The following is a 115,343-nucleotide window of genomic DNA, read 5'->3' as shown; positions in this document are numbered from 1 at the left end:
CGAAAAAATCGGACAATAAAAAACTAGCCAATCAAACACAAACAACTGCGCCCGGTCTAAAAGATAAAAAAAAGAAAGGCGCTAAGAATGGAAAGAAGTCCGCTAAAACTAGCGCTAAGATTGATCCAAATAAGCGATCCACTAGACCTTCTACTCCTATTACTAACCCAGCAGAAGCGGCTAATCCGAGTAATCCAGCAACACAACAACTAAATAATAATAAATTAAATCTAGAATATTGGATGCATGAAGAGCTGACGATGAACTCGGAAAATATTCCAGGACTGCAACCACAATCAGCGCAAAACAATCCTAATCCGTCAAATACACTAACGACGAACACGACGGAAAAACCAATCGAGAAAAAAAATCCAGAGAAATCGATTGAGAAAGAAAAAGAAATTAAACCAAATGCATTTATCGCTTTCTTAAACGAATACAAAAAAATCATCTTTATATTTGCCGCTATTATAATTTTTGCAATCTACCGCCTCAGGTATGTAGGTCCGCGAGATTATAATAATTCTGGTAGAATATTTAGCAAATTCAGAAACAAATAAATAACAAACGTAGGAGTTAGAATTGAAATCTTCATCCTGGGTACTACTACCCATAACAATTTTACTGTTGTCTCTCGTGATTTTATTTCCCAATTTTGCGGTGAGAGAATTAGAGTTACACATTAGCCCCTCTGTAGCAGGAATGACTGACGCAGAGAAAAAAAATCTATTAGATAGATTCCAAGAAAAATGGAAATCGGAATACAATACGCAAAATACTTTGAAAGTAGAACCGGATCCCGCGCTTGGAATACCGAAAGAGAATTTCTTTCTGGTTACCGGTCGCTTTATAACATCAGCAAAGATCAATCAGATTTCACAGGAAAATATCAATTTGTTCCTAGAGTCTAAGAACAATTTACGTCCGACTGCAATTGAGAAATTTCTCAAGAATGGTAAGGCAATGACGATTAAATTGGGATTGGATTTACAGGGTGGTATGCGCGTTGTCATGAAAGGGGATTTTGAAAACTATGTTTCTAAGTTAAGAGACATCTACTCCAAAGAAATTTCTGATCTTAAAGCAACAATAGCCGCAACAGACAAATCAAAAGAAGAAAAGGACAAAGCTACCGCCCGTCTAAAAGATATCGAAGATAGTTTTGTTTTGACTGAGTCTAGAAAGATTATCGAATTGGAAAAAGCGAAGCTAATCATAGATAATCGCTTAACCAACCAAAACCTCACAGAGCCTCAAGTTCGTATTCAAAAAGACCAAGACTCTATTGAAGTTTCTCTGCCTGGAGTAGCAAACTCTTCTCAGATATTAGAAATTTTACAAAACACTGAGACTGTTGAGTATAGATTGGAAGAACCACAAGGACAGGGAAATTTTTCACAGCTTATTGAAAAATCAGAACAAGAATTAATGTCTCAAAATAAAAGAGAAGAAACCGAGATTGTTCAATTTCAAAAGATTGTTGCAAGTCGTCCTGGTAAAAAAGTAAGAGATGAATTTCTTTTCAAAATGGAAGAGAAGTATAAAATTCCAAGAGACAAATATAAATTATATGCTTACTATGCAAGAGGGAATAAGCCTAATTCGCCGCTTCTACCTAGAAGATTTATCGTTCTTGAGAAAGCAATTGCACTTTCTGGAAATGATTTAACAGACGCAAGACCTTCTTTTAATTCAAATAATTATGGGTGGACAGTTTCTTTTTCTCTTACTCCAGCAGGAACAGAGAAATTCTTAGAAGTCACAAAGAATAATAAAGGAAGAAGTCTTTCTATCATTTGGGGGGATCAAGTTATTTCCAATCCGACAATCAACGAACCGATTGCAGGTGGACATGCCGAAATTTCTGGAAGCTTTAACCAGGAAGATGCGATTCAATTATCAAACATCATCAGTGAAGGTGCTCTTCCTATTCCACTTTCTGTTTTGGAAATGCGATTTATTGGACCAACACTTGGTATCGAATCCATTGAAGTCGGTTTGAAATCAGTTATGTGGGGGTTTATGCTTGTAATCCTCTATATGTTGTTCTACTATAAATTGGCTGGTTTTGTAGCGAATATTTCTCTGGTTACAAATTTGGTTATCCTCATGGGTCTTCTTTCGCTTATGGATTTTACACTCACTCTACCGGGTTTTGCTGGTATTATTTTGACTGTGGGTATGGCGGTTGACGCGAACGTAATCATTTACGAAAGAATTAAAGAGGAGCTAATTGCAGGCAAGCCTCTACCGGTGGCTGTTACGCAAGGTTTTGAGAATGCTTTCTGGACCATCTTTGATAGTAATATTACCACACTAATTTCGGGGATACTTATGATTCGCCTTGGAAATGGACCTATCAAAGGATTCGCTATTACTCTTTGTTGGGGGATTATTACATCTATGTTCACATCTTTACTACTGAGTAGAGTCTTACTCAATATTCTCGTGAACGATATTGGAGTTAAGAAGCTAAGACTTGGTTTTAGAAAATACGAGGTAAAAAATGTTTAATTTTAATTTTTCAAAATACAAATACCTTGCGATTGGACTCTCTATCGCTTGTATCATTGCAGGGTTCATTTATACATTCGCTGTTCACAAAGGATTTGCTCACTCTCTTGATTTTAATGGGGGATTACGAGCAGTAGTCGTTTTAGATAAAGCATTAGGTAGAAATGACATCGAGAAATTCTTCAAAGAAAAAGAAATTGAAGCAATAGTAATTCAGTTGGATAAGGAAAAGAACCATTATCAAATTGATATAGGTCTTGGAGCAGTTCCTAAGATTGAAGAGTATAATAACGTCAATAAGCCAAAGAGCACTGAGCCCAATGCAGTTGCCAAATCACGAGTGACTATTGATGAATTAATTTTCATGCTGACTCATGGATTTAAAGTTTCTGATGAAAGCATTTTGAGTGCCGATCAAGTGGGAGCAGTGGTTGGAGGAGAGCTTACCTCTACAGGTATTACTCTGCTTTTTTCTACACTTGCGATCATGACTGTTTATTTGAGTTTTCGCTTTCAATTTAAGTTTGCACTTGCGGCTTCGATTGCTTTAATTCATGATTTGCTCTTTTCACTTGCAGTCATTGGCGTTTTTCAGATTAAGCCAAGCGTTCCAATCATTGCAGCACTACTTACCTTGTTTGGATATTCTATCAATGATACGATTGTGATCTTCGATAGAATCCGGGAGAATTCACATTCCAAAGTGAAAGTATCAACAGGAGAGATGATCAATATGTCTATCAATCAAACACTTGGTAGAACGATTAACACATCGTTTACCACGCTGATTTCTATTGTTGCGCTTATCATTGGTGGGGCAGTGGAGCTTTATGATTTTGCTTTTGTTTTGACTTTTGGAATTATCATAGGAACCTATTCCTCAATCTTTATCGCATCTCCTGTCATTGAAATTTATAATTTAGTTTTTAAGAAGGATACGATTTAAATTCTTAGTAGGGGTTGAATATATTCAACCCCTACGCTTGCCCCATGCAATACCCTTCAACTTTCCCTCTCATTCTTAAAATACTAAAACAACTTTCATTTCAGGCGATGGGATATTCTTCCCCGAACCCGCCTGTCGCCTGCGTAATAACTGACCTAGAAGGAAATATTTTAAGTGAAGGACATACGCAACGGACGGGAAGAAACCATGCAGAGAGAGAGGCATATCAAAATTTTGCGCAGAATTATAAGAATGCTAAGAAAATTCCTCATTTAGTTTTTGTAACGCTCGAACCATGCACTCATTTTGGAAAAACGCCTCCTTGCTTAGACTTGATTTTAGAGTATAAACCAGTTTGCGTATACTTCGGATTAGCCGATCCCAACCCGCTTGTTAGAAAGAGAGATGTAACCCAAGAATACGAAAAGGCTGGAGTCAAAGTCATAGAGAGTCCAGAAATTGCAAAAATCGGTAATGCTTTTCTTTCTGGATTTATTTCTCGAATCAAACGTGAGAGACCTCAGATTATGATAAAATCTGCTTTATCTAAGGAAGGTTATTATGCCGATTTATCAAGATCAAAGATTTCTCTTTCTAATCCTTTTTCTAATCAAATCACACAAATGCTCCGTGCTAAATTGGATGCAGTGATCGTAGGTCCCGTAACGGTATATGTGGATTATCCGGGATTAGACTTTAGAGGATTTGATCTTAGTATATTAGAAAAATTGGATTTACGAAAATCAGAAGACGATCAGTCTAACGGAGAATTATTCCCTGAAGTTTTATTTAAAAGCATTTCTAGTCGAACTTCTTTGGATTGGCATAATCGAAATGACCAAGCATACCAACCCTATCGAATTTTTGTGATTAGCCTCAAGCGACTTCCTGACAAAAGTTTTTTCCAGAAGCAAAAATTGCTTTGCGAAAAATATGGAAACAAGAAAGCAATTTTTTTTATGCTGGACTTTGAAAAAGAGAATATTTCACACCAAAAGGCATACGCAAAGATGGTTGAGGTTTCTTCCGAATTGCCTGTCCTAGTGCAAGATAGAAATGAACTTCCTGAAAAATTATTTAGTATGTTTTCGCAACTCAGTCTAAATACAATTTTAGTTGAAGGTGGAAATATGCTTTACAAAATTTTTGCAAATGAATTATACGAAGATGATTTAATTTATTTAATACATACAGGTGCTTCGATCCGAGAAGGAATTTCGCCTGACATTGATATTACAAATCGAAAAAAGAAATATGAAAAAAAAATTGATACAGATATTTGGGAAGTATACGGAGAGTAGAAATGTTCACAGGGTTAATTGAATCAACAGGGATTGTACACGAAAAAACAATGACTAATGACGGAATGATCTTTCAGGTAAAGGCAACATTTGAAAACAATGATTTGAAATTAGGAGATTCGATTTCAATTAACGGAGCCTGTCAGACTGTAACAGAATTGAATGCGGATAAGTCGCTCTTCAAATATTATTCTTCTTATAAAACTCTTGAGCTAACAAATTTTAGAAATCTAGTCATTGGAAGTCGAGTGAACTTGGAGAGATCAGTTGCTTATGGAGCTAGAATGGGTGGTCATTTAGTGCAGGGACATGTCGATGGTGTTGGAATCGTTTCTAAGCGTTATGCGAAAGATAACGGCGCTGTTGAAGTGTTCGAAATCCAAGTCCCAGAAGAATTATGTAAATATATAGTGGAAAGAGGAAGTATTGCAGTGGATGGAATTTCCCTTACGGTTGTGTCTATTCAGGGGCAGATTCTTGAACTTGTATTAATTCCAGAAACAATTCAGAAAACGAACGCAAGTGAATGGTCTAGCGGCAAAATTGTAAATATTGAAACAGATATTATCGCTAGCTATGTAGAAAAAATGCTTCGAAAGTAATTTTTTAGCGGGCATTATTGATTACCCGCTAGTTACATTTTAATTTATTTTTTGCCCAGTAATTCATCAATATCAGAATCGTCTTTGTCTTCAAATTTATTTTTGAATTCATCGTTTGTCATGATTTGGAAAAATAAATCCAACTTTGCTAATTTGAACACATTGAGAATCATAGGCTTAAGACCAACGAGGATAAGCACGCCTTTCTGATTTTTGATACTGTTAAGGGACTTTATCAAACATCCAATTCCTGATGAGTCGATATAATCCAATTTATTCATATCAATAGCAAGAGTTCCAGGCTTTGATTCCAATTGTTTGTTGTAAAGGGTCTCAAATTCCTCTGTATTTTCTATGTCAAATTTGCCATATATTTCTATAACTTTGACATTACCTATATTATTTAACTTTAGCTCCATTCCTGTATATCCTTTCAGTAAATCAGCCTTAAAAAACTAACCTATTTGACTAAGCATATTTATTACAGATAGAAAATCAATAGGTTTTTTTTATAGTTCAAAACTCTTTGCTTTAAGGCATGGTTAAAGTATGATACAACCAATTGAGAAGGCAATCGAAGAAATCAAATCAGGGAAAATGATAATCCTCGTGGATTCAGAAGATCGGGAGAATGAAGGGGATTTAGTTATTGCAGCAGAATTTGCAGACAAAGACGCTATTAACTTTATGGCTACGCACGGAAGAGGACTCATCTGTATTCCAATGACCGAGGACAGGCTTGCAAAGCTGGAACTATCTAGGATGGTTTCTTCAGGCGGAGACCATCATGGCACTGCTTTTACGGTATCCGTTGATGCCAAAAAGGATGTTACGACTGGAATTTCTGCCGGCGATAGAGCGAGGACAATTGCAACACTCATCGATGAAAGAACAAGGCCAGATGACCTCATGCGTCCAGGGCATTTATTTCCTTTGCAAGCAGTGAAGGGAGGAGTTTTACGGAGAGCAGGCCATACGGAAGCATCTGTCGATCTTTGTCTTCTCGCAAATTTAAAGCCAGCCGGTGTGATTTGCGAAATCATGAATGAAGACGGAAGTATGGCGAGAATGAAGGATTTAGGAAAGTTCGCAAAGACGCACGGTTTAAGTATTTATACAATCGAAGATTTAATTCGGTATCGTCGGACGAAAGACAAATTGATTCATTTGGAAGCAGAGGCTAGACTTCCTACAGAGTATGGAGAATTTTTAATAAAAGCTTACACAACCGAAATTGATGATAAGACACATGTGGCTCTTGTGAAAGGAATAATTGATAAAACGGATGATGTTTTAGTTCGTGTTCATTCGGAATGTTTGACTGGCGACATATTCATGAGTAACCGCTGTGATTGTGGACCTCAACTTCATGCTGCACTGAAACAAATCGAAAAAGAAGGAAAAGGGATTTTGGTTTACATGCGTCAAGAGGGAAGGGGAATTGGACTTGTAAATAAGCTCAAGGCGTATGCGATTCAAGATACAGGTCTAGATACAGTTGAAGCAAATGAAAAGCTTGGTTTTGCTCCTGATTTGCGTGATTATGGGATTGGTGCTCAGATACTTCGGGATATAGGTGTTGAGAAAATGCGGATTATGACGAATAACCCGAGAAAGCTTGTTGGTCTCGAAGGCTATGGACTAGAAATTACAGGAAGGGTTCCGTTGGAAATTGAATCTGTAGAGGAAAATCATCATTATCTGCTTACAAAAAAAAATAAGCTCGGTCATATATTAGGGATTCATTAAAAAAATGAAGCCCAACCCACCGACAGATACAATGATTCTTGTATCCGAACAGTGGGCTATTGTTTCGCTATAATGATTAAGCTTTTTGTTCTGGAACTAAATTTTTGATTTGAGTTTTTGCTTCTTCGAATTTTGCTTTTGCATCATTCAATACTTTCTCAACTTCTTTGAAAGCTTCGTCTGTATATTTTCTGACGTTCATAGCTGTTTCACTGTTATCAGCAGCACCTTTATCAGCTAATTTTTTAAAGTCTGTATCTAGACCAGCAATCAGTTTTTCTGTTTCGGATTTAACTGTTGTAGCAGCCCCGATTACAAAATTTAATGCGTCTTTTATCTCTTTTTCCATGGAAATTTTACCTCATTCCGAAATTTTATTCCATTCAGTTTAAGCTTACGCTTTTAGTCAAGATAAAATTGAGACTCCCTTTATTAATTATTTTTTTAGAAGCATAGACTTCACAATATTCTCTAGAGTATCTGCCCCTGTTATATTCATCGTATTTTTTAATTCAGCATTGTATTGGTTAAGTAAATATTTTACTCCGGCAGAATCTCCGCCGACAGCCGCAATCGCTATTGGTCTTCCAACTAACACTGCGTTTGCTCCTAGAGCCAACATTTTAAAAATATCCATACCACTTCTAATTCCACCATCCACTAAAACAGGAATTTTATTTTTAACTGCGTTTGCTATGCTTTCCAATACTCTCGCAGTGCCAGGCATATCGTCTAACACCCGTCCTCCGTGATTGGATACTACGATGGCATCGGCTCCTGCATCGATTGCAAGAATTGCATCTTCAGGAGTCATGATTCCTTTTATGATAAAAGGAAGTTTTGTAAAACTACGAATGCGAGAAAGTTCCTTTAGACCACGACTCGGAGCTTGTTGGTTTTTTAAAATCATAGTTTTAAAATTAAATGCGTCAATGTCCATACCGAGCGAAAAGATATTTTGTCTTTCAGCTTCTTCAAATCGTTCCTGCAATAATTTTTCATCAGCTCGCGGTTTACAGATGAGTATCCCATGACCATCTACTTTTTTAATCGCATCGAGCATCATTATATATTTATCTGGAGTTGCACCGTCTCCCAGCCAGGCAATACTTCCCGATTCGAGACAGCCTTTTAGAACAGCCAGAGAATACTGGTATTCTTCCATCGCATTATTCATATTAGTCGTAGCACCGGTCATGGGAGCCGCCATCATAGGTGTTTGAAATTGTTTCCCGAATAAAGACCAATTGGTATTTGGATTCACGCTTTCTCTAATGTAACGGGGAAGGATTTTATATTCTCCGAGTGCGATTGAGTTGTCTTTAAATGTTTCCATTTTACCAACTCCACCCATTCCAGGAACGCCGGATGCACAGTCTGTCCCATCACATACTTTACAAACCCAGCAGATATCTTTACCAAATTTATTTCTAGCTGTCTGATTAATGCTTTTTTCTGTTAGCGAATAATAGCTGTCAGTCTCAAAATGTATTACTTGCTTAGCATCTTCAAAAATTTTTTCTGCCTTCTCCAAAGTTTCCGCTGTGATAATAATATGCCCTGACTTTTCAATATTATTTGTTGGGTCAGTAATTATATCTCCTACTTTGGATTGGAGGAAAATTTCATTTACCCCATCGATTTCCTTTGCTTCTTCGATTCCTGAAATGGATACGATTTTTCCTGGTGCGGCAATTAGAGATCTTTCTATACAGACTAGATTTAATTTTGGCTCTAGATCATCGGGCTCTTCTCCGAATGCAATTAAAATTGCCCCACGATAAAGATTGACTCCTGTAGAAAGAGGGTAGGTATAGGCAGACATAAATCCACCGGAAAGTCTTGCTGCAATTTCTCCAACCTTCACACCATTCGGAGTAACTTTTATATCTCCCTTTCCTGCTCCGAGGGTAATACCGAGTGCCCGCATGCCACGTTTCATCACATCTTCTATTTCATCTAATACTTCTTTGGAAAACTTAGAAGGCATATTGTGCCCGACTTCAATGAAAAAAGGTTCTCTCTCTATGATTCTATCTGCAATTCCTGTCATGCGAACATTTCCATTCCAGGTAAGTGCATCGACTGATACTTCAGGTCCTGGCATAAACTCTTCTAGGATTACTTCCCCGGTTGGAGAATATTTTTTTGCATGTTTAAATGCTGCGTGTAATTCTTCGCGGTTGTTTACTTTGATTACTCCGCGAGCTCCCATATTGTCAGAAGGTTTTATAACGAGCGGAAACTTAAGAGTATCCAGTGCATCCCTTGCATCTTGAATAGTCCATACAGGTGCAAATTCAGGAATTGGAACGTTATGCTCTTTTAGTCTTTTGCGCATTTTAACTTTGTTTGATGCTGCCTCCGCGTCCACATAACGTATTCCAGGAAGACCCAGTGCATTGGCTACTGCGGCTACTGTCATACTTGCATCTGTTCCCGCTGTGATCACTGCATGGACTGGTTCTTTTTCAGAGAATCGTTTTGCTTCTCTTACCATACCCTCAATGTCTTTTGTGCTCATGATAATTTTTTCATCTGCGATTTTAAATCCAACTGATTCTGGATTCATATCAGCAACTACTACTTTTAATTTCATTGCCTTTGCAGTTTCAATCAGTGGAACTTGTAAAAGTCCACCACCTACGATTAATATTGTTTTGCCTTTAATTTTGCTCATTTGACTCTCTGTAACTACGCCTAAATTTTGCCATGCTTCGACCCTGCTCAGCACAGGCGCCGGCACAGAGGCGCAGAGTATGTATTTTTATTTTTTTTAAAATTAGATTTACTTTCTTCTATTTTTAACCTATGGAAATTTTAAAGAATTTGAAAAGCCTGAGAATCTTAAATCATAAAAATATTAACATTCAGCAAACCTCAGTGACTCCGTGCCTCTGTGGCAAGAAGTTTATTTGTTCTAAGTTTAATGCTTCCTTTTTCTATGATTCCGCCGAGAAGCAGATAATCTCCATTAACCGGATAGAAGATGGAAGATTGTCCTGGAGTTACACTCTGGAGTAATTCTTTTGGTCGTACTAGAATTTTTCCATTTGTGTTTGTAATCTCACAGTGGACTGGCTTATGGCGATACCTGATTTGCACTTTACATTCAAGGCTTTCTCCTTCCTGTAAGGGAGACATTCCCTGGTAGTTTAGATCAATGACTGTAAATTCTTCGCAGGTTGTTTCTTCTTCTTCTCCGAGTATAACGGTTCCATCATCTTCGATAGAGACTACATAAAGAGGAGTCTTCCAGGACACACCGAGACCTTTTCTTTGTCCAATGGTAAATCCTTCTTTGCCGCTATGCTTTCCTACAATCACACCATTTGCCAATTTAAAAAAGCCGGGTGTGAAGTTTATATTTTTCTTTTTTAAAAAGCTGCGATAATCATTTTCTGGAATAAAACAAATTTCCTGAGATTCTGCTTTTTCTGCTATAGACAATCCAAATCGTCTGGCATGTTCTCTTACCTCTGATTTTTCCATATCACCAAGAGGGAAGACTGTATTCTTTAAATTTTCCTGAGAGAGACCATATAGATAATAGGCTTGATTTTTTTTGGTATCTACCCCGTTTGCTATCGCATAATGCCCGTCATCCGTTTGATGAATTTTGGCATAATGACCGGTAGCAATTTTATCGATACCCAATGCTTTTGCTTTTTCGAAGAGTGCTCCAAATTTAACAAAGGTATTGCATTCGACACAAGGATTGGGAGTCATTCCGTTTTGATAGTCACTGATGAATCGATCTATCACTTTGTCTCCAAAGATCTTTTCCATTTTTACGACGTAGAAGGGGATGTTAAAGCTTAACCCCACATCTCTCGCGTCTCGAATGTCTTCTGGAGAACAGCAGGATTTTTTAGTAGTGTCGCAATTTGGTGCTTCGTATTCCCATGTCTTGATATTTACACCAATGACATCATAGCCTTGCTCTAATAGTAAGCCGGCGGTTACTGCGCTGTCAACTCCACCACTCATTGCGACTATGATTTTTTCTTTTTTCATTGTGTTATCTCTGTTTAATATACAAATTCAAATTTTGGTAATCAACTAAAATGGAATAATTCTCTATCCAGTTTAGACCAAGAATCCCATCCAATTTTCCATTGGTTGAAAGAAAATCTTCAATGGAAATTCCTGACAATAATTCTATCTTTTTTTGGCATAGGTTTTCAGCTACACAAAGATTTTCTCCTAGATGATAAATGGTTTCTTGGAGTTCTCCTCTCAAGTCCATAAAGCTCGCCTTTCCTCCAATTTTTAAATTTAACTCAACAGCTTTCTTTTGATTTAGGTAGGAAATTCCAGCGCCTGTATCTAAAAGGAGTTTACAGGGAAATTTTCCAATCATTACTTCCAGAATTATATGCCCTTCAGACAAAACAAAAGGAATTCTTTTAAACTCTTTTAGATTTTTTTTAAAAGAAGGTTTAATAAGAAAAACACTATCTGGAAGCTCTATGAATAAATCAAATTTTGCTAACGCATCATTACCAAGTATTCCATCAAAGGTAAACTTAGAATTGAAATTAAAAGATTGGAAAATGAAATTTTCTGATATTAGATTTCTTTTTTCATCGAACAGATTTAATTTCATTTCTGTAGATTCTTCTTCCATTTCTCCCGAAAGGGATTTTAATCGAAAGGATTTTGTTTCCCCGTTACTTTCGGGCAGGAAAATATTTTTCCGAATCAGTGAAATATTTGAGCCTGTATCTAAAATGAAACTCAGCGATTTTAGGTCTGGTTGTTTTCGATGATTTGCTAGTAGTTTAATTCTTGGTTGTAAATCGGAAAGCTTAATTTCTAAATTGTGATGTTCAAGATTAGACTCTTGTATGAAGGCTGAATTTGTAGTTTTACAAAAGAGTAGGAGTAGTAGGAAAAATAAATATATTTTAGCCGTCTTAGGTTTTTGTGTTCCTTTATACACGTAGAGACAGGTCTCAGACCTGTCTCTATTTAATATTGTCTGAAGCAATTTCTAGGTTGGAACTTTATAGCAAACGGTTTGATTTCTACCACCATGCTTTGCCTGGTAAAGAGCTTTATCTGCTCGTTCGATCAACTCTTTATTATTTTTGTCTGTCGGATAAAACTCAGTAACCCCTACACTGATTGTAACGCGTAAAGGATCTCCACCATTTGGATTCTCTACGAGTTGAGCTTCAACTGCTTTACGAATTTTCTCACCCATTTCGAATCCTTCTTGTAAATCAGCCCCTGGCATTATAACACAAAATTCCTCGCCACCGTAACGTGCCGGTATATCGTTCTTACGCGCTGAAATGATTAGCTTCTTAGCAACTTCAATTAATACAACATCACCTGCTTGATGTCCATGAGTATCATTGAATACTTTGAATTTATCAATGTCTGTAAAAAGAAGAGCTAGCTTTGTTCCTTTCTTACGACATCTGTCCATTTCTTCTCTAAGTTTGGATTGGAAGTAGTGATGAATTTTTAATTGAGTCATCATATCTACAGTGGATAATTCATATAACCTTGAATTTTCAACTGCGACTCCTGCTAAGCTTGCTAGAATAGTAAGGAAATCTTTTTCGCTCTCTAAAAAATCGCTCAGAGTCATCTTCTCGCCTAACACAAGTAAGCCGTTCACTTTTCCTTTTGCATTCAATGGAATGATCATTTCTGCGCCGAGGAGTTTAAAATATTTTAGATTTTCATCTTCAGATAAACCTATATCTGACAATTGACGTATAGTCATTGCTTTCGGTTTCTCTTCAAAATTTTGAACTAGAGGAGAGTCGATCATGATTTTCATCTTCATGTCTTTATCTGAAATATCAAAACCTTTGTGACTAGAATCCAAAGTGAAATGATCTGCATCTACATCGGGTGCTAAGTATATGGCTGCGTTCAAAGTTTGCAATTGAGCCAAACAAATATTCAAGATTGCATCTATTAAATAATTATAATCTAACGTCGAATTTAGGGCTTTACTGATTTCTAATAATTGCTTTTGGTCATAGATTTTCTTTTCATAATGTTCGAGTTGTTCGAATGAACCTGAATCTTCTTTTTTCTTACTCAATTTTATTCACCTCTTTCTAATTTTGCACAAAGTCTAACTGCTCTTGCTTAAACTACAAGAACATATTTATAATAAAACAAAAAAATAAAAATTTCTACAAAAACTTATATTACTGTTTGACATAAAACTTAAGTTTTATAAGGTGACATATACATCGCGCGGTGGAGCAGCTGGCAGCTCGTTGGGCTCATAACCCAAAGGTCACAGGTTCGAATCCTGTCCGCGCCATTTCTTTTCTTCCTAATTCCTAATTCCTAATTCCTAATTCCTAATTCCTAATTCCTAATTCCTAATTCCTAATTCCTAATTCCTAATTCTCAGCTCTTCTGCTCTCTTAAAAGCTGCAAAGACTGCATTCATCACCGCATAATGAAAATTATTCTCTTCAAGCTTGTCTAATCCAAAAATAGTAGTGCCACCAGCAGAAGTCACCTTGTTTCTAAGTTCACTCGGATGCGTTCCTGACTCTTCCTCCAAAAGCATTGCGCTTCCCTTTACCGTTTGAATGCTAAGTCTAAGTGCATCAGAATAGGGAAGTCCTGATTTAACTCCACCTTCAGCTAAGGCTTGGATAAAGCTAAATACAAAGGCAGGTCCTGAGCCTGATAGACCTGTAACTGCATCTATGGCAGATTCACTAGATAGTTCAATCAAGAGACCCAATTTTTCGAATATTGATTTAACATCTTCGTAGGCTTCTACATCTCCGACAAAGCCCATGCATCCTTCTTTTATTTGGAGGGGCAAATTAGGCATTAGCCGAACAATTTTCGAATTCGTTGGAGAGCTTTCTCTTAGCTTTGATAGGCTAATTCCGGCTGCAATGGAGAAAATTTTCTTAGGTGCTTTTAATTGTTTTAAAACATCAGAAACTTTATCCGGCTTTACACAGACTATTATGATCTCGGAGTTTTCTTCAAACTTAGAAAAATCAGACTCAAACGGAATTCCTTTGTTATTGCTATACGGATCATAGCAAGTAACCGCAAATTCATTTTGAATCGCCTGATAGATTGGATAACCCATATTACCCAACCCGATGATTCCAACTTTCTTCATTGTATTATCCTTTCGCCAAAAATGGCAGAGCCAACTCGTATATAATCACTTCCTTCTTCAGCGGCTATTAAATAGTCGCCTGACATACCCATTGATAATTTCGCTATTGGAGAAAAATCATTTCTGATTTGGTTTAATTCTTTGAATACTTGTCTGGTTAATTTTAGTTCACCGCTAGATGGTCCCATTGTCATTAAACCATGAAATTCAGCAAATTCTGAATCATACTTTGAAATATTTTTTAATATACTAAGTAGAGTTTCTTTTTCAAATCCTGACTTAGTATCTTCTAAAGAAAGATTAACTTGGAGAAAATATTTGATTTTAACCTTACGGCTATTGGCTTGTTTTATTAGCTCATTTAGTGCATTTTCACTGCCTACACCATGGGTAAATGCGAATAAGCCTAATAGTTTACGGATAGTTCCTGTCTGCACAGGACCTATATGATGAATTTCTAGATCCGGATAATTCATTATTTGACTTTGGAATTTTTCGATTCCTTCTTTGATTTGGTTTTCTCCAAATACTCGAATCCCTGATTCTAGGGCTTCCTTTATTTTTAATTGCGGCTGTTTCTTAGAAACCGCAATTAGCTTTGGAGTGTTTTCAGGGCGGAGCTTTTTGATTTGCTCAAAAATGGTTTGATAATTTTCCTTTACCAACATTACTTTTTCTTTTGAGTAATGATTTTCTCCAGTCTGTAGATTCTATTGGCGAGACTAGCTTGCTTATTTCCATTCGGTTTTTTTACGCCAAATTTCTTTTCCAGAAAGATGACTCTTTTTTCTAGTCCATTTGCTTTATGGCTTTTCGCAAGAGAATGTCTATATCTTTTATGATGTTTCTTCACGTGGAAATGTCTTTTGCTTCTGTATGTTTTGATCGATTTCTTAGGCTTAGGATTTCTGATTGCATCGAGTGAGGTATCCGCTAGGAGAGGAGAATTTTCGTTAGCCTTAAACTTTGCTGAATTGATTGGTTCTTTTTCTTTTTGAGGAGGTAAATCATCTAATCCGATAGGAGTAGCCTCTTTCGGTTGAGGATTCAGCGGCTCATCGAATTTTGAAAAACTCTTCGTATTCGACTCTGTTGGATGATGTAAGATTTTGGTTTCGTCTGGAATGCTTGCACTGTCTTTTGATGAATCAACAATTGTTGCGTTTGTATCTACATTGGAAGGCTGAACTGTATTTCGCTCGTGTTTTTCGTAGCCATCATTTTTGGAAGCCGCACTCTGGAATTTTTTAACAATGTCTGCCCAGTTTACAACTGTAAATACAGTTATTGCAGAGATTACGAGGACGATTACAGTGGTTAATATAATTTTAAGATTATTTTGCCTGTTCATATTATATTTATCTAATAAAAGCCATATTAAATATAGTATTTTTTAATTCTGGAGCAAAAAAAGAAGGATTTCACTAGCTTATATCTTCTATTTGAATCTACAATTTTTACCGATGAAGTATCTTAGAATATTTTTTGTCAGTGACAGAAATTTATTCTCTCATAAATTCAATTGAGTCCAAAAACCTACTTATGATAACAGCTCGTCTCATAGTCTTTCTTTTTCTACTTATTTTATTTAAGATAAATGCTTCTGAAACTGATGATTTGGAAAAAGTAAAATCAATCGAAGCTGTTGTAAACAAGGGAAGCAGATATAAGCTTTATCCTGCTGAACTCTTTGACGGAGAAATGCCTTGGCGAATCGCGAGGGGCTCTTCTTTTTTAGACACAACGAGTTTTATTTCAAAAACTCCTACATCGGAAGCTTACAAATTAGAATCAAGGCTTTATTATAAGGATGAGCCTAAACCAAAGTCGATGCAGGTTCATTCGAATATCGAAATTCCGGGAAGAGATAAATTTTTTATTCAACCAGAAATTTCAAAATCTCTTCTATCAGGAACACCCTCTAGAATCTTCCTTTGGGTTTATTCGAATAATTATGCAATCAATCTAAAAGTCATTCTTTCCCAAAAGAAAAGTCCAGATATAATCATAGACTTTGGTCCATTAAAGTTCAATGGCTGGAGAAGACTAGATGCAAAGGTTAATATTTATAAGCCGCAGGATCGATTAAATCTAGATAGGTTTAGTCAATTTGGAGTAAAGGGAATCTTACTGGAGAGTTCTTCTTTTCAAAGCAAAGGAAGTTTTTATCTTTTCATTGATCAAATGGGAATTTTAATAGAGAAACCAGAAACCTATCCGGGCTCAGAAGTCCCCGACGGATGGGAGTTATATTAGTAGGGAATGGGATTTGTATTAGTAGGGACTTGATTCATCAAGTCCTCTTTAAGGAGTCTAGAATGAAAAAATTTTTTACAGAAGCGGAGTTAGGACAAATAAAAAGTGCAGTGGCAGAGGCGGAGAAAGCAACGTCAGCCGAAATAGTGCCTGTTTTTTTTGAGTCTTGCGGTAATTATCATGATACCTATTGGAAGTCTGGGATTCTCTTCGCTACTCTTTGGTCTTTTTTATTTGCGATTTATCAAAGTAGTGCAGTTGGAATTTGGAATACAAGCTTGCAATTTTTCTTTTTGACTCAAATGACTGCCGGCATATTGGGAGTAATCGCTGCGTATCTTTTTCCAGCATGGAAAAGACTATTAATGGATAGGGTTGATGTAAAGCGAAGAATTCAGGACGTTGCCTTTAAAGTTTTCTTACAAGAAGAAATCTATAAAACAAAAGAAAGAACTGGAATGCTACTCTTTATGAGTTTCTTAGAAAAAGAAGCTGTTGTTTTAGGGGATGAAGGAATTAATAAAGAAGTAAGTCCTGCTATATGGGAAGGAATTCTCTCCCAACTCACCGAAGGAATGAAAAAGGGAGACAGGACAACGGCGATTATTCAGACAATTCAGTCTATGGGAAATCTCTTGAAGCAATATCCAGTAAAACCGAATGATATAAATGAACTTAGAGATGATCTTCGTATTGGAGACGGAAAATGAAATTTCTTTCTGCCTTCTTCTTTGTTTCTCTATTGGCTAATTCCATTTTGGCGCTAGATGTCCCATTTCTTTCTGGAAGAGTCATGGATGAAACAGGTGTTTTATCAGCAGAATCAAAACTTTCCATAGAGAACAAGTTAAAAGAGCATGAAAAAGCTACGTCGAATCAAGTTGTGGTTTTAATCATTCCATCTTTAGAAGGGGAAGTTTTAGAAGAATATTCTTTAAAGGTTGCAACTACATGGAAACTCGGACAAAAGAAGAAGGATAACGGTGTTTTACTGCTCATTGCAAAGGAGGATCGTAAACTTCGAATTGAAGTAGGATATGGATTAGAGGGAAGTCTTACAGATGCACTGTGCAGTCGAATCATTCGAAAAGAAATTACGCCTTCTTTTAAGCAGGGGAATTTTTCTATTGGAGTAGAACAAGGAGTAGACGCTATTTTAGGAGTTATTGGTGGAACTTATACTGCACCAGTGGATGGCTCAAAAGAAGAATTCTTAGAAAGTTATTTAGAATTTATCAATAGTCTAGGGGGAGCAGATATTCCCTGGCAATTTCGATTGCTATTTGGTGGAGTGTTTTTTGTAGTAATCACTCCGTTCACTTTATTTGCCGCGTTTGCTCCTTACATAGGCTGGTTTATTTATTTTTTTCTTTTTCCTTTCTACGGCACATTCCCGTTAGTTGCACTTGGAAAACAAGGCGCATTTTTGTTACCCGCCTATGCAATCCTCATGTTCTTTTTTAAAGTCTACGTAGGATTTACCGCATCCGGCAAAGCATTTGCTAAGAAGTATGGATCCAATTTTATTCCAACGGGTGGTTCATCAGGAAGTAGCCGCTCTGGTTCTAGCTGGTCATCTAGTTCAAGTGGGGGATTTTCCGGTGGTGGAGGAAGCTTTGGCGGCGGCGGAAGTTCGGGTAGTTGGTAAAGAAACTTGCTCTAGGGTTCGGTCTGCCTTCGGTCTGCGTTCGATCAGCGTTCGATCAGCGTTCGATCAGCGTTCGATCACGCGATGAGGAAAAACGAAAATAGAACGGCTTTAGGTCGGGTATTGCTCGGAAATTATGGAAATGTTTCCCTATCATGGGTAAAGCATTTCTTTATCTTCCGTTCTCCGTGGCTCCGTGTCGGCGCCTGTGGTGAGTTTATCGAACCATGGCAAAGAAACTAATACGAAAACTTTTTCTTCTTATTTGCGATGAAGTCGTAGATTATCATTTGATTTAGTTCATTTGGATGTGGATAAAAAATTCTTCCTTGCGACATCTTAGCGAATTGTTGGATAAAACTTTTTTCACCAAAGTAATTCATGTCCCACTCAGACGTTAGTAGAAATGTGTTGATAACGATTCCATCTTCTGCACATGCTTTTACTTCTGTTAATGCTTCTTCGAAGTCAGAAGGCGCCGGCGGATAATTGATATGTAATACTGAGCCTTTGAAGTGAGCAGTAGGGGCTCCGTCTGTGATTAGAAAGATTTGTTTGTTTTTGGTTTGTTTAGACGATAGAGCTTGCCTTGCCATGTTCAATCCCTTTTGCAAATTTGTAAAATACTGAGGGACTTTATTTTCAATCTCTTCTTTTTTCATTTTAGCAAAATCAAATTTTAATTTGATGTAAGGATTAAAAATAGTAACAGGGTAGGGTTGTAGAGTTGGAATTTGAGTGATCGGAAAAATCTTTGCAGTGCTTCCGAAACCAACGACTGTTAGCTTCTCATCTTTGTATTCATTTCGAATCAGTGAATCCATTGCCATCGTGACTTTCTTTGCATTGTAGAATCGCATAGAGCGAGCCATTGAGCCAGACATATCAAGCAAAATGACTGTGGATGATTTTGCGTTGCCTCTCGCCTGGAATACATCTATATCTTTTAGTGACGGAGTATTCCCATTACCCCGAATGATGCTATTGATAATGCTTCCCGAAAAGTCGATATGGGAAATATTATCTCCAAACTCTAAGGGCTTTACCGATGAAGTAATATTTTCACTGTCTCCGAATTCTTTCGTTACATGTGCTCCCGAAGTGGAATCTGCTTTTAGCTTAGAAAAAATTTCAGTTAAAGCAGTCTTGCCAATTTTACGCACAGACTTGGGAGAAAGTTCAATTCCGCCTTCGTTGTTTTCCTGGATGTCTCCTGCTTCTTGTAAAATCTTTTTTAGATCATCAAAAATCTTTTCTCTTCTTTCTAAAAACTCCTGATAACTTTCAGGACCTAAGAATTTTGCCAATTGTTCTAAATCAAAATTATACAAATCCCCTGAATCAATTGCTTCTTGTAAGGCGCGGATTAATTCTGTTAGCTGGTCAAGGTTCTCTAATAGATTACTTGCTTCTTTAGGAGTAGGGACTTTAATTCCTGTAAAATCATATTTTTTGATTCCATTGTTTACTTTGTCTAATTCCTGTAATTTTTGGACGAGTTCATCTAGCTTGGGCTCTATCTTTTTTTGTGCGGCTAAGTCCCACTTGAGGCGACGGAGCAAATCTTGATTTTCCTCTTCGATTGCTTGTTTAAATTTTGAAAGTGTCCCTGAATCTTTTTTGTATTTTTTTTCAATTTCTTCCTTAAGAGAATGCAAATCTTTTTGTAAAGTTTCGGAAGTAGGATTTAGATTAAATGTTTTTAGAATATTATCTATCATTGCCTGGACTTTCTTTTGAAAATCCTTTATTAAATCCTCCATCCCGCCTTCTTTTAAAAAAAGATTGGCGGGAATTCCTTTTTCAATCATCATACGCAGCGCTTCTTCTAGAGAAATATCATATTTCATGATAAGCTCGGACAGAATAGACATGAGTTTATCTTTGTCGAATTTTCTGTCGTCTTCTGGAAAATATTCGCTGTATTCGTATGTAATCATTGAATTGTTTCGTCTTGTTTAATGCTTGCAGGATAACAAACGTTTTTGTTTAAATCGCAGTAAAATATTTTAGCGGATACATGCAATTTGCCTTTTCCAGTGAGTGTAAGAGTATTATCCTCTACTTTCTCAAAGTAATCTGGTTTATCTAAATACGTGCTTCCTTTGAAAGTTAGCTCAGTGGGGTTAATTTTGATTTTGTCCTCTGAACTGAGTTTAATTTTATTCGGAGCCTCTTTTTGAATCGCATACCCTTTTGGAACTGAGACGCGCATTACATACGAGTCGCCTTTTTTCTTATCTAAATGTAATCGAATTGGGTGATCCATTGCCATAACCTGTAAACTGAAAAGAATTAATAGGATGAATAGTTTCATAAATCTACTATGCTAGACTTGTAAATTTTTCGCTATAAAAAAACATTTTTTTATTGACGCTCAAGTATGCCGTAATACGGTATTACTGGGGAGCAACCAATGGGAAAAGAATTCGGCGACTATAGCTCTGTAACTGAGAAGTTTCAAGCTACTATTCCAGTAAAAATACGAGACTATTTGCACATCAAAAAAGGAGACAAGATTATGTTTGAGATTCTTCACGACACTGTCCAAATTCGAAAAATGCTTTCAACTGACTTCGAATATCTCAAATCCATCTCAGGCACACTTTCCGAATGGAATAGCGAGGCAGACGACGAGGCATACAATGACTTATGAGCAATTTGATGTTGTCGTTGTGCCTTTTCCTTTTACAGATTCAACTGCCTCAAAGAGAAGACCAGCTCTTGTGATTTCTGCTCCGGAAAAATTTCAAACCAAGATTGGTCTTTCTGTTCTCGCTATGATTACTACCGCCTCGCATGACTCCTGGAGTTTAGACACTCCAATCGAAAATCTTTCTGCCTGCGGACTAACACACCCTTCCATCATTCGAATGAAATTATTCACGCTCGACAATCATATCATCCTTCGCAAAGCAGGAAGCCTCGAAGCAAAAGACAAAACTACATTTTCTAAAAATTTGAAAATGCTAATTGGAATTAAGTAGATTGTCAAAAAGCAAAATATATAAAACTCTGAGCCTCAGTCACTCCATAACAAAGTAGCATAAACACATTTGCGAGGATAAAGAGGGTAAACGCTCTTTTGCTTTCTAGCATTTTCTTTAAATTGTATTTTTCAAAAATATATCCTGTTACAAAAAGAAGTGCGACTAATTTGAAGTATCCGTAATTACTAAAAGACGAAGTAATCGAGTTAGGGTTAATGAATAACATTGTCTTAAGCATTTCAAATGCATCGGTTAATGTCTTTGCTCTAAAAAGTGGTAAACCTATTCCCAAACAAATCATTGTAAGGACACGACAAAATAAACTATAAAGCATTCCTCCTTTTGCATTTAAAAATTTACTCAGGCCTGTTTGCGCATACTCTCGTTCTACCGATAGCATTGCTGAATGCCAGATTCCCCAGACTACAAAATGATAGGCTGCTCCATGCCAAATACCTGCAAATAAAAACGTAATGAATACATTGATATGAGTTCTTAGTCTGGAGACTTTTGAGCCACCAAGCGGTATAAAGATATAATCCCTTATCCAGGTTGAAAAAGAGAGATGCCATCTTGACCAGTGCTGGCTAATACTTGTTACGTTGAACGGAAAATGAAAGTTGATATCAAACTGAAAACCAAAAAGTCTCGCAACTCCTATCGCAATATCAGTGTAACCCGCAAAGTCAAAATAGATTTGCCACATAAAAGCAAATACACCCGTCCAGATTTCAATTGCGTTTAACGAAGAGTAGTTTGTAAAAACTCTATCTACTACAATAGCAAGATTATCAGCGAAAACAACCTTTTTTGTAAAACCTAAAAGAATTTGAGCGAATGAATACCGAATCACTTCCAGATTTACAATAAGTCTGTTTTCTAAGTCTCTAAAAAAAGTTCCTGCTCGCACAATTGGACCCGCGACTAGTTGAGGGAAAAAAGAAACGTAGAGTGCAAAGTCAATGAAAGACTTTTTTGCTTCCATAGCTCCGCGGTAAACATCTATCGTATAACTCATTGATTGAAAAGTGTAAAAAGAAATTCCAACAGGCAAAATAATATTATACTCTACAAATCGAAATGAGTTAATAAAATTCAGGTCGTTAAGTGCTCCAAGAAAAAAGTTTGTGTATTTAAAATAACTTAAAAATCCCAAATTTGTGACAAGAGAGAGAATTAAATAGTATTTTCTTTTTTTGTCTGTTTTTTCTAATCGGGCAATCGAAATGGCTGCGAAGTAGTCGATCACAATTGAGAATAACAAAAGCCAAATAAAATGAATATTCCAAGCCATGTAGAAATAAAAGCTTGCTAGCAGCAAAAAGATTTTTTGATTTCTATCTTTTAGATAATTAGATATTACTAATACGATTGGAAGATAAAGTAGGAAGTGCAGAGAATTAAAAAGCATTGTTTTCCTGCCTTTCTTTAAAGTAGAGTCTGAGTGAATCAGAAAGTTTTTCTGTAAAAACAGTCATTCCTTTTTTATTCACATGCACAATGTCATAAAAGTAAGTTTCATTATTTTCCTTTGGAATAGCCAGTGTTAGATCAATTATCTTTTCCCCTAAAACATCTTTGTATTTTTCTTTCCAGAATAAAACTCGAGCGCCATATTGAAAGTTACCTAAATACTCAGATATGGGCGGAAATACATTGATTACTTTAATATTTCTTTTTTTTAGAATCTTATAAAAATTATCCAATCGTCGGCGGTAAAGCTTAGTAGATTCATTTTCCTCTAAGGTTAATACACTTTCACCTGCCAATTTACAGGTTTTAAAAATAGCTTCTCTATGAAATGGATTTGAATCAAGCGCAATATTAGTATTATCCTTAGTGATTTTAAGGCACTCTTTGAGGTCTTTAAATTTATAGAGACTTAAACTTTCTGTATAAATGTTTTCATAGGAGTAGAGATTTTCTTTGAATGCTTTCCTCGATTTTCCGATATCTTTAATTCTTTTTTCTGGATTTAAAATAAATTCCCCAATATCTTTTCGGTATGCCCAGAGTCGTAGGATAATATAGGATAGCTCTTCGAAACCGATCTTATACTCATCTTCGTAGAATCTTTCGATTGCTCGCTTGCGGTCTAGCTCTGAAGCCATAGAAAGTGTCGCCTGAGAAAATACAATTCCAAGAGTCCACGGCATTTCGATCTCGTTTACGTGGATAATATACTTTACCCGTTTGAATTTGCTTAGAACCTTTTCTAAAGCAAGACCCTGCACAATTAATTCAGCTCCGGGTATTGCTATAGTTTGAGCCTTTAAGTTTAAAGGCTTAAGTGTTTCGTTTAACGTTCTTAAAGATAAGCCTTCGTAGGCGAGTGAAGTTCCAACAATTAAAATATCTGGATCAATTTCGGATTGTTTACTCCAAGGCATGATCTGTGATTCTGTTTACATTAGATGCATAGGAATTTTTCTTTAGAAAATTTTTATAAAATCCGGCTTGTAGAAATATTTCAAACAAGAGTAAGACGACTAACGCACTGATGACAGATTTATCTTTTAGAAAAAGGAAATATTCTTTCATTACTAACCATATTTTTTTTCAGATTCCATTCCATTGATGGAAAAGATAAATCTTTGTCGCGTAAAATAATTCTCCTCACTTGATTTATATCAATGAATAACGCAATCTTTCCTGTATATTTCTTTTATCAATCGAGATGGGGGAGTCGAATGCTATCTAAATCACAGGCTAAACTGTTTTTTATTTCGGGCACACTTCTGTTCAGTGTATTACTGTTGATTTTAACGGTGGACACATTGAGGCAAGTGCCAATTCAAACTAGAGAATCCAATCTTTCCGATGAAGTAAAACGGGGAAAGTTGCTCTGGGATAAAAATAATTGTATGGGATGTCATACAATCATGGGAGAAGGGGCATATTACGCTCCTGAATTAACAAAGGTCTATGATAGACGAGGACCTGAATGGATGAAGGTGTTTATCAAAGACCCACAGGCAATGTTTCCAGGCGAGCGTAAAATGACAAAGTATAATTTTACAGAATCGGAAATCAATGACTTAATCGCTTTCTTTAAATGGATAGGCGAAGTCGATCTAAATGGATTTCCCGCAAAACCAACATTAGCCTTAGCTATGAATTCTGCGCCAGTTAAAGCGAATCATTCTAGTATGCCTCAACCTGAAAAATTCAAGAGTCTCTGTACTGCTTGTCATTCTCTTTCAGGAGTTGGTGGAAAAGTTGGACCTGCTTTAGATGGAGTTAGTAAGAAATACAATGCTGAGTATTTGCATAAATGGATTTCTAATCCAACTGCAGTAAAACCCGGGACGGCAATGCCTAAACTAGAACTCACAGAAGAAGAGAAAAATGAAATCGTCAAGTTTCTCGGAACGATTTAAAATATAAGGAGAAATATATGAAATATAAATCACAAAAAGTGGCTTATTGGTTCTTTGCAACTTGTATGCTACTTCTCAGTCTGCAAATTATATATGGTTTTATCATGGGATTTGCGCGTATTGGTTATGACGGATTACACGAATTTATCCCATTCAATGCGGCGCGCGCAACTCATACGAATTTGCTAGTGGTATGGCTACTAACGGGTTTTATGGGAGCAGCTCATTTCATTATACCGGACGAATCAGGAAGAGAAATTTATTCTGTAAAGTTAGCTTACATACAACTAGTGTCTCTGATAGTTGTAGGTGTAACAGCTATTATTGGATTTCATTTGAACTGGTGGGAAGGAAGAAAGTTTTTAGAAATACCAAGACCACTCGATTTTTTAGTGGTAATCAATGTTTTAACTTTCTTATTTAATATAGGAATGACCGTATGGAAAGGAAAGAAATTTTCGACAACAGGAATTGTTCTCTATCTCGGTCTTCTAGCGGCTGCTTTATTATACCTCCCGGGTATGATTTACTTTCACAACCAAACTTTAGACTCTTATTTTCGCTGGTGGGTTGTTCATCTTTGGGTAGAAGGTGTTTGGGAACTTATCATGGGATCAATTCTTTCTTATCTTTTAATTAAGCTTACCGGTGTCGATAGAGAAGTGATTGAAAAATGGCTTTATGTGATTGTGGGACTAACGTTTCTTTCTGGAATCTTGGGAACAGGTCATCATTACTATTTCATTGGCACTCCAAAATATTGGCTTTGGATTGGAGGAATTTTTTCAGCCCTTGAGCCACTTGCGTTTTTAGGAATGGCACTTTTTGCAATTAATATGTATCGCAAGAGTGGAAGAGTGCATCCAAATAAAGCTTCTCTCTATTGGACAATTGGTTGTGCTATCATGTCCTTTGTTGGTGCCGGTTTCTTGGGATTTGCCCATACTCTACCACAAGTTAATCTTTACACTCATGGGACGTTAGTTACAGCGATGCACGGCCATCTAGCATTTTGGGGAGCCTATGCAATGATAGTTCTGGCTATTATCTCTTATGCGCTACCGCTGCTTACGGGAAGAAAGCTCTGGAACAATATGACATCTCTTTTAGCATTTTGGATTTCCAATATTGGAATGCTTGGAATGACAGGAGCGTTCGCTGTAGCGGGTATTGCACAAGTTTACCTCGAGCGTAAACTTGGAATGGATTTTATGGTTGTCCAAAAAGAAATTGAAGTTCATTTTATAGGGCTCTTGTTTGCAGCCACACTATTTACGATTGGGATTATACTTTATATTTATAATTTTATAAAGTTTGGAATTCCTTCCGATGAAGTGTTACTACCAGAAGACGCAAGCGATGAACTACAGTTCTTAAACGAGAACGCATAATCATGAGTAATCACGAAATTCCTTATTACAAGCAAATCGGGAAAGAAGTAGAAATATTTGAACACGCCTTTCAAAAGAAGCTTCCACTTCTCTTGAAAGGTCCAACAGGAGCGGGTAAATCCCGCTTCGTTGAATTCATGAGCCATAAGTTAGGTCTTCCTTTAATTACGGTTTCCTGTCATGAAGAAACATCCGCAGTTGATTTAATTGGACGTTTTATCATTCGAGGCGCTGAAACTATCTGGCAAGACGGTCCTATGACGACAGCCGCAAGAACAGGTGCTGTCCTTTATCTAGACGAATTTGTAGAAGCAAGACCGGATACGTTAGTCGCTGTCCATTCTCTTACTGATCATAGAAGAGAACTCTATATCGATAGAATCAACGAAAAGTTAAAAGCAGCTGATTCTTTTTTACTCGTAGCTTCCTTTAATCCAGGGTATCAAAGAGGTTGGAAAGAATTAAAGCCTTCTACGCGGCAAAGATTTATTAGCCTCCATTTTGATTATCCTGAGCCAATGGTAGAAATGGAAATTGTGTCTGCTGAAACAGGACTCAAGGATACAGAATCGAGTAAGCTTGTAAGACTAGCGGGTAAGATTCGTAATCTGCAAGAGTTAGGATTAACGGAATCTCCTTCTACAAGACTTCTTGTCGATGCAGGTAAATTAATAGCAGATGGACTTCCTCCAAGACTTTCCTGTGAAGTCGCTATCATCCAACCTTTGACAGATGACTCCGATACGATCAAAGCACTAAAAGACTTAGTTGCTCTTTATTTTTAAAAACCGCATACAAGGAATAAGCCAATGGAACTTGATCAATATCTTTTTAAAAAAAGTTGGGGTTTACTAAAGCGTCTAATTGAAAGTAAACCCTCTACTCAATATCTAGAAACAGTTGTTCGATTGGAAGATTATTCTTCCGAATTAACTCTTCTTGCAAGGGCATTGACAGGAAAACCAATCGAAATCCTTCCGGCAGAAAGAGAAGGAGGTTGTAATGGACTTCTTTTCTTTTTACCGAAAGAGTATTCTCATACAAATTCAAAGCGACACAATCTAGATTTTTATATCTTTCGGGTTATCTATATGTCTTTACAAATTCAATACGAAATTTTGCAGAATGTGGATAATACTCGTAAATCGGAAAATCCTGCTTACTTCCTTCCATTTATATGTTCAAAAATGAAAGAAGAATTTCCCGGGTTAGGAAATTTTATAGACGAAGTCTTGGAAAGAGAGCGGCAATACCAGATTACCCATTTAAAAAGAGTAGACCTTTCTTATATTCATGGGAAGCGAATTCTAGAAAATACAATTTCAGGTAAGAAAAAAAATGGCTTAGATGAAAAAGATGCTCGTATTGAAAAGATAACCTCCGAAATAAAAGCCTCTCCTGTTGAGTCTATAGAAATTCACGAAGTAGATAAGAAGGCTATTAGTGATTATACGCTAGGTCATAATTTCGAGAAAATTGAAACAGCAGAAGAGTTTGGTGGGAACTGGCGTGATTTAGACGGAAGCGATGACTTGCAGACATTGGAAGATGCGATACGAGAACTGAAATTAAAAGACATGGTTCGAGTCGATGACGCAGTTCATTCTATCATTCAATCTGAGATGATTCTAAATTCGAATTTACAGGACAGTGCAGAGCTAGATAGCAAAGCGTTTTACCATGAGTACCCAGAATGGGATTTCAAAAAGAAAACCTACAAAGAAAAATATTGTAAAGTTTTTCCGGGTAACTTACGAGCTGTATCCGCTAGCTACTCCATGAAAACTATTTCAAAATACAAACCGACTCTAAGCAAATTAAAGCAAAAGATGAATCGTATTTCTAATCAATTGGAAACAGTTCGAAACGAAAGTTATGGAGATGAAATCGATATAGATGCTACAGTAGAATATCTTGCTGATTTAATTTCGAATCAAACTCCCAGAGAAAATATCTATTTATCTAAACGCAGAAGAAAAAGAGAAATATCAGTTTTAGTGCTGATAGATTTGAGTCTTTCTACTGATTCATTTGTGGAAGGAAAACGAATTTTGGATGTGGAAAGAGAGTCCACTTTGCTACTGGGAGAGATTTTACATGAGTTTGGAGATAGATTTCAGGTAAATGCATTTTCCTCAAGAACTAGAAATCATTGTGATTACCTGACCATAAAAGGTTTCGATGAAAATTGGAATAGCGCAAAACATAAAATAGGCGCACTCGAGCCTTTTGGTTATACTAGAATTGGTCCTGCTATTCGACACTCTCTAGAGTGCATTCAAAAAGAAAAAAGTAAATTAAAATGGATACTGATTTTATCGGATGGAAAACCAAATGATTACGATAGATACGAAGGTAAATATGGAATTGAGGACATTAAGCAATCCGTCAAAGAATGTAAGAGGGCAGGTGTTCATTTATTTGCACTTGCCATAGATAAAAAGGCTAAGGACTATTTGCCGATGATGCTTGGACTCGGTGGCTATCGGATATTACCTCATCCAGATGATTTGCCAGAAGCACTCGGAGATTTTTACATGCAGTTGTTGAAATGATTTATGAAAAAAATCTATTAAGCAACGGCAGCCGATTCAACATTCTTTGTCCTCGCTTTCGGTTGAGGAAACGGATAAGGTAGATTAGAAAGCTCAGCAATTTCTACCATTCGGTCATGCAAAAACACTGCATGATCGTCGTCCTTTGTAAATTGACGCATAGGTCCAAACTCAATATTGAGGTTAGTTCGTATAAACCCCTTAGAGTAGCGAAAACCAGCACAAACCACATTGAGCGGTATATTTGGCTTACCCACAATAAAGCGAAAGCCTGCTGCTTGTCCTTCGCCCATTGTCTGCCAATAGGTAGTCTCTTCCGGAAATAGCACCATTACATTTCCATTTCCTTTCCTTCGTCCACTTTCATCTAAGTCATAGAGAACTCTTTTGGCATGGACTAACATGTGTTTGCTCTTCTCAGGCTTATCTCGATCCAAGGGGATACCCCCGATTTTCCAGTAAAAGCCAAGATACCGACTTCTTGCAAGGCTTGCTTTCATGATACACCAGGCATGTCTGCCGATTGCAACTAGCATAGCATAATAACCAAGTGGAATATCTATTTCTATTGAATGTTTTGCTAGAATTAAGACGGGTCCATTTATTTTTAAATCAGGAGAAGAAATGATTTTCACTTTATAAAGTAAAACGGAAGCGAGACGACCGAGGAGTGCGAGTAGGTTAGAAGCAAACCATTTTTTACCTGGATGCACTTTGTAATAAAACAACATATTTAACAAAAGAAACGCTGTTAGTTAAAAAGCAATGAAAAATTATTTTTCCGTTGCAAGCTTTAATCTGTTTTTTAGATCTAATAGAGTAAAATGTTTTGAGGCAATTTTTTCTGTTTCGGAGGAAATTTTCTTTGCTCTTGTAAAATTGTTAGAAGAGATGAGTGCTTCCATCAAAGCTAGCTGATTCTCGATGTGGTAGGGATTACGTAGTCTTAGCCGTTCAAAACATTTTATAGCTGCGATGAAATTTTCTTTTTGTTTATATAATTGACCTAGTCGAAACAAGAACTCAGAGTCAATTGGATTTTTAGAAATATACTCCTCTCCATAATTGATTGCCTCTGAAAAATTTTGTGCCTCAATATTCTCAAGGGATAAATTTCGCAAATAATCGTAGTTTATTTTTTCCTGTAAATAAGTGATACGCATAAGGGAAAAATCATCTATGAGTATTCCTTTTCTGCAAGTTATTTCATAGATTTTTTTCAAATCGCCTTTTGCCTCCTGCACAGTATACAAAAATTCTTTTTCATCTTGATTTAAGGTTAAATCATTGAGTGCAAAGTCATCCCTTCCATCGGAACCGACAAAAATTGAATCCTCTTTGTGAAGTTGCTGCAGGCTAATAAATAATTTGTTAGAGGCAACAGGGCTTCCTAGTTTCGTAAAATAAATTTCCTTTTCTAACAGATTACAAACATTATCCCCATAGAGAGCAATTGATGGATGCTCCGAATTAATGAAATACAATACACCTGTATCTTCTTCAACCAAACCAATTACTGCCGAGACAAGCATTGTGCAATCGAAAGTAAGAAAGACTTTATGTAGTTCAATAAAAGTGTTCTTTAGCCATCGCTCCGGGCTGATATTTTTATCGGCTAAACTTGATTTGGTTCTTTCGATGATAGAAAAGAATACAGAACCAAAAACAATGGCACCTCCCGCGCCTTGTAACGATTTTCCCATAGCATCTGAATTAAAAAATAAAATATAATTTCTATTATTAAGCACTAAGTTTTGAGAATGACATAAGTCTCCCCCGATATTTTGCTCTTTCCCATAAAATTCAAATTTCTTTTTTTGAATGAGTAAAAAATCTACCTTAACTTTTTCACTTGTGGAATTATTGATGATGAATGGCTCTAGTAATAAAGAAGTGAGAAAATAATCTCCATCTTGCTGTATCCTAAGTTGATTGACTGTATTTAAAGTGGATTGTAATTCACTGGTTCGCTCCAAGATTTTTTGTTCTAGCTGATCAGAGTAGTCCTCTAATTTTTTGTTTGTCTTTTGTAAAGACCGTTTAAGATAATTAATCTTATCCGCAAGTCCAATCGAGATTAAAATAAGCATTGCCGCAAGTCCAAATTGAAAAGAAGAAAAGGTAAAAACATTTGCAGGAATAATGGAAGCATTCAAAAGTCCACGAATGATATTTCCAATTAAAAGTAAAATCCAAGAAATCATAAAGAAATAAGCAGGTCTAAATTTTTTATAACAAAGATAACTACCAACGCAAATGAAAATAAAATTATCTAGAAATAAAATAACAAGAATGCTATAGTAACCGATGGTAGGATAATTTGCAAATAAGGTATGAATTAAAATCAAATGAATTACGTCGAACCAAAGATGCATTCGCATAAATGTGTAGATAAGCGGTAAATACTTCTTTAATTCTAGATAGGAAGTGATAAAGACAATTTGTATCATAAGTAAAAAAGGAATATGAAAATAATTTTCCTTATTTGCTAACCAAGTATTTTCAGGGTAAAAATACTGAAAGGCAATTCCATGGAGAGATATGAGAATAATTAGAAAAGAGGAAATATAAATCGATAAATAAAAATAAACCTTTTCTCTTATAATTAGAAATAAAAGCAGATTATAAAAAATCATGATAGTCAAAAATCCATATAGGAGTCCATTGCTCAAATCTCTTATGGATGCTTCTTTATGAAATGCCGGAAACGATCTATATAGTTTAGGATTGATAAAGGAAATATTTGTTACGCTTTTCGTTCTTATATAATATATTTGTGGAGTATGGTAATTTGCCTCTAATTCGAAAACAAAATTTGTGTCGTCTATTTCTCTTTCTTTAAAGGGAAAAGTATCGCCGGTAATTGTCTTCTCATATTTCCCATTTTTAAATTTGTAAAGTTCAATATAATCGATTCTAGGAAAGGCTAGTTCAAGAATTGGATTTTGTAATTGGTTTTTTGAGTTGAGAATTGAAAAGCGAATCCAAAAGTAATTTGAGTTAAATCCAAAGTTGCCGCTAGTGTCCTTCGGCTTTTTCCAGTCTAAATCTTCTGTCAAAATTTTTTCAATGGTGATAGTATTTTCTTTATCTTCAATTACTTCAATGTATTCGCCTAGGTTTGTAGATTGAAAATTATCGCCTATGAAAACAGGAGCAATTTCTTTAGCTAAAATAGAATGATTATAGATTAGACCTAGGCTTAGGATAATGAATCGTGTAGTCTTAGAAATGAATCTATGGAATTTGACAATGTCTCTTTGTGTGTTTCCTGTAAATAGATTGGATGCTAAATATCGCATTACACATTTATTATTTGAAGTAAAGAAAAATGCAAGTCATTCTTGGTTCCTCCTAGGAAATTCGCATTACAATTATTTTGCGCTAAGCGATATTAAGTGAAGAGAGGGATTTCAAAGACAATCGCCGATTACACTATTAACACTGAAGAAATAATTCAATATTTTAGGCTAGTCATTTCTTTATTAATTGGAAGAGCGTTAGCATTACAAATGCAATTTAAAGAAATCCCAAATCTCTTCAGATGCATTTAACTCTTTTGTCTCTTTGCCCAGGTTAATGAATGGAATCTTCTGTGATAAACCCGGCCACATATGGCCTGCACCAATTAATTTATACAATCGAACCTTTACATTCTCCTTGCATCCTGGACAGGAATAAATTTCTAAACTAGTTTCATCCCTCTGTTTATTGATTGTTTCGATTGTTGCTTGTTTGCTACATTGATTCCATTCTATCCATCTGCGAACTGAGTCCTCAGCGCCTAACACCTCTTCGCCGTCAACTACATAACCACCTTCGTAGGGAACTAAAGGATCTTCTGTTCCACTGATAAATGCTACAGAAATTGGTTTTGCGGGAGTAGAATTCATTAAAACATTTTTTGAAATATGAGCCGTAACACTTACACCTGCTTTAAATAAATTGGTTTTTTCGATAAGCATTCTCTGTGTCATAAATCCACCGTTCGAATGTCCGGTTATGAAAATATAATTTTGGTCAATTGGATAATTAGCGGCTACACGTTGTATTACGCTTTCTATGAATTTTACATCGTTAATATTATTTTTATCAGCAGGAGTTCCACCCCGGCCGTCTGCCCAGCTACGATTGAATCCTTCGGGATAAAGAATGGCAAATCTTTCTCTATCGGCTATCGCATTCATATTGTAGCCTTCCATCATAAGCTTTGCAGTTCCAAATCGACCATGTAGCATAAGTAAAAGTGGGATTTTTTCTTCTGCGAGAATTTTTGTTTTTGGAAGATATACGATGTATTTTCTTTCAATTCCGTCTATAAGTATTGTTTCTAAAATGCCATCCTTTGGAATGGAGTTAATTCTTTGCATAATACGACAATGAATAAATGAGGTAAGGCAAATAACAAATATCCAGTAGAGAAGTCTCATTTTGTATCTCCTTGTAACTTCCAGGAATCTAAAATAGATTTATCAAAGGCAGAGGAAGGCCAAAAGAAAGGAGTAATGGGTAATAGGGATAAACCTCTAAGCTGGTCTAATTCTAAAACTAATTTGGAACTGCCTATTTCTTTTTTCCCCTCGGAAACGCGATAGGTGATTTCATGTTTGGTGATGGTGTAATAGGGAATGATCCCAGCAGTAAATAGACTGGCTATTAAGTTTACGAAATGTAGCGATATATATTTGTAAGAATATTCTTTCTCTTCTAAAATGACTTCTAAAAGAAAGGGAGAACTTTGATTATTCGTAAAACCTGAATTTAAAATTTCTGATTTTAATAAGTTTAATTCTTTTTCATAAAAATAAAAACCAGTAAATTCCAGGCGAATGTTCTTTGGAAATGAATTCGTTTTTTGTTTTTTTATAAAAACAGGCTCGTTGTAAATGCCTGCGCAGTTTATAAGAATGAATAAAAATCCAATTAGAGATAAGAATAATATTTTATTCATAGTTCTTCTCCGAATCAATTAGAAACATGAGCGCATAATCAGAATATATCGTTTTGATTTCTTTTTTATCATCAAAAAAACTAAGAGCGAGAGAAAGCCATCCAATAGCACGAACAGTCTCAACGGGATAAGAATACTCAGCCTTTTTTACATTTTGCTTCCAGACTCGAAAGGTTATAATTTCTTCTTTTACTTGAATGATGGGAATTACAAGGCGAGAAGCTGCTGATAGAACACGGTTTAAAATATAAAGCGAATAACGTCCCGGTCTTTTTTCGGCAACCCAGGATACCGGCTGAACTGGTTCTCCCAGTAAAATGGCAAGCTGGGGAGATTCATCGAGGATAATTTGTATTTTCCACTCAGAATCCGATTTTACGAAATGAGAAATACTTTTAAATTTGTCTGACCGAGTTAGAGCCTTTAGAATTTCTGTAGCCTTGATTTTATTTTCTTTGTCTTTCCATCCAATTAGTTCATAAGTTATATCCTTATCTAGTTTAGGTATATTCTGATTAACCACAGGTCTAGTTCCCAATAAAAAAGTAGAGCAATTGGAAAGAGAAAAAAGGATAAGTAAAATGAATATTGAATTTAGTAACATATATTAAAACGAAATTATACTATCAAAGAACAATGTCACCTCTAAAATTTAAATGGGGGTCTCAAGATGTTGAGATTCCCGACTGAAAATCTCGGGAATGACGAATTATTCCTATTTAAAAAAAAGTTTATACCAATAAGACTCACTGTCTCGAATTTTCCAAATGAATCCGTCGAGTGCGTAATGAGTTGCTTGCGGAAGAGTAAGAAGAGGGACAATCCAACTGAGAGTATCCTTGGCGCGGATAACAGGTAAGTTTGCGAAAGGTCCAAATACTTCTAAATGTTCTCTCCAGACAAAGCCCGCCCAGAGTCCTTCCTCGATATAGCCTAAAAATAAAAGAGCAAGAATAAAAACGGGAAAGGAATACTTAGCAAAAAAAACTTTATACTGAAACCGTTCCAAAATTAGCACAGAACTATCCTTATCCGCTTGCTTTTTCCCGTAGACCCAAACGAGTGAAATATAAGGAATCCCATGAGTAACTACATTCGTAATCGTAAAAACCATATCGCCATTCAGCAAGACGATACCAACATACCAGGAAAGTGCAGTTCCAAAGACAATTAGATTCTTAGCTAAATTAAATTCTCTGTGTAAATAAAAATTACGAAATTCTTTTGCGAGGTAAATAAGAATTAACCCGAGATAGAATACGAAGAAAATATCTTCAAAGATAGAAGGCAGTCCTGTAAAAAAATCTCCATCCGTAAACCAGCGAAAATTGCGGGGAAGATTGACATGCCAGTAGACGATCGGGTAGAGAGTAGAGGTATATAATAGTAATGCGTCAATTTCTCTAGACAAAGTCGATTCGGTATCGTTTCGTGAATAGAGTCTTAAGAAACCATATTGCTGTCTAATAAAGTGAAACACAGCAGAATAAGCAAGCACTCTCCAAAATACAGCAGCTCCTATCATATGTAAAATCACCCCTATAAAAAAAATGCCCAAAGGCAGAACTGTATAGAGAGTTTTATTTTCAGAGAATTCTTTTTTATTAAAGTAAGTCCTAAAAAGTGAGCTATAGACATGGGAGACATCAATACATAATACAAATACAACCCAAGCCCAAAGCGGTAAAATATCCGTAGCCGCAAAACTTTCCGCAAACAATAAAACAAAAAGAACCGCAAGAAAAGGAGGCGATAAAATAAACACCAAATCAAAAGTTTTATTATAAAGCCAGGAATGGGAATTAGTATTGTTCATTTAATCTTTAAATATTGTTATGCTTATAAAGAAGCGTCACTTCCGAAATTTTCTATCGGGGGTCTCAAGTAGTTGAGATTCCCGATAGAAAATTTCGGGAATGACACTGTAGCTTCAATATTCCTTAACATCTTATCCGTGTTCATCTGTGGTAATCATTTAAGAGTATTTTTTTTGCGGCTTCGCAGCCGCGGTATTGGGCTTCTTCGAAAATGGAAATTCCACTCATGTCAGAGTGAGCGAATTCTATTCCTTGAAATGGTTTAAGCATAGCCTGTCTCTTTTCGCTCCAGAGATAATCAATTCCGGGGCTAACCATACCATGCCCCCAGACCCAGAGATCCATTTCTGTAATTTCTTTTGTAATGCCTGCATGCATTTTTTCTAAGTCGGGAAGAATCATTTCGATCCAGTCTTCTTTACTTCTTCTAAATGCTTTTAGTCTTTCCGATTTTAAATCGCCTTCATCGAGAGGCAAATAATAAGTAATCACAACTTCTTTGCGGTTTATTTTTAAATCTTGATGGTTGGCAACGATATAACCAAGAGAGCGACTGTAAAAGCTTACATTATCCCAGGAAAGAGGAACTCCATTTCCGGAGGGCTTTTGTTTAAGAGTTATATTGGCAATTAACCAGGGAGAAAAATCAAGAGTATCCGCAGAATCATTTTTATAGCCCTGGATTACTTTTTTTGCAGTGTAGCGAGGGGCAGCGTAGATTATTTTTTTTGCTTTGTATCGAGTCGTTGATTTTGTATCAGGATTTATCGTATCAATCAAAAATTCTCTTTCCCCACTTTTCTCGATGCGATAGGTTAGGGTATTTGTTTTAATTTGAGCCTGGTTTATTTCTCTTAGGTTTTTTACAAGAAATCCATTTCCAGAAGGCCAGGTCAGAACTGTTTGCGAGTCCGCGTTATAGGCTTTGCCAGCTCGTGAGGCAAAGTAGTGTAAGCCCGCCCAGGCAGAGACTTTGGAATGAGAAACACCATAGTCATCCCGACAGCTATATTCTACATACCAATGCAGGTATTTAGAAGTCCAACCTCTTTTGTTCATGAAGTCAAGCATACTGATTTTATCGAGTTCTAGAAATTCTGAATCTTTAGAGCTAAATTCAATTGGAATGGCAAATAAGAATTTGCCGTCATTTCCTTTTTTGGTTTTGAGAGATTCTACAAAGCTAAAGAATTCATTGTATTGTTTTTTATCTTCTACTGGAATTCCGCGAGCAGGAATAAGACCTTCTTGCCAGAGTCCTTGAAAGTAAAGCCTTTCATTCGGATCGGCACAGAGATAAAATTCATCATAGACGGGGAGCCCATTCTTATACCCTGTAATAATTTTGAGTTCTTCAAACAGCTCTCGCACATACTTTGCATTTTCCCCAGGAAGTGGAATATAGTGTGCGCCGTAAGGATATTGGCTAGTAGAATTCTCTCCCGAGCTAGAATTTCCGCCAACATGATTGTCCATTTCTAGAATTAGAAAATCTTTGTAGCTATTCTTTAATAAATACCATCCAGCGGATAATCCGGCAATGCCACCGCCAACAATCACAGGCTCAACTTCTTTTATCTCTTTAGGAATTTCCGCAATTCCTTCTCTCAGTAAATGCCCCGCTTTAAAATGTGCCCCAGAAATTTTTACGGGACAACCCTATTCTTTCGAAGAGAAGAATTTTCTTCCTCCGAGATATGCGGATAATGCGCCTAAACCAAAAAGAGAGGATAGTTTTAAGAATTGTTTACGATTCATAAGAGTTATAAATTCATTACACCTGTCATTTCGAACCTTGCATTGTGAAGTGCGCGAGAGAGCGCATAACGAGAAAGCCGTGAGAAATCTATCTGGCAAAGAAACGATAGTGCTAAGGGAAATAGACCTCTCACAGTGTTTCGACTTTCGGCTATCGCCAAACAACACCAACGAATGTTTGAGGTGACTGAAGTAGGTAACACCGAGTGCACCGATAACAGATACGATAATTCATTTATTATAAATATAATTACATTCATAAAACTCTTCATTGTTTTTTATCCGTGTTCATCTGTGTTCATCCGTGGTAAGTCTTCTTTTTCTGTGCGGTATTGAGGTTAATGCGCGTATTCTTCCCATTCTTCTTCGAAGAGTCGGACGAGAACCTGGTTGTTTAATTTATTCACTTCTTTGGAAGAGACGACCATGTCGTTTGGAAAAACAGGAAGAGTCTTCGCGATTTCACCATTGATATATTTTAATCCAGAAGGAAATTCATTTGGAATTGTAAATTTAGAATTGGAAATTAAAATATAACCCCAATCCCCAAAAGCAGGAACATAGACATGATAGGGAACAGTTTGAAAGCCTACCGATTTCAGGGTGTTATCCACACACCAAAAAGTCTTTTTAGCAACATAGGGAGAAGTGCTTTGAATGACACCAACGCCTTCTTCTGAAATTGCTTTTTTTAGAAGTCGATAGAATGAATTTGTATAAAGCTTACCTACAGAATAATTACTCGGGTCAGGAAAGTCAACGACTACAAAATCAAACTTGGTCTCATTGGTTTTAAGCCAGAGAAATGCATCTTCGTTATAAATTTTTAATTTAGAGGATGACAGAGATTTGCCGTTCAAATCGGTCAACGCCTCATGCTTAGAAAATAGATTTGTGATTTCGGAATCTAAATCGACTAAGACAATCTCTTCCACTGTTTTGTATTTTAAAATTTCTCTTACCGCAAGTCCATCACCGCCACCTAGAACTAAAACGCGTTTAGGATTTGAAATTCCAGCAAGACCAAAGTGAACAAGTGCTTCGTGGTAGCGGTATTCATCACGAGAGGAAAATTGTAAGTTGCCGTTTAGAAATAAACGAAAGTCATCGTTTGCCTTTGTGAGAACAATTCTTTGATACTTGGAGTATTTAGAATAAATCACTTTGTCGGGGTAACTGGCCGTTTCCGCAAATCCGAGAATTCGGTCTGAATAAACAAATCCAGCGAGTAACGAGAGTAAGCCTATGAACATAGCAAGCTTTAAAGTTTTAAGCCAGGGAATTTCTTTTTCAAAAAGATAAAGAGTCCAGATCCCAGTTAATACGTTTAGAATTCCAAATAAAAAAGCAGTTCGGACAAGTCCTAGATGGGGAACTAAAAGAAGGGGAAAGAGTAGGGAAGCAAAAAGGGCTCCAATATAATCAAAGGTAAATACTTTGGAGACAAGATCACTAAATTCAAAATGAGATTTTAAAATTCGCATCATGAGAGGAATTTCTAAACCAACAAGTGTGCCTGTGATAGAAACCATGGCATAAAGAAGTGTTCGAAAGGAAGCGACATACTCAAACGACAAAAATAGAATAGCCGCTGAAAATCCACCGACTAGACCAATTAAAAGTTCAACTTGAATAAATACCCCGATGAGGTTACGGCGTATATACTTCGAGAGAAAAGAGCCAATTCCCATCGAAAATAAATAGCAACCAATGACAGTTGAGAATTGTGTGATAGAGTCTCCGAGTAGATAACTCGCAAGAGAGCCCGCAATTAATTCATAGACAAGTCCACAGGTTGCAATTATGAATACAGAAAAAAGTAAAACATAGGACATCTTACTCGTGACTAACTATGAATTGCCGCTGCGATGATGATGGACATTCCTAAAATCATGGCTGCTGCTGTGATGGCTAAAGACATATTATTCTTTTCACCAATCTCTTTCCAGAGTTCGCCTGGAGTAAGTTTGTCAAACATATAACAAGAAATTCCAAGAACGATAAGTCCAATTCCTGAATAAAGAAAGGCGTTGATAATATTTTTTAAGCTGATTAAATCCATAATAAATCTCCTGATTTTATTTTATTTATGATACGAGCTATGACCTTTCGGTCCCCATTTTCCAGCAGAGCTTAGCATTCCCGAGCAGCTCCATTGAGTGATACCTGTAACAATAAGGTAGGCACATACTACAATTCCATAGATGAGAAATTTTTTTGGGTTCATTCTGAATCATCCTCCCCGGAGTCATCAACTGCATAAGGCGAAAAATCACTTTCTGACCAGCGGTTAATTTCAAATTTGCGCGTTTTCCACCAAACAAATATTGGATAAAGAGAAATAAAAAGTAATGCATACCAGAAATTTTCCCAAATAAGAGCTCCTGTCCTTACTTCTATATCAAAAATTACTGGATTATTGGTAAGAGCCGTTGGTGGTGATGGGTCTGAGGGAGAAGTCGTTCCAAGAGGAGGACCGGAAACTTCGAAGTTTAAATGGTATTTGCCTTTGGGAACTGATTCAATTGTGCGAGAAGTGCTAGTGCTTCCTTCCGACCAGGCTCCATCGCTATCCGTTCCAGTGTAGTATTCAAGTCCGGTTTCAAATTCTTCAGTCTCCCCATTTTCATCGTTTACAAAGTCTCCACCTATTTCAAGCCAGGTATTATTTATCGGAGCCGACATATTAATATCGATAGTAGTCCTTTCTTTGATTTCAAATTGAGGGGTTACTTTTGCTTTGCCTTTATCTTCGGAGGTAAATGTCATATATCCTTTGTAGACAGTTTCACGGCTATGACCAAAGCATGTGCCAATATGAATGAGTAAAATTGCATAAGCAAAGTATTTCCAATACTTTCTGATTTGGGCTGAATCTTCTGGACTGTAAGGCGAAGGCTGATTAGGCGCAACTCCAGTCTGAACTGGCATTGGTTTATCAGTTGGAACTTCAAAGGCAATACGAATAGTCTCTGCTTCCACGTATTGTCCGAGTGACCAGACAATTTCATCAGCAGTCGATTCCATGCTTAAAATTTCAGGAGGAGCGATAAATTCCTGGAGGTCGACTTGCTCACCGACTCGAACTTGCCAGTAAAATTCTCCTAGCACATAAGTGACCTTAGCCGTCCCCCTATTGAACAAGTCAAAATACTTATCGTCGTATTGAATAGGTTTTTCGAATTCGGTATTACTTTTTGATTTGCCTTTCGGCTGGTCTTTGATAGTAGTTACAAAAGACCAATGTCCGCCGTATTCGGTGAGCCATCGAAAACCTTTCCAGGGGTTAAATAACAAGTATTCACTCCAGACGTATTGACCACTCTGGTCACATCTTTCCATGTAGCCTATCGTTTCCCAGAGAGTGCCAAAAATTTCTCCTCGTTGTCCGAGGGCAATAATGGTTCGCCGCTGGACTTTATTAGTGAATGCGTCTACTACTTTGTAGTTTTCATCATTAGTATCGATGATAGAAGAGCAGTAAGAGCATACAACGTTAATAGTGCTACCAATGGCACGAATGTTTACAGAGCCAGCACAATTGGGACAGCTAAATGTTTTTACATGAGGAGAACTTTGATTTGCCACTGTTACCAACCTTCCACCTGTCTTTGATTTTCTAGTTTGAGCTCTTCGATGTCGATGTATTTGCCAACAAATAAATGCTTTTCATCAGAGGTATAATCAATATTACAAAACTTACTTCCAGAAGAGTGAAAGTCAATACTAGTAGATTTTCTACCAACAATGCATTTAAAAGGAAGCTCGCCTTCGCTCCCTTTGCAAGTAACTTGTTTTACATCGTCAGCGGTATATTGTGTTTTGCCGACAGTAATGATTGCTCCCGGTACAAGTGCACCGAGTGATGGGTAGTCTTTGAATTCGCGGTCTTCGAAGCTAACCATGATAAACCCCTGCGCGTCTGCAAGCCAACCGTCTTTGCCACTTTGGAACGTCATATACCATTCATTCCAGCTTCCATTTTCATAACCGATGCGTTGTCTGCCTACGATTTCAAATTTGTCTTTGCCTAAAATTCCTGTGGTGCCGATTTGAATCGGGCTCATGTCGGGAGGCATTTCACTCATCTTGCCTAGGATTTCTAAATCTTTATCGTGACGAACGATAGTGGATTTACAATAATTACAAACAGCCATAAAGGCGAATCTAGATTTGAAAGGGACTTCGGCTCCGCATGATGGACAGGATGGTTTCATTGAATGTAATTTCTCTTTTCGATTTTCTTTGTCAACTGATTTATGAAAAGATTTGGGCGTTCCCTGCCATCAATTTAGAATGATTTTAAACCAATTAGAAGTAGGGCAGGTCGGGCTCTCAAACGCGCTCGCTTGGAAATCGCAGTTTAGTTTGAACTTTAATTCCTTGCGCTCGTGCTTATTCGATCCCTAACGCTCGAGTTTGTTTTATCCAAACACTACGCTACGCATACTCATAGAGCCCATGTCAATGGAGTCATTGAAAAATTGAAATTGATCTGAATTATCTCTCAATCCTAAAATGTAAAGAAGTGGGAGGTAATGCTCGTTAGTCGGATGCGCGAGAGTTGCAATTTGTCCCAGTTTCTGATATTCAAGTAGTGGTTTTGCGTTATTATCCTCTATGCTTTTCTTGACTATTGCATCAAATTCTACTGCCCAATCGAAAGGCTGCGCATTTTCTTGCCATCGAACCTGTCTGAGATTGTGCACAACGTTTCCACTTCCTATGATAAGCACACCTTTAGATCGGAGAGAAGAAAGCTCTTTTCCTAAATCAAAATGAAATTGAAGTGACTTATAGTAATCAATGCTCATCTGAAATACTGGAATGTCTGCCTTAGGAAACATATTCTTCAATACAGCCCAAGTTCCATGATCGAGTCCCCATTCATAGTCTTCTAGAACGTTAGTCGCCTTCACTGTTTCAATCGCAAGCTTTGCGTATGTAGGCGAGCCGGGTGCAGGGTATTGTTGTTGGAATAATTCTTCCGGGAAACCCCCAAAGTCGTGAATGGTCTCTGGCTTGTCAGTCATCGTCACTGCGGTTCCTTTTGTTAGCCAATGTGCGGATACGCAAAGTATGGCTTTTGGGGTAGGAATTTTTTTTCCAAGTTCTTCCCACTTTGACTTATAGGGATTATCCGTTATTGCAAACATTGGATTTCCATGTCCTACAAATACAACAGGCATTTTCCCTGACTCTGCTTTGCCTTGCAATATATTTCCAAATTCTTTTATATTCATATCACATCCTGCTATCGTTACTAAGGATAAGTATTTTAAAAAATCTCTTCTATCCATTTTCGTTTGCATTATCTATCTCACTCAATTACATGAATAGTCAAATCCTTTTTTACTATTGGAATTTTTAAAATTATATTTCAGGAAAAAAGTATTTGCCATTTTTATATTTGTCTTACAGAATGTCTTACAGGAGTTAGTTATGACCGTTCGAATGCCGCCGGAACTTAGAAAAGAATTGATGGACATTGTTAAGTTTGAGAATTTAACCCTCTCAGAAGTTGTAAAACATGCATTAGCTATGTATTGCGATGAATACTTTTCCAAGCAAACTCCTTACGAAATTGGAAAGCAAGGCTTTGGTATTTTCTCTAGTGGTCGCACTGATATTTCTAAGAATCGCAAAAAAGAATTGGACAAGATTTTGCATGATAAAATCTCTCATTGATTCAGGACCTCTTTATGCGCTTTATGATAAATCTGATTCTTATCATGAGCAGATAGTTGATTTTATGCGCTCCTATAAAGGTTTCTTGTATACATCTGATTTTGTAATCGCGGAGGTTTCTCATCTTCTTCGTCGTTCTGTGCGAGCACAGATTGTTTTTTGGGAGTTTATTTCAGCCGGTGGACTTCATGCATTGGAGTTTAAGAAAGAATACTATATTCGAATTCTTGAGTTAGCAAAGAAATATCGCGATCTTCCGATGGATTTAGCAGACGGCTCTCTCATTGTTCTTTCGGAAGAGCATTCCATTCCAAACATAATTACCATCGATGGTGATTACAAGGTTTATCGTACCAAGGGAAAGAAGGCGCTAAAGAATTTATTTAAAGTGCTCTAACTTTTCTACTACTTAAATTTTTTACTTGTAATTTGACAATTTGTAGAAAAACTTCAAATACTGTGAATTGGTTCCGATTCGAAACTATTAAACTTAGGTTAATTAAACGTTTTTTCTTATCGACAAGTGCGATATCGGTGCGTCTTCCTCTCAACCTAAATATTGTCGGAAAAAATTATCACCTTGAGACTAGTTTAATTTCTAAAGAATATATCTACCTAAAAGTATATGAGGAAGACTTTGAGTTTTTGCCTTCGTCTTTTTCTCATTTGATTTTATTCATGCACTTGGATTTATTTAACAATGGAAAAATTGATTTGGAAGGAAAACTAATTTCTGTAGATCGTCTGAGCGGGAGTAGGTTGGGACTTTGGATTTCTTATAACACAGAAGTGGATGCAGACAAGAAGACTTTGTCGGAATTTGTGGTTAATCATTATACTCCGCGCTATAGCGTTCGCTTCCATGTCGAGATTAAAACTCAGACAAAGCTAATCCGAGCTGAGGCAATGAATCTTTCTGAGAAAGGAATCTTTATAGAGGCACCTTTAGATCGATTGGAAGAAGGGGAAGCCTGCACTTTGATTCTCTATCCTGAAAATCTTACTATACCTGTAGAAGCGGAGGTGAGTTGGATTAACAAAGGAAAAATGTATGATCGACCAAATGGTTATGGATTAAGATTTCTTTCAGATAAAAAAACTGAATCAAAGATTTTAAAGTATTTGGATTTATTAAAAAATCGCTCTGCTATGCTGCGCTGAAAAATAGAAAATGGGAATGTTCTTTCAAAACCTTGATAAAAGAGATTTGTTTCTGGTTGCTTTTTTCTCGGGGCTAATTTTTATTTTGTGCTCATTTTATTTTCTATTTATAATACCAACTAAACCAGTCGTTTCTAATCATTCCAATTTGAATTCAACAATCATTGCTCTCGAATTAATTGGAAATGTGGAAGATTATAATAACCTATTAGGAGTAGTTGATAACACTAAATATCAATTTTACTCTGATAGTTTTTTAAAGTCGATAGATGTTGATAATTTTTATATTTTCATTTACAGCTTTTATTTTTTAATTTTATTTGAAATTGGATTTAGATCAAATTCTTTTTCTCAAAAACTTCCTTTTGTTTTTTACAGTTTGCTTCTGTTTTGTATCGTCTTTGATCTTTCAGAGAATTATAAAATTTCTACTGTTTTAAATGCTAAGTCAGCAGAACAACTCACTGAATCGATTCAGAATCTACGTATGATTAGCCTCTGCAAGTGGTTTATCTTTTTTTTGATGTCTGGCTTTGTTGGAGTATTGTTTTGGCTTTCAACGGAGAACGCTTTGCTTAAAATTGCAGGACTTTTCCTTTTTACTGCTTTTGTTACAAGCCTAGCAGGGCTATTTCGATTTAGTCTTATCGAAATAGCTAGCTATATACTTTCTCTTGGTCTTTTATTTTCCTGGATTTATATTATCCAAAAAAATTATCATTTTTTATTTTTAAAATAAATATATCCTCGTCCATTTTTAATATCAATTTTTGTATTTAGATTTTGACTTAGGATGGAATATTCATGCAAAAAATCTTCTGCTTCCTGATACGGCAAAGGACGAACCAAATGTTCGGAGTCTTGAAATTTTCCGAAAATGGGAATTATTTCGCAAAAAAGTAATTCTTTATTTTCAAAATGAAGCATTACTGCGATATTATGGTTTAAATATTGGTTTCGGCTTCCAAATAAAAAATTTCCCAATGAATAGATAATGACTCCGTTTTTGTATTTTTCAACTCCTTGTGGTATGTGCGGGTGATGACCAATAACCACTGTGAATCCAAAATTAACCAATTCATGTGCCTGCTTTATCTGCTCTTTGGTAGGCTCCGGACTGTATTCCACTCCCCAATGAACGGAGAGCATTTGTATCTTATCCTTATTTTCCTTTTCTTCAATGATTTTCTTTAAACGATTTAATTGAAGTGGAGCGACTCCGGGCTTTGTATCAGTTGCGAATAATCTTGCTTCGCCGATATTGCTAACAGAAATTAAGTTTAATGATTTATTTCGAATTGTTATTTCATTTGGTTTAAAAGCTTCCTTTATATTTTTTCCCATTCCAGCAAAGAGAATATTCTCTTTTTTCAAATTTTCAATCGTATCTTCTAATCCTTTTTTTCCGTAATCCATGGAATGATTATTTCCTAAGAAGACTAGGTCTATATTGATTTTTTTCAGAAGACTGATGTCTTCTGGCTTAGCATTGAATACATAAGATTTGGATTCATCCATTTCTTCTTGCGAGTTTGCAATTGGTGTTTCTAGATTTACCATTCTGAGATCGGCTTCGAGGAAAAGAGGAATTAGCCCCTCCACTGGAGCAAAATCCCCTCGTTTTTGTCTGGTTTCACGTAGTCCCCAATTGAACATGACATCGCCCGCCACCAGAATTTTCAAGGTTCTTGGACGTTTTTGAACATCTGCCAAAAGTGGCAGAATGAGAAGGTAGGCTAGAGGTAGCATAACTTTCCAACCCATAAATGAACTCATTTGTGGAAAAGGAAATCTTTTCATGATTAGGAGAATGTTTGGGATAAAGTTCAAGATACTCGGAGGAAAATTTGGCCGTATATTGAATTGATTTTCCACAAGGGTGAAATTTTTGAAAATCCTGTATTTTTTTGTCATTTGAAATTGAATAAACCTTTTAAGATACTTTAAAAAAGTAATTGTCTGTATACTCCTAGTAAAGCAAGTAGTTAGTAAAATAAAAAATCTCTCATCTAGAAATTTGAAAAAAAGGGCGATGAGAGTAAAAAAGGACAAAAATTATGAAAAAAATAATTTTCTCTCTAACAGTATTATTACTCCTATCTAACTGCGTGTTATTAGATAGCCTTGGACTTAACGTAGTAAAAGAAACAATTCAAGGTTCACAAGCTAAGAACCATATATTGACAGGTGCTCTCATCGGTGCTGCAGCAAGTGGATCTTCCACTACTATCGCAACCTCTATCGCAACTTACAATACAAAGGGGCTTAAGGACTCCAAATTCTATGACAAAGAAGATGTAGATGCATGCGCAGATAAAGTAATTGTGGCTACCAATGCTCTAAGCAATAACCCAATTACAAAAGGAATTGCTATCGGATCCGTTGCTTGCGCTCCCATTCGTGAGCATAAAACATTTGTAGATTGGCCTCTTGAACTCTTTTAATTTTAACCCTTGAAAATGAAGAGCATATCCTTTTTTCTTTTTTCGCGATAGGCTCTGGATTTTCTTTTTTAATTCCAATAGCAGAAAGGTTTGGGTAGACTCTAAAAAAAGTAATTGTCTATATAATCCTTGTAAGGCAAGTAGTTAGTAAATTATAAAAAAGGACAAGAATTATGAAGAAAATTTTTTTCTCTCTCTCTGCTTTGCTATTTGCATCTAACTGTGTATTAATCGATAGCCTTGGGCTGAATGTGGTTAAAGGTACGATAAAAGGCTCTGAAGCCAAAAGTTTAATCTTATCGAGGGCTGTAGCTGGTGCTGCTGCTTCTGGTAACAGTACAGCCATTGCGTCTTCTATAGCGACTTATAATACAAAAGGCTTGAAAGATAGTAAATACTATGATAAAGCCGACGTAGATGATTGCGCTGACAAGATAATCATTATCAACTTCGCAAGCTCAAGTACCGGAGGCATTTCCGCTGGTCAGTTGTTATGCCAAGACATTCATGAACAAAAAATGATTATTGACTGGCCTATTCCTTTACTTTAATCTCCCTTAAAACAAAAAGAGCAGGCTCTTATTGCTAAGAAACCTGCTCCAATATGGGTCTAGATAGTTTTTATATTATCTAAGAAGTTGTAGCACAGACTGAGGTCTTACATTTGCTTGAGCCATCATTGCTGTTCCAGACTGAACCAAAATTTGGTTCTTAGTAAACGCTACAGACTCTTCAGCCATGTCTGCGTCTCTAATCCTTGATTCAGAAGCTTGGATATTTTCATAAGCAACCATTAAGCCTTTAGATGCATGTTCCATTCTGTTTTGGTATGCTCCAAGGTTAGCTCTTTGTTTGTTCACTTTATAAAGTGCATCGTCAATAGTTCCGATTGCATCATTAGCTAGGTCAGCTGTAGAGAGAGATAACATTGTTCCGTCAGGTCTCTTTAATTCAAGAGCTCTAACAGTCATTGTAGCAATGTATACTCTTTCTCTTTGATGCATGTTTGCGCCCATGTGATACCACATAGAAGCAACTCTTGAACCACGAGCGAAGTCACCTTGTAAAAGGTTCATTTTATTGAACTCTGCTTGAGAAGCTATTCTGTCGATTTCGTCAACAAGTTGAGAAACTTCTACTTGTATCATTTGTCTGTCTTGAGGAGTGTAGATACCGTTAGAAGCTTGAATAGCCAATACACGAATTCTTTGAAGAATATCGTTGGTTTCAGTCAGATAACCTTCAGTTGTTTGAATCATAGAGATTCCGTCTTCAGTGTTGCGTTCTGCTTGTCTGAGACCAGAAACCTGGCTTCTCATTTTTTCAGAAACAGCAAGACCAGATGCATCGTCAGCAGCTCTATTGATTCTCATGCCGGAAGAAAGTACTTCCATATTTCTTGAAACTTCATCGTTTTGAAATTTCAAAACCCTGTGCGAGTTAATCGCTGATAAATTGTGGTTGATGATCATAAGTTTCCTCCTTGAAACTGATCACAAGCAACTGTAAGCTTCCTTGCCCACAGTATTTTGTTTTTCTTTGTGTGAATTTTTGTGTCTGATTTTATTTATTTTTGTAATTAATATATCGGAAATGATAAGCCCGTAATTAATTTCGGGAAAATGATAGTGAATTGAGGTTTTTCGTGAAAATTCGAACTAAATCAGAGAATTACGCTGTTTTCTTAGTTGAAAAAAAATGCAAAAAATAAAAATTATTTCCGCTAATAGTATTTTCGGTAGATTTCTGAAAATACTATTAGACTTTTTTTAAAAAGATTTATTAAACTAAGGGAGCCATCTCTGAAGTATTTTGGCTATTGTTCCTTTCACCACTGGTTTTGTAACGTAGTCATCCATTCCGATGCTGAGACATTTCTCTCTGTCGCCTTTCTGAACTGCAGCCGTGAGAGCAATAATCGGAGTTCTTTTATCCGATTCCCATCGTCGGATTTGTGAAGTTGCCTCTAAGCCGCTCATTCCTGGCATTTGTATATCCATTAGTATTAAATCAGGACCCTCTGTTTTGAAAAGCTCTATGGCATCCTGACCGTTCTCGGCTTGCATTAGAATTGAATTTGGTAAAAGGCTTTTAAGAATCGTTTTTGCTAGCAATAGATTGATTGAATCATCATCAACTATCAAAATTCTGTAAGCTTGCAAATTTTTTGATGAATCTTTCTGAAAAATTACATTGTGTGTGTCAGTGGTACTAGAATCTATTTTTCGTAACTTAGAAATCTCCTTCAAGAAAGAGATCGTTTTTACAGGCTTCATGACAAGTAATTGGATTTCAAGGTCGTCTCTATCTTTAAAAAGACTGTCATCGTCAGTTGCATTGTAAAGAAGTATAATCGAAAGCTCCTTCGCTGAAATTCTATTAATATGCCGAATTTGTCTAATCAATTCTAAGCCGTTTGCCCCGGGCATATTGAAGTCAGTTACAACTAAGTCAAACTTTTCTTGTTGTATACTTTTTATCGCATTATCGCTATTATGTGCAACTTTAGTCTGTATTCCCTTTACGCTAAGAATTTCTTTGAGAACATTTGCATTAGAATAATTGTCTTCTACGATAAGAATTCTTTTTATATCAATTAGATCATCCGCTTCAATTAAATCTTCTTCGTCTACTCTTGCGTTTAGTTTAAAAAAGAATTTGCTCCCTTTTCCATGCTCTGTTTCTAATTCCATTTTTGTCTTCATCAATGCAAGAAGGCGGTTGGAAATAGTTAGTCCGAGTCCAGTTCCTCCATACTTGCGAGTAGTTGAGCTGTCTTCTTGGGAAAATGCTTCAAAAATTTTTTGTGAATTTTCTGGTGCAATTCCAATTCCAGTATCTCGGACTGAGAAAACAAATTCTGCTTCCCTTCGTGATGGATTTTTCAAGGCAATTTCAATTTTTAATTCAATTTCTCCATTGACTGTGAATTTTACTGCATTCGATAATAGGTTAATTATTATTTGGCGAAGGCGGACAGAATCAACCCAAATATAACGAGGGAGAGAAGGGGATACATTGAAAATGATTTCCAATTTTTTTTCATGGGCTTTAAATTTAATTACATCAATAGCCTGTCCGGCTAATTCGAATAAGTCAACAGGTTCGATGTTGAGTTCTAATTTTCCTGCTTCAATTTTTGAAAAATCTAAAATATCATTGATTAAATCCAATAAAGAATTGGAAGACTGAAGTATAATTTTCATATACTGTCTTTGAGATTCATTCATTTCTGTCTTTGTTAATAAATCAGTAAAACCAATTACTCCGTTTAGAGGAGTTCGAATTTCATGACTCATATTAGCCAGGAAATCGGACTTTGCATGATTTGCTGCTTCTGCTTGTTTGGTTCTAAGCACAAGCTCTTCGCTTAGTTTTTTTCTTTCTGTAATGTCAAGAAAACTTACGACAGACCCTACTATTTTTTCGTTGATGAATATCGGATAAGACCAATATTCCACAGGAAAAAGTCTGCTGTCTTTTCTTGCAAAGAATTCATTCTCCGAGTGAAATCTTTGTTCTGTCCTAAAAGAATTGAATATGTTACAATCAGTCTCTTTGATTAGAATTCCATTTGAATCAGAGTGTTTGAGCAGGTAATGCATATTTCCCCCAAGCAATTGATCTTGATTCGAATATCCAAGTGTTCTAATACAGGATAGATTGCAGAAACTACAATTTCCATTTAAATCTAATCCGAAAATTGGCTCGGCAGTGGAGTCTAAAAGAATTTGAAACCATTGTGTGCTTTCTTCTAGAGAGTGTGTCATATTTTCCGCAATGACAATTGCCTTACGTTCCGTATTCAAAATAGATTTGGCTAACGCAAAGAGTAAAAAGCTAATAACGAATCCAGAAATAAAAACAATAAATGATCTATTGAAAGCCCAAAAAAAAGTTTTATTACTTGTTTCTGTAAATCTTAGTGTCCATATTGTTTCATTAAACTGGATTGGAATAATGGTCTGGTTGGTATTGAATGTATGGGAATAGTCTTGATTTTCCTTATGACTATCAAATAAAAGGTTACTTTCAATTAGACTCTTGTCATCAAAAATTTCGAGGCGAATAGCATAAGCAGATTCTGAGTCACTTAAAATTCCTTTCATCAGATCATTCATACGATAGGGACTGTAAACCCAACCGAGAATTGCGTTTCTGCGTTCATCAATAGAGTTGATAGGCATATTTTTTTTATAATAGGGGGCATACATCAAGGCTCCCGCTTGCACATCTTTTTCGGTTTCTTGGACTAATGTAACTTTTCTCGAAAGGGATACGGTGTTGTGGTCGCGAGCTTCTTCCATTGCCTTTCGTCGTATTGTCTCAGAAAACATATCATAACCGAAGGCTCGTAAATTTCTGCCTTTAAATGGTTCGAGGAAAATAATGGAAGTATACAATTCGCGATCTCCCGCCGGTCTAATATCATAATCGGGAAATCCTTCCTTCTTGATTCTTTGTAGATGCTGCGTCAATTCAGATTTGTGGATAATAATAGATAACCCAATACCTTGAATACCGGGCAGACTATTCAGTGCTCTTGAGTTGTCTATGTATTCATTCCATTTTTTGCGAGTGACAGAATCGGATGTTCGCATGAACGCAGACCCATTTCTTAAAATCTGTGCATGAGCCTCTAATCGAGTGAGAATCTTTGATTTTAAGTCATGACATAAAAGTGAAAATTCTAATTTACTATTTATTTTAGTATTTTCTCGAATATAATAAGATGCTACAGAATTTATGAAAAGGCTTAATATTAATATGAACCAAGGTAGTCTATTGCTTTTTTCGTGATTCGTTAGGTTTTGAAAATTCATTGGCTTGTTGTTAAGTTCTCGAGAAAAAGGACATTTATCAGAAATTCTTTGGTCACAAATTCACACGAACATTGTAAATTTTTAAAATGAAGCCTGTCAAGAAAAATAAAGGTAGGAGCTAATAAAGCTATGCCCTATAATAGAGAGGGTATTTAGTTTAAATATCTTGAGATATAGCTAGCATAAAAAATAAATGCTAGCTATTCTCATTAACGTTTTTTTAGCTTAGCTCTCCAGATTGTAAAAGTTTTGCTCTACTGTTTCCAACAAACCAATAATAAAGAACAGGAACTGCGAATCTACTTAGGACTGTTGCAGCAATTTCTCCGAACATGAGGCTAATGGCTAATCCTTCGAAAATAGGATCAAAAAGCATAATGAAGCTACCAACCACAACAGCAGCAGCAGTTAGAAGCATAGGTCGAAATCGTATTACTCCCGCACTGATTACAGCTTCTTTTAATTGCATTCCATTCTTTAGTTGCTCTTCGATGAAATCTACAAGGATTATGGAGTTACGCACAATTATCCCCGCTCCTGCGATAAAACCAATCATGGAAGTTGCAGTAAAATAGGCGCCGAGCATTGCATGTCCGGGTAATATTCCAATTAAACTGATAGGAATCGGAGCCATGATAATCAGTGGAACAGTGTAGCTTTTAAACCAACCCAGCACAAGTATATAAATCAATACCATTACAACTGCAAAGGCTCCCCCTAAATCTCTAAATACTTCATAAGTAATAAACCATTCACCATCCCATTTGATAACAGGAGAATTTGTATTCCAAGGGACATCTGCTGTTTGTGTCGGATACTTAATCTTAGGCGCAAGTTTAAGCATCCCATACACAGGAGCTTCTTCTGCACCGGATAATTCGCTCAATACATAAGAAACTGGCTTCAAATTTTTTCGATGTAAAACTTCATTTGCGATAAACTTGGGCTCTTTCAAAAGAGAATCAACTGGAATAACGCCTGACTCAAAAGAGGAAATCCGACTTCCCTGGAAGGGAGAATTTCCAGAGCGAGTTTTATTTTCTAGAGAAAGAGATACTTGTGTTTCTTCAGGAGCATTGGACTCTGCAAGAGAAAGGAGTGGAGTTTCTCTAAAAATAAAAGAACCGAGTCCAACTACTTGCATTGATCTCGCTCCCATAACTCCACCTTTTATCTGGTCGTAATCATAAACCTTTCTAGTTTTTCCTTCTCTCCAGGAATAATCCAAGTCAACAACAGATTTTTCAGAAGCGAAAATTTCTAGAATTTCCTTTGCGACACGGCGCCTATCGTTCTCTGTCGGACCGTATACTTCTGCGACCATTGTAGACATGACTGGAGGTCCTGGAGGAATTTCTAGGACTTTAGTAACGGCATTTTTTTCTTTTCCAAATTCAGCAATGATAGGGCGAAGTTTTTCAATGATTTTATGACTGGATTCTTTGCGTTTGCCTTTATCCGACAAAAGAATTTGAAGATCATTCATGTATTCTTCATTTCGCAAAAATGTATGTTTTACCATTCCTGAAAAAGAGAAGGGCGCACTTTCGCCTCCATAGATTTGAATCTTTTTTATCTCAGGCTCTTTTAAAAGTTTTTGAGATAATTCCTTTGACCAGGCAACGCTTTTTTCTAAGGGTGTGTCTGTAGGGTAATCGATGATTACCTGAAATTCATTTTTATTATCGAATGGTAGCATTTTTACTTTTACAGCTTTAAAATAAATAAAGCTAAACGAAAGAAGTAAGAGTATAATGCTGATTACCCCGAAATAGAATGCAGACATTTTTTTCCCGAGAAGCATTTCAGCAAAGGAAATATAGAGTCTATCTAAAAAGCTCACTTTGGATTTGTCCATAGGATCAATTTCTTCTTTATCTGAATGAGCATTTGGTTGTTTTAAAAGTCGAACAGATGCCCATGGCGTTACAATGAACGCAACGAACAAAGAGAGAATCATTGCAAGACTTGCCCCGACAGGAATTGGTTTCATATAAGGACCCATGAGTCCACGCACAAATGCCATTGGAAGAATTGCGCCAATGACTGTAAAGGTTGCAAGTATTGTTGGATTTCCAACTTCTGAAACTGCATTAATCGTTGCTTTTAAGATTCCTAATTCAGGATTCAAATGTAGATGTCGCTCAACGTTCTCAACAACCACAATTGCATCATCGACTAAAATCCCAATAGAGAAGATGAGGGCAAAGAGTGTAACCCGATTTAGTGTGTAACCCATAAAATAATAGATGGCGAGTGTGAGAGCAAGTGTTACTGGAATTGCAATCGAAACTACAATGGCGGCTCTGATACCCATTACAATTGCAATCAGAAGAGTCACGGAGAACGTTGCTATAAGTAAATGCTCTATTAGCTCAAAAGATTTTTCTTCTGCTGTAGAGCCATAATTTCTAACGATTGACATTTTTATATCAGGAGGCAAATCTTTCGAGAATAGATTCGCTCTTTCTAGTAAATCTTTTGCGAGGATAACAACGTTAGTCCCTTTACGTTTTGCAAATACGATAGAGACTGCATTTCTAACTTCGCTTGATAAGTCTTTGTCGTATAATACCGATAATCTGCTTCTTTCTTCTGCGCCTAGTTCTACTCTTGCAATATCTTTAAGTCTAACAACGCTTCCCCCCCTTTGCCCTATGGCTAGATTTCCGACTTCTTCTTTAGAAGATACTCTCCCTCCGACTTCGACTTGAAATTCCTTTTCTTTTGAAAATGTTTTTCCCATTGGAAAATAGGCGTCACTCATTTTTAAACTCATAGCTACATCAGAAATAGAAACTCCAAATGCAGAAGCCTTGGCAGGGTCTACAATGACTCTAACCGTGTCCTTTCTTCCTCCTAATAATTCTACGCGAGATAAATCAGGAGTGCTTGAAAGTTCTCTAGCGAGCGGTGCGATTTTTTTTCTAAGGTCATAATCATCTCTTGTCTCCGAGCTAAAACTTAGTGTTAGGAAAGGCACATCGTCAATCGTAAACGAACTAACTTTGGGAGGAAGAACGTTAGCCGGCAATTCTTGCCTGATTTCCATTAACTTATGATGAACTTTTACGAGAGATGGTTCGGTTGGCTCTCCTACTTTAAATCGAACTGTAATTATACTACCATGGGCTTGGCTTGCGGAATACACGTATTCGACTCCATCGAGTCCCCAGACAGCTCTCTCAATTGGTTCTGTAACTTTTCTTTCTACTTCCTTTGCCTCAAACCCAGGAGCACCAATTCGAATATCAACCATTGGTACAGAGATTTGTGGTTCTTCTTCTTTTGGAGTAAGAAAAAAAGAGAATATCCCAAGTAAGATGCTCACGATAGCTATGACTGGAGTCAGTCTTGAATTTATAAATTTTTCAGCCAGATTTCCGGCGAATCCTTTTTCTAATTTACTCATTTTTAATTCCTTCTAGATTTGTTTCGGATAATGTTAGTAAGCCTGCTCTGGCTTTTAAATATTCAGATTCAATATTTGCCTTTGCTTGAATGATGTCTGCTCTTCTGGAAAATACTTCTGATAGCTGAATTGCATTGATTGCCCCACTGCTAAAAAGTTGTTGGCTAACATTGAGTTGCTCTTCCATGAGTTTTGCATTTTCTTGAATTAATTCTAGATTTTTACTCAGTGCTTTTTCCATTTGAATAAGAGATTTTATTTTTGCTTCTTCATTTCGAATTGTTTCTTCCACTCTTTCTTGCATCGCTTTGCTATTTATTTTTGCTTGCTCTATCGAATCTAAATCCCCGGGAGAATAAAGATTCATCTGAATATAAAACCCTGCATTAAAGGATGTGGCAACGGATCGTTCGCCTCTATATGCATAGGATTCTCCGTAGACTCCCACCTTAGGGAGGATTCTTGCTTTTTCAGCTTCTGCTTGTTCGGTTGCACCATCAGCGTAAGCTTTCATTGCTTTTGCCATATAGGATTTTTCTGGCGCGGATAATTTTAAGTATTCGTCAGCGAATGAATTTGTGCTTTGTAGTTTAAGATTCCAATTAGAAGGTAAATTCCCCGAAGAGGATTCTATAGAAGATTTTATAGATTCAATTCTCGCAGCGGTTTCTTCCTTTATCCCTTCGATTCGATTTTTTAGACTCTTTAGTGCTATACCGCCGGAGTAACCAACCGGATTCCCACGATTGCCAAGTTGGTAACGACTTAGGATCGTATTTACTGTTTTGTCTAGAGCTGCAATTTTTTCCTGTTGATCGTAAAGAGAAATTAGAGTTCCATACATCGCAGCAGAATTTGCGTATTCGTTTAGGCTTACAAATTTATTTTCTAATTGTTTCCCTTCTGCTTGTTTTTCGAATGCTTTAGCAACTGCTTTTTTAGAGCCTCCTTCATAGATGGAGAAATCAACTCCGAGCGTTCCTCTCTGGTATGTGTTCGTGCCCGGATTATTAAGAGTATCCGGTGCGAATAGATTGAGTGTATTGTAATTGGGAGTGGTATACAGGTTATTATTCGTATCAATAAAATTACTCGGTTGAGTTCGAACACTCTTTGTCGAAAAATCAGAATTAGTCGCTGCTCTTTGTCCCAGGTTTGAGAAAAAATTCAACGCTGGATCGTTCGTTGTATAATTTCTAGCATCTGCATAAATTCTAGGTAGCCAATGCTTGGATGCTTTATTGCTAGATATTTTTGCTGCTCTTGATTCTAGAGATAATGCTTTTTGCGTATGTGAATTTTCCCTTATTTTTTCCCAAATTTTTCCGAAATCAAGCGTTTGTGCTTCCTGTGCTTTCAAACCTGTGATTCCTGAAAAAATAAAAATTCCTAAAAGAATACTCATTCGAGGGATTCTCTCTACGTATAACCTCTTAAAATTTGCTATCATTGTTTTATCTTCTCCATGCATATATACCATGGGGGGTATTGTATCTAATAAATCAAATTATTTTTTTTCTCTTGCCTAAAAAAATAAGATACCCCGTATGGTATATTAAAAGGAGTGTGTATGTTTTTAGCTAAAACTGATAATTGGTATATGGAGAGAATCATTTGGCTTTTAGCCGGTGTATTTACAATCGCAAGTGTTGGATTGGGAGTATTTGTTCACCCCTATTGGCTTATTTTGACTGGAATTGTAGGACTCAATCAGGTTGTCCTGTCATTAACTGGATTTTGTCCGATGACAATCTTTTTGAATAGCCTCGGCTGTAAGTCTAGAATTCAATGAAAAACTGATTATAGCTAGCATGGAGTGAAAAAGGGTGGATTTTTAGACTAAAAAAACCTAGAAGTAAAGAATTTAGTTGAATCTATAGAGTTATTTGAAAGACTTTTCTTGCTATTGGAAAAGAACTCTATTATGTCCACCTTTGATTCAATTAAAATCAAACAGAACATATTTCTAGGTTTAGGTCTTGGAATACAGATTATTCTTTGGAATTTGTTTTACGGGTATTTTGCCAATTTTGTCTATTTAGTTCTCTTTTTTATTTCAAATATATGTTTGTTTTGGGCAGTCACCAAATTTCTTAAAAAATCTGAAAGTGAAAAAAGGTCGCAAGAACCGGTATCAAGTCATCATATCCTATCTTCCATAGGCGGAATCATTTGGGAGGCAAATGCTGATTCGCTTCAATACACTTTCATTGAAGGCAATTCAGAAAACCTACTCGGCTATACAAAAGAAGAGTGGACAAGCGTTGATTTTTGGGTAAACAACGTTTATTCACAAGATAAAGAGCCAACATTAAAAAAATTCCGTGAGATTTTAAAAAATAAAAAATCAAATTTTCTAGAATATAGATTTTTCACTAAACACAGAAAGTTAAGTTGGATCAGAGATACCATTGGAGTCATTAACAATGAAGTCAAACCGCCCCTAGTGCAAGGAATTATGATTGACATTACAGATCATAAGAAAAATGAAAACTTACTTCAATTTCATAGTGATATTCTAAATAAAATGTCAGAAGGTGTTTTTCTTTTAAGAACGGATGATGCAAGTATTATCTACACAAATCCAAGTTTTGACTCGATGTTTGGTTATGAAACAGGAGAATTAATTGGAAAGCATGTCAGTATTCTAAATTCATCCGAAATTAAACCAAGTGAATCAATAGCAGAAGAAATAAACGCAGTTCTCTATAAAGACGGATTTTGGAGTGGGGAAGTTTTCAATCGAACGAAAAATGGAATATCGTTTTGGTGCGCGGTAAATGTATCTGAATACGAGCATCCTGAGTATGGATTGGTTTGGATTTCTGTTCATAATGAAATTTCTAAACGAAAAAAAATTGAAGCTGACTTACTTAAAGCTAAGCTAATTGCAGAAGAGGCTAACGCAGCGAAATCGGAATTTCTAGCTAAAATGAGTCATGAAATAAGGACGCCGCTAAATAGCATACTCGGAATGACCTCTCTCTTGGTCGAATCAGGATTATCCGCTCGCGAAAAAAATTATGCACAAATAGCATTTACAGGTGCTGAATTACTACTCAATATTGTAAATGACATCATGGATTTTTCAAAAATCGAATCAGGCAAAATTGAAATTGAGAGTATATGAATTAGCCTCACAGAAATTTCCGATTCAATTTATGAAATGTTCTATGAAAGAGCATCTGAGAAGGGAATCGAATTTAAATCGAGTATAGATAAAACAATAGCAGAAAATTTAATTGGAGATTCTTATAGGTTACGGCAAATATTGATAAACCTTATCGGAAATGCGTTGAAGTTTACATCAGTTGGAAAAGTTCAATTAAAGATTAAATTAGAAAATGAATCAGAGGATTTTCAAGAAATTCTTTTTACAATTTCAGATACTGGAATCGGGATGGATGATGATGTAAAGAGAAGACTGTTTGAGAGTTTTTACCAAAGAGATTCCTCTATAACCAGAAAATATGGAGGTGTTGGATTAGGACTTTCTATCTGCAAACAATTGATTGATTTGATGGGTGGAAAAATTTGGGTAGAGAGTCAAGAAGGGAAGGGCTCCAAGTTTTACTTTAGATTAAAATTGGAAAGAAAGGATACTCATAATTATTCCCAATATCATAATATTCAGTTGTTAAGAAATGATCCTAGTTCAAAGGTTGAATTTAAGAAAAAGGAAGTCTCAATCGTAAAAAATATAAACATTCGTGTTCTTGTTGTAGATGATGATGTTTTGAACGCAACGATGATGACTCAGATTTTGCAGAATAAAGGAATTCTAAAAATTAAACATTCTTATAATGGACTCGAGGCAATCAAAGACTTCAAAGAGTCAGAATACGATCTTGTTCTAATGGATATTAGAATGCCGGAAATGGACGGATACGAAAGCACGCGAGTATTACGCCAAATAAGTCAAGTCCCCATTGTTGCAGTTACTGCAGAGGCACTCGAAGGAGAAAAAGAAAAATGCCTACTTGCCGGTATGAGTGATTTTTATACCAAGCCAATATCTGTTAGAACTTTAGTTAAAATTCTAAACGATTGGACTTGAGTTATGTTTTGTAATTTCTTAAAAATATTCTCTTGAAGGAAAACATTGTATATGAGACCTTGTTAGTTACTTATCTATTGAAATCATTTAGGAGAGAATTTGAATGAGTAAAATCAAGGTTAAAACACCATTAGTCGAAATGGACGGGGACGAGATGACCCGCGTGATCTGGAAAGAAATAAAAGACAGGTTCATTCATCCATTTTTGGATATCGAGCTAGAATACTATGATCTTTCCGTAACACATAGAGACAAAACCGACGACAAGGTGACAGTTGATTCCGCACAGGCAACACTCAAGCATGGAGTGGCTGTAAAATGTGCGACTATTACGCCTAACGCAGACAGAGTAAAAGAATACAGTCTCAAAAAAGAATGGCCTTCGCCAAATGGAACCATTCGTTCAATACTCGATGGAACTGTGTTTAGAAAACCAATTATCATTAACAATATTCCAGCAGCAGTTAGATCATGGAAACAACCAATTAGTATTGGTCGTCATGCTTATGGTGACATTTATAAGAACGTTGAGCTTCTAATACCAGGTCCGGGCAAAGTAGAGTTAGTCTACACTGATGCAAGTGGAACCGAAAAACAAAGAGTTCTTGTTCACGATTACAAGGGAGCGGGGGTAACAATGGGTATGCACAACTTGGATAAATCCATTATCAGTTTTGCAAAATCTTGCTTCAATTATGCGTTATCCGAAAAGATTGATTTATGGTTTGCAACCAAGGACACTATCTCGAAAAAATACCACGCTCGGTTTCGCGCGATCTTTGATGAGATGGCTGTAGAAAAAGAGGCTGAACTCAAAGCGGCGGGGATAACATACAGTTACTTCTTGATTGATGATGCAGTGGCACAAATCATGAAACACCAAGGTGGAATGCTATGGGCACTCATGAACTATGACGGAGACGTTATGAGTGATATGGTTGCTTCAGGATTTGGTTCGCTCGGTCTTATGACTTCTGTGTTGGTTTCTCCGGAAGGAAAATACGAATACGAAGCAGCGCACGGAACCGTTACCCGCCATTACCGCAAATACCAAAAAGGCGAAACTACTTCTACAAACTCTGTAGCATCTATTTTTGCCTGGACAGGTGCGATTGCAAAACGCGGAGAACTCGACGGAACTCCTGAGGTTACCGCGTTTGCCCACAAGCTCGAAAAAGCAGTGATCGATACAATCGAAGCAGGGGAGATGACAAAAGATTTAATTTCTCTAAGCACTGCATCTTCTAAAAAAGAACTCGACACTTTCCAATTCATGGAAGCTGTTGCGAAGAAATTGAAATAACACTTCGACACGTTCTGAAGGCGCGGAAACGTTTCCGCGTCTTCAATATAACGTTTAAAATATGCATTCATTTTTAGAACTTAAAACTCCAAAGGACTCTGTTGCTACTTCTTTAAATAATAAAACAGCGTTTATACTCTATCAGCAAATTCAAAAAAGTTCCACTGTAACCAATTCTAAAACAGGAAATCTTTTTTTAGATCCAGAGCAAGTGCCGGGATTAAAAGTTGATATGCGGTCTGACATTGTTTATCCGATGAAGCGGTTAATCGAAGATAAACTTATTTTGCATTTATTCTATTTAAGTTATTTAGATAGAAAAGAAATTAAAATAAATTCTTGCTTTATTGCTTCTCCCATTGAAAAAACAGAGAGCATAGATACAATTTATAAAAACATTGTAAATATTTCAGTTCAAAATATTTTGGAGCTAATAGAATTTAACCCCAAATACAACGAAAAATCTTTTAGAGATGAACTCTTAATAAACTTAAAACAAAATCTTCCGCTCGCACAGGGAAATTATCCAATTAGTTTTATTAAACTTTTTCCTGAAATGCAGGACTCAGTCAACGACATACCGCTAAATCCGAAAATAAAAGAAACCATACTAGAAGATATTGAAGAAGAATTAATACTTCGAAATAAGATTGTTAAACTTGGCATTGGACTTTATTTTCCAATGACTCCAAGTATGATGATTGAAAAATTTAGAATTGCAGATGAGTTTATAAAAAGTGAAATTGCTCCTATCTATTATTCGGTTGTTGGAAAAGATTTAGAAGCAATTCAAAAGCAAGAAGATATTTATCAAATGGAACCTTTTCATGAGCCAACGACTTCTTTTAAAAAAGAAAGAGCTGAAATTCTGCATCGTGTGATTTCTCCGTATTATCCGGAAAATTATTCGGGTGAGTTGGCAATCATGACAGTTCTACTATTTGAAAAGTTTGCACTTGAGTATTTGATCCAAAAAGAAGAGACCTTGATTGAGGAAGAAGTTGAGAAAATGAGATCAAAGTTCTTAGAGCCTTCTAAGAGTTGGAAAGAGATCATTCAATTCATAGGAGAAGATAGGGTAAATGAAGTTCATCCGAAAGTTTGGGACAAATTAAAAGGAGATTTCTCTCTTGTTTTTGCTTCTTGGTTTATGCCAAAGCAAGAAGTATATGTATTCGCACCTAGAAAAATTTCTGCTTTTTTGAATTGCATCAAGGATATGAATGTTCAAATGCCGGATCCAACTTGGAAAATACTTGCGTTTAAAAATTTGCTAGAGACAAACGAGCATTATCTCCAGGGACTATTTAGCAACAAAGACACAATTCAGCTCTATGGAAATTTACTCAGTAAGGCTTACATCGAATATTTTCCCTGGTATTATCCTATTTTCATATACTTTAATTATTTTAAGAATCTTTTCTTTGCTACCGCGAAGAAAAAAATACAATCCGAACAATGGGAGCTTGAATCCAGGAATAGATCTAGAAAGAGAGATGCAGAGAAAGCGAAGATTATAAAATACAAAAAATTCACAGAAGAAAAAGTAATTGAGACTCGCAGAAAAGAAGTGGTTGAGTGTATGGATTATTTCTACTTCAAAGAAAATGTAATTCCGACAAGGCAAATGCTCATTCAAAAATGTAGACTCCAAAATTCAGAAGTGTTATCTGCTACACTAAAAAAATTTGCATTTCAGATTATTTCTATTCCCGGGGAAGAGAAAAATGATAGGCAGGCAATTCTTTATCCAATGGATCATGAATGGAGAGGAAAAGAATCTCGTCTAAAAAAAATGCTTTCGAAAAAAATTGAATCTCTAGAGATGAGTCTCTCTGCTGATAAAAAAATAATCACTCCTTATAAACTAGTATTAAGTCATATCCTTGACTACAATCGATTGCATATGAAAGAAGAAGTATCAGAAGATCAATTGGGCGATCTTTAAATTTTAAAATACAGTTAGAGACAACGTAGAAGTTTCCCTCTACGTTTTCTTTTCATTGTTTAGATAAAAATGGCATCTACATTAGATGAATTTTTTAATAAGCACGACCGCTACTTCCAAAGAGTTCGTTTATTGTGTCAGTACAGAATCCAGTAGAACTCGACCAAAAAATCAATTGAAGATTTGGTTTTTCCGAGCGAATTTCGGATGGTGAGAAACTGATATCGATGCCTTCACTACCATTTTCATTCATGCAAATTTCTTCACGAAACTCGTCTTTGGCGGTTGCATCACAACCCTGTTTTTGGAATTGTCCTATGTAAAGTTGTCCTTTGGGTTGTCGCCAAGTATTTGGTTTATCGGAACCACAGGTGTCTCCTGGCATTGTATACGAATGAACAAACTCGCCCGAATAATCGCCCTTACGCGTTAGGTTTGGGTGTAGACGAAAGATTTCGAGTGTAGTCCAATACTTATTACCCGATTGAAATTGATATTTCATCATCCCTGTTGATTCGTCAAATCCTCCATCACCAAATTTTAAAGCAGTGAGCATAACACCTTTGTAATATTCGTTATTCTTCATTACTTCTCTATAGTCTTTTGGAATTTGGGAAACAAATTCTTTTAAGCCCGGACCACCGGCAAGCAGATAAGCAGGAGTTTCCGCTGGACTGATTGAAATCTCTTTGTCTTTTAGTTTTAAAGTAAATCCTATCGAGCCGTTATCCTCTAAAGCGGTAACAGATTCGATTGTGTTTTCTTCTGCGGCACCAGCATTTGTAAAACTAACTTTAACTCCGTCTTTACCTAGAATATCGATTTTTAAATCAGAATCTGCTCCTGCGAGAGTATACTTAGAATTCTTAAGAACTTCTTGTAAAATTCTTTCTTGGATAAATGGAATTTTCTTTAATCGATTGAACTGGTCTACTAAGCCTTTGTAAGATTGGGAGCGCATTGGAAAACCAGTTATAATCTTTTTTTCACCTGCATCATTGTAATTGCGAATAGTTGTGATTAGCTCCTCAGTCAGACCGGTTACTCTTGCTTCTTCTCCTTCTTTTCTCTTATTTAGCACAGCATATTTTTTAAATACTAAATCATAGCGAGAATCTGTGTAGGCAGGGTCTTTGACAAGTTCTCCAACCATTAATAATTCAGAGAGAATTTGAGAACGGTCATCTGCATTTTTGACTAAGGCAGCAATGGCTAAAAACAAAGCGTCTGAGATTACAGTTACTTTGTCTTTTTTGGCTGGATTTGTAATCCAATCTCTTGTAGTTGCCGCATCATTGATTAAATCAGATTCGACTAATATTGCTTTGCCCATTTTTTCTGCGTACGAGACTTGTCCGGAGTTAATATCACTGAGAGATGAGCCAAGAATTTCAGTTCCATTGATATAAGCTTCGTTTTCTCCACATCCTTCTTTGAATTTTGGTGGACATTTAATTTCAAAGTAGGTTACTATTGATTTGTCTTTAAGGGTGATTTCAATTTGAGCATTGACAGTCATTAAGTCTGCTTCTTTGATTTCCCCGACTGGCTTGTCTTTAGATTCCATTTTTTTGTAAACTGGAATTCCAAAACTAGACTTTGCAAAAAGAATTGATTTTGGTTTTTCAAACTTAGTGACTTTCTTCTTTGGACCACAGCTAATCGCTGTTAGACAACTAACTACAATTGCTAAGAGTAGTAAAATTTTATATTTTGATTTCATTGAATTCCTCTAATTTTATATTTTAATAACTTTCGATGACTTGAATAAACTCACCGAATATAAATCCTTTTTTTCCATCTTCTGTTTTAATATTATACCAGAAGTTTTCCATTTCCTCGCCTTTGGCATTCTTTACGATATACTTCTTTGCTTCTCGTTTTAGAATTTCGACAACAGCATTTCCTTTTAACGATGTAGCTACGGAAGAACGGTCATTAGCCTCTGAGCGAACATTAAGACTATCAGCTACATTTACAATAGCGTATTGTTTGGCAGCTTTGGCTTTTTTTAAAATCTTTCCTATCTCAGCCATTGCTGTATGATTAGGATTGTCTCTTTTAAATCGAATGAGTGTTGGAATTACCTTTTCGGCTTTGTAATTGCCTAGTGCTTCGATTGCTGTTTTACTAATGTCTTCATTTGGGTTGGCTAGATTCTTTTCAATTTCGGCTAACGCATCGTTTAATTCTACTTGTCCAGCTACACGAAGACAGGCTGTTACTAAATCTACATTTGCATCCGAGCAGAATTTCTTTACATGCTTCCATTCTTCGTGTGCTTTGATCTTAGCAATTCCTTCGAGCGCATACCACTGCGTATCCTTATTCTTAGAGTTCAGAGCTTCTCTAAGCATAGATGCATTTCCAAGTTTTGCTGTTTTAGAAAGACCTTTTATTGCACTGTCACGAATTTTTTCGTTTTTGTCTTTGTAGGCTTTTTCAAAATGAGCCAGGCTTTTTTGAGCACCTATTTCTGCTAACGCTTCAATACTTGCTTCTCTTACATAAATATCATCTGTATCAAAAGCTTTTTGTAGTTCATCTACTCCCTGTTTGACACTACCGAGGGCAGACGCTGCGGCAGATCGTAATTTGCTCGATTCTCCTTGGGTTAATACAGAAATTAAAAACTTACTTTGCTTTGCATCTCCGCTTTTTTTAATCTCTTCTAAAATGGAAATTTTTTCTTCATCGTCCTTTGCATTTTTGAAATTCTCTTTGTAGTCTTGTGCCAACAGACTAAAGGAACAAACTGCTAATAGACATATACTAGTGATTTTAACTCTCAAAACTCAACTTCTCCTTTTTTGCTTTTTTCTATTTGGAAAAATATTTCCTTAATGGTCAAGAAGAAAAGTCAGCCAAGGTAAGTAAATGATTGTTAAAAAAATGCGATAGTGATCAAACCGGCGTCAATATTTTGTGAATGCAAAATATTGACGATAGGTGCGAGCACGGCGGCTCTTTTGCAATGTAGGGAACGGTTTCAAACCGTTCCCTACGTCGATAAAGACGCCGCAACGCCAATTAAGAATGTCTAAATTTACTTTCGATCCATTCTCTGAGTCTGTCGATGTATCCGAACATGGCGGGCACTACAATCAGTGTGAGAAGTGTGGATAATATGAGTCCGCCGATGATAGCGATTCCCATCGACGTACGGGACTTAGCCGCTTCTCCGAGTCCGAGTGCAATCGGAAGAGTTCCTGCAATCATCGCAAGAGAAGTCATTAGAATGGGACGAAGCCTTAGAACTCCTGCTTTTTTAATTGCTTCTGTTCTGTCCATACCTGCGTGAATTCCTCGAATCGCATAGTCTACAATTAGAATTGAGTTTTTAGTAACAAGACCCATGAGTAAAATAATTCCAATCATAGAAAATAGATTTAGCATTTCCCCGAATAAGGCTAATGCTAAGAATGCGCCGGAGAAGGCTGGCGGAATTGCAATTAGAACTGATATAGGTGTAATGAAGGACTCATAGAGTGAGGCTAATACCAGGTAGATGAAGAGTAGGGCGAATCCAAACGCGATGAGGATATTCTGCATTAGCTCCCTAAAGTCTTCTGACTGACCCCAGAATGCATATCGTATTCCGGGAGGAGGTGGGAAAGACTCTGATAGAATCTTCTTGGCTATATCTGTTGCATTTCCAATCGCACCTGTTGTAGTTAGGTTTGCACGAATTGGTATTACGCGAGAACGGTCTTGTCTACTGATTTTAGCAGGACCTAATTTCTCTTTGCCGCTACTTACAAAACTAAGTGGTATCATTTTGAAGTTAACGTTGGGAACTTTTGTATCGAGATATGCTGTGCGTAGATTTCTCTGGTCTGGTTTTAAACGCATGAGTATATCGTATTCTAAACCTTTGTCGTGAAGTTTTCCAACGACGCCGCCTTCCACATGGTAGCGTAATTCTGCTCCTGCGGTAATTGGTGCGACTCCCACACTTTGCATTCGTTTGAAATCAAACTCCACTTGAAATTCTGGTTTGCCTGCTTGAAAATCTCTTTCTATGTCTGTGAGATCGGGAATGACTTTTAATTTTTCAATTAGCTCTCTCGAATACTTCTCAATAGCCTCTAAATCGTCTCCCATGATGTTAAGGTTAAACGGGTAGTTGACTCCGCCGCCTACCGCACTGTAATCGTTCACGGATGGTCGTGCGAATTCAAATTGTTTCATGATTTCTCTGACTTCTGATTTTACTGCTGCTGTGTTTCTTCTTCGCTTGTGAGAAGGCACGAGCGCGATTCCAATATTTCCGATTGTAGGAAATCCATCGGGGCTTCCAACGACTGTAGCGAGTTTATTTATTTCAGGTATTGCTTTTATTTTTTCTTCAATCTTTTGAACTACTTCATAGGTTCCCTGTAAAGAAGTTCCCGGTGGCATATCAATGGATACTATGAATTCGCCTTGATCGTTTGCGGGTAGAAAAGTTTTCTTAACAAACTTCAAAGAGTAAATACTAAAAATAAAAATGGCAGTAGCTGAGAGCAAAATAACGATTGGCTTCTTCACTGAAAAATCGATTACTACTCCGTAAACTTTCTCGAGCCAGGTTTGGAATCTGTCAAAGGCACGAACTAAAAAGTTAGGCTTGCCGTGAGCTTTGCCTGCGAAGTAGGCGCTGAGCATAGGTGCAATTGTGAGTGCGTCAAATAAACTCACTAGCATTGCGAATACTACCGTTAATCCGAACTGTTTAAAAAACTGTCCTACGATTCCACTTAAAAAACCAATTGGTAAAAATACAGCAATGACTGTAAAACTTGTAGCAACGACAGCGAGGGTAACCTCTGTTGTCCCCAGCTCAGCTGCTATAGCAGGAGGATGACCTTCTTCTAGTTTACGAAAAATATTTTCTCGAACTACAATTGCATCGTCCACTAAAAGTCCTACCGTGAGAGAGAGGGCGAGTAGGGTCATGACGTTTATGGTAAAACCCATCGCATACATGATAATAAATGCTCCGAGTAAACTATTCGGAAGGGCAAGACCTGTGATGATAGTAGAGCGAACATTTCCCAAAAAGAAATACACAACTAGAACGGTAAGAATTATTCCGAGGATAATGGATACTGATACATCTTCTACGTTAGCGCGAATCCAAACAGAGCTATCTCGAACCACGATGAGATGAGGATTTCCCTTTCTGTCTTTGAGATTTGTATTATTTAATTTTTCTACTCTTTGTAAAATAGAATCTACTACGGCAACTGTATTCGCACCGGATTGTTTGTATACGTCAATGAATAGAGATGGCTTTGTGAGCCGCTCTGTTTGCGGCGGATCTCCTTTGCGCAAACTATTGATAAACCCCTTTACTAGACTATGAGGCTCTGATTCTTCTTTAACGGGTGCATATAAAAAGCACATTGTTTTTAAGTCTTCAATTGTATCTACTACCCGAGCGATTTTTGTAACAGGAACTGAGCTTCCTAATTCTCCTCCGAAAAAAACTTGAGCTTCTTCGATTTCGGAAAGCTTTTCAAATCTACCGATAGTTCTAAAGGATACTTCTGAGTTACCGCTCTCGTATTTCCCAACCGGAACATTTAGACCGAAGCTTTTTAATTGGTTTCCCATGAATACATTCGAAAGTGAGTATTCGTTTAATTTCTTTCGGTCTACTTCAATTTGAATTTGTCTTTTGGTTCCCCCTATGATTCGGACAGAGCCTACGTTGTTTACTTGTTCAAATTGCGGTTTTAATTCTTCTTTTGCTATATCGTATAACTCTACGGGAGAAATTTCACCAAACAAAGAAAGCCGCACAATTGGTTGATCGGCTGGATCAAATCTTTGAATCACTGGCTCTTCTATGTCAGAAGGAAGGTCACGGCGGATACGCGCTATTTTGTTCCGGATTTGTTGCTCTGAATCTTTTATATCTGCTGATAGAAAAAATTCAGCGATTACTATTGATATGCCTTCCTGGTTACGCGATGATATCCGCTTGAGTCCTGAAATAGATCCAATCTCTTCTTCAATCGGTCTTGAGATGAGTGTTTCTACTTCTTCGGGTCCTGCACCTCGATAAACTGTCGCAACAGAAACGACTGGAATATTTACATCTGGAAATAAATCTACTCCGAGTCGATTTAACGCAAACCAACCGGTAAATATTATTAAAATGACAATACTTGAAATGAAAATGGGACGCTCAATTGATAACTTCGCTATGTTCATGGATACATTGTTTTATGCTATTGGTTCGTGACAAATAGAAAAAGGAATAGGATGAAAGGATTTTAGGATTGCCAGGATTTCGTAAAAGTAAAATCATTCTCTCTTTTTTGTCTGATTTTTTCTGAAAGTTTTATTGGCTAATTTCAATAAATAATTTTAGTATATTAGATCGTGCTAATACACCTTATTTTTGAGAAAAAACTGTCCAGTGTTTGGGGTCTACCCTCGATAGAATAGAATGTAAGTTAATGAAAGAGGAAATTGATTTCATTTCTTTTTTATTAAATGCACCTTTGCAAAGTTCAAGAGCCGTAATAGAAGTCATTAAGATATTTTCATGTTTGATAAACTCTACTGCTGAAATTATTTTATTATCTCCTGAAAGAACTTGTATAAAGATATTTGTATCACAGATAATCTTATTTTTATCCATTATCCTCTTTCCCATAACGACTCTCGAAATTTTTTTATGTCTTTAATATTTTTATATTTCCATATTCCATAAAACTTCTTGGGATTAGTTTTTTGTTTTTTAGAAACAGGTATATCCGAAATTTTTTTCTCTAGCGTATTAGAGATTTTAACATTACTAATGAAATTTAGATTTCCTAAAAGCTGTGATAATAATTGTGCATTATCATTTGTATCAACTTGAATTTTCAAAGTTATCATGTTTATCAAAATATCACAAAACAAAGGAGGCTGCAAGCGAAAAAAACTCTGTCTGAATCAGGATTAAAGGATTCTAGGATTGGCAGGATTTCATAGAAAGTAAAAATCATTCCTACTCATAAATCCTTTAATCCATTAATCCTAAGAATCCTAATCCAGACTAAAGGTGTAGCGCATACTTTGTGTTAGCTTTGGTATTGGGTATCTCGTATTGGCTCAAGTATAGATCAACAATGCTATTAACATTGGTCTCTGGTCTTGTATCAAAGATACTCAAAAAGGCAAAAAGAGTATGTTTGATATTATACTTGATATTATTGTTAATAGTATCTTCGATACATAGGAAGGGTATGTTGTTCAAAGGACAGGCAGGGACGCCTATCCTAGACTATTAATAACTTACAACTTTTAACTTATCTTTGTATTTAGGATTTAATTTCTCTTCCATCTTTTTAGGAAAAGTCAAAGTGTTTGCATCTCCGTCGCTCACATATGCTTCATTAGACTCAGAATATTTTTGAATCATTTTTTCGATATTGTCTTTGAAGGCTTGCACTCGTCTCACATGAACTGGATCAAATTCTTTGTCATAGGGAGAATAGCTTGCGCGATTGGAATAATCAAAAACTAAAATATGTTTGTATTCAATCCCTTTGTGTTTACCCGCTGTTAGCTTCGACTCGTAGTCTTTAGGTGGATAAATTCCAAATGGCATTGCAAGAGAAGTCATTTTATAATCAGGTAAATATTTATTTAAAAGCTTTTGGCTTTCTACAATCTGCTCTTCGATTTTGTCTTTGTATTTTTTTAAGTTTGCATGCCAGAGTGTATGGTTTTGGATTTCGTAGTTGTTCTTTACTAAGAAGTCTAGTTTTTTGGAAGTGAGTTTTTCTTGTCCGAATAGATTATTCGGATGCTTTGCACCGGGTAATATAAAAAAAGTAGCGGTTAACGGAAAATCGGGATTTTTCTTTTTGAAATCTTCCATGATTCCAACTGCACAGTCAGGAGAAATATTTCCTTTCTCGTCTAAGTCAAATTGACTTTGAGAAGAATCATCGAGTGTAATGAATACTGGTCGTTTGCCCTTTGGAATATTTAGATTTCTTTTTTCTAAATCAGAAATTTTTAAAGGATAAAAATTTCCTTTCTTAAGTAGCGCCAAATCATCCTTAAACCCTTGTATGGTTCTTGTGTAGGCGGAGTCCTTGTCTCCAATCACATGATAGGTAATGATTAAAAATTTTCCTAATTCATTTGGTTGTGATTCCGAATGAATAGAAGCAGTAAAGAACAGGCTCAAAATAAACAGTGAAATAATTTTATTAAACATGAATCCATTTTTTTTGAAATGGGTCTATTGAAAATCTAAAAAACATCTTTGCGTCACCCTTAAAATTAGGAATTTTTTACCACGAAGGGCACGAAGTTCACGAAGGGTTTATAATGACATCCTGTTTTCCTTCGCGTTCTTCTCGTCCTTCGTGGTTAATTCTTTTTCTTTATATGACCTTGCCTGATATCGCCATTGCCGGGGCCGGAGACCCCCGAAAAACCGGGGTGACAATTAAAATTACTTCTTCTGAATTTTATTTACATAGAATGTAAAAGTTTTCTCCGTTTTGTTATTACTAAAATCAGTCGCTGTGATAGAAATGGTATTATCCCCAGAAATAAATTTTAAGTCTCCAATATAATAATGACTTTCAAAGAAGAGATCGTTAAACGACATACCGTCTTCGTTTTGCCATTTGCTATTTTGTAAACTTAGTTCGTTGAAATTACTTTCTTTGTAGACTTTGTTATTTACTACAAAGCGAATGGACTTCACTCCTCGCCTTTGACCTTTGCGTTCGCCCGTATCCGCTATGTCTACAGTGATTGGAAAGTTACTCGAAGAATTAAAAGAGTCTCCATCGTTTACATAGGTGATGCTTTTTCCAATGGTTAGAATTAGGCTGCTAATAGTAGGGGACTTTGTATCTTTTACGGTGGGAAGGATTTTGAGTGGGTCGATGATTTTTCTTCCCTGGTCTTTGGCTACTACGAAGTGTAAATGAGAACCACTCGAATGACCGGTGTTGCCTGTCTTGCCAATAGTGTCTCCTTTTTGCACGGTTCTTTTCTCTGAAATTTCAGGCGATCTTCCATCTTTTAAATGGTAGTAGGCGGAGAGAATATCATTGTCGTGTAAAATCCAAACGCTGTTTCCACTGCCATGTTCATTTTCAAAAGGGTTGTCTGAAGTGTAATGACTGTAAATTACAGCTCCTTTTTCAATGGAGGCAACCTTTTCGTTATCAGAGGAAACATCCACACCATTGTGGAAATGATCTCCTCTTGATTCCCCAAAAAGCGAAGTCAGTTTTACTTCAATATTATCACCACCTGCAGGCCAGATGAATCCATTTGAATACTTAGGTTTTGAATTTTCTTGACTGAATACTAGGTAAACAGGGATGATTGTGAGCAGTAAAAGGATTTTTTTCATAAAAATGTTCTCATTTTATTTTTTTGTAAATGACTATAGAAACTAAAAATTTAATGTACCAATTCTGACCAGTATGAAATTATCACAGGAAGAAATATTTGATTTAGTGCAGTCTTGCGCCGCTGGCGACCCTGAATCGCTAAAGAAATTCTTTGAAGAATTTTCAGAGGATATCTATAATTTTCCAATACGGGTTTTTCACCTAGAAGAGGATGATGCAAGCGAATTTTTCATCTATGCTTATGAAAGGCTAAAATCCGGGAAGCGATTTCACACCTTTGTTGGTAAGTCTGGATTTAAGACATGGCTCTATACAGTTCTTAGAAACATGCTCATTGATTGGCAACGCAATAAGCGAGAGCTAAAAATTGTTTCTAGCGTTAAAGTAAACTCAGATGGAGTAGAATACTATTCTATCGAAAATGAACCAGATTTAAAAGCCAATCTACAAAAAGAAGCGGATTTGATGTCCTCTCGATTTCAAGGGGCATTGTCCGAGATAAAAATAGAAAATCGAATCATATTCAAATTAGCTTATATTTACTACTTGAACTTAAATGAAGAAGAAATTGACTACCTGATCGAAAAAACCGGTTTTACAAAAGACGAATTACAAATAGAGATTATTAAGATACGCGATGCTCTGAGTGAAAAAGAAATTCATAGTATCCGGAGTGAAGATAAAATTGCTTCTATTTACATGAATATCTTAGAATTAAAGCAACAACAAGAGAAAGAAAAACCTCTTGTGTTTAATGATAATTTGCCCAACTACGACAAAGTGCAAATTTCTATAAATAAAAAGTATGAGCAAAGGCGAAAGCTAATCGAAAAGAAAAACAAAGGCAATTTTATTACTCGCACTCCCTACCGTGTTATCGCCCAGTTTCTCAAAATACCGGAGGGTGGCGTAAGTATCTCTTTGCAAAGAGTTTTGGAAAAAATCCAAAAAAAATTTGTAAAGTATGAAATATAACCAATAATTATCAAGTCTCTAATTTACAAGAGGTCGGCTATGAATCCTATGAATGAATCAAATGAAATAAATAATACAGAGAAAGTTATCGACTTATTCCTAAAAGGCGATGAAAAACTATTTGATCTCGCTTTGGAAAATGACTCGCACTTTGCCGAGTTGATTGAGATTGAGGAATCTGTCCAGTATGCGATTAAGCACGAAAGTAAAAAGTATCTAGATTCTTTAATAGAAAAGGATTCAAAGTTCTTTGAGAGTTTGGATTTGGCAAAAGCGAATGCAAGTATCTCGAAAGAAAAAAATATTCCACTACCGCTTTATCTTCAAAATTACATGGACGCAGACAAGGTTACTCAGAAAGAAGAGGATCGATTGGTCATACGATTTGGGAAAGCTGGTATGAAGTTGCTTGGTTCTTTCTTTGGTGAATCTTTGATTACACCTTTAGAATTGACGATTCCATCCGTTAGAAATTCGGTTAATACAATTCCACAAAGCATTAGTATGCTAGAGAAGACTGATCAGGGGAGCCTTGTATACCAAGTCATTCAGGAAAATGAAAACGAAGCCTACCTTAGTGTCAAGTTTGATTCTTCCTTTGTGAACCTTTACAATCAAGTGAATCTGCGCAAGGACAATCGCTTTATTTATTCCAGTAATATTAATTCAGAAGGACTGGTTTCCTTCTCTGGACTAAAAGAAGGCATCTATAATATTGAATTTACGGGTAAGAATATTTCAAAAAGATTTGACTTATCCCTTTTTGCCGATAAGCTGTAGGGAATGATTGATTTACTTATTGATAGAGTCGGAAATGTAAATATATTTAACTTCCTAAATTCCGGGCAGTTTCATTCGGAATCTCACATTCAATCCTCAATTGACAGTGATTTAATTTCAGAATATGTAAAAGAAATTGAAAACCTGTCAAAGCTTTCTAATAATTTTTTATCAAACCATGAATCTAATTTTCGCGTAAAGCCCGATGTCTTAAAAGAATTAAAGATACTCGGCGAGACTTTTTATGATCAGTTTTTCCCAGGTTCTATTTCGGATAATCTACGAACCACAACAGAAAAATACTTACACTTTAACATAGACAGTAGTCTTGCAGAAATCCCCTGGGAGTTATTGTATGATGGAGATTGTTTTCTATCAGATCGGTTTTTAATTGGAAGAACAATCAAAGGCTCAAAGACTTTCTTACAAGAGACCACTAATCAAAAGTTAAAGATGCTAATCATTGCAGATCCAACGGAAGACTTAGAGTGGGCACAAAAAGAAGGCGAGACACTTTTTCAAGTTCTAAAGGAAAAAGTTCCTTCCTCTGTTTTAGACATTGAATTCATTGCTGGCTCTCAGATTACAAAACTGAAGTTACTATCAATGATCCGCGGAAAGAATATTATCCATTATGCCGGGCATTTATTTTTTTCAAGTGATCCAATGGAGAATGGTTGGTTGTTATCCGGGGATAAAATTCTTAAAGCAAGAGAAATCAAAAATAGTGCATTCTCTACCAATTTAGTTTTTAGCAATTCTTGTAACTCCTCTCGAAGTCCCGGCTTAAAAAATCCAAAGAACATCATGAATGATTTTGCTAGTTCTTTTTTGATGTCGGGCATCATGAGTTTTATTGGAACCAAATGGGAAGTAGCGGATAACGCGACTACGCTTGACTTTACTATTCGATTTTATTTATCTCTTTTTAGTGATAAGAGTCTAGGCGAATCACTTTTTATTGCGAGAGAATATGCTAGAAAGAATTATGATCCACTCGATGTGATTTGGGCAAATTATTCTTTGTATGGTCATCCCGATCGAATCATATTAAATAAGAGCAATAATCACCGAAATAAAATCATTGATCCCTTAATGATTCGAAAATCCTATCCAACACCAATCGCTGTTTCCTATGCAAATTTCATTGCTCATGAAAGATCAGATACCAGTGAAAACAAAATGAAAGCCTTTATTGAAAGCTTTGAAGAGTTTTCGAAGTTAATAGGAGTTATTGTATTAAGCGATCATAAATACAAAGCACTCAATCAGAACTTTGAGCGGGTAAATGAGTTTAACCTCGGAATATGGTGGGATTTGATTTTCAAATCCATTTTGGATTTTAAGAAATTACAAATCACAATGGTGATTGAATCTTTTTTAGTTGTCTTGTTTTCCAATAAAGATTTAATTTATAAGATAATCAATTGGATTGAAAAATTTAGAACAGGCGTTCTGGATGTAGAGAGTCTAGAAGGTTATTTAATTACTTCCCAATATTATTACGAAAACCTATTAGTTGAGTTAAATGAATTTGAAAAATGCTTTATCTTTTTTATTTCCAATGATTCAGATCGACATCATTTATTTTATGGATACAACAAAAAGGAGATGGAAATTGATTCGAGTCAATTTGCTTTCTTTGTAAACCGTATCGATGAATTTAGAGGAAAGGTAGTCTTACTGAATAAAAATAAGAAAGCTATCCTTCCTTTGTTAGGGATCAATGCAATTAATAATGGTAATTCGCAAAATTCAGAAGTATCTCTCGAATTTATGAATCTTAATACCAATCAATTGCTTTCCATATTAAAATGAGTCTTTGTCAATCTAAAGGTTCATCCTGTGGGGCTTGTTGTGGATTGTTTAATCTAGATTATCCGCACACAGCTTTAAAAAAAATCTTGCAAGAAAGAACTACGATTTTTTCAGAAACAGTAGATTATGCAAAGAGAGAAACTGTAATCTCTTTTCGAGAAGAATTGGAGCAAAAAGAAAACTCTTATCCAAAAAAAGATGAAACTATTTATAATTGTCCCTTTCTAGGTTATATTGATCTAGAAAATAAAAGAATTGGATGTATGATTCATCCAATTAAAACAGGGGATCCTAAGAGTCAGAACTTTTCTTTCTATGGAGCTTCCATTTGTCAAACGTATGATTGTCATAATAAAGAGCGCAAAAATGCAAATGAGTGGGAGAGTTTTTTGGACAGCCTGGGATTAGATGAATACCAATACTCGAATCTGGCAGGAGATCATATCCTTATTACCCGCATTGAAGATTTTTTTAAAGCTTCAGGAATTTCTTTAGACTCTATGTTTAAAGATTATTCTTCCTTGCTAAAGAAGTTACTCTTGTCCAAGTTTACAAAAGGAATTTCTCATATTACTTCCTTTGAAATTGATATGGAGTCGAACACGGAAGATTCCAAGTTTCAAAAGCTTGTAGACAAAGTAGAATTAGCTGCTAATGACGAATTGTTTCTTGAATTAAAAAAAGTATTCAATTCCAGTCAATGAACAAAGTTCGTTATTTAGTATGAGTAAGTATTCTACTTTCTTCCTTTTCTAGATTAGCCATAGCTTGTTGCATTTTTTCTTGGGTATGGACTAGATCAATTAGAAAGGTGGAAAGACTTTGTTGGTCTACATAGTCTAGCTTGGCAATTTCGAGTAGGATTACATCGAGAGTCATGTTCATAGGCAAAATTTCTGAGAAGAAAAATAAAAGTCAATCTGTTTTTAAAAAATTGGATTTTTCCAAAGCCCTGATTCAATCGTGCTGTATAGATAGTAGGTGCTCCCAATTAACATAAAATGATAGATATCATTGTGATATTTTCGTTTATGCAAGTAAGGGATTTTAGAGAATACAATCCAAAGAAGGTTAGACATGAGTAAGTAAAACCAGGCTAGGCTGAGTTGACCGCGTGTCATTACAGCACAAAGACTGTGAACGATAGTAAAGGCAGCAGCGATTAAATAAAATTTACCCCCAGAAATAAAAAGAGATCGGATATAGAGACTCGCAAGTATAAAGACAATTCCAGTTCCTGCTAATACTAAAACTAAATGAGTATTAATTGATTTTAATGTCGCATAGTTTAAAAAAACAACTAGAACGGAAATGATTGTCCAAAAAAAAATTGTGCTTATTTCTATCTTGTTCAATACTGGGAATATGAACAAGAATCCCAAAGATTTTTATAACGAATAACAATCCAAAGCAAGCAAAAATATAAATATCATAATGCGGTCTTGCTTCTTTCAACCCCGTATATACAAGCCAGGTATAAGAAGCAAGTGCAACTGCATGTAGAAAGTTCGTAAATGAATTAAGGGAAACTGCCATTCAAATAATCATTTTTTAAAAGCCTTACCTGTAAAGAAAATAATCAAAAATCTCACCTTACGCAAGGTGAGTGACCAGCGTGCCCAGCGCTGAAGGTGGGGTTACACCTAACGGTGGGTTCGCTGCCGCGGGCTATTCATATTAGATATATCTAATATGAATAATTTCATTAAGGATTCCATAGCTTTATTCCTTTCCATAAGATGAGTTAAAGAGTTCTAAATCGGATTCCTGCTTTTTGAAGTCTTGGTATTAATTTATCTCCCATTGCTATGGCAGGCGTGATGACTCCATATTTTTCTGGAAGTTCTACAAAGTCGTGAATTAAACAGAGTGCTGACTCGCCTAGCATTTTGGAAGTATCGCCATAGCCCGGATCTCCTCCTGTTACTTCTGTGCGAACAGTTTTAGTTCTAGATTTGCCTACAAAGGATAGAGTGAAGGAGTTACTTTCTCTTTGTTCTTTGTCAGGTCCATCACCCGGTTGCTTGATACTTAGGAGCAAATTACGAGTAGGCGCGAATTGTGCGAGAGAAAAAATAATTCCCATACCTAAGACTCCGCCGATTAGAGTTGCGGTAGAATTAATTCCAGCATAGTGTCCGTATGTAAAATTGGGACCATAAATATCTAAGTCAGCAGCAGAGCGTAGGACTACTTCAATATCTACAAAAGGAAGTGGTGCTCCGTAAGTCTTTGATTCTTCTCTCAGTCTAAACTGGGTCGGTATTGGTTGAACCAAACGACCATTAGTCGCAGAATGAGCAATTTGAATGTAAGAAGACTTTTGTCTATCTAACTCTGAGAGACTCATGAACCCAATCGCCGAGTGCCATGTTCCTCCGGATACCGAATTAAATTGTCCAAGGGGAGAAGGGTTATTTGAAGAAAAGCTCACAAAGCATTCTACTTCGATTGGCTCATTTGAAGGAAGTTGTTTTACTGTGTAGTAAGTTCCTAGATCTGCGGGTATTGAATCGAAACCACAACAGTTTAAAATCTTTACTTTGTTCTCTTTTGCTTTTTTATCGTAAAAATTGGTAACGTGATTTACAAATCCTCCCTCTCCGGTTAAGTCAAGATAATCCGCATTGCCTTCTACACAAGCTTTTACGACTTTGTCTCCATATTTAAGATAAGGACCGACAGTCGTGATGACTAGCTTAGTATCACGAGTCATATTTAAGAGACTGGAATAGTCATTTACATCTGCTCGAATCAATCCAACTTCGCTGCAACCTGGATTAATAGCGACTAACGCTTTTTTTAGTGCGGCTAATTTTATTTCATCTCTTCCGGCAATGCCTAAGCGAAATGGTTCTTCTTTCATTCTATTTGCTAAATACTTTGCGGTTAAATCTCCCGTAAAACCTGTCGCTCCAAAAATAACTATATCGTATTTTGTTTCTGTCTTCATCTTTGTCCTTACCTGATTTTATACTCGTATGCGGCTTATCAAGGCGTCAAGACAGAAATTTGACTTGTAAATAAGAGTGTTTAATTGAAATTTGCCAGAGGTGAACTACAACATGAAAAAAAGATACTATCTTTCCATGCTCGGACTATTTCCAATTATTATAATCTTTGATAGCATTTACTTTGTATATCATCAATCGCTAACTATATTTTTAGGACTTGGTTTTGTTCATTTTATTTTATATGTCCTGATGAACTACCTCGGAGCCTATTTTATTTATAAGCCTATCGAACAATTATTCCTTGATGGAATCGAAACGATGCAAGCCACAAAGCGGATAAACAGAATTACGCTCTATTCAACAGTTTGGATATTTTTGATTGGTAATGTCTATATTCTTATTTCCCTCATGCCACTTTATTTCTTTCCCACTATCTTTAAAAGCCCTGATGATTTTGTAATCGAAAAGATTCCACCGGAGTTTTTCTTTTATTCGATTTTGCCTGCGATTTATTTTATTTATGCGCTCTTTCCAGCATTCTTAGCCTATTTTATCATTAATGATTTTAAATTAGACTTAAAAGAAAAAGTATTTACAGAGTATAATATTCGTTATGCGGACGGAAAGAAAAAAATTGGAATTACTTTATTCTTCGTATTTCTTTTTCTAGTGGTTCTGCCTTCTTTACTTGTAATTTTAGAATTGAAAATGGCTTTTGAATTAGAGCATAAATATGCTCAATTTACAAAGCTAAGTCCTCTACAAACTGTCTTAATAGACAGATTTGTTCTTTTTATTGGAACTGTTATAGCAGTAATTCTGATTACCCGCTCTTTTACAAAGCCAATCAATTCTTTGCTTAAAGTAATTGCTCGAGTGCGAGAAGGGGACTTTGGAACTCAGGCAGCTATTACTACAGAGGATGAAATTGGAGTTCTTACAAAAGAATTCAATGAAATGGTAAAAGGATTAAAGGAAAGAGAATTGATTCGAGATACGTTCGGAAAGTATGTCACTAAGGATATAGCCACTGTTATCCTCGAAAAAAAAATCAATGTAGAAGGGGAAGTTCGCTCCTGCACAATCTTAGTAACGGATATCGCAAATTATACCACCATTTCAGAAGAACTCAGTCCTAAAGAAATCGTTCAAATGTTAAATGAATATTTTTCTGTTCTTGTAAATATCATTCAAAGTCATAAGGGGATTGTGAATAAATTTATCGGAGATTCTATCTTTGCTATGTTCAATGTCCCTCTCGATGATCCAGATCATGCGGTTAATGCAATACTAGCCGCACTAGAGATTGAAAAGATAACTTCTAATCGCAAGTTTGGAAAGAATAGACAATTATCTACACGAATCGGAATTAATACCGGCATAATCGTTGCAGGAAACATAGGCTCAGCAGAACGAATGGAATACACTGTCATCGGAGACGAAGTAAATATAGCTTCTCGCTTAGAGCAATTAAATAAAGAGCATGGAACAAATGTGCTACTCGGAGAGAATACCTATGAGTTGGCGAAAGACCATTTTCGTTTTGCAAGGCTTGGTGATTTCCAATTAAAAGGCAAAGAAAAGAGTATAAAGGTGTATAAAGTGGAAGAAGGAAGAGTTTGAGTTTTATATACAATTTGTTTTAGTTTCCCTTTACCAAAATTCAAATAGGATTCGAGATGCTTTCGATTCGAAGGGCAATTTGCATCGAACCCTGATCGAACTCTGACCGAAGCCTGAACGAAGTATAGTCGATTGAGGGATTATTTTCACTTGAATTTTGTATTGGCTGAAAGAATGTGATAGGAAAAGAGCATAAGCAGATTTGCTTTGGCTCAAAGAAGAGTAAGAAGGAGAATTCTGTGGATGCTCAGAAAGTTTCAAAAGTAACACCAACCCTAGCAGAAGAATTAAGCCGTTATATTAGATTACTTGCTAAAGCAGGAAAAAGTCAATTTCACCGTCATCTATACAAACCACTTGTCTATGCAGGTTGGGAAAGACAGATGAAATACAATGATTCTAAATTTATCATGGCGAGAATTGATGAAGCTAGATCAGATATATCTAAACTAAACACAATAGGTCCACTTTGTAAAAGATTGATTTCTCAGTCTCTTTTAGAATCAGCTTCTAGTCTCGGCAACTCAAGCATATTCTTTCTAGATAGAATTGGCGCCATATCGATGTTAGCCAAAAGCGAAGAGGGAGTGGAATTTGTAAGTATTATCAAAGACCCACTCAAAGAATTCAATTCAGAAAACCAGGTAAAAAAAGAAAAATCCTTTGAAGACAAATTAGAAAATATTTCGAATCAGGAGCTAACGGATGCATTAAACCCCATAGAGCTTGGTAAAAAAGAAGTAAAAGTCAAACTTCAAAAAGAAGCACTGGCACTCTTCAATCAAATTTCTGTTTTCAGCAACAAAGGTGATATTCATAGGTGTAGAAAATTAATTGCGAACTATTTAATTTATTATGCAGAAGAAGAGAATAACAATCGAGAAGAAGTCGAGCAAGTAATTCAAGCCTTAGAGAATCGCTCGCCTGGATTTACGCTGGAGCTAAATGATTTCATGGCGATTCAGCTTTACTATTCTATATTCAGTGGAATTTCCGAAGGAGATTTAAAGAAGGCAATTCAAGGAATTCGAAAATATGCCTTTACATTTCAAGGCAACCCTGATATTAAATACTTCCTAGAAATCGATGAGCTAGAAGGAAAGTTGCAAGCCGTGATCACAAAGAAAGATTTAAGGAAACAACTTCGAAAAGAAAATATTTAAAGGAATAAAAATGGAAATCAAAGAATCAGAAATTAAAAATATTTGGATACTCACATTAAACGGTGTAATGGATGCACATACTTCGCCTAACATCAAGGCAAAATTGGAAGCTGGCATTGCTTCTGGAAAAACAAAGATCATTGTAGAAATGAAAGATGTTACTTACCTTTCCTCGGCAGGAGCAGGGGCACTTCTTGCAGGACTTACCGCCTGTCGTAAAAAAACGGGTGAGCTTAGACTCTGTTCTTTTCAACCAGCCGTGAAAGATGCTTTTGAAGTAATGGGTTTTTCTAAAGCATTTAAAGTATTCGCTGATTTAGAAGTAGCACTGGAAGGATTTTGAGAGAAACAAAGTTTCAATTTACAAATCAACTCTCCGAATTAGCAAATGTTCGAAGCATTGTAGATAAGTTCATTGGAACAGAAATTGATACAAAGTTAAAAAATAGAATTATCCTCGCATTAGATGAAGCGGTTTCCAATATCATAGAGCATGGATTTCCTGATTCGAAAGAGTCAGAGATTGCGCTTAACGTTTTGGTAGATAAAGAAAAAATTCAAATCATTCTAGAAGATGAGGGGATTGCGTTTAATCCGCTCGAATCAAAGCCTGTTGATATGGAAGAGCATTTAGAAATCGGCGAAGATGGCGGCGTTGGAATTCATATTGTGCAAAAGATTATGCAAGTAGAATATGAAAGAATTCATTCTAAAAATCGTTTAACTCTATCTAAAAATTTAGCCGAGGAGATTTAATTTGAAAAATCTAAATTGGAAACTATTTCTACCGGGAATCAGAACTAAGCTTTCTTTATTCACCATATTATTTGTGGTGTTGATTATTTCTGTCATGTCTCAATTCTTTATTATCGAACAAAAAAAAGCGTTAGCCGAAAGTTACGAGAAGGAACTTGCTTCTTCCAAAGAATACATAGGCTCGGTAGTATCTGATTTAGAAGGGATTTCTAGAAGCCTTATTTTAATTGAAGAATTTAGAGATCATGTAAAAGAAAATCAAAGACTTCTAGCGGCTAACAAGAAAACCTATTTTGTAGAAGAGAATAAGTTTCTTGGATTCATTAAAATGAAAAATGATTTTGGTCTAAAGAAACTTGGACTGATTCAATCACAAAGATTTGCTAAGAAAATGGATACCTTCTTCTCAATGTATTTCACAGAGAAAGATATTAAAGAATTGGAGTCCAATATTAAAATCCAATTCAAAGACAAAGAAGGAAAACAAATCTCAGATAGATCTTTTACTGAATTACAGCGATTTGCCAATTCAGTAGTGAAAGCAGACAAACTTTTAGAGGAAAATACAGAGAAAAAAGCAGCCGAAGCAGTGCTTGCGGCAAATAAGAAAAACCACAGCGTGCAAAGAGCACAACTTAGAAAACAAATTCTATCTCAATTCCAGGAAGAGCAAAAAAGAAAAATAAAAGAGCTTGGACTTCCTACCGAGAAGATTCGAATTCAATCCTTTTCGTTAATTTCGCAGGGAGAACAACTAGAAGCAGAAATAGGATTTGATACGAATATCTTTGAGTCAAAAGGAGATGTAAATCTAAAGGCGGTAGATGAATATTTGCAAAATGACTTGAATGCTTTCGTGAATAATGTAACTAAAAAAGAGGAAGCTACTTCTTATACTTCTAAGTTTGTTTTAAGTCAAAAAAATTACCAGACTCAATCTGATTATTTTGTTAAAAACCATTTAACAGTAGAGACAGCCAATAAATTAGCAGCGGCTAATCTAAACAAAGACTGGAAAGAATATCTTGAAAAGGAAAAGGAAATCCAAACTAAATTTCAAGAGATATCAAAGAAGATAAAAGAACGGATTGAATTTTTAAAAGAGAAGAAAACAACTACATCTCCTTCAAGGGATTTAGAATTTAAGAAGCTATATGCTGAGTATGCAGAGAATCTAAAGAAAAGAGAAGCACTCGCAAATGAAATGGCAAAAAGAATTCCAAATCTAGAAACTCTTGAAAAGGAAAATGCAGATATTGCAAATGAAATGAATTTACAAATCAAAAATTCTATACTCTATCTGAGAGATGTTGCTCTGTATGAAGAAGTAATTTTAAAGTATAGAGCAAAGCCAATGGCTTATACAGATTATGCGTCCGATGCAAAGCTACGGGAAACAGAAAGACTTAGATGGAAAAAAATGCGTCAGTGGATAATGGATGCTAGCTCCGAGACAGCAACTCCAGAATTAAAACGTTATATAGACAATGGCACAATATCTAAGAGTAGGTCAGAGGCAGAAGCGTATATGTGGACATTAGATTCTACGCCTCTTTATTCGGAGGATGGAAAGGGTCTGGCAAAAGATTTGATGATTGCAAATCAGATTGGTTTTACAAGAGCAATCATTGATATGCAGGAAGGATATGATCGTATTGAAGAAAAGAAAGACAACATTGTCAATGTATCGTATGGAATTGGAGCGTTTGCTGTTATCCTCGCATTGTATTTATCCGGTGTAATGGTTCGAAAGATAAAAGGAATCATTGCCTCTGCCGCAGAACTCGGTCAAGGAAATCTAGATACAAAGTTTCAGGATGGAGGCTCTGATGAATTTGGAGTTCTTACCACTGCCTTAAACAAGATGACGACTGACTTAAAACATCGCCAGGAAATGCTCATAGAATACGCGGCGGCGGAAGACATTCAGAAAGGTCTTCTGCCATCCGCTATGCCGTCTAACGCTAGTGGTGCTTTAGAATTTGGAAACTTTTATAAATCCATGTCAGGAGTTGGTGGAGATTATTTTGATTTCATGAATTCAGGAGAAGATAAAGTTGCTTTTTGTATTGGAGATGTTTCCAATCATGGAATCGGTCCCGCTCTTGTAATGGTTTCCCTTCGTTCGCAGCTTCAATCTTTAATACGAAGTGAAGTCACAGACTTAAGAAAAATTCTTTTGAGTTTAAATGAACAAGTCTATGCAGATACACCTTCTCATATATTTGTTACTTTCTTTTTGGGAATCTACGAAAAGAAAACGGGAAAGATTTCTTATATGAATTGTGGTCATTCTAAACCGTTAGTCTACAGAGCTAAAACAAATACAATAGAAACATTTCCTTCCGGTGGAATGCCTCTTGGGGCTATCGACAATGATATATTCGATACGACTATCGAAGAAGAAACTATGCAATTAGAAGTTGGAGATTTGTTCTTTCAATACACGGACGGAGTAAACGAAGCCATGAACGCAAAATCAGAATTATTCGGTGGAGAAAGAATGGAGCAAATCATTTTGACCCAGGGAAAAGAAACTCCAGAAGAAGTTACAGAAAAAATAGCAAAAGAAGTAGAGAAATTTTCCGGCAAGAAAATATTCTGTGCGGGACCTTCTGAGTTAAATGATGATATTGCGATGATTGCTTTTAGAAGGAAGATCTGAGATTTAAGAAAGACTGATGGATTTGATTTTATTTAAAAGCTGAGTTTGATTGTTTACCTGCATTTTTTTATATATACTTTTGATATGAGTTCGAACAGTGGAAATGTTGATCGTTAGAGAGTCAGCGATTTCTTGGGGAGTAAAACCACTAGATAGTTCTCGTAAGATTCTGTCCTCTTGTTTGGTTAGGTCTTCAAAGGATTGGACTGTCTTTTTCATTTCTTTGAAAAAACTAACTACACGCAGCGCAATGGTTGAGGAAATATAAGCTCCTCCATTTAATAGAATGTCCAAAATCGAACTGAGAGAATACAATTCTTCCTTAAACATATATCCAGTGGCACCATTCTTTAAAGCTTCAAAGATTTTTTGTTCTGCGTCAAAGCCTGTTAAGATGAGTTTTGGAATTTTTAATTCTTGAATTTCAGCATTTCCCAAAAGGCTGATTCCGTCCATTCGCTTGAGCTTATAATCCACAATAAGAAAGTCGATTGTAGATAGACCATCAAAATCTAAGAGTTCTTCCGATGAGGCAAATTCCAATACTCTGCTCGTTTCCTTTCTTATTTTAAGTAGACCAGCAAGCGTATCCCTAAATCTTTCGTTGTCTTCTACAATGGCGTAATTGATTTTATTATTTTTATGTATAGAATTCATGGAATCGTCCTTGCATAGTGCAACTCGTTCTCAGCAGATATACCTGCCTTTATAAATACAATACAATTTTTTTCTCTTTCATTTAAACGTTATGCGAAATCTCCCCAATATTGGGGAGATTGGTCTTAAAAACGCTTCTTTTTTGTTGAATCTCCCCAATATTGGGGATAGACAAACGTAAAAGGATTGGTCATAATACTGTTATTGAAGTTGGTAAAAAACCAACCAATAAAGGGAGAATTTTAAGATGAAGAAAGGGATGAGTTTATTAATGAATGCAGTAATACTACTGCTTGTTCAAACATCTTTGTTTGCAGGCGAATGGAGTGCGTATCAGGGAAAAATGAATTGGAATGATGCAAAGAAGAAATGTGCTAGTATCGGAATGAGGTTACCGAGTATTGAAGAGATAAGTGCGGCGTTCAAAGCAGGTGAGACTAAATCTTGGACAACGGACCATCATAATTATCATACTTCTTATGAGTCTGGAGATGGCACTAATTTTTACACTGTAGTCTCTGGCGGTAATCACTTCACCCCTAAGAGCAACAACGCCCACGCCGTTCGCTGTATTCGATAAATCCTGGAGTAATACATCATAGCAGTAAGATTAAAATCCCGCGGCTATGATGTGTGGATAATATTCCTTATGCAATAGGAAAGAATATTTGAATTAAAAAATCTACGGTGGTATAAATGAAATTTTTTAATATAATAACTCTAAAGCAATACGTTTGCTTGTTAGGTTTATTTCTTTTAACATCCTGCGCTTCCTATGAAGGAAGTTGGCGAGATAGAGGAAGAGATGCGGCAGATATTATTACGTTCAAAGTAGAAGCTATGAGTTTTGGAATAGAAGCAAAAGTCGGTCCAATAACAGCCGGCTCGTTTATAAAATACCCACAAGCGGGAGGTTTAGGTCTACAGGGAGGAGAATTTGGAGATCATAGTTTTTCAGGATCAGATGAAGTTCTTTTTAATGGAGATATTGGCTTTGATATGACATATGGCATAGGATTGGGTACAGGGCTGTGCTGTGTTCATGAAGAACGAATGATTTTTGAATTACCAAGGGGTAAAGAATATTCTGTTCAAAAAGGAATGTCAAGATCCCAATATTATAGACTTGGAGTGCGCGCTGGCGCTATTCTTGGAGTAAATTTTGAATTTAATGTGGGAGAGCTAGCTGATTTTGTATTGGGCTACTTTGATTTTGACCCTATGGATGATGATCTCTATAAAAAAGAAGAGGCTAAAGAAATACAATTAAGATATGAAAGACAAGTAGTTGAAATGAGGAAAGCAGAAGTGATTAGAAAACAAAAAGCTCTAGAAGATGAAGAAATAGAAAGTAGACGGATCAAGACAGAAGTCAAATTTCCTTCTGTAGAGAAATAGCAATATAGGAGAAATATATATGATAATTTTTATGGTAATTTTATTTTTTCAATTATCTTACAATTCAATGATAGCTCAAACGTATCCAGAGAAAGTTAAACTTACGATAACACCCAATTTTACTAAAAATGAAGATTCTTGCACAAAAGAAAAAGAAAAGAAAGTATATTATAAATATTTTGCTCAAACTGCAGGCAATAATGCATCTTGTCCTGCCGTATTAACAGTAACTCTTTCCTATTACAGTGAGGAAAGACCTAAAGTCGGAAATACGACTACCACCTGTAAAAATTTTCAAGAACAATTAATGGAATGCTGCGATGAGGAAGTAAATAAAATTTCAAATAAGAATGGAGAAAGCCCAGAAGTCGCTGTAGCGAAAAGAGGAGACCGATTTAACGATTGTAGGGATAATACTTCTGGCACTTTTAAAAATAAGTGTGAGAGAGAAAGAAGTGGATTTATTGCAAGCTGCGGTAATAAAGTTACCGTTTATGAACAAAGAATGAACCCATGGGAATGTTATAAAAATGATGGTAGTGGTGATTTTATAAGAGACAATTGGGTTAAAACCATCACAACTAAGAATTCGGATAAAGATAACATAATGCAAATTGATATTTATTGTATTTACAAAGGTCAAATGGAAAATCCATGTACGAAAAACATTGACCCGCAGACAAAATTTTTAACTGATCCAAAGACACAAGTTTATTGGGTCAATCCGCTTAAGTTTAGGGTAGAAGACTCAAATGTGTCTTGCACTAAAGAATCTATCGCAAAAATAATTAAAACAGAAAAGGAAGCAGAAATTGAAAAGCAAAGACAAAAAGAAGAAAGAGAAGAACTAGCAAGACAAAAACAAAGGGAAAGAGAAGAACTGGCAAGACAAAAAGCAGAAAGAGAAGAATCATTAAGGCAGGCACAAGCAGATAAAGAAGACGCAGCTAGGCAAGCTCAGGAAGCAAGAAATAAGCCTAGTTCTCCATCTGTAAACTGTCAGTGTATAATTTCAGACCCTCAAAAATCATCTTGCGCATTAACACTCAAAGTGGGAGTTAGAAATCCTAATGCTGGTATAACCTTATCAAATAATGTAAATGTATCAAAATCATATTGTGAAAACTTTTGTTTATTCAATGGTGGGGGTGCAGGAGGTTATCGTGCTGATTCTGGTAAAATATGTACATGTGAGAGTCGTTCTGTTGTAGAGTGGCAATGTAATTAATGAAGTTATTGTGAACAATTGGTACGAAGTAATAAATATTAATTGATTACCTGAGGTGTAATGTAAATTACATTCTAGTATTACAGACTTTGGCATGTAGAATATAAAAAAAAGGCAATTATAGAGTATAGAAAGACAACAATACGAATATGAAATATTTTTTAGTCCTACTCCTCGCATTGTATTTGAAACCAATCCTCCTCTATGCCCAGGTGTTGCCATAAAAGAGTATATGTTTATATCCCAAGTAAATTTCTTACGTTATGCGAAATATCCTCAATATTGGGGAGATTTTCCTTAAAAACGCTCATTTTTTGTTAAATCTACCCAATTTGGGGTATTGACAAACGTAAAAATAATGGTCATAATACGGTCACCCGTTCAGACATTAACAAAAATAAAGGAATAACAAATGACCATAGATGAAAAATTACAGGATATACTCAAGGCAAAAGATTTATTAAAAGTTGAAAACGAAGTAAATTCTTTTTTAGACGAATTGTTAAGACTAGAAGAGAATGAATTAGAGACTGTTTTAGTAACTATATTTCCTGTTTTATATGCGGAGGCTCCTAGAAGAAATTTGTTAGACTTACAGGCATTATTTCCCGATGCAGAGCCAATTGTTGATTGGCAAGTAGATTGTTTTAATAAAGGTTCTTTAGAAGAGAAAACAAAAATAATAGTAAACCTAATCTTCGAAAAGTTTAGTCGTAAGCAAAATCAAAGTTTAGATGACAGAAATCTAAACAATATAGCAAGTCTCTGCATAGAGTTAAAAACTCTTTCGGATGAATCTCATCTATACGATCTTTATACAAGCATTTATGAATTAGAATCTGATCCTATTTCCTTTCATGGTTTTGTAAACGATATACTTTATAAAGACTTTGAAGCACTATTTACTTTCTTTTCCAAACTAAAAGAGAATCCATCTTTAGCTTTTACGCAAAATAACTCTTATCCTGAAATGTCTGAATTTATTAATCACGGCTTAGAATTAATTAAAGAGAATACTAGTTATAATTCTCTAAAAGAAATTTTAGAATCTAAATGCACTCTTCTCTTTAATGCAGATCAACTGGAGTTACGTTTAATTAAATTAGGAATGAACGCAATAGTCAGTGGACATTACCCAGCATTGGTAGAAAAAGAAATTAGTTCTGAATTAGAGTCCATTCTACAGGCGGATGCGGGAATCAATCAGATCATTGAATTATTTTCTGTTTATGCTGACAAAGCGGTTAAGGAAGGTTTGCTCGCACTAGAAGATGATTTGCATGATATAGAAAACGATTTTTTAAGACAGGGGTTACAATTAATCATAGACGGAACCTACCCTGATACCGTTAGGAGAATATTCGACATTACCATTCATGCAGAATTATCCGCAATGGAACGCAGAAGCAATTTAATTATAGATGGAGCCTTAAGTATTCAAAGTGGGGATAATCCCAGGATTGTGCGAGAAATACTTTCTGGTTACGGTTTACCCGAATTACGCTCTCTAATGGAATCTTTTGCGGATAAAGCAAGAAGCGAAGGTCTTCTTTCTTTGCAGGATGATATGAATGAAATCGAAGAGCCATTATTTCAGCAGGGATTGTATTTAATCATTAGCGGAGTGGATCCTGAGCTTGTAAGAGAAATTTTAACTATTTGTAAGAATTCGGAAATCAGTAAAGCAGGTGCCATTGCAAAAATGATTAGCGACGCAATTCTTGCTGTTCAACAGGGTAAAACAGGTAAAGAAGTTAAGGAGTTAATGTCCTCGCAGATTTTTTATGGAATCGAGCGATTAGTTCAATTGAGTGATTTAATCCTTCTTTCTATTAAGCAGAACAGAATCAATGGAGATGTCGAACTTTTTAAAAATGTAGAACTATTTAAGACCGAATACCCCTTATTATACGCTAGTCTTTATTTGATTGCGAACAGGATAAGCGAAAATATTTTATCTCATTCAATGTCTTTTCTGTTTGAAATCCAGAATAAATCTATAGAGCTATTTTACAAAACAGCCTTAGAATTACTTTTAAGCTATAAGAAAAAAAGACTTTAAGCAAATCGATGAACTCAATACAATATTTTTACGCTATCGGTTTTTAAATACAAATGAAAATGCGGAACAAAGAAAGGAAGTAGACGCAATCCGAAAACTAGAAGCTAACCAGAATTACCCGAACGACTCAAAGGGTATAATTAGAATTCTACAAGATGAAAAAGCATTTCCCGAATATATACAAAACAGAATCAAAAGTAAAATAAGTATAGAAAGAGTGCGCCTTATGGAAGAACTTTTTAAGAAAAGCGCAAACTATGAATTATCCAGTCCATCTTCGTCCGAACACTCTATAAGCTTTCAATCACTACCGGATATTATAAAATGTAAATTAATTGAATATAGAAACCATCTAGAAAGAAGCAATCGTTTCCGAGACGATGCGGATATTTTCACCTGGGATAAGTTTTTGAAGAATCTCCCGAAAGAAGAGGAAGAAAATAAATTTCCATTTTCAAATTTACTCAGAAGTATTTATTCTTATCCAATTGAAATTAAGTTCGAGAAGTATTTTTGGACAACTCTCGTCGGATTAGATAGAGACTCTCTAAATACTTTTTTAAAAAACTTTCCTTCTAAACTAAGAAATCAAATTGAGCAACAAATACAATCTAGTTCTCTTACGAACACGGAGATAGAGAATATTCGAAAAGCCTTTTTAGGATTTATTATTCAATTAAAAGAATACAATTATCCTTTGCCCGGAATCGAAGAAGAATTAATTACAAAAGAAGAGCTAGAAAGACATTCTCAGTTTTTTAATAGCACAATACTTTCTTTATCTGACGAAGAACTTGGTTTGGTATTTCGTGAACTAGATGAAAATACTATTCTAAAATCAATTAAACCTGCTTCACAAGAATTACAGGATAGAATATTAAATCTTCTGAATCAGGATTCTTATTTAAATTTGGATTTAGAGGTAATTGGTTATATACCGCGGAACACCATGCAAGAATCGCAAAGCCTTTTCCTTTCTGTCCTTGACAAGTTGAAGGAAATGAATCAGGGTTTTTAAAATCAATTATACGAAACTAATACTATCCGATGCAGATATTCTTTTTATATAAAAACTATATCCAAAGTAATTTTCTTACGTTAGTGGAAATATCCCCAATATTGGGGATATTTCTCTTTAAAAAGCTTCTTTTTTGTAAAATCTACCTAATTTGGGGTATTGACAAACGTAAAAACAATGGCTATACTCACTTATGCTGTTAAGTTTAAATTATGAAGTTTTAACTCTTGGTAAATCTACCAAATTTCCAAAATACTGCGAGGGGAGAAAATCTTTGATTCTAAATAATAAAAATCTTCAAACGGTGATTGCTTGTTTGTGTTTAGGGATTGGATTTTTGATTTCTACGACGATAAGTGCAGAAGCAAAAAAGCCATTGAACGACAAACCGAAGCGTAAAGGTCTACTTCTGCAAGCTGATGATCCGGACGATGCAAGGCGTTGGGCAATTGTCATTGGTGTGAATGATTACAATGATGTGGCTATTGGCAAATTAAGCAAAGCGCGTAATGATGCAAAGATTATTGGACAATTGTTAATGGAGCAGGGAGAGTTTGGAAAGGTCTTTGTAATGACAGATGATGTAGATGCAAAGAATACTTTATATCCGACTCGAATCAATATTGAAGAAAAATTAGATATTATTTTATCGAGTGCGGAAAAGAACGATACAATTCTTTTTTTCTTTTCCGGTCATGGCGTTTCTGATTCAAAAGGAGAAGGCTATATATTACCTGTAGATACGGTGTTTGATAAGGTTACGTATTCCGCGATTAAAGTAAATAATATAATTGGAAAAATAAATGAAAAGGGAATTAAAAAATCTCTTCTGATATTAGATGCATGTAGAGATGTAATTACAAGCACGAAAGGAAATCAAAAAGAAGGACTCCAATCAGATAAGTTCGCAAAAGCAGAAGTAGCCGCTACTTTCTTTTCTACTAAGTCCGGTTATTATAGTTTCGAAGATCCGAAATCAGACTTTGGAGTATTTACAAAATACCTTGCTTATGGTATGGAAGGAAAAGCTGATTCTAACAATGATGGAATTGTTTCATTCGGTGAGCTAGAAGACTATGTGCAAGTAGGTGTAAATGAATGGTCACTTGGAAACAATAAACAACAAAAACCTTTTGTTAAGTATTATAAAGAAAAATATGGCGACCTTCCTATTTCCGTGAAAGGAAGTAGAACGAAAAGTCTAGTAGAAGAGAACAATTATAATAAGACAAAAATGAAAATGTCTTATGTATGGAGGTCTGCAATAGTTCCCGGCTTTGGTCAATATGTAGCCGGAGAGAAATGGCGGGGAGGAAGTTATTTTGTCTTAGGACTTGGTTTTCTTGCTAATTTTCTCACTCATCAGAAAGAATTTAACTCAGCGCAATCTGCGTATAATAGTGCGTATGCGATTCCGGGCTCCTCTTTTTTCCCGATGTATTTCAATCAACAAAACAAAAAGTCTGACTTGCATTCAGCAGAGGTCTCTTTACAAAGTGCGTATTTTCTACTGATTGGATTTTGGCTTTGGAACATATTCGATGCCGCGGTACTCACTGAGGCTGAAAAACCAAAAGAAGGAATAGGTTTTCATTTTTATAGAGAGCCAATTCAGACAATGACAAATGCAAAGAATTTGCCTGAATACAAGCTAGAAAACAAAGCAGTTTTAGAATTTACTATTCATTTTTAAGGGAGCCTATATGAATCAAACAATAAAAATTATCATGGCGACAGTTGTCATAAACCTAATAGCTTGTTCAGCGAAAGCAAATTATAATAATCCTACAGATAATGTGGCTTTGCTTTTAATGCAGTTGATTTCGCCTTTGGTGGGCAATTCAATAACAATCAACGGAGATACAGCGGATACTACGCCGCCAGTTTTTGCTGGTCTAACTTCAGCGACAGCAGCAAGTTCAACATCCATTACTCTCAATTGGGCTGCTGGCACTGATAATATAACTCCTCAAGAAACATTGGTCTATGATATATATGCCGCTACAATCTCCGGTGGGGAAAATTTCTCACTGGTTAGTTTTTCTTCAACGGCTGGTGCTGTCACATATACGGTTACTGGTCTAACGGCTAATACTGCGTATTATTTTATTGTTCGAGCTAGAGACTCTGCTGGGAATAGGGATTCTAACATTGTGCAGAAAACTGCCTTAACAGCACCACTACCAACCGTAACTAGTATATCCCCTACAACAGGAACAATGGGTACGCCTATTACAATTTCAGGAACTAATTTTGATACAACTCTCGCCAATAATATAGTGACCTTACCAAATTGTACTTTGCAAGTTGTATCTGCAACAAAAACACAAATCGTAGCGATACCACCAATTACGGGAGAATGCAACAGTGGAGGTATTACTGTTCAGACTACTTCCTCCAATATACCTAGCTCTTCGTACGGAAATTTCTCTTATTATAACACGATTCTATTTTCTGGAAATAGTAATGGAACAATAACTTCATTTTTTATAACGGCTAATGAAGCATTTGCTGGCTTGAAAAAAATCTACACTTTTAGTAGTAATCCACAGATAAAGCAATTAAAACTTGCAACAAATAATGAGTATTTATATTATTTGGGAACTGTTGCTGGAGGTGTTTTAAAAATAGGTGGAGACGGTAATTTATCCGACTTCACAGGTATCGGTTCGACAAATTTTGTCACTGGGGGGCTTTCAATGGAATACTATCAATCAAGAATATATATTTCTGGATTGTCATCTGTTCTTGAACTTAATCCCGACGGAACTATCAAAAACGGAGCAGGTTTAGGTATACCAACAAATGCTTATTTAAAGATATCCTCATATGGTTCATACATTTACGCAGCTACTGGTGGAACAATTTACGTTTATGCACTGAGTCCTACTGGTTCAACATCGTATGTTACGTCTATTCCAGGAGACTATGTTTTTAAGGATGACTTGGAACATTTTCTTTATATTTCCCAAAGCGGGACGATTTTTTCTTATTTAATATGGTCAGGTGGTTTTTTCTCTCAAGCCAATCCTCCTTATTCATATAACTTTTATCCTGTAGGAACGTTATTTAAAACTTCATATTCAGTGCCGGGATGTAGTGGCTTCCAGATTCCTCCAGTATCTAAACAAGGAATCATTTTTTGTGGTTCTAACTGGGCAACATATTCTGCTACAGGACAGATTGTCTATTCAGGCTCTGTTTCAATGAGTCAATCTACTTATATCGATGACTCGGAAGGCATACTTTATACAGCCAATGGCAATAATTATTATAAGAAGAAAATTTTTGGTGGAACAGAATTAAGTTCATCAACGTTGGGTTCATCAGCAGAAACTTCTAACGCTATTATCGTGGTGAAAAAATATAGATAAAATTTATACCTGTTACTTCCAGTGTTTTTAGACTAAGTCAAGTGATTGCTAAATATGCAAGTTTTTGAGCGCGTTGAATTTGCTTATATCATATCTATGATTCAAAAAAGCAAAAGTTGATTGGTCTATTTTGCTAGGCAATTTTCTTGTTGCTAACCATCGCAACAGAAACAGCCAGTTCTATGATAATCGTAAAGAAATACAAATGAGAGAATGACAAAACAAACGAATACAAATATATAACCCAATTCCCTAACCGCAATCTAACCCTGACCTAAAAGCCACATAAAAGCCGAATTCGGCTCGAAGATTCCTTCTACGTGGCTTTCATGTCGGTTCTAGAACACTCGTCATTACTACGCAAACAGCAAACACTAAAAATCCCGAATCCCCCTTTACTCAAACAAAACAAAAGGCTAGAAATAGAAAAGATCAGTGTTGTTTCAAGAAAGATCACTGATGATTTAGAAAAGATCAGTGATGTTTTTAAAAAGATCAGTGATGTTCTACATTTTTAAACACAGAGAATCTTTTTTTAAAGAGAGCGTAACTACTCAGTCTGTTTTGCCACAGAGGCATAGATGGTTTTAGTATTTTACCGCCGTTACTTACTGCCTATTTCGTTAGGCTATATACGTTAGTGGAAATATCCCCAATATTGGGGATATTTCTCTTTAAAAAGCTTCTTTTTTGCAAAATCTACCTAATTTGGGGTATTGACAAACTGAATTTTATTGGTCATACTGAGTCTCAATGAAACTGAGAAGAGGTATTCTATGAACAATACGAAACAGCAATGTGGACTCCTTGCATTGGAAAAAAGTCGAGAGAGTGAGATTGTATTCAGCCGCTGCATTCGTAGGAATGCGCAGCTTTCCAATTTAAGTGAATGCCAGAATTGTCCTAACTTCCGCGATGCAAGTATGGATTTTCTTTTGAACGATGACGAGATAAATGAAACTTAGACAAAATTTCCCATTTTTAATACGATAGGCGATATATAGTCAATATTGATGAGATTTTCACTGAAATGAGATTTTTTTTTGTAAAATATCCTCAACCTTGAGGATTGACAAACCCAAAAATAGCGGGCATACTTAATTGAGATCAATGCTAGATAGATGAAAACAATTACCAAAAATGGATTCCGATTTTAAAGTATATAGTTCTTTTTTGGTAATTGGGAATAATTTCTTTCTTGGATATAGGCGGAGCTTATTCACGCGAAGTGGTGCATAGCTACAAAGCCAATTTACTTCCACGCATTGACCTTTACAAAAAGGAGATTAAGGATGAAAAGTTTTTTGATGCAGTTTTTGGTGACAGCCGGTTTACTGATCTTGATAAACTGTGCTACAGCATTAGAAGAGAGAAGACCTCTCACATACAATAACAAATTGTATTTGAATTACAAAGGAAAAAATATAGTTGCGGAGCTTACGGAAATTCCAAAATATTCTGTGATTGCAGCAAAGAAGACACCAAGCATTTGCGTTGAGTTGGAATGTAAGGGAGAAGGGAGTGATAAAGTTTGCGAATTCAATGAAAAAAATCGTTTTTTCGGATTACCCGTTCATTATTTACCGGATGATACATCTAAGCCGCTACGTGCGGATTTTTCTAATCCTACTGCTAGTGTAACAGAGGCAGCAAAGACTAAGGCTGATTATGCTCTCATAGAACTTTTAGGAGATAAAGCAGATGGATTAATACGTCCTAGGTATTTCATTACCACTAGTTACGAAAAAATAGGGAGAGAGATTTTAAATCTAAAGCCTGCGTGGTTGCAACTGGTATGGGGTATTTTTATACAATGGCAACTGCTACCGAAGCGGCTAAAGGCAAAAAAGAAAAAGAGTTAGATTTGAAATTAGAAATAAAAGGCGTTCTACCGAGCAACTAAACTCACGAGGGAAAAAATGAGAATATTAATATTAACAATTATGATTGGATTAGGCTTTTCTTGTGCATCTGTAGGAGAGGCAAAAGAAAAGAAAATTGAGATTACAAAGAAAATGGAAGGAGAAAAGTTAGAAGGAAGTTTTAATCCAAGAGTCATTCAAGAAAAGTATGTCTTGAAATTAAAAAACAGGCAAAAAGGAAAGCAGCAATGCGTGGATTTACAATGTAGAAGATTCTTGGCTGACCCTAAAAAGCCTGTTTTCATTGACTGCGCTTCGGCGGATAATACCTATTACGAATCAATATCTACAATACAATATGCTAACTATGAAGCACCTGTTGTCATGAATCCCAATGATTCACAAAAACCAGTCACGCCGGTAGCGGTTGTGACGAATGGCTTATATGGAATTAAAGAAGGTCCGAATGATCCGGTGATTAACTATGCAATTCAACAAGCTAGAAATAAGTCTGATCTTTTTTTATTGAATGAAGATTTTACAAATGGTTATGCTATCTTTGATCCATATTACCAGGTTTCTACTGACGTAGTAGACAAAGGAGGAAGTGTTACAGTGAAAGCATGTTCGACTGTATCCGCAAGGGCAGTGGAACTTATTGCGATTGATGCATCGGATACAGGTGACGAAGTTGCCCCTGTGAAAAAGGGAAAAAAATGAACGGGCGATTCTATAAAACCGGTTTAGCCATACTAATTATTTTAATTAGTATGGTCTCGAATTGTATGACCACTGCCGATTTGCATAGAGCTTTTACTTATGAACAAAAATATGATTCAAAAGAAGACTATGAAATAATGGCAGATTACGCTGTAGGCATTCCCGATACGGAGTTTGAGGATTGGTTGGCAGGGGTAGATGACCCGAATCGTGTGAAGAGTGGTTTATTGTTACTTCCTAGGTGGATGATAGGCTCCTATTATGGAATAGGCAAAGGTTTCTCTGAAATGTTTATAGGACCTGTTGTTACAATAACTACTCAGAATGACTTGGAATGCTCCAAGGTCTATGGACTTCTTGACTCAGCACGTTGTCTATTGTATAAAAGCAGTGGGAATAGAATATTAGACACTTTAGCTGTGGTTCCAAAATTAGGTTTAGGTTACGTGCTAATTATTCCAACTATGTTTCAGCATTGGATTGCGCCTTGGGGAGCGGTTTTTTTTCCAAAGGTAGCCAAAACAGTTGCGAATAGAAGAGATGAGGCAAGAGGCGAAACGGAAAAACTTCGGACAATCAACGAAGAGTCCTCTACCGAAGAAATGACTGCAGGTTCTATAATCGAAAAACAATCTAAAGGTATCAAGAAAGTAGGAACTCAAATAAGTGCAAATACTCCTAGTGTTCCCGATAAGAATTTTTTTGAAGGGTTGTTTGGTGGGTTTAGAAAAAAAAGAGATGACTCTAATATCGTATCTGAATCGGCTAAAACATCGAATGAAACTACAAAAACAGAATCCTCTGATGGCTATTTTAAATATCAGATCAAGTCTGCCAAATTAACAGTGAAAGTAGATGGCAAAGAACAAGACTAGGTTACTTTTCTTTTTATTCAGCTTGGCATTTTTAGATGGGGGATGTTTACAACAAGAAAGATCTGTCTCTCTTCTAAAATGTCCTGCTGGTTTTACTTCGATTGCAGAAGTATGTTGGGAGAATTCCCCTGCAATCGAAATGAACTGGAGTGCCTCTTTGTATTGCAAAGAACAAAACCTTCATATTCCAAGTCTTGCTGAATGGGAGAGTTTTTATAAATTCAATGGGGATAAGATGCATTTTGCGGAAACTGAATTTTTTTGGACATCTTCTGAAAAAAGAGATGGTGATTACATTCTGTTTTCCCCGCTCACGGGAAAGGTATATGAAGGCTATGTATCTCCGGGCTCTCTGCATCCTGTAAAATGTGTTGGTAGTTCTCAGGAAGTCGCACAACTCATATTACCAGCAGAAAAAGAAGAAGTAAAAGAAGAGAAAGTTCCCAGTAAATCTACGAAAGACAAAAAGCCTATTTTTGAAAACTACGGTGATAATCTAGAATTAAAAAATGGAACTAGACTAGAAAATGTGCACACAAAAGTAAATCGCGATACTGTGCAAGCTTTCTTTAAAGATGGGTCTGCAAAGACTATTCTCAAAAAAGAAATTAAGTCATTAATAAGAACGCGATAAACAGAAGACAAATTAATCTTACAGGAAAAGGATTCCATGAATTATACTTTGAAAAATTATTCTGCACTTTTATTTTTTTTATTTCTTTCGGGATGTAAATACTTTGAATCGAATAAAGACGAAAACATTTCATTCCCTTCTGAATTAAAAATTCCAGCTCTTGTGATTATAAATGTGGGAAATTCTTTCAGCAACGGTAAAAAAATCAATTCAAATGAAACAATTGATTTAACCAGCAAAATAACTGTGAATGAAAACTCATTCTTAGATCTCCAGATCTTTGTTGGTGAGTTAAACAGTGTTATACGTATCAAAGGGAAAGCAAGCTTTCAAATGAATGCCAATACGATAGGCGGAATGACTAGTCATACTGCCAGGTTAGATGTTGGCTCCTTGCTTATTAATCTGAAGAAAATGAAAAATAGGGATATGTTTCAGGTTGTAACTCCTGTTCTATCCGTTGGAGTAAGAGGAACTCAGTTTCAAATTACAGTGGCGGATAATGGTAATTCTCTTTTACAAGTCACAAAAGGAGAGGTATCTGCTAGAGTAAGAGTTCCAAGTGTTGATTCATTACTCGACAGAAAAATTTTAACAGAAAAAGATATTTTAAATCAAATCATAATCCCATTGCAAGAAGAGAGAATTTTAATAGCAGGCGAACAGATTTCTATAAAGCAAAGCGATGTAAGCAATGTCTTGAGTAAGGCAAAGATGAGCGAATTGGTAAATAATTTGGAGACAAATAAAGGCGTTGCAAACTTGGACCAAAATTATAGAGTTATAGTTGATAATTTTCAAAACAGCTTAAATCAAAAGAATGTAAAGCCTGAAGCAATTTCCACGGTTATGAGTCAGGAGTTGAAAGCTATTCTAAGGCAAGCGGCTAATGACAGGAAAACGATTCTTGATTTTGAATTCAGTGAGTTAAATGGAATTGATGAAAAATTGATTCGAGATGGAAATAAGGTTGGAATTCAAAAGGCAATTCAAGATCATCTTGCAGAGCATAATGCTAAATATCTAGAAAGAATTGAAACCATTTTAGGAAAATCAGCAGAAACACTTGTAACAAAGGATGGAAGAAGGATAAGGGGAGTTATCTTGCAAAAAGGGGATGATTTTATTGTAGTGACTCCGGAAGGAGAAATTCTTATCCCGGAAAAAGACTTTAAAGGAATCGAATTCTAAGTTCTAGAGTTTAATTAATAAGAAAAATCCACTTTCTTTTTTTCTTTACATTTTTAAGGAATGAAATATAAATGCGTTCTTTAAGAATGAGGAAATAAATGTTTGACAAACCATTAGAAGAAGACCTATTAAATGCCGCGGGAAGTGGTGACTTACCAAGAGTAAGGTCTCTTTTAGAAAAAAAACAGGCTGACGTAAATGTTCAGAATAAAGAAGGCTCGACACCACTTATGCGAGTTGCCACGTTTGGGCATCTGGCAATCTTACAGTATTTAATTGGCAATTCGGCAGAGATTGACCTTAGAGATCAGCATGGATTCACAGCGCTTATGCTTGCTGCAAACAAAGGTCATTTAGAAATTGTAAAATATCTAGTCGAAAATAAGGCAGACCCAAATGCGAAAAACAAAGATGGCTGCTCTGTTCTGATGCTTGCTTCTTACAAAGGACATCTGGATGTTGTAAAATATCTTTTGCAAAAAAAGGCAGACATTAACGCAAAGGATAAGAAGGGCTGGACGGCACTCATGTTTGCCTCTTCGAATGGAAGTTTAGATGTGGTGAAGTATCTCTTAAAAAACAAAGCCGATGTAAATATCCAAAACAATCTAGGGCTTACCGCTCTCATGCGAGCTTCTTCTTTTGGACATTTGGAAGTAGTAAAATGTCTTTGTGAAAACAAAGCTGACTCAAAGGTGAAAAATCAAATTGAGTTCGATTCCCTTATGCTCGCGGCTAAGAGTGGACATATCGAAGTTGTAAAATACTTTGAAAGCCTAGCCTGAGAATTCTAAAAGCCCTTCCTTTTTTAAAAATACTTGCCTCATAGCTAACTCGATAAATATATGTTACGTGAGGTTAGGGTATTGCAAAAATCCTCTCCTAACCCTAAATTCAATTATACATGAAACTAACTCTTCAAACTAAAATTTTAATCGGCATCCTAATTGGAAATATTTTAGGTGCAGCTCTATTCGGTTCTTTTTTTCTGAATACGTTAAAAGCAATTGCCATACCTCTCGTATTTTTCATTGTAAAGTCTGTCGTAAAGATTAAACTAAATCTTCAAACAGAGATTTTAATCAGTATGCTCCTCGGAGTTATTTTTGGCTCCATTGCCATCCATTATCGACTAGTAGAATTCACTGCCATGTATGTAAAAGCTTATGGCTCAGTTTTTATAAGTCTATTAAAGGCAATTGCAATTCCATTAGTGTTTGTTTCTTTAGTGAAAGGAATTTCTAGTCTGAGTGATATGTCGAGACTTTCTCGTTTAAGCATACGAACGATTATCCTCTATATGTCTACTACGGTGATAGCTATTAGTTTTGGTTTGCTTTTAGTAAATATTGTAAACCCGGGAAATTCCTTCTCTGAGGTTAAAAAACAAGAACTCAGAGCAAAATTTGCCAAAGAAGCAGAGGCAAAAACGGAAGACGCAAAAAAAGTAAATGATCGTCCACCTCTACAGTTCTTACTCGATTTCATTCCTGATAATATGTTCAAAGCAGCAGGGGATAATTCTAAAATGCTACAAGTCATATTTATCGCGATTATCTTTGGTGTTGCGATGATTATGCTTCCCGACAAAGATGTATTGGCCTTTAAGAACTTTGTCGATTCTCTGAATGAAATCATTCTAAAGGTTATAGATATTATAATGCTCTACGCGCCTATGGGTGTGTTTGCGCTTATCTCTTCGCTGCTCGTTGAATTTGGTGGAAATAATCTTTCTGATGCACTTGATTTATTTATCGCACTCGGGTCTTATTCTTTAACGGTAATTGTTGGTTTAATGCTGATGCTATTTTTCATTTACCCTTCTTTGATTTTCATTTTTACAAAAGTAAAACCATCTCATTATTTGAAAGCTGTGATTCCAATTCAGATGGTTGCTTTTTCTACTAGTTCAAGTGCGGCTACACTTCCAGTTACAATGGAGCATTGTGAAAAGAGTTTGGGTATTTCAAAAGAAGTTTCTAGTTTCGTATTACCAATTGGTGCAACGATTAATATGGATGGAACTGGACTCTATCAATCTGTTTCCGCCGTATTTATTGCACAAGTATTTGGCTATGACTTAACCATGCAACAGCAGTTAAATATCATATTAACCGCAACTCTTGCATCAATTGGAACAGCGGGTGTTCCGGGTGCAGGCATTGTAATGCTAGTCATTGTGTTGAATGCAATCGGAATTGCTACTGAGGGAATCGCACTTATCTTTGCAGTGGAGCGGATACTCGATATGTTCCGCACCGTCGTAAACGTTACAGGCGATGCAGCCGTTGCAGTGATAGTTGACAGTAAAGACAGAGAGAATACAGTGTAAGGCATTTCCTACAATAGAACTTTCTGCAGTGCTAAGAATGCCTTTTCCTGCTCTAGGAGTTTCTTCTTGTTAGCCTCTTCTCCGAACAGGACACGAAAATCCTCTACAAAGTCTACGATTTGCTCTGTGGAAAAGTTTTTACAAATAAGAAGGTATTCCTTTGAGAAATACTGAACAGGTCTCAATCTAAACTCTCCAAAGCTTTTATATCTTCTATATCTTGTGGTCTTCCGCTCTCTCTTTTCATGTCGATTAAGTCTTGCTTTGCGATTACGCTTAGTTCAATATCTGCGTGTCTCATGATAGTAGAACTCATATCAGCTAAGTCTTTGTGAATGAGAATATCTATGATTTCGCTTGGGTTGTTTGGATTGTAAAATGACCATGCAATTAAATTTTTTTCTTGAATAAACATGTCACGGTTTTTTAAAATCATATCTGCATCGACTGGAATTTTACTCACGAACCCAAGTGATTTTAAAATATCCTCGCATAGATTCAAATTCTTCTCACCTAAATCTAAAACTAAATCCACATCTATCGTTCCTCGAACAGCCCCATGAAGCGCCACTGCAAATCCTCCTGCAATTGCATACTTCAATTCATGCTCATTGAATTCTTTGCAGAGCCGAGTTAATAACATTATCCTATTCTAAACTTTCAACGGAATGAGCAATACTTTTTTTATTGACTCTAATCTTTTTAGTTTTAATTTTTTTTAATAAATGATTTGTCGTTTAAGTCAATGATTTCTTGCACGATAAGACTGAGTAGAGTAGTGAGAGCAGGGCTGATTTTATCTTTGAGAGAAGAATAGATTTCTTTGGCAACGCTTTGGTCGTTGGAAATTACTTTAGATAAACATAGATCACTTTGGGTTTGATATTCTTTCCACCAAGTATTAAACTCTTCTGCTTTCAATTTATCGGATTGGGTTGAAACTAAAGATTGAAGGTTTTGAATTTCGGTAATGATTTCAGAATCTATTTGATTTTTCTCTGACTTAAATTGTTCTGTAATTCCTCTCGGGTCATCGAAGAGTGCTGTGATTAAAATTCCACGAATACTTAAAATAGATTCAATTAGCTTTTCTACAGTCTTTACTTTGGGGCTAACATCTTTAAACCCCGGAATGGTAAATTGAGAAATCAGAGAGTTAAGAATTCTACTTGCGGTAAATGTGGATAATGTCCTCGCATCAATTTCTTTTACGGTTGAAATTTGAGAGTCTAAGGCTTTAGACACATCGACTACTTTTTTGTTTGATTCGGATAATAGAGAGTTTGCGCTATTAAAATTCTCAGTAATCAATTTCATGCTGAGTTCTAAATTAGAAAAAGAAGTAAGGAAGTCATTTGAATCTTTTAAAACATTGGTGATTGAATTGCTAACATTTACATAAGTCTTATGCGCTGCTTGAATTTCTTGTTCCGAATTTTCAGCTAGCATTACAGAAGAGGTAACATTTATTTCTGTTAGCTTTGCCTGTTCTTGCATTTCGAGGATTCCACTTGCGATTTCGCGTGATATGTCAGAATTTCTTTTGGCAAGTTTCCCCATTTCCTGTGCAACAACTGCAAACCCTTTTCCAACTTCTCCTGCATGTGCAGATTCAATTTCTGCGTTAAGCGCAAGCATCCTTGTGCTTTCAGCAATTTTGATTAAGTCTTTGGAATGCGCTACTAAAAATCCATACTTTGCCCAAAGGTCACGAATGGTAGTATTTAATTCTTTGTTTTGTTCAACCAATTCTGCAATCAAGTAAACACCTGCTTCCATTGTCTTTGCGCCACTTTGTATTTTGCTTTGGATATCATTCGAAGACTCTAGAACGCTGTTATTTTTATCTGCCATAGTTCGAGTCTGTAAATGAATTTCTTTGACTTCGCTTGTTACATTTTGCATTTCTTCTGAAAATTGGTTTATCTTTTCTAGGTATTCGTCCATTACATTTCGAATGGTGATTAAGTCATGATTCATGTTATGAGTCTGATCTACAATCTGCTTCATATTCTGGTTTACAATGGAGGAAGAACGGCTTACTAGTCTGAGAATTAATGTGAAGCTTGTGAAGAATTGTAGAAAGGATTGGAATAGGGGAATGTGATTGAATTTTTTCTGAAATCCTGCAAGTTGGATTGCTAAGTCCCGATTTTTTAATTTACTAAAGCTAGATTCAAAAAAAGTTCTAAGTTCAAACTGCCGAAATAATTTATTCAATCAAATATCTCCAATTCCGAATGCTTTCGTAGATGATTTCTATTTAAGCACAAATGTCAAGGATTATCAGCAAATTACCTAGCTTTAGGTTTAAAGATTTTTACTAGACACTTTATAATTTATTGATTGATTTTGACATACATTATTCTAGTTTAACAATAATTCAAGGGTAAGATGTTAAACAAACTTTTCACAAACGAATTTCTTCAGGATACAGATGTCCACGATTATAAAAAGGGCGATGAATTAATCTCGGAAGGAGCTGCTTCTAACGAAACAATGTATTTCGTTTTAAATGGTTCTTGTGCAGTGTATAAAAGACAAGGAGATACGCCTGTTCTAATAAACCAATTGAAAGCAGGAGATTTTTTTGGAGAGATTGCCCTTATTTCTAATCAACCCAGAACTGCAACGGTAACGGTCGATTCAGATACTGCCAAATTATTATTATTTAGTAAGAAAAAATTTATTCAACAAACAGTTTCAAATCCCGTCTTAATGTTTTCTATTTTGAAAGCAGCTATTGCTCGTTTTCTCCGTGCCGATGTAAATTTTGAAAACACAATTAAAGCAATTCCAAATATGAAACCAGATTTAATTGTAAAATTAAATCAAAACCACGTTAAACTTGTAAATATAAAAGCACTCAATTATATTCACTCTCTGCCCATTTTAAATTTGGGAAAGAATTTAAAAATCTTTACAGAGACTAAGGATGCTAATCCACACATGTATTTTATTCTACGCGGAACGATTTCTCTTTTAAAAGAGCATCATGGTAAGAATGTGGAAGTAGCAACGCTCGAACTAGGACACTTTTTTGGAGAGACATCATTTATTAGTGATACTCCTTATACATTGTCTGCTATTACAAAATCGGATGATGTTAAATTGGTTCAGATTGATAAAGTAGCATTTCTTAAGATTGTAAATTTGCATCCTGAGTTTTTGTTCAATAATCTTAAGAATACAATTTGGAAGTTAATCAATACCGAGAAAGCAACGTTTAATTTAAAATCAAAAATCATGAAGGACGGACCTTCTGCTTCTACAGATTTAAAGATATATAAAAAAGGCGATTACATTATCAAAGAAGGAGATGCTTCTAACGAGACAATGTATTTTATTTTAGAGGGTTCATTTGCTGTGATGAAAAATCGTGGTGAATCAATCGAAGAAGTCAACGTTCTAAAATCGGGTGATTTCTTCGGTGAACTTTCTCTTATATCCAGCCAGCCTAGAACGGCAAGCATTCAAGTTAAATCCGAAAGCGGCAAATTGCTGTTATTCAGTAAAGAGAAATTCATTCAAAAGACAAAAGAAAGTCCCGGTCTTATGTTCTCTATTTTAAAAGCTACCATTGCCCGTTTGATACGCGCAGAGTCTTCCATTGATAAAATCATCAAAGCACTTCCAGAGCTTGATCCAGCATTAGCTACTCGACTGAATGAGAGTCGGGTTGACAATATCAATGTTTTTAATTATGTTCATAATCTTCACAATCGTATCATGCTTCGGGGGGATAAGATTTATTCCGAAGGCGATAAGGGTGATGGGTCTATGTATTTTATTTACGAAGGAACTGTGGCTGTTATTAAAAAATATCACAAAAAGAATATGAAGATTACGACATACGAAAAAGGGGATTTCTTTGGAGAAACTTCTATCGTAAGTGACTCTCCCAGGTCTCAGACAATGATTACCGTTTCGGAGAAGGCAAAGGTTGTTCGAATCGACAAAGATATTCTAATGAAGATAGTCCATATTAGCCCCGGATTCTTGTTTAGCTTACTTAGAACTGTAATCTGGAAGCTTATTATTGCAGAGAAAGCATTGTTTAAGCTGAATATGAAAGTGGATGATATTTACGAGAAGAAAGATTAAAGATTATCGCCGACTTTTATAGATTGGCTGTCGGATGAGAGCGGATGGAAGCTTGTCTAACCTTTGAACAAAGACTTGAAAAGGACATGAAGGATTAAAAGTCTAGAAGGGTTGAAGGATTGCAAAGAGTCTAATTTAGCTATTAGCAATTTATTATGAATTGTCATTATTCTGGTATTTGCTTTAATACGTTTATGAAAACTCAAATCTTGAAATTTGTCATCCTAATCATTTTATTGAACTTCAAAATATTTAGTCAGGAAGAAGATGTAAAAGAATTAAAAGAAAAAGATGGAAACCTCAAAAAGCAAATTTATCAATTAGAGGAAGAGCAAAAAAAAATAAATCAAAAGATTCAGGAGATAGAAAGTAAAAAGGAAAATAAATCCAATCCTAATTCTTCTGAAGAAAGCAAACAGGAAAAAGCAAACGAAGAGATCTTTTTAAATTAGAAGAAGAAATTGTTTTTATAGCAACTAAGAAAAAACAAAGAATTAGAGAAGCACCCAATATTGTATCTACTATTTCAGATAAACAAATTAGAGACTTTGGACGAAATTCTTTAAATGATATTTTATACCAACTCCCTGGCTTTTCACCTTCCCGTGTAAATGAAAGAAAGACTGTTAGCTCCAGAGGACTTTTTGAAGGTTGGAATAATAATCATCTTTTGATGTTAGTAGACGGAGTGCAGCACAATGAACTTTTTTATGGCTCTGCACTTACCTGGGAATTGACTCCGCTTAATATTGTAAAATCTATCGAGGTAATTCGAGGACCCGGATCAGCACTCTATGGGTCTAATGCGACTAACGGTGTTATTAGTTTGAATACTTATTCAGGTTTCGATTTAAAGGGCTCTTTAAATATGCGAACTCGCGTTGGAAATTATGGAACAAGAATTTATGATTTCATAACTGGAAATACTGGAAAAATGTTTTCTTATGTTTTAAGTTATAATTCTTACCAGACAAACGGAAGTGAATATAGTAATTATGATGCATCAGGTAGAAAAGATGCTTTTGGATATTTACAAAAATTTCCAATTAAAGATAATCATAAAAGCTATTACCTGTTTTCTAAATTAGAAGGAGAAGGAAACCTAAAAGGATTTTCTTTTCAATATCACAGACAGCATTGGACTTATGAAAATTTTAATGGATGGTTGCAAAGTATTCCAGATACGTATGCACCGAACAGGGAAGGCAGAGACATTTTCATTTTTAAATATGCAAAAAATATATCCGATAAACTAAGCCATGAATACGTTATACGACATACTACCAATTTTTGGGATTATAATGCAAGGCTTTATCCGAGTGGGAATAAATCTTTTCCGAATGGACTCACGGAACAAGTTTATACAAATTTACAAAACAACTTTGGTAGAGCGCAAATGACTTATCTTTTTGGAAACGGAGGAACTTTCATCTCAGGTGTAGAGGCAAATGAAATTTCTTATAGAGGAGATAAAAGTCATACAAGTAATGCAGATTTGAATTTACATGGAAGCGGTAAAACTAATCCGAATAATATGAATTTGCCGCTAAACCCTATGATGGATTGGATTACAAACAAGCCAATTTATAAAATTGCCCCCTTTGCACAAATTACATCTGGAAAATTGTTTAATAAAAATGTAGAGTTTACTCTCGGCGTTCGTTACGACGAATCTCAATATCATTTTAGAGGAATTGATTATCCCTATAAAGAATATTTCGGCTCTCCCACCGCAGAAATTTATGATCCAATTACTTCTACTTCGCTGGTTCAGTCTTTTCCAACAAAAAATATTGGAGCACCTTTTATCACCAATGAAAAAAAAATCTACCGCAAAACAAGTCCTAGAGTTGGAATGGTTTATTTTTTGAGTCATAAAGTGACATTGAAATTTTTAGGAGGCACAGCTTTTCGTGAACCATCGGTCGGGGAATTATTTGGGGTTAACACCTCTATTGCGGGCTCTAATAACCCCCGAAAGATCAGTCCAGAAGTAATTAAAACAATGGAAGTTGCAATGGACTGGATTATGAGTTCGAATTATAATTTTAGATTAAATGTTTTTCAAACCAGATTTGAAAATGTAATCGACTACAGTGGAACAACTAATCTTCTCCAAAACGTTTATACTATGGGCAATAGAGGAGTTGAAGTTGAACTGTTAGTTAATTTAAAATATGTAAATGGGTTTGTTAATTATTCCAGATTCCAAAGATACCTCGAACATAATTTAGATACGAAAGTTTCCAAGACTCCAAACGAAGTAACCATTTCTCCCGCAAGCACCGCAAACTTTGGATTATCTGCTAACTGGAATGATTGGCAGGGATCAATATCTGTGCAGAGGCAGGGAGAAGTTATCAGAAGAAAAAGTGATATAGGTAAAGTTGATCCAATAACAGGAATGTTACAATCGAATGATTACAGCAATCCTTACTCTTATCCAACCTACAGACCCAAAAATGTGCCAGCATGGACAAATATAAATTTCAGAATAAGTTATAAACTATTAGAAAATATGAGTCTAGCGCTTAATGTATATAATGCGCTAAATGAATATCAACTTACAGTTCAGCGTTTAGCCTATCCGAATGATTACATTAGAGAAGGTAGGAGAGTCTTTTTGGATTTCCAAGCGAGTTTTTGAAATCAGAAAAATTGATTTCCTTTTTCCATATCAGTAAATTAATTCGTGAAAAATTCTCCCGTTTAATTCAAGACATCTCTTTATGAAAGAGACGAAAGTCCACTTTTGCTTTAAGCTTTTAATTTGTGTGATAGATGGAAGGAGAATTTTGGAAGAAGTTGGATGCAGATTCCTAGTAAGATAATTAGTTCATCGAAACTTTTTCTGAAATGGCGATAGTTCTATAGTCTTTTCCGCCACCGTGGTAACGATAGAGCATAGTTCTTAGAAGTTGCTTCATTCCTGTCTTTATGGTCTCTGCGTTTTCTAGATCAATTAAGTCGAAGATAACTGGCATTACCTTTGGATCATCTATTTGATTTAGGGCAGTTAAAAACTCTGATCTCAATTCATTTGCTTCGTTTGTTTGTAGTTTATTTAGAATTACAGGCACAGCGGATTTTTCTTTCATTGACCCTAAGGAACGAGTGACTTCAATTTTTACATTTACAACTGTTTCTACTTGTAAAGAGGAAACTAAATCGCGAACAACAGGAGTTGCTTTCAGTTTTCCTATTGCAAAGGCTGCCCTTGATCTTACTTGGCTGTCTTTGTCTTTACGAAGGGCAGCGGATAATCCTAATCCACCCCCGTGATTGTTTAAGGTTAAAAGACTCTCTACCATTTTCAGGCGAAGAGGGGAGAGGCTTTCTTTTTCCATTGCGGAAGAAATAAATCTTGCATAGGAAGGATCTTTGATTGCATTGATTGCATCTACAGTTACGTCTCTAACTTCTCTGTTTGCATCGAAAATTGTTTTCTGAAAAACTGTGGTTGGAAATTTGGAACGTTGATTTCGTAAGGAGACAACGGCTGTTTTGCGCACTTCGTAATTGGAATCGTTAGTTGCCATTGCAAGAACGGAGTTTAATTTTTCTTTTAATCCTAGTTTTTCAATTACAACTATGCATTCACTTCGAATTGCCGGACTCGGATCACTTAAAAGTTTCGTAACATGCATACTCGCACGCTCATCATTTATAAAATTGAGTGATTCAAGGTAATAGTAACGGTGAATTGGTTGATCGGAGCTTCCTAATTCTAAAATAAAAGGAAGTGCTCTGTCGTCTTTAAAGCTATCAATTGCTTTGAATGTATACTCTCTGACTGTTGCATCTCGGTAGGTGATATAGTCTAGAATATGATACATGAGTCGCTTTTCTTTGTAGGTCGCTGCATAATGCAAAACTTTTACTATATTTGCTTCATTCTTAGTGTTATCAAATACCCATTCCAAATCTCCAATTAGATTTGGATTGTATTTCTCTATATCTGTTCCATAAGAAAAGTAAAGATCAAGTATGATTCCTTGGATTTCTCCTTCAGAAGAGGTGGATTTTAAAATTGTAGATATTAAGGGAAATAAATCTTCTCGCTTTGCTGTCTTGATGGAGAGCAAAGCTTGTTTTTGCTTCTTTTCTGAGCCTTGGAGGTTTTCTTGTAACTCATCTTTTTCTGTGTTCGCAGAGAAAAGAGGAAGAATGCTAATAAAAACCAAGGCTATCGCAAAGATTTTGTTTTTGATCTTTCTGCCAGAACTATTCTTAGAAATAACTGTTTGTTTTGTCATCAATCTAGTAACACTAATAGCTGTAAAAGTTCGCTACCACTTTCACATTCTCAGGCTGCCAAAATAAGTCAAGAAATTAGTAAGCCGTTTGCTTGCTCTGAATGCTTGTCTCGTATTCTGCTCTTGCAGCTCTCTTGTTATCATAAGCATCGGTTAGATTTGGATCTAAATCAATTGCATTTTGAAATTCCCGCAAAGCTTTCTTATATTCATGATTTTTATAAAAGCAAACTCCAAGATAGTTATAAGCTTTGGCTGCTAGCTTTGGCTTTACATCTGACCTGATGATAGCAGTTAGCTCATCAATGGCTTTTTCTCTATCCATAAGGGAATTTGAGTCTATTAGGACTTTCGCTAGGACTAGTCTTCCTTCCATATCATCTGGATCAATATGTGAGCCACGGTATGCCTCATCTTTTGCCTTAGTTTTGTTCTTGGAATCGCCTTCCGAATAAACTAGGGCGAGTTTTCTATGAGCAAGCTTAATTTCATCGCCGTTTTTAGAGTGATTTAGAACGAAGATTAGATTCTTTTCAGCCAAATCTAGTTGCTGTCTTTTGAAGTAGGAATCAGCCAGCTTTAATCTGACTTTGTAATTGTATTGGTTTGCTTTGGCGATTTCTTCGTATTCGCGGGCGGCTTCGTCTAAATAATTGCTTTCCAGGTAATAGTCGGCGATTGCTTCTCTATGCTTGGTTTCGGAAGGATTGATGGCACTTGCTTTTCTCCAACTTTCCAAAGCTTTTGTAGGTTGACCGGCGTGTTTATAGGCAATCCCTAGATTGTAGTATGCATTTTCGTTTTTTGGGTTTAATTCCAATGCCTTTTCGAACTCTATGATTGCTTCCCCGTATCTCTCCATATCATCCAATATAATACCCAGGTTTACCCGTGCAGATTCAGTATTAGAATCTCCTGGAGTAACGCGAATTACTTTTCTAAAAGTTTCTTCCGCCTGACTCAAGTTGCCATGGTTGTAATAAAGATCAGCCAATTGGATTAAAGTGTCCACATCATCAGGACGTAGACGTAAAGCTTTTTCTAAAGAAGCAATTGCATTGTCATACATTTTTAAGTCTTCAAAAGACTCTGCGATAAAGCGGTAGATTTCAGGATCAGTTGCTCCTGCGTCCAAAGCCTTTTGTAGAAAAGAAACAGCTTCTTCCGTGTTCTTCTTCTTTAGAAGGACTACACCTAGGTTATACAGGTATCGAGAATCATTTGGTTTGATTGCAATGGCTTGGCGGAAGTGATGCTCTGCCCCATTCATATCTTCCCGGTAATAGAAAATTGATCCCAAATGACCATGTGCCAATTCGGCGATTTGCCCAGTGCCTCCACTTTGAATCGCTTTTCGGAAGTTTTCTATGGCTTCGGGAATCATGCCTTGTTTGTATTGGGCAAGAGCCAAATTGTATGCTAGAGATGGATCGTTTGGAGTATTGGAAAGACCATCCTTAAAGGATTCCATTGCTGCTTTCGGATCATTTGCATCGTAGAGTAAGTTTCCTGCTAATAAAGAAACCTTTGCATCATTCGGCGCTAATTCCTTTGCTCTTTGAATCGTTGTTCTCGCATCGGCAAGTCTACCATCATGTTTATAGGCAACAGCCAAGTCGTAGTAGGCATAAATATTCTTTGGATCATAGGCTACTGCTTTACGTAAGTATTCAATTGCCTGTGGATAACGTCCCTTTTCGTCAAAGATAACGCCGAGGACAGTTAAGGCAATGGATTTATCTTGGTCTGATTCCGGTCGATTCAAGAATTCTTCACATTTTGTTTCAGCTTTCTTTTGGTATCTTTCCAAATAGAGAGTAATACACTCTGCTAGCCTAGGATTTGTAGAGCTAGAAGGCATATAGGGTCTTTCTAAAATTCTGTCTAGACCACCGGATTTGTCTTCTGCTAAATCACCTTTTGCAAAAGGCTCTAAAGAATTTTTATTTGCAAAAAAATAATACCAAGTTGTGCCCCCTATTACTAAGAGTAGCAGCAGAAAAAAAAGAATCCACGGAATAGGATTCGTTGCTGTCTGCCGCCTAAGTTGCATTGTGGAATATTCATCTGTTTCGTATTGAGTAACATTTGGATTGGTTTCAGGTTCTACTGATTCAAACTTGAGTCTATTTTTTTTGATTGGTTCCATACCTAATCTCCGCTGAGCTTGGCTAATTCATCCTTATAAACTGCATCTAGAATTCCATTGATAAAGGATACGGCAGTCTCTGCTTCAAACTCTCTCGTAAGCTCTATCGCTTCATTAATCACAACCTTCGGAGGAATATCTCTCTGGTTGATCAAGCTATAAATGGACAAACGCAATATGCAGCGATTAACAACTGATATGCGCTCGAAATCCCAGTTTTTAGAATAGGACTTTATTATTGTATCGAGTAAATCCCAATTTTTCACAACACCTTTAATTAATTGGGTCGCAAGTTCTTTTTCTTCTGCCTCGAGTACTTTGTCATACCAGCTAAAGCTGAGTGCATCTCCGATCGACACACCAGTTAATTCAATCTGGTAAAGAGCTTGTAGGGTTACAGAACGGCTTTTATGTCTAGATGCCATTAGATTTGTTTTAAGAGATTGACCATCTCTATTGCGGTTGTGGCTGCTTCTGCCCCTTTATTGCCTGCTTTTGTTCCTGCACGTTCAATAGCTTGTTCAATATTCTCTGTAGTAAGTACCCCGAAAATGACAGGAATGGAATTTTGTAAGCCAATGTTTCCCACTTTCGCTGATTCGCCGGCTACGAAATCGTAATGCGATGTAGAGCCACGAATTACAGCTCCTATACAAATAACTGAGTCATATTTTTTCGATTTAGCAAGCTTGTCTGCTGTAAGTGGAATTTCATAAGCACCTGGAACTCTGACAACTGTAATGTCTTCTTCCTTGACTCCATGGCGATATAAAGAGTCTAAGGCTCCTTTTAAAAGGCTTTCTGTAATGAACTCGTTGAATCTAGAAACAACGATTGCGTGTTTCTGTCCTGTAGCATTTAAGCTTCCAATTAATTCTTGGTATGGCATTTTCCTTCCTGTTAGCCCACTGCCAGAATCGAACTGGCGACCTTTTCGTTACGAGGGAAACGCTCTACCAACTGAGCTAAGCGGGCAACTCAACTAAGATTACAGTTTTAAACAGGCTTGTTATGGCAAGTTTAAAATTCAATAAAAGTAATGACTTATTTAGGAGGCTGTGTAAAAAGAAGATTTTCTCACGCAAAGCCGCGAAAAAGAATAGAGTTAAAAAAATCAATACTCTTTGCGTTCTCTGCGGCTTTGCTAAACTCAATGTTGCTCCCTAAGGTTCGCAATATAAGGCAGGCTATTGGTTCTATTGATTTATTAGAAATACGTAATATACACGAGCTATATTTGTTTTCGATAAAGGGATTTTTTAGACAGGATTAATAAGATTTACAGGATGAATATTCCCGAAAATGAATTTAGCTTGTGTAAGCGAAATTGGTGTTTTTAAAAAAGATATTTTTATCTCGCTAATCGCAAGATGAGTTTTATTTCACCCTTATCGTTCTCTATAACTTCAAATCCTTCTTCTGTTAGAGATTTTTTTATTTTGAATAAGTTTAGATTTACTACCTTATCATTTTTCCCAGGGAGTTTTCTCTTTTTTTGAATTTCTTTTTTCATCGGTAATCACATTTTCGACCGACTCAGTTTTAGGATTTAGTTTTAAAAAAATTTTCAACAAAAAAGTACAATGAGACTTAATTGAATTGTTAATGTCTCATTAGTCATTATGCGACAAAATAAAATTATGCTGAATCAATAAAACATTCATTAAAATGAAATACCATTGCTCGTCGGAGCTTTACCATGAATAGCCGCTGAATTTAGTTTTTATGTATTCTTATACATAAAATAGATTAGTGGTTAATTATAATTATCCACATGGCTTGGCTACTGGGGCACAAAGCGAGTTGACAGAATTAACACTCGGTTCACCTTGCGTAAGGTGAGTTATTAACTCACCTTACGCAAGAGAATAAAACAATGGGTTTTTTAATGCAATCAAGAATATTAGGTAAATCTAATAAATCAATAGAACCAATAGCCTGCGGCAGCAAACCCACCGTTAGGTGTAAACCCCACCCTCAGCGCTGGGAACGCTGGCACTCACCTTGCGTAAGATGAGTTATTAATTCATTAAAACAAATTAAATAGAGGTTCCATTAAATGGAAAAAAAAATTACAGTATTATCAATTTCATTGGTTACAATTTTAATAGTACTTGGCTGTAATTATTCTATACTAATTACATTAGTTGAAAATAATCTATTCTCAGATTTTTTAACTCTTACCGCATATTTATTTGGATTCACAGGATATGTTCTTTCTGCTTTTCTATTGACAAAATCAAATTTACTTACTAAATCAAAATTTCTAGAAACAGTATTCGGGATAAATACGAAAAAGTTAAATTATAATGATGATGATAAGCTGGCAATTCTTGGAGTTGCAATACCTTTATTTTCGTGTCTTCTATTATCTTACTATTTGACTAGAGAAATGAGTATTTATAATGTTAGGTACCAATATAAGCACTTTGGTGTGTATGGAACTTTGGAAGTTAAATCTATTCACAGGCTAAGTCGTGTTAAAGAGATTGAAATTATTGGAAAGATCAAAGATGAACACAATTCTTCAGATAGTATTGGAATAAAAGTTTTTGACGATGAAATATATAAATATGACTCATTAAAAATTGGTGATGAAATTAGAGTATTTTACTCAAAAAAAAATTATAACATTCTTAAGATTGCCGAGTAGGTCTTATTGGTAAAAGTAAAGCTCCCAGACCCGCCAACAGGTTTCAGACAGGCTCTTATACCATTGGAAAAAAGGAAGGATCTGTGTAATCTACGCTCTGTTTTTCGACTGTTTTATAATCGTCAGGAATTTCCACTTCGAGTTCTTGAATGAGTTTCTTTAGACTTTCAAATTTTTCAATTTCGGATGTGATTGTATTTTGTAAGACGGATGTATATTCTCTATCCACAGGTATACTACTTCGAGTAGTTTTTAGTTTCGCAATATCTCGATTGATTGATTCGTAAATATTGTATAAGTCTCTTACATTCATAAGTTTACTATCGGTGAATTTTCCTTCTAAGTCATAGTCAGAAAAACAAATTAGTTTGTCATCTCAAAATTTTGTGAATAGTTTAGGGAGATTATTGACTCGCCTTACGCGAGAGGAGTAACCAGCCTACCTAGTAGAATTGGGTTTACACCTAACGGTGGGTTTGTCCCCCATCGCTTAGTCTCTTAACATCATGGACAAATCTAACTTTAACTTTGGATCGATAGCAGTTGCATAATTTCTTCCAGATACTTTGGATTTACACGAAAGGCAAATGCTTTGTTTTGCATCTAGAAATATTCTTAATCAGAAGTTCTCGCATTAAAATTGAAGCTATTTTTACGAACAAATAAAAAAGCGCAGATTTATAAAAAGGAAGCTTAAAATTTTAGCTTTACTACTAAAAAATATACACCTTATCCCTGCGCATTTGATAGAGGTATAATTTCTGCGATGGCGAGTAGATTTAAAGACCATGTAAATGTGGTACACGATGATACTAAACCTTGCAGAAAAAAAGGGGCTGAATCCTGCACTTATAAAATTTCTTGGTAAGGTAAATTACCGTTATCCATTAATAAATGGAATAACAGTGAAT

General features: G+C 36.0%; 105 protein-coding genes and 2 tRNA genes (1 of these 107 cut by a window edge). 55 read left to right on the top strand and 52 right to left on the bottom strand.

The window, feature by feature from the left end; translation table 11 throughout:
- The 5 genes in view from IPH52_12925 to IPH52_12905 are tightly spaced (at most 44 nt apart) and all read left to right on the top strand, a layout consistent with a single transcriptional unit that may run on beyond the window.
- Positions 1-560: the 3' portion of a hypothetical protein gene (locus tag IPH52_12925; protein ID MBK7055931.1), read on the top strand. It extends 148 nt beyond the left edge of the window; 560 of the gene's 708 nt are visible here — the last part of the coding sequence; its start codon lies off the left edge, out of view; it ends in the stop codon at positions 558-560.
- 22 nt (positions 561-582) lie between these two features.
- A complete protein-coding gene (gene secD, locus IPH52_12920; protein MBK7055930.1) occupies positions 583-2,514 on the top strand; it encodes a protein translocase subunit SecD in 1,932 nt (643 codons plus the stop codon).
- Entirely contained in the window at positions 2,507-3,460 is a 954-nt protein-coding gene (gene secF, locus IPH52_12915) for a protein translocase subunit SecF (GenBank protein ID MBK7055929.1), read from the top strand. The genes secD and secF overlap by 8 nt, the downstream gene beginning before the upstream one ends.
- Before the next feature lie 44 nt (positions 3,461-3,504).
- Positions 3,505-4,761 (top strand): bifunctional diaminohydroxyphosphoribosylaminopyrimidine deaminase/5-amino-6-(5-phosphoribosylamino)uracil reductase, encoded by a 1,257-nt coding sequence (locus IPH52_12910; protein ID MBK7055928.1) that lies wholly within the window; start codon positions 3,505-3,507, stop codon positions 4,759-4,761.
- 2 nt (positions 4,762-4,763) lie between these two features.
- The gene (locus IPH52_12905; GenBank protein MBK7055927.1) at positions 4,764-5,363 is read left to right on the top strand and encodes a riboflavin synthase; all 600 of its coding nucleotides are present in this window, start codon (positions 4,764-4,766) and stop codon (positions 5,361-5,363) included.
- A gap of 44 nt (positions 5,364-5,407) precedes the next feature.
- Here IPH52_12905 and IPH52_12900 read toward each other — a convergent pair whose 3' ends face one another.
- On the bottom strand, positions 5,408-5,782 hold the full coding sequence (locus tag IPH52_12900) for an STAS domain-containing protein (protein MBK7055926.1): 375 nt from the start codon (positions 5,780-5,782) through the stop codon (positions 5,408-5,410).
- Between the two features lie 130 nt (positions 5,783-5,912).
- On the opposite strand from IPH52_12900, the gene IPH52_12895 reads away from it, so the two are divergent.
- Positions 5,913-7,112: a bifunctional 3,4-dihydroxy-2-butanone-4-phosphate synthase/GTP cyclohydrolase II gene (locus tag IPH52_12895; protein MBK7055925.1), complete on the top strand. Its 1,200-nt coding sequence runs from the start codon at positions 5,913-5,915 to the stop codon at positions 7,110-7,112.
- Positions 7,113-7,188: 76 nt separating this feature from the next.
- Here IPH52_12895 and IPH52_12890 read toward each other — a convergent pair whose 3' ends face one another.
- From IPH52_12890 to IPH52_12870, 5 genes are all read right to left on the bottom strand, one after another.
- Positions 7,189-7,461 carry a hypothetical protein gene (locus IPH52_12890; GenBank protein MBK7055924.1) on the bottom strand — a complete coding sequence of 91 codons (273 nt, stop codon included), beginning with the start codon at positions 7,459-7,461 and terminating at the stop codon, positions 7,189-7,191.
- A gap of 87 nt (positions 7,462-7,548) precedes the next feature.
- Entirely contained in the window at positions 7,549-9,792 is a 2,244-nt protein-coding gene (locus IPH52_12885; protein MBK7055923.1) for an alpha-hydroxy-acid oxidizing protein, read from the bottom strand.
- Between the two features lie 200 nt (positions 9,793-9,992).
- Positions 9,993-11,129: a tRNA 2-thiouridine(34) synthase MnmA gene (gene mnmA / locus IPH52_12880; GenBank protein MBK7055922.1), complete on the bottom strand. Its 1,137-nt coding sequence runs from the start codon at positions 11,127-11,129 to the stop codon at positions 9,993-9,995.
- 4 nt (positions 11,130-11,133) lie between these two features.
- Entirely contained in the window at positions 11,134-12,105 is a 972-nt protein-coding gene (locus IPH52_12875) for a hypothetical protein (GenBank protein ID MBK7055921.1), read from the bottom strand.
- A gap of 3 nt (positions 12,106-12,108) precedes the next feature.
- Positions 12,109-13,179, bottom strand: a complete 1,071-nt coding sequence (locus tag IPH52_12870; GenBank protein MBK7055920.1) for a sensor domain-containing diguanylate cyclase — start codon at positions 13,177-13,179, stop codon at positions 12,109-12,111.
- Positions 13,180-13,334: 155 nt separating this feature from the next.
- Here IPH52_12870 and IPH52_12865 point away from each other — a divergent pair.
- Positions 13,335-13,407, top strand: a tRNA-Met gene (locus IPH52_12865).
- Between the two features lie 75 nt (positions 13,408-13,482).
- On the opposite strand, the gene proC is transcribed toward IPH52_12865, so the two are convergent.
- From proC to IPH52_12850, 3 genes are read right to left on the bottom strand one after another with little or no spacing between them, the layout of a single operon-like run.
- Complete coding sequence (gene proC / locus IPH52_12860) at positions 13,483-14,238, bottom strand: pyrroline-5-carboxylate reductase (protein MBK7055919.1); 756 nt, start codon at positions 14,236-14,238, stop codon at positions 13,483-13,485.
- The gene (locus IPH52_12855) at positions 14,235-14,906 is read right to left on the bottom strand and encodes a YggS family pyridoxal phosphate-dependent enzyme (GenBank protein ID MBK7055918.1); all 672 of its coding nucleotides are present in this window, start codon (positions 14,904-14,906) and stop codon (positions 14,235-14,237) included. The genes proC and IPH52_12855 overlap by 4 nt, the downstream gene beginning before the upstream one ends.
- On the bottom strand, positions 14,906-15,589 hold the full coding sequence (locus IPH52_12850) for a hypothetical protein (GenBank protein ID MBK7055917.1): 684 nt from the start codon (positions 15,587-15,589) through the stop codon (positions 14,906-14,908). Before IPH52_12850 ends, IPH52_12855 begins: the two co-directional genes overlap by 1 nt.
- A 191-nt stretch (positions 15,590-15,780) precedes the next feature.
- Between IPH52_12850 and IPH52_12845 the strand changes: the two genes are divergently transcribed.
- From IPH52_12845 to IPH52_12835, 3 genes are all read left to right on the top strand, one after another.
- Positions 15,781-16,494 carry a hypothetical protein gene (locus IPH52_12845; GenBank protein MBK7055916.1) on the top strand — a complete coding sequence of 238 codons (714 nt, stop codon included), beginning with the start codon at positions 15,781-15,783 and terminating at the stop codon, positions 16,492-16,494.
- 62 nt (positions 16,495-16,556) lie between these two features.
- On the top strand, positions 16,557-17,204 hold the full coding sequence (locus IPH52_12840; GenBank protein ID MBK7055915.1) for a TPM domain-containing protein: 648 nt from the start codon (positions 16,557-16,559) through the stop codon (positions 17,202-17,204).
- A complete protein-coding gene (locus IPH52_12835; GenBank protein MBK7055914.1) occupies positions 17,201-18,142 on the top strand; it encodes a TPM domain-containing protein in 942 nt (313 codons plus the stop codon). The genes IPH52_12840 and IPH52_12835 overlap by 4 nt, the downstream gene beginning before the upstream one ends.
- Positions 18,143-18,381: 239 nt before the next feature.
- On the opposite strand, the gene IPH52_12830 is transcribed toward IPH52_12835, so the two are convergent.
- Complete coding sequence (locus IPH52_12830; protein ID MBK7055913.1) at positions 18,382-20,082, bottom strand: VWA domain-containing protein; 1,701 nt, start codon at positions 20,080-20,082, stop codon at positions 18,382-18,384.
- On the bottom strand, positions 20,079-20,459 hold the full coding sequence (locus IPH52_12825) for a hypothetical protein (GenBank protein ID MBK7055912.1): 381 nt from the start codon (positions 20,457-20,459) through the stop codon (positions 20,079-20,081). The genes IPH52_12830 and IPH52_12825 overlap by 4 nt, the downstream gene beginning before the upstream one ends.
- A gap of 99 nt (positions 20,460-20,558) precedes the next feature.
- Between IPH52_12825 and IPH52_12820 the strand changes: the two genes are divergently transcribed.
- Both IPH52_12820 and IPH52_12815 read left to right on the top strand, forming a co-directional pair.
- Positions 20,559-20,798: an AbrB family transcriptional regulator gene (locus IPH52_12820; GenBank protein MBK7055911.1), complete on the top strand. Its 240-nt coding sequence runs from the start codon at positions 20,559-20,561 to the stop codon at positions 20,796-20,798.
- Entirely contained in the window at positions 20,788-21,129 is a 342-nt protein-coding gene (locus IPH52_12815) for a type II toxin-antitoxin system PemK/MazF family toxin (protein MBK7055910.1), read from the top strand. The genes IPH52_12820 and IPH52_12815 overlap by 11 nt, the downstream gene beginning before the upstream one ends.
- 4 nt (positions 21,130-21,133) lie before the next feature.
- Here IPH52_12815 and IPH52_12810 read toward each other — a convergent pair whose 3' ends face one another.
- From IPH52_12810 to IPH52_12800, 3 genes are read right to left on the bottom strand one after another with little or no spacing between them, the layout of a single operon-like run.
- Positions 21,134-22,543 carry an MBOAT family protein gene (locus IPH52_12810; protein ID MBK7055909.1) on the bottom strand — a complete coding sequence of 470 codons (1,410 nt, stop codon included), beginning with the start codon at positions 22,541-22,543 and terminating at the stop codon, positions 21,134-21,136.
- Positions 22,533-23,522: an SGNH/GDSL hydrolase family protein gene (locus IPH52_12805; protein ID MBK7055908.1), complete on the bottom strand. Its 990-nt coding sequence runs from the start codon at positions 23,520-23,522 to the stop codon at positions 22,533-22,535. The genes IPH52_12810 and IPH52_12805 overlap by 11 nt, the downstream gene beginning before the upstream one ends.
- Positions 23,509-23,673 (bottom strand): hypothetical protein, encoded by a 165-nt coding sequence (locus IPH52_12800; protein MBK7055907.1) that lies wholly within the window; start codon positions 23,671-23,673, stop codon positions 23,509-23,511. Before IPH52_12800 ends, IPH52_12805 begins: the two co-directional genes overlap by 14 nt.
- Before the next feature lie 149 nt (positions 23,674-23,822).
- On the opposite strand from IPH52_12800, the gene IPH52_12795 reads away from it, so the two are divergent.
- Genes IPH52_12795 through IPH52_12780 form a run of 4 tightly spaced genes read left to right on the top strand, consistent with a single transcriptional unit; the run spans position 23,823 to position 28,458 of the window.
- Positions 23,823-24,512, top strand: coding sequence for a c-type cytochrome (locus tag IPH52_12795; GenBank protein MBK7055906.1), 690 nt, complete (start codon positions 23,823-23,825; stop codon positions 24,510-24,512).
- A 17-nt stretch (positions 24,513-24,529) separates the two neighbouring features.
- On the top strand, positions 24,530-25,903 hold the full coding sequence (locus IPH52_12790; GenBank protein MBK7055905.1) for a cbb3-type cytochrome c oxidase subunit I: 1,374 nt from the start codon (positions 24,530-24,532) through the stop codon (positions 25,901-25,903).
- 2 nt (positions 25,904-25,905) lie between these two features.
- The gene (locus IPH52_12785) at positions 25,906-26,688 is read left to right on the top strand and encodes a CbbQ/NirQ/NorQ/GpvN family protein (GenBank protein ID MBK7055904.1); all 783 of its coding nucleotides are present in this window, start codon (positions 25,906-25,908) and stop codon (positions 26,686-26,688) included.
- 24 nt (positions 26,689-26,712) lie between these two features.
- A complete protein-coding gene (locus IPH52_12780) occupies positions 26,713-28,458 on the top strand; it encodes a VWA domain-containing protein (GenBank protein ID MBK7055903.1) in 1,746 nt (581 codons plus the stop codon).
- A gap of 17 nt (positions 28,459-28,475) precedes the next feature.
- Here IPH52_12780 and IPH52_12775 read toward each other — a convergent pair whose 3' ends face one another.
- From IPH52_12775 to ygiD, 13 genes are all read right to left on the bottom strand, one after another.
- Positions 28,476-29,198, bottom strand: coding sequence for a 1-acyl-sn-glycerol-3-phosphate acyltransferase (locus IPH52_12775; protein MBK7055902.1), 723 nt, complete (start codon positions 29,196-29,198; stop codon positions 28,476-28,478).
- Between the two features lie 33 nt (positions 29,199-29,231).
- Positions 29,232-31,760: a SpoIIE family protein phosphatase gene (locus IPH52_12770; protein MBK7055901.1), complete on the bottom strand. Its 2,529-nt coding sequence runs from the start codon at positions 31,758-31,760 to the stop codon at positions 29,232-29,234.
- Positions 31,761-31,964: 204 nt separating this feature from the next.
- The gene (locus IPH52_12765; protein MBK7055900.1) at positions 31,965-32,888 is read right to left on the bottom strand and encodes a prolyl oligopeptidase family serine peptidase; all 924 of its coding nucleotides are present in this window, start codon (positions 32,886-32,888) and stop codon (positions 31,965-31,967) included.
- A complete protein-coding gene (locus IPH52_12760; GenBank protein ID MBK7055899.1) occupies positions 32,885-33,409 on the bottom strand; it encodes a hypothetical protein in 525 nt (174 codons plus the stop codon). Before IPH52_12760 ends, IPH52_12765 begins: the two co-directional genes overlap by 4 nt.
- Positions 33,402-34,013, bottom strand: coding sequence for a hypothetical protein (locus tag IPH52_12755; GenBank protein ID MBK7055898.1), 612 nt, complete (start codon positions 34,011-34,013; stop codon positions 33,402-33,404). Before IPH52_12755 ends, IPH52_12760 begins: the two co-directional genes overlap by 8 nt.
- Positions 34,014-34,124: 111 nt before the next feature.
- Positions 34,125-35,225, bottom strand: coding sequence for a hypothetical protein (locus IPH52_12750; protein ID MBK7055897.1), 1,101 nt, complete (start codon positions 35,223-35,225; stop codon positions 34,125-34,127).
- 142 nt (positions 35,226-35,367) lie between these two features.
- Positions 35,368-36,786 (bottom strand): NAD(P)-binding protein, encoded by a 1,419-nt coding sequence (locus IPH52_12745; protein ID MBK7055896.1) that lies wholly within the window; start codon positions 36,784-36,786, stop codon positions 35,368-35,370.
- Positions 36,787-37,322: 536 nt separating this feature from the next.
- Positions 37,323-38,819, bottom strand: a complete 1,497-nt coding sequence (locus tag IPH52_12740; GenBank protein ID MBK7055895.1) for a polyamine aminopropyltransferase — start codon at positions 38,817-38,819, stop codon at positions 37,323-37,325.
- Between the two features lie 11 nt (positions 38,820-38,830).
- Entirely contained in the window at positions 38,831-39,046 is a 216-nt protein-coding gene (locus tag IPH52_12735; protein MBK7055894.1) for a DUF350 domain-containing protein, read from the bottom strand.
- A 21-nt stretch (positions 39,047-39,067) separates the two neighbouring features.
- Positions 39,068-39,211, bottom strand: coding sequence for a hypothetical protein (locus tag IPH52_12730; protein ID MBK7055893.1), 144 nt, complete (start codon positions 39,209-39,211; stop codon positions 39,068-39,070).
- The gene (locus IPH52_12725; GenBank protein MBK7055892.1) at positions 39,208-40,572 is read right to left on the bottom strand and encodes a DUF4178 domain-containing protein; all 1,365 of its coding nucleotides are present in this window, start codon (positions 40,570-40,572) and stop codon (positions 39,208-39,210) included. The genes IPH52_12730 and IPH52_12725 overlap by 4 nt, the downstream gene beginning before the upstream one ends.
- Before the next feature lie 2 nt (positions 40,573-40,574).
- Complete coding sequence (locus IPH52_12720; protein ID MBK7055891.1) at positions 40,575-41,201, bottom strand: DUF4178 domain-containing protein; 627 nt, start codon at positions 41,199-41,201, stop codon at positions 40,575-40,577.
- Between the two features lie 207 nt (positions 41,202-41,408).
- The gene (ygiD, locus tag IPH52_12715) at positions 41,409-42,284 is read right to left on the bottom strand and encodes a 4,5-DOPA dioxygenase extradiol (protein MBK7055890.1); all 876 of its coding nucleotides are present in this window, start codon (positions 42,282-42,284) and stop codon (positions 41,409-41,411) included.
- Between the two features lie 142 nt (positions 42,285-42,426).
- On the opposite strand from ygiD, the gene IPH52_12710 reads away from it, so the two are divergent.
- The 4 genes from IPH52_12710 to IPH52_12695 all read left to right on the top strand — a co-directional run bounded on the left by IPH52_12710 (position 42,427) and on the right by IPH52_12695 (position 44,572).
- A complete protein-coding gene (locus IPH52_12710) occupies positions 42,427-42,672 on the top strand; it encodes a CopG family transcriptional regulator (GenBank protein ID MBK7055889.1) in 246 nt (81 codons plus the stop codon).
- Positions 42,653-43,069, top strand: coding sequence for a PIN domain-containing protein (locus IPH52_12705; GenBank protein MBK7055888.1), 417 nt, complete (start codon positions 42,653-42,655; stop codon positions 43,067-43,069). Before IPH52_12710 ends, IPH52_12705 begins: the two co-directional genes overlap by 20 nt.
- A 62-nt stretch (positions 43,070-43,131) precedes the next feature.
- The gene (locus IPH52_12700) at positions 43,132-43,833 is read left to right on the top strand and encodes a PilZ domain-containing protein (GenBank protein ID MBK7055887.1); all 702 of its coding nucleotides are present in this window, start codon (positions 43,132-43,134) and stop codon (positions 43,831-43,833) included.
- 16 nt (positions 43,834-43,849) lie between these two features.
- Positions 43,850-44,572: a hypothetical protein gene (locus tag IPH52_12695; GenBank protein MBK7055886.1), complete on the top strand. Its 723-nt coding sequence runs from the start codon at positions 43,850-43,852 to the stop codon at positions 44,570-44,572.
- On the opposite strand, the gene IPH52_12690 is transcribed toward IPH52_12695, so the two are convergent.
- The gene (locus IPH52_12690) at positions 44,551-45,609 is read right to left on the bottom strand and encodes a CapA family protein (protein ID MBK7055885.1); all 1,059 of its coding nucleotides are present in this window, start codon (positions 45,607-45,609) and stop codon (positions 44,551-44,553) included. The genes IPH52_12695 and IPH52_12690 overlap by 22 nt on opposite strands.
- 281 nt (positions 45,610-45,890) lie before the next feature.
- Between IPH52_12690 and IPH52_12685 the strand changes: the two genes are divergently transcribed.
- Positions 45,891-46,277 carry a TIGR04452 family lipoprotein gene (locus tag IPH52_12685; protein MBK7055884.1) on the top strand — a complete coding sequence of 129 codons (387 nt, stop codon included), beginning with the start codon at positions 45,891-45,893 and terminating at the stop codon, positions 46,275-46,277.
- Between the two features lie 173 nt (positions 46,278-46,450).
- The gene (locus tag IPH52_12680; protein MBK7055883.1) at positions 46,451-46,828 is read left to right on the top strand and encodes a TIGR04452 family lipoprotein; all 378 of its coding nucleotides are present in this window, start codon (positions 46,451-46,453) and stop codon (positions 46,826-46,828) included.
- A 75-nt stretch (positions 46,829-46,903) separates the two neighbouring features.
- Here the strand turns inward: IPH52_12680 and IPH52_12675 are convergent, their stop codons facing one another.
- From IPH52_12675 to IPH52_12660, 4 genes are all read right to left on the bottom strand, one after another.
- Positions 46,904-47,749 (bottom strand): flagellin, encoded by an 846-nt coding sequence (locus IPH52_12675; GenBank protein MBK7055882.1) that lies wholly within the window; start codon positions 47,747-47,749, stop codon positions 46,904-46,906.
- Between the two features lie 315 nt (positions 47,750-48,064).
- Entirely contained in the window at positions 48,065-50,878 is a 2,814-nt protein-coding gene (locus IPH52_12670) for a CHASE domain-containing protein (protein ID MBK7055881.1), read from the bottom strand.
- Positions 50,879-51,320: 442 nt separating this feature from the next.
- Positions 51,321-54,512 carry an efflux RND transporter permease subunit gene (locus tag IPH52_12665; protein ID MBK7055880.1) on the bottom strand — a complete coding sequence of 1,064 codons (3,192 nt, stop codon included), beginning with the start codon at positions 54,510-54,512 and terminating at the stop codon, positions 51,321-51,323.
- Positions 54,505-55,917 (bottom strand): TolC family protein, encoded by a 1,413-nt coding sequence (locus tag IPH52_12660; protein MBK7055879.1) that lies wholly within the window; start codon positions 55,915-55,917, stop codon positions 54,505-54,507. Before IPH52_12660 ends, IPH52_12665 begins: the two co-directional genes overlap by 8 nt.
- Before the next feature lie 165 nt (positions 55,918-56,082).
- On the opposite strand from IPH52_12660, the gene IPH52_12655 reads away from it, so the two are divergent.
- From IPH52_12655 to IPH52_12635, 5 genes are all read left to right on the top strand, one after another.
- Positions 56,083-56,304 carry a DUF2892 domain-containing protein gene (locus IPH52_12655; protein ID MBK7055878.1) on the top strand — a complete coding sequence of 74 codons (222 nt, stop codon included), beginning with the start codon at positions 56,083-56,085 and terminating at the stop codon, positions 56,302-56,304.
- Between the two features lie 132 nt (positions 56,305-56,436).
- The gene (locus tag IPH52_12650; GenBank protein MBK7055877.1) at positions 56,437-57,642 is read left to right on the top strand and encodes a PAS domain S-box protein; all 1,206 of its coding nucleotides are present in this window, start codon (positions 56,437-56,439) and stop codon (positions 57,640-57,642) included.
- A gap of 36 nt (positions 57,643-57,678) precedes the next feature.
- Entirely contained in the window at positions 57,679-58,569 is an 891-nt protein-coding gene (locus IPH52_12645) for a response regulator (protein MBK7055876.1), read from the top strand.
- Positions 58,570-58,672: 103 nt separating this feature from the next.
- Positions 58,673-59,872, top strand: coding sequence for an NADP-dependent isocitrate dehydrogenase (locus IPH52_12640; GenBank protein ID MBK7055875.1), 1,200 nt, complete (start codon positions 58,673-58,675; stop codon positions 59,870-59,872).
- A 61-nt stretch (positions 59,873-59,933) separates the two neighbouring features.
- Positions 59,934-61,820 carry a hypothetical protein gene (locus IPH52_12635; protein ID MBK7055874.1) on the top strand — a complete coding sequence of 629 codons (1,887 nt, stop codon included), beginning with the start codon at positions 59,934-59,936 and terminating at the stop codon, positions 61,818-61,820.
- A 94-nt stretch (positions 61,821-61,914) separates the two neighbouring features.
- Here the strand turns inward: IPH52_12635 and IPH52_12630 are convergent, their stop codons facing one another.
- The 7 genes from IPH52_12630 to IPH52_12600 form a co-directional block, all read right to left on the bottom strand.
- Positions 61,915-63,543, bottom strand: a complete 1,629-nt coding sequence (locus IPH52_12630) for a hypothetical protein (GenBank protein ID MBK7055873.1) — start codon at positions 63,541-63,543, stop codon at positions 61,915-61,917.
- Between the two features lie 22 nt (positions 63,544-63,565).
- Positions 63,566-64,612 carry an SH3 domain-containing protein gene (locus tag IPH52_12625; protein MBK7055872.1) on the bottom strand — a complete coding sequence of 349 codons (1,047 nt, stop codon included), beginning with the start codon at positions 64,610-64,612 and terminating at the stop codon, positions 63,566-63,568.
- 238 nt (positions 64,613-64,850) lie between these two features.
- A complete protein-coding gene (locus IPH52_12620) occupies positions 64,851-68,021 on the bottom strand; it encodes an efflux RND transporter permease subunit (GenBank protein ID MBK7055871.1) in 3,171 nt (1,056 codons plus the stop codon).
- A gap of 184 nt (positions 68,022-68,205) precedes the next feature.
- Positions 68,206-68,454 carry a PIN domain-containing protein gene (locus IPH52_12615; GenBank protein ID MBK7055870.1) on the bottom strand — a complete coding sequence of 83 codons (249 nt, stop codon included), beginning with the start codon at positions 68,452-68,454 and terminating at the stop codon, positions 68,206-68,208.
- The gene (locus IPH52_12610; GenBank protein MBK7055869.1) at positions 68,454-68,693 is read right to left on the bottom strand and encodes a hypothetical protein; all 240 of its coding nucleotides are present in this window, start codon (positions 68,691-68,693) and stop codon (positions 68,454-68,456) included. The genes IPH52_12615 and IPH52_12610 overlap by 1 nt, the downstream gene beginning before the upstream one ends.
- Before the next feature lie 391 nt (positions 68,694-69,084).
- On the bottom strand, positions 69,085-70,026 hold the full coding sequence (locus IPH52_12605; protein MBK7055868.1) for a polysaccharide deacetylase family protein: 942 nt from the start codon (positions 70,024-70,026) through the stop codon (positions 69,085-69,087).
- Positions 70,027-70,266: 240 nt separating this feature from the next.
- Positions 70,267-71,184 carry a M23 family metallopeptidase gene (locus IPH52_12600; GenBank protein ID MBK7055867.1) on the bottom strand — a complete coding sequence of 306 codons (918 nt, stop codon included), beginning with the start codon at positions 71,182-71,184 and terminating at the stop codon, positions 70,267-70,269.
- 73 nt (positions 71,185-71,257) lie between these two features.
- Between IPH52_12600 and IPH52_12595 the strand changes: the two genes are divergently transcribed.
- The 4 genes from IPH52_12595 to IPH52_12580 are packed head-to-tail and all read left to right on the top strand — an operon-like array spanning position 71,258 to position 75,462.
- Positions 71,258-72,160 (top strand): sigma-70 family RNA polymerase sigma factor, encoded by a 903-nt coding sequence (locus IPH52_12595; protein MBK7055866.1) that lies wholly within the window; start codon positions 71,258-71,260, stop codon positions 72,158-72,160.
- Positions 72,161-72,208: 48 nt separating this feature from the next.
- Complete coding sequence (locus IPH52_12590; protein MBK7055865.1) at positions 72,209-72,940, top strand: hypothetical protein; 732 nt, start codon at positions 72,209-72,211, stop codon at positions 72,938-72,940.
- Between the two features lie 3 nt (positions 72,941-72,943).
- Positions 72,944-74,758, top strand: a complete 1,815-nt coding sequence (locus IPH52_12585; protein ID MBK7055864.1) for a CHAT domain-containing protein — start codon at positions 72,944-72,946, stop codon at positions 74,756-74,758.
- Positions 74,755-75,462 (top strand): hypothetical protein, encoded by a 708-nt coding sequence (locus IPH52_12580; GenBank protein MBK7055863.1) that lies wholly within the window; start codon positions 74,755-74,757, stop codon positions 75,460-75,462. The genes IPH52_12585 and IPH52_12580 overlap by 4 nt, the downstream gene beginning before the upstream one ends.
- Before the next feature lie 10 nt (positions 75,463-75,472).
- On the opposite strand, the gene IPH52_12575 is transcribed toward IPH52_12580, so the two are convergent.
- The 3 genes from IPH52_12575 to IPH52_12565 all read right to left on the bottom strand — a co-directional run bounded on the left by IPH52_12575 (position 75,473) and on the right by IPH52_12565 (position 77,711).
- Positions 75,473-75,643: a hypothetical protein gene (locus tag IPH52_12575; GenBank protein ID MBK7055862.1), complete on the bottom strand. Its 171-nt coding sequence runs from the start codon at positions 75,641-75,643 to the stop codon at positions 75,473-75,475.
- Positions 75,644-75,684: 41 nt separating this feature from the next.
- Positions 75,685-76,113 carry a hypothetical protein gene (locus IPH52_12570; GenBank protein ID MBK7055861.1) on the bottom strand — a complete coding sequence of 143 codons (429 nt, stop codon included), beginning with the start codon at positions 76,111-76,113 and terminating at the stop codon, positions 75,685-75,687.
- Positions 76,114-76,502: 389 nt separating this feature from the next.
- Positions 76,503-77,711, bottom strand: coding sequence for a saccharopine dehydrogenase NADP-binding domain-containing protein (locus IPH52_12565; GenBank protein MBK7055860.1), 1,209 nt, complete (start codon positions 77,709-77,711; stop codon positions 76,503-76,505).
- Between the two features lie 112 nt (positions 77,712-77,823).
- Between IPH52_12565 and IPH52_12560 the strand changes: the two genes are divergently transcribed.
- From IPH52_12560 to IPH52_12540, 5 genes are all read left to right on the top strand, one after another.
- Positions 77,824-79,335 carry a HAMP domain-containing protein gene (locus IPH52_12560; protein MBK7055859.1) on the top strand — a complete coding sequence of 504 codons (1,512 nt, stop codon included), beginning with the start codon at positions 77,824-77,826 and terminating at the stop codon, positions 79,333-79,335.
- A gap of 239 nt (positions 79,336-79,574) precedes the next feature.
- Positions 79,575-80,498, top strand: a complete 924-nt coding sequence (locus IPH52_12555) for a hypothetical protein (protein ID MBK7055858.1) — start codon at positions 79,575-79,577, stop codon at positions 80,496-80,498.
- 10 nt (positions 80,499-80,508) lie between these two features.
- Positions 80,509-80,841 (top strand): anti-sigma factor antagonist, encoded by a 333-nt coding sequence (locus IPH52_12550; protein ID MBK7055857.1) that lies wholly within the window; start codon positions 80,509-80,511, stop codon positions 80,839-80,841.
- On the top strand, positions 80,838-81,254 hold the full coding sequence (locus IPH52_12545) for an ATP-binding protein (protein ID MBK7055856.1): 417 nt from the start codon (positions 80,838-80,840) through the stop codon (positions 81,252-81,254). Before IPH52_12550 ends, IPH52_12545 begins: the two co-directional genes overlap by 4 nt.
- A gap of 1 nt (position 81,255) precedes the next feature.
- Positions 81,256-83,919 carry a SpoIIE family protein phosphatase gene (locus tag IPH52_12540; protein ID MBK7055855.1) on the top strand — a complete coding sequence of 888 codons (2,664 nt, stop codon included), beginning with the start codon at positions 81,256-81,258 and terminating at the stop codon, positions 83,917-83,919.
- A gap of 3 nt (positions 83,920-83,922) precedes the next feature.
- Here the strand turns inward: IPH52_12540 and IPH52_12535 are convergent, their stop codons facing one another.
- A complete protein-coding gene (locus IPH52_12535) occupies positions 83,923-84,576 on the bottom strand; it encodes a response regulator transcription factor (protein MBK7055854.1) in 654 nt (217 codons plus the stop codon).
- Positions 84,577-84,847: 271 nt separating this feature from the next.
- Between IPH52_12535 and IPH52_12530 the strand changes: the two genes are divergently transcribed.
- From IPH52_12530 to IPH52_12460, 15 genes are all read left to right on the top strand, one after another.
- Positions 84,848-85,156 (top strand): hypothetical protein, encoded by a 309-nt coding sequence (locus IPH52_12530; protein MBK7055853.1) that lies wholly within the window; start codon positions 84,848-84,850, stop codon positions 85,154-85,156.
- 116 nt (positions 85,157-85,272) lie between these two features.
- Positions 85,273-85,974, top strand: a complete 702-nt coding sequence (locus tag IPH52_12525; protein MBK7055852.1) for a hypothetical protein — start codon at positions 85,273-85,275, stop codon at positions 85,972-85,974.
- 19 nt (positions 85,975-85,993) lie between these two features.
- The gene (locus tag IPH52_12520; GenBank protein MBK7055851.1) at positions 85,994-87,202 is read left to right on the top strand and encodes a hypothetical protein; all 1,209 of its coding nucleotides are present in this window, start codon (positions 85,994-85,996) and stop codon (positions 87,200-87,202) included.
- A 412-nt stretch (positions 87,203-87,614) separates the two neighbouring features.
- Positions 87,615-89,264, top strand: coding sequence for a hypothetical protein (locus IPH52_12515; protein MBK7055850.1), 1,650 nt, complete (start codon positions 87,615-87,617; stop codon positions 89,262-89,264).
- Between the two features lie 226 nt (positions 89,265-89,490).
- Positions 89,491-90,282 carry a hypothetical protein gene (locus IPH52_12510; protein MBK7055849.1) on the top strand — a complete coding sequence of 264 codons (792 nt, stop codon included), beginning with the start codon at positions 89,491-89,493 and terminating at the stop codon, positions 90,280-90,282.
- A 193-nt stretch (positions 90,283-90,475) separates the two neighbouring features.
- Positions 90,476-91,975 carry a caspase family protein gene (locus IPH52_12505; protein MBK7055848.1) on the top strand — a complete coding sequence of 500 codons (1,500 nt, stop codon included), beginning with the start codon at positions 90,476-90,478 and terminating at the stop codon, positions 91,973-91,975.
- A 10-nt stretch (positions 91,976-91,985) separates the two neighbouring features.
- Entirely contained in the window at positions 91,986-93,656 is a 1,671-nt protein-coding gene (locus tag IPH52_12500) for a fibronectin type III domain-containing protein (protein MBK7055847.1), read from the top strand.
- A 776-nt stretch (positions 93,657-94,432) separates the two neighbouring features.
- Positions 94,433-94,621 (top strand): hypothetical protein, encoded by a 189-nt coding sequence (locus IPH52_12495; protein ID MBK7055846.1) that lies wholly within the window; start codon positions 94,433-94,435, stop codon positions 94,619-94,621.
- A 327-nt stretch (positions 94,622-94,948) separates the two neighbouring features.
- Positions 94,949-95,518 carry a hypothetical protein gene (locus IPH52_12490; GenBank protein MBK7055845.1) on the top strand — a complete coding sequence of 190 codons (570 nt, stop codon included), beginning with the start codon at positions 94,949-94,951 and terminating at the stop codon, positions 95,516-95,518.
- Positions 95,519-95,575: 57 nt separating this feature from the next.
- On the top strand, positions 95,576-96,238 hold the full coding sequence (locus tag IPH52_12485) for a hypothetical protein (GenBank protein ID MBK7055844.1): 663 nt from the start codon (positions 95,576-95,578) through the stop codon (positions 96,236-96,238).
- Positions 96,235-97,113 (top strand): hypothetical protein, encoded by an 879-nt coding sequence (locus IPH52_12480; GenBank protein MBK7055843.1) that lies wholly within the window; start codon positions 96,235-96,237, stop codon positions 97,111-97,113. Before IPH52_12485 ends, IPH52_12480 begins: the two co-directional genes overlap by 4 nt.
- On the top strand, positions 97,094-97,747 hold the full coding sequence (locus tag IPH52_12475; protein MBK7055842.1) for a hypothetical protein: 654 nt from the start codon (positions 97,094-97,096) through the stop codon (positions 97,745-97,747). The genes IPH52_12480 and IPH52_12475 overlap by 20 nt, the downstream gene beginning before the upstream one ends.
- 36 nt (positions 97,748-97,783) lie before the next feature.
- Positions 97,784-98,938 (top strand): FecR domain-containing protein, encoded by a 1,155-nt coding sequence (locus IPH52_12470; GenBank protein MBK7055841.1) that lies wholly within the window; start codon positions 97,784-97,786, stop codon positions 98,936-98,938.
- 98 nt (positions 98,939-99,036) lie between these two features.
- Positions 99,037-99,723, top strand: a complete 687-nt coding sequence (locus tag IPH52_12465) for an ankyrin repeat domain-containing protein (protein ID MBK7055840.1) — start codon at positions 99,037-99,039, stop codon at positions 99,721-99,723.
- A 119-nt stretch (positions 99,724-99,842) separates the two neighbouring features.
- Complete coding sequence (locus IPH52_12460; GenBank protein ID MBK7055839.1) at positions 99,843-101,270, top strand: dicarboxylate/amino acid:cation symporter; 1,428 nt, start codon at positions 99,843-99,845, stop codon at positions 101,268-101,270.
- A gap of 181 nt (positions 101,271-101,451) precedes the next feature.
- Here the strand turns inward: IPH52_12460 and IPH52_12455 are convergent, their stop codons facing one another.
- Both IPH52_12455 and IPH52_12450 read right to left on the bottom strand, forming a co-directional pair.
- Entirely contained in the window at positions 101,452-101,913 is a 462-nt protein-coding gene (locus IPH52_12455) for a hypothetical protein (protein ID MBK7055838.1), read from the bottom strand.
- A gap of 65 nt (positions 101,914-101,978) precedes the next feature.
- Positions 101,979-103,490, bottom strand: a complete 1,512-nt coding sequence (locus IPH52_12450; GenBank protein MBK7055837.1) for an MCP four helix bundle domain-containing protein — start codon at positions 103,488-103,490, stop codon at positions 101,979-101,981.
- 174 nt (positions 103,491-103,664) lie between these two features.
- Between IPH52_12450 and IPH52_12445 the strand changes: the two genes are divergently transcribed.
- From IPH52_12445 to IPH52_12435, 3 genes are all read left to right on the top strand, one after another.
- On the top strand, positions 103,665-105,374 hold the full coding sequence (locus IPH52_12445) for a cyclic nucleotide-binding domain-containing protein (GenBank protein ID MBK7055836.1): 1,710 nt from the start codon (positions 103,665-103,667) through the stop codon (positions 105,372-105,374).
- 194 nt (positions 105,375-105,568) lie between these two features.
- Entirely contained in the window at positions 105,569-105,826 is a 258-nt protein-coding gene (locus IPH52_12440; protein MBK7055835.1) for a hypothetical protein, read from the top strand.
- 221 nt (positions 105,827-106,047) lie between these two features.
- A complete protein-coding gene (locus tag IPH52_12435; GenBank protein MBK7055834.1) occupies positions 106,048-108,021 on the top strand; it encodes a TonB-dependent receptor in 1,974 nt (657 codons plus the stop codon).
- Between the two features lie 184 nt (positions 108,022-108,205).
- Here the strand turns inward: IPH52_12435 and IPH52_12430 are convergent, their stop codons facing one another.
- From IPH52_12430 to IPH52_12405, 6 genes are all read right to left on the bottom strand, one after another.
- Positions 108,206-109,630: a HEAT repeat domain-containing protein gene (locus tag IPH52_12430; protein ID MBK7055833.1), complete on the bottom strand. Its 1,425-nt coding sequence runs from the start codon at positions 109,628-109,630 to the stop codon at positions 108,206-108,208.
- Between the two features lie 76 nt (positions 109,631-109,706).
- Entirely contained in the window at positions 109,707-111,779 is a 2,073-nt protein-coding gene (locus tag IPH52_12425; protein ID MBK7055832.1) for a tetratricopeptide repeat protein, read from the bottom strand.
- Positions 111,780-111,781: 2 nt separating this feature from the next.
- Positions 111,782-112,204 carry a transcription antitermination factor NusB gene (gene nusB, locus IPH52_12420; protein ID MBK7055831.1) on the bottom strand — a complete coding sequence of 141 codons (423 nt, stop codon included), beginning with the start codon at positions 112,202-112,204 and terminating at the stop codon, positions 111,782-111,784.
- Positions 112,204-112,668, bottom strand: a complete 465-nt coding sequence (gene ribE / locus IPH52_12415; protein ID MBK7055830.1) for a 6,7-dimethyl-8-ribityllumazine synthase — start codon at positions 112,666-112,668, stop codon at positions 112,204-112,206. The genes nusB and ribE overlap by 1 nt, the downstream gene beginning before the upstream one ends.
- A gap of 13 nt (positions 112,669-112,681) precedes the next feature.
- Positions 112,682-112,754 (bottom strand) — tRNA-Thr (locus IPH52_12410).
- 376 nt (positions 112,755-113,130) lie between these two features.
- Positions 113,131-113,292 (bottom strand): hypothetical protein, encoded by a 162-nt coding sequence (locus IPH52_12405; protein MBK7055829.1) that lies wholly within the window; start codon positions 113,290-113,292, stop codon positions 113,131-113,133.
- Between the two features lie 546 nt (positions 113,293-113,838).
- On the opposite strand from IPH52_12405, the gene IPH52_12400 reads away from it, so the two are divergent.
- Positions 113,839-114,432, top strand: a complete 594-nt coding sequence (locus tag IPH52_12400; protein ID MBK7055828.1) for a hypothetical protein — start codon at positions 113,839-113,841, stop codon at positions 114,430-114,432.
- 55 nt (positions 114,433-114,487) lie between these two features.
- On the opposite strand, the gene IPH52_12395 is transcribed toward IPH52_12400, so the two are convergent.
- Positions 114,488-114,745: a hypothetical protein gene (locus IPH52_12395; protein ID MBK7055827.1), complete on the bottom strand. Its 258-nt coding sequence runs from the start codon at positions 114,743-114,745 to the stop codon at positions 114,488-114,490.
- Between the last annotated feature and the right edge of the window lie 598 nt (positions 114,746-115,343).

Source organism: Leptospiraceae bacterium (genome assembly GCA_016708435.1).
Taxonomy (GTDB): domain Bacteria; phylum Spirochaetota; class Leptospiria; order Leptospirales; family Leptospiraceae; genus UBA2033.
Note: the sequence above shows the minus strand (reverse complement) of the source record. Positions and strands in the feature narration are given on the sequence as shown.

Bases quoted from the DNA above. Each gene is read 5' to 3' on its own strand.
- secF (MBK7055929.1), top strand. From the start codon at position 2,507: ATGTTTAATTTTAATTTTTCAAAATACAAATACCTTGCGATTGGACTC.
- IPH52_12910 (MBK7055928.1), top strand. From the start codon at position 3,505: ATGCAATACCCTTCAACTTTCCCTCTCATTCTTAAAATACTAAAACAA.
- IPH52_12905 (MBK7055927.1), top strand. From the start codon at position 4,764: ATGTTCACAGGGTTAATTGAATCAACAGGGATTGTACACGAAAAAACA.
- IPH52_12900 (MBK7055926.1), bottom strand. From the start codon at position 5,782: ATGGAGCTAAAGTTAAATAATATAGGTAATGTCAAAGTTATAGAAATA.
- IPH52_12895 (MBK7055925.1), top strand. From the start codon at position 5,913: ATGATACAACCAATTGAGAAGGCAATCGAAGAAATCAAATCAGGGAAA.
- IPH52_12890 (MBK7055924.1), bottom strand. From the start codon at position 7,461: ATGGAAAAAGAGATAAAAGACGCATTAAATTTTGTAATCGGGGCTGCT.
- IPH52_12885 (MBK7055923.1), bottom strand. From the start codon at position 9,792: ATGAGCAAAATTAAAGGCAAAACAATATTAATCGTAGGTGGTGGACTT.
- mnmA (MBK7055922.1), bottom strand. From the start codon at position 11,129: ATGAAAAAAGAAAAAATCATAGTCGCAATGAGTGGTGGAGTTGACAGC.
- proC (MBK7055919.1), bottom strand. From the start codon at position 14,238: ATGAAGAAAGTTGGAATCATCGGGTTGGGTAATATGGGTTATCCAATC.
- IPH52_12855 (MBK7055918.1), bottom strand. From the start codon at position 14,906: ATGTTGGTAAAGGAAAATTATCAAACCATTTTTGAGCAAATCAAAAAG.
- IPH52_12850 (MBK7055917.1), bottom strand. From the start codon at position 15,589: ATGAACAGGCAAAATAATCTTAAAATTATATTAACCACTGTAATCGTC.
- IPH52_12845 (MBK7055916.1), top strand. From the start codon at position 15,781: ATGATAACAGCTCGTCTCATAGTCTTTCTTTTTCTACTTATTTTATTT.
- IPH52_12840 (MBK7055915.1), top strand. From the start codon at position 16,557: ATGAAAAAATTTTTTACAGAAGCGGAGTTAGGACAAATAAAAAGTGCA.
- IPH52_12835 (MBK7055914.1), top strand. From the start codon at position 17,201: ATGAAATTTCTTTCTGCCTTCTTCTTTGTTTCTCTATTGGCTAATTCC.
- IPH52_12830 (MBK7055913.1), bottom strand. From the start codon at position 20,082: ATGATTACATACGAATACAGCGAATATTTTCCAGAAGACGACAGAAAA.
- IPH52_12825 (MBK7055912.1), bottom strand. From the start codon at position 20,459: ATGAAACTATTCATCCTATTAATTCTTTTCAGTTTACAGGTTATGGCA.
- IPH52_12820 (MBK7055911.1), top strand. From the start codon at position 20,559: ATGGGAAAAGAATTCGGCGACTATAGCTCTGTAACTGAGAAGTTTCAA.
- IPH52_12815 (MBK7055910.1), top strand. From the start codon at position 20,788: ATGACTTATGAGCAATTTGATGTTGTCGTTGTGCCTTTTCCTTTTACA.
- IPH52_12810 (MBK7055909.1), bottom strand. From the start codon at position 22,543: ATGCTTTTTAATTCTCTGCACTTCCTACTTTATCTTCCAATCGTATTA.
- IPH52_12805 (MBK7055908.1), bottom strand. From the start codon at position 23,522: ATGCCTTGGAGTAAACAATCCGAAATTGATCCAGATATTTTAATTGTT.
- IPH52_12800 (MBK7055907.1), bottom strand. From the start codon at position 23,673: ATGAAAGAATATTTCCTTTTTCTAAAAGATAAATCTGTCATCAGTGCG.
- IPH52_12795 (MBK7055906.1), top strand. From the start codon at position 23,823: ATGCTATCTAAATCACAGGCTAAACTGTTTTTTATTTCGGGCACACTT.
- IPH52_12790 (MBK7055905.1), top strand. From the start codon at position 24,530: ATGAAATATAAATCACAAAAAGTGGCTTATTGGTTCTTTGCAACTTGT.
- IPH52_12785 (MBK7055904.1), top strand. From the start codon at position 25,906: ATGAGTAATCACGAAATTCCTTATTACAAGCAAATCGGGAAAGAAGTA.
- IPH52_12780 (MBK7055903.1), top strand. From the start codon at position 26,713: ATGGAACTTGATCAATATCTTTTTAAAAAAAGTTGGGGTTTACTAAAG.
- IPH52_12770 (MBK7055901.1), bottom strand. From the start codon at position 31,760: ATGCGATATTTAGCATCCAATCTATTTACAGGAAACACACAAAGAGAC.
- IPH52_12765 (MBK7055900.1), bottom strand. From the start codon at position 32,888: ATGAGACTTCTCTACTGGATATTTGTTATTTGCCTTACCTCATTTATT.
- IPH52_12760 (MBK7055899.1), bottom strand. From the start codon at position 33,409: ATGAATAAAATATTATTCTTATCTCTAATTGGATTTTTATTCATTCTT.
- IPH52_12755 (MBK7055898.1), bottom strand. From the start codon at position 34,013: ATGTTACTAAATTCAATATTCATTTTACTTATCCTTTTTTCTCTTTCC.
- IPH52_12750 (MBK7055897.1), bottom strand. From the start codon at position 35,225: ATGAACAATACTAATTCCCATTCCTGGCTTTATAATAAAACTTTTGAT.
- IPH52_12740 (MBK7055895.1), bottom strand. From the start codon at position 38,819: ATGTCCTATGTTTTACTTTTTTCTGTATTCATAATTGCAACCTGTGGA.
- IPH52_12735 (MBK7055894.1), bottom strand. From the start codon at position 39,046: ATGGATTTAATCAGCTTAAAAAATATTATCAACGCCTTTCTTTATTCA.
- IPH52_12730 (MBK7055893.1), bottom strand. From the start codon at position 39,211: ATGAACCCAAAAAAATTTCTCATCTATGGAATTGTAGTATGTGCCTAC.
- IPH52_12720 (MBK7055891.1), bottom strand. From the start codon at position 41,201: ATGAAACCATCCTGTCCATCATGCGGAGCCGAAGTCCCTTTCAAATCT.
- ygiD (MBK7055890.1), bottom strand. From the start codon at position 42,284: ATGGATAGAAGAGATTTTTTAAAATACTTATCCTTAGTAACGATAGCA.
- IPH52_12710 (MBK7055889.1), top strand. From the start codon at position 42,427: ATGACCGTTCGAATGCCGCCGGAACTTAGAAAAGAATTGATGGACATT.
- IPH52_12705 (MBK7055888.1), top strand. From the start codon at position 42,653: ATGATAAAATCTCTCATTGATTCAGGACCTCTTTATGCGCTTTATGAT.
- IPH52_12695 (MBK7055886.1), top strand. From the start codon at position 43,850: ATGTTCTTTCAAAACCTTGATAAAAGAGATTTGTTTCTGGTTGCTTTT.
- IPH52_12690 (MBK7055885.1), bottom strand. From the start codon at position 45,609: ATGAGTTCATTTATGGGTTGGAAAGTTATGCTACCTCTAGCCTACCTT.
- IPH52_12685 (MBK7055884.1), top strand. From the start codon at position 45,891: ATGAAAAAAATAATTTTCTCTCTAACAGTATTATTACTCCTATCTAAC.
- IPH52_12680 (MBK7055883.1), top strand. From the start codon at position 46,451: ATGAAGAAAATTTTTTTCTCTCTCTCTGCTTTGCTATTTGCATCTAAC.
- IPH52_12675 (MBK7055882.1), bottom strand. From the start codon at position 47,749: ATGATCATCAACCACAATTTATCAGCGATTAACTCGCACAGGGTTTTG.
- IPH52_12670 (MBK7055881.1), bottom strand. From the start codon at position 50,878: ATGCGAACATCCGATTCTGTCACTCGCAAAAAATGGAATGAATACATA.
- IPH52_12665 (MBK7055880.1), bottom strand. From the start codon at position 54,512: ATGAGTAAATTAGAAAAAGGATTCGCCGGAAATCTGGCTGAAAAATTT.
- IPH52_12660 (MBK7055879.1), bottom strand. From the start codon at position 55,917: ATGAGTATTCTTTTAGGAATTTTTATTTTTTCAGGAATCACAGGTTTG.
- IPH52_12655 (MBK7055878.1), top strand. From the start codon at position 56,083: ATGTTTTTAGCTAAAACTGATAATTGGTATATGGAGAGAATCATTTGG.
- IPH52_12650 (MBK7055877.1), top strand. From the start codon at position 56,437: ATGTCCACCTTTGATTCAATTAAAATCAAACAGAACATATTTCTAGGT.
- IPH52_12645 (MBK7055876.1), top strand. From the start codon at position 57,679: ATGTTCTATGAAAGAGCATCTGAGAAGGGAATCGAATTTAAATCGAGT.
- IPH52_12640 (MBK7055875.1), top strand. From the start codon at position 58,673: ATGAGTAAAATCAAGGTTAAAACACCATTAGTCGAAATGGACGGGGAC.
- IPH52_12635 (MBK7055874.1), top strand. From the start codon at position 59,934: ATGCATTCATTTTTAGAACTTAAAACTCCAAAGGACTCTGTTGCTACT.
- IPH52_12630 (MBK7055873.1), bottom strand. From the start codon at position 63,543: ATGAAATCAAAATATAAAATTTTACTACTCTTAGCAATTGTAGTTAGT.
- IPH52_12620 (MBK7055871.1), bottom strand. From the start codon at position 68,021: ATGAACATAGCGAAGTTATCAATTGAGCGTCCCATTTTCATTTCAAGT.
- IPH52_12615 (MBK7055870.1), bottom strand. From the start codon at position 68,454: ATGGATAAAAATAAGATTATCTGTGATACAAATATCTTTATACAAGTT.
- IPH52_12610 (MBK7055869.1), bottom strand. From the start codon at position 68,693: ATGATAACTTTGAAAATTCAAGTTGATACAAATGATAATGCACAATTA.
- IPH52_12605 (MBK7055868.1), bottom strand. From the start codon at position 70,026: ATGTTTAATAAAATTATTTCACTGTTTATTTTGAGCCTGTTCTTTACT.
- IPH52_12600 (MBK7055867.1), bottom strand. From the start codon at position 71,184: ATGAAAAAAATCCTTTTACTGCTCACAATCATCCCTGTTTACCTAGTA.
- IPH52_12595 (MBK7055866.1), top strand. From the start codon at position 71,258: ATGAAATTATCACAGGAAGAAATATTTGATTTAGTGCAGTCTTGCGCC.
- IPH52_12590 (MBK7055865.1), top strand. From the start codon at position 72,209: ATGAATGAATCAAATGAAATAAATAATACAGAGAAAGTTATCGACTTA.
- IPH52_12585 (MBK7055864.1), top strand. From the start codon at position 72,944: ATGATTGATTTACTTATTGATAGAGTCGGAAATGTAAATATATTTAAC.
- IPH52_12580 (MBK7055863.1), top strand. From the start codon at position 74,755: ATGAGTCTTTGTCAATCTAAAGGTTCATCCTGTGGGGCTTGTTGTGGA.
- IPH52_12575 (MBK7055862.1), bottom strand. From the start codon at position 75,643: ATGAACATGACTCTCGATGTAATCCTACTCGAAATTGCCAAGCTAGAC.
- IPH52_12565 (MBK7055860.1), bottom strand. From the start codon at position 77,711: ATGAAGACAGAAACAAAATACGATATAGTTATTTTTGGAGCGACAGGT.
- IPH52_12560 (MBK7055859.1), top strand. From the start codon at position 77,824: ATGAAAAAAAGATACTATCTTTCCATGCTCGGACTATTTCCAATTATT.
- IPH52_12550 (MBK7055857.1), top strand. From the start codon at position 80,509: ATGGAAATCAAAGAATCAGAAATTAAAAATATTTGGATACTCACATTA.
- IPH52_12535 (MBK7055854.1), bottom strand. From the start codon at position 84,576: ATGAATTCTATACATAAAAATAATAAAATCAATTACGCCATTGTAGAA.
- IPH52_12530 (MBK7055853.1), top strand. From the start codon at position 84,848: ATGAATGCAGTAATACTACTGCTTGTTCAAACATCTTTGTTTGCAGGC.
- IPH52_12525 (MBK7055852.1), top strand. From the start codon at position 85,273: ATGAAATTTTTTAATATAATAACTCTAAAGCAATACGTTTGCTTGTTA.
- IPH52_12520 (MBK7055851.1), top strand. From the start codon at position 85,994: ATGATAATTTTTATGGTAATTTTATTTTTTCAATTATCTTACAATTCA.
- IPH52_12515 (MBK7055850.1), top strand. From the start codon at position 87,615: ATGACCATAGATGAAAAATTACAGGATATACTCAAGGCAAAAGATTTA.
- IPH52_12510 (MBK7055849.1), top strand. From the start codon at position 89,491: ATGGAAGAACTTTTTAAGAAAAGCGCAAACTATGAATTATCCAGTCCA.
- IPH52_12505 (MBK7055848.1), top strand. From the start codon at position 90,476: ATGCTGTTAAGTTTAAATTATGAAGTTTTAACTCTTGGTAAATCTACC.
- IPH52_12500 (MBK7055847.1), top strand. From the start codon at position 91,986: ATGAATCAAACAATAAAAATTATCATGGCGACAGTTGTCATAAACCTA.
- IPH52_12495 (MBK7055846.1), top strand. From the start codon at position 94,433: ATGAACAATACGAAACAGCAATGTGGACTCCTTGCATTGGAAAAAAGT.
- IPH52_12490 (MBK7055845.1), top strand. From the start codon at position 94,949: ATGAAAAGTTTTTTGATGCAGTTTTTGGTGACAGCCGGTTTACTGATC.
- IPH52_12485 (MBK7055844.1), top strand. From the start codon at position 95,576: ATGAGAATATTAATATTAACAATTATGATTGGATTAGGCTTTTCTTGT.
- IPH52_12480 (MBK7055843.1), top strand. From the start codon at position 96,235: ATGAACGGGCGATTCTATAAAACCGGTTTAGCCATACTAATTATTTTA.
- IPH52_12475 (MBK7055842.1), top strand. From the start codon at position 97,094: ATGGCAAAGAACAAGACTAGGTTACTTTTCTTTTTATTCAGCTTGGCA.
- IPH52_12470 (MBK7055841.1), top strand. From the start codon at position 97,784: ATGAATTATACTTTGAAAAATTATTCTGCACTTTTATTTTTTTTATTT.
- IPH52_12465 (MBK7055840.1), top strand. From the start codon at position 99,037: ATGTTTGACAAACCATTAGAAGAAGACCTATTAAATGCCGCGGGAAGT.
- IPH52_12460 (MBK7055839.1), top strand. From the start codon at position 99,843: ATGAAACTAACTCTTCAAACTAAAATTTTAATCGGCATCCTAATTGGA.
- IPH52_12455 (MBK7055838.1), bottom strand. From the start codon at position 101,913: ATGTTATTAACTCGGCTCTGCAAAGAATTCAATGAGCATGAATTGAAG.
- IPH52_12445 (MBK7055836.1), top strand. From the start codon at position 103,665: ATGTTAAACAAACTTTTCACAAACGAATTTCTTCAGGATACAGATGTC.
- IPH52_12440 (MBK7055835.1), top strand. From the start codon at position 105,569: ATGAAAACTCAAATCTTGAAATTTGTCATCCTAATCATTTTATTGAAC.
- IPH52_12435 (MBK7055834.1), top strand. From the start codon at position 106,048: ATGTTAGTAGACGGAGTGCAGCACAATGAACTTTTTTATGGCTCTGCA.
- IPH52_12430 (MBK7055833.1), bottom strand. From the start codon at position 109,630: ATGACAAAACAAACAGTTATTTCTAAGAATAGTTCTGGCAGAAAGATC.
- IPH52_12425 (MBK7055832.1), bottom strand. From the start codon at position 111,779: ATGGAACCAATCAAAAAAAATAGACTCAAGTTTGAATCAGTAGAACCT.
- nusB (MBK7055831.1), bottom strand. From the start codon at position 112,204: ATGGCATCTAGACATAAAAGCCGTTCTGTAACCCTACAAGCTCTTTAC.
- ribE (MBK7055830.1), bottom strand. From the start codon at position 112,668: ATGCCATACCAAGAATTAATTGGAAGCTTAAATGCTACAGGACAGAAA.
- IPH52_12405 (MBK7055829.1), bottom strand. From the start codon at position 113,292: ATGAAAAAAGAAATTCAAAAAAAGAGAAAACTCCCTGGGAAAAATGAT.
- IPH52_12400 (MBK7055828.1), top strand. From the start codon at position 113,839: ATGGAAAAAAAAATTACAGTATTATCAATTTCATTGGTTACAATTTTA.
- IPH52_12395 (MBK7055827.1), bottom strand. From the start codon at position 114,745: ATGAATGTAAGAGACTTATACAATATTTACGAATCAATCAATCGAGAT.